Source organism: Bradyrhizobium sp. S3.3.6 (genome assembly GCF_040546905.1).
GTDB lineage: Bacteria > Pseudomonadota > Alphaproteobacteria > Rhizobiales > Xanthobacteraceae > Bradyrhizobium > Bradyrhizobium cytisi.
This window is the reverse complement of record NZ_JBEPOT010000012.1, coordinates 56,534-170,266: the sequence shown is the minus strand read 5'-3', so window position 1 is coordinate 170,266 and position 113,733 is coordinate 56,534. Positions and strand designations below refer to the sequence as shown.

Genomic DNA, 113,733 nt, shown 5'->3' with positions numbered 1-113,733 from the left:
AGGACCAATGCGCGCCTCGACAGCCTATTTCGTCGGCGCCGGATCGATTGTCGCCGCCATCGCCATTGGTCTCGGCGGCGGCATCGTCGCCGGCGATATCATGCAGCCGATCGCGCCCAAGCAGGGGCCGGATGCCGGCAAGATAGCGCAACACGCGGAAGCCGCCGCGCCGGTCACGACAAACGCGCCATCGGAGCGCGTGCAATATCTCACTGGATCGCAAAGTTTTGGCGCGATGATCGCGGCGCCCGCGCAGGCTGAAGCCAAACCCGACGTGAAGCCCGACGCTCAGAGTCCTCAGATCGATGCCCAGCCGGCCGCACCGCCGCCTCCCCAGGCAACGGCCGCGGTCGAGCCGCCCAAGCCGGTGCCTGCGTCGCCTCCGCAAGCGACAAAACCCGTCGAGCAACAGGCTTCGACCGAACCGGCATCCTCACCTGACAGCACCTATGCCAAGGCCAGGGATTCTGACGTGCGGCGCGCCGCGTCCGAGCGGCGACGTGCGGAGCGTCGTGAGCGCTGGGCCGAGCGACGCCATTATGACACGCGTGATGCACGCGGCGGGCGCGATCTGACCGACTGGGATGATGTCGCGCGCAACATTCGCGAGGATTCCTATGCGCGCGATGTTACCCGCCGTCCGCGCGGTGGCTTCATGCTGTTCGGCCCCGACGACGATTAGCACCTGACGCAGCGTCGCCGCGCACGCGAACGTGAGCGGCGGTTCGTTCTGTGGCAGCGCTTGCCGTAAATTTCAACTTCCGGATGATCTCCGTCCAAGGCATGATTGACGCCGCCAGACAGAGGCCGCGTCATGGGAGTAGCGCTGCTAGCTTGGGGACGCTTCTTCGGTCCGCACGGCGAACGCGTGACCGTGCCTGCGCCGGTCGACGGGCGCGGCGCACCCTGGCTGCTCGATTTCCTCGCAACGCATGTTCGCGCACTGCGCAATGTCGGCTTCACCGCAATCCAGCTGCCGCCGACGTCGAAGGCGCAAGGCGGTGCCGGGCCGGGCTGTGACGGCTATGGCGTGTTCGATCCCCGCGACATCGGCAGCAAGAGCCAGCAAGGCTCGGTCGCCACGCGCTACGGCACCAGGGCGTCGCTGACGCGTCTGGTCGCCGTCGCGCATGCCTGCGATATCGACGTCTATCTCGATCTCGTTCTGCATCAACGCAGCGGCGAGAATGGCGGCCCCGGCGTGTTCCGCTATCTCGGCGCGGACGGGCAGTCGCTGAACGGACGGCACGCCACCTCGCCCGGCTGGTTTCGCGGCGTGCCGCCGGACGATCTGCCCGATGACGACGTGCCGAGCCCGCCCAACGATTTTCCGTTCGGTCGCGAGCTGTCCTACCAGCGCTGCCGGCCGCCGCGCGTCACGATCGAGGATGCGCTCGACTTCGGCGAATGGGTGTTCCGCACCACCGGCGCGGACGGCGCACGCTTCGACGACGTCAAGGGCACCTGGGCGCCGTTCGTGCGCGAGTTCATGACCCATGGCGTGATGGCCTCGAAGTTCTTCTATTCGGAGTATTTCGACGGCAATCGCGCGATCCTCAACGGCTGGGCGACGCAGCCGCCGCTCAATGGCCGGTCGCTGGTCGCCGATTTCCCGATGCATTGGGCGCTGCAATCCGCCTGCGACGGCGGCAATGCGCGGGCCTTGGACGGCGCCGGCTATACGAGCTGGCGTCCCGATCTCACGTGCACCTTCGTTGACAATCCTGATACCGATACCTCGCCGGGTCAGCAAGTCATCAGCAACAAGCTTCTGGCCTACGCCTTCCTGCTGTCGGTCGAGGGCTACCCGTTCGTCTACGGCAAGGATTATTTCCCGTCCAGCGTCTGGCCCGGCGCCTACGGGCTGAAGCCGTGGATCGACAATCTGGTCTGGATCCACGAGCACCTTGCCAATGGGCCGACCAGCGGCCGCCTTCTCGATGACAAGGTGATCGTGCTCAACAGGATCGGCGCGCCCGGCCTGCTGACCGCGTTGAACTTCGACACCATGAATGCGCGCACAATCAGCTGCCAGACCGCGTTCGGGGCCAACGTGCAATTGCACGACTATAGCGGTCATCACGACGATATCCGGACCGACGGAAACGGTGTCGCAAGCTTCACGATCCCGAGCAACGTCTTCAGCAAGGGCCAGAGCTATCTGTGCTTCTCGCGCGCGGGCCTGAATCTCGCGTCCATCCGCCATCCCCGTCACACCACGCAAACGATCTTCGGCGCCGCCGATCTCGACACGCTGCCGGCCAGCAATGCCGAGACCGAGCCGGCGCGGATCTGGGTGGAGCAGGGCAGCAGGATCGTCATCGAGGTCAGCCTTGATCGCCACGGCGTGCCGGCAGATGGCTCGCTCAAGGTCACCGTCACCGATGCGCAAGGGCACAGTGTGGTCGAGGCCGTCTGCAGCGGCGACCATGTCAGCGCGGAAGGAACGGCCGGCGCGACCGGCGAGCATCATATTCGCGTCGCGGGCCGGCAGTTGCCGGAGCACGGCGCGCCGTTTTCCGTCGACGTCACCTACCTTGCTCCACAAATCGTTTGAGAGGATCCCAATGTCATTGCATCTGTTGTGGACGTCCGCCGACAGCCTCATTGCCGCCTTTGCGCTGTCTTTCGTCGTGCCGGGGCGGCATGTGCTGCCGCTCGCACTGATGTTCGGCCTGTGCGACGGGCTCGGCTCGGCACTCGGCGTCAGCCTGCCGCCCGCAGGTGGGCTTGCAGCGATGCTGCTGATGGCGAGCGGTGCGGCGCTTCTCGTCGGACTGCCCATCGCGCAACGTCTCGTGAATGCACCGGGATGGCTCTATGTGTTGCCGCCGCTGCTGGCGATCGACAATGTCGTGTCGCGCACGGGCGATGCGCCGGCCCTTGCGGCGCTGTCGAGCGCGATCATGGCCGGACTCGGCTTTGCCTGCGGAGCCGTCGTGCTGAGCTGGTGCCGCGCAGGCTTGCGCGATGCGCGACCACTTGCTGCGGCCAGCCTGATCGCGGCCGGAAGCCTCCTTGCCTGGGGAGCCTGACCATGGCCGCCTCCGTCACCACCCGTAGCTATAATCTGGCCAGGACCGGCGCGACCAATGCCGAGACGGTACTGACGGCGACCGCCGTCCGGACCAAGGGCATCGCAAAGCTCTTCAGCATTCCTATTCCCGACGATCCCCGGCTCGAGGCGCAGCCGCTCGCTGTCGGCGGCGTGCACACACCTGATGGCAAGACCCGCGACCTGATCTTCCAGGCCACCATGGGCAACTGGGTCTACGCCTTCGATGCGGTCACCGGCGAAAAAATCTGGGCGACGAATCTCGGCCGTCCCATCGTCGGAACGCCGGCCATCGACGGTCACATGACCAATGTCGATTGGGGGATCCTCTCGACCCCCGTGATCGACGAAGCCACCGGCATTCTCTATGCCTGCGCCTGGATCAGCGATGATGGCAGCGTTGCCAGGGCCCAGCATTTTCTCGCGGACTTGCGGATCAGCGACGGCTCGAAGGTACATGACAAGCTGTTGAATCTGGAGGGCGCGGTCTACACCCCGCCGGGTGGCCTGCCCGTGCAGAAATTCGTCTCGATCCAGCGCAAGCAACGCAGCGCACTGACGCTGACGCAGAACCACGTGCTGATTCCCTTCGGCACGGTCAGGGAGACCTCGGCGGCGGCGCGGGGCTGGCTGATCGCGGTTGACGTCCATGACTGGCATATTGCGGCCGCATGGTGCTCCACCGTGACCGGCTCCGGCGGCGGGCTGTGGCAGAGCGGGGCCGGCCCCGCCATTGCCCTCGACGGCTCGATCTATGTCATCACCGGCAACGGCGCGTTCTCGCCGCACCAAGGCGATTTCGGCGAGAGTGTGGTGCGGCTGGCCTTGCACACCGGACCTCTCGCGCATTTCGAGGTGCTGTCGTGGTGGACGCCGTGGACAGATGCCAACCGGGTCGGCGCCGCGGCTGCGGAGCTGCTCGACGACGATGACGATGCGCACGCGCTGCCGTCGAATGTCTCGCTGACCGCGGTGATCGGCCATGCCAAGCGGATGGGAATGGCGCTCACGCCGCTTCATGCGCGCGAGACGGCGCATGTCGCGGTGACGTCTGGGCCCGACGCAATGGATGCACAGATCGCGCCGGTCGTGGCGCATCACCTGGCGGCGATGAAGGAATCGGCATGGAGCGACCAGGACTTCGGCTCGGGCGGGCCGGTCTATGTCGCATCGGCTCACGCCGTGCTTGCGGCGGGAAAGGACGGCATTCTCTACACCGGCAATGCCGCGGTGCTTGGGGACACGCAACCGGGCGATCTTCAGGCCGGTCACTTTGCCGCCAACTATGCCAAGCTCAAGATGCCGCCGATCCTCTATACGTTCTTCGATCCCACCGTGCCGCCGGCGCCGGCCTCGCCGATGGAGCTGAATCTGTGGCCGGGCGGCGCGACGCGGCATCTGCATGGCACGCCGCTGCTGTTTTCGTCCTCCATGCATGGCGTAATGCATGTCGTCGGCGGCGAGAACAGCGCGCTGCGGGCGTGGTCGATCGCGGCCGACGGGACCTCGACCTATCTCGCCGGATCCAACGAGATCGCCTCGCCGCAATCGCCGCGTCCATCGGGCGGCATGCCCGGCTGGAGCATCACGCTCGCGGCCAACAACGGCGCTGATGCCATCATCGTCGCAATGGTCCCCTACAAGGACAGCAACATGATGCTGAGCCCCGGACGTTTCCTGGTCTACGACGCGCAGAATTTTGCGACGAATCCGGATGGCTCGAAGCGGCTTCAGGCGATCTGGGACAGCGAGAACTGGGGTCCAGAGCACGCCTTCATGCATCCCAAGTTCAACCGCCCGATCGTCTGGAAGGGCCGCATCTATCGCCCGACCTATAACGGCCAGCTCGACGTCTATGGGCTGACGAACTAGAGGGCCGCTCCAAACCGGTGTGCCGTCCGGTTCTCGGCGCGGATACGTCCGTTGTCCATCGCAACTGTCCGGAGAGGGCAGCAAAGGCCGATTGCATCTGCTTGTGAAATTGAATATTATCTAGATGTTTCTCTATGGTTGTGCGGCGCACTCGCAGTATTTTCGGCGCAATGAATTTTAATCCTCTCGGAACGCCCCGCGCCTCCAAATTTTGATCGTAACGAACTCATTGGAGCCATTCATGCTGACAGCCCATGTTGCACTTGTTTCCGAAGAATCGAAGATTAAGCCGGCCGAGCTGGCTAAGGTCGCCGGCGCTCTGTCCAAGCAGGTTTCGCGCGATTTCGGGCCGATCTGGAAAATCAACGCCGATGTCGCCGCCTATGAACATCTGGAAGACGTGCCGCTGGATTATTGGCCGATCATCATCAAGGACGACATCGGCGATCCTTCGGCTGCGGGCTACCATGAGGACAAGCACGGCCAGCCGTTCTCGCTGGTCATGTACGATCGCTCCTGGTCGCTGACAGCCAGCCACGAATGCCTGGAGATGCTCGCCGATCCATTCGGCCGCCGCACGGTTGCCGGCGAGTCGCCAGTCAAGAGCCAAGGACGGGTCAACTTCCTGGTCGAAGTCTGCGATCCCTGCGAGGCGGCGGATTGCGCCTACACCATCAACGGCATCCAGGTCTCGGACTTCTATACGCCGAACTATTTCGATCCGATGCCCGCGGCGGGCGTCCGCTACAGCTACACCGGATCGCTGAAGGAACCGCGGCAGGTCCTGAAGGACGGCTACTTGAGCTGGTACGTGCCGTCGACAAAGACCTGGTGGCAGCGCAACTGGTTTGGAGGTGCAAAGGCGGCTGATGGACCGATCGAGGGCCTCAAGCTCACAGGCACCAACGTTCGCGCGGCCATCGACCGATGTACTGAGGCAAGTCGCGCCAAAGCGCTCGACAAGGGCAGCCCCAGCGCCAAACAATCCATGCGCGCACTCAAGGGCAAGCCTGCAAAGGACGATCCGTTCACGAGCCGCGCGGCCGCATTGCGGGAAGCGATCAAGGCGGTCAGCGGTTCCTGAGGCCTTGTCGGCGCTCCAGATGCCATTAGCTTGGTGTGAACTGGAGCGCCGATGGAGGTGACACGCATGAGCGCGGATGACGACGAGAAGGCCCGCAAGCGGAGGGCCGAAGAGTTGCGTTCGACGATCCGCGACGCGGAATCGGGCGCGAAGCCCGGCCGCGCGCCGACGCCTCGTGAGATCACCGATGAAGCGGCGCGCAAGGCGCGCGACGAAGCCAACAAGATCTCGCCGGAAAAGGATCGTTCCAACGGTTAGGGCGTGATTCCCACCGCGACGGCTACGTTGTTCCCGCTCCTGGGAGGGTGAACCGCGGGCTCGCTCACCCCCCACGCGACTCCACCACCTTGCGGCAGCTGTCCGAAAGCTTGGCCTTGTTCTCGCGCAGGCAGGCGTTCATCTGCGGCGGCTTGCCGATGTGCTCGGCGCAGAATTTGCTGGCGTCGCCGCGGCAGGCCATCTGCTCCTGCGGCGTGGGGCCGGATTGCGCCGTGGCGGGCAGGGCGGCGGCGAGCAGCAGCGCGGCAAGAACTGAAGTCTTCATAAAGCACCTCTTTGGAATTGTGATGGATCCCGCTCGGGATCGGGCGCGCCGGACCATCTCGCGGAGATCCATGGCCGGTCCATGCCATGTTCATGGCATCGGCTCGGTGGCTCGGACGCCGCACCCCCATCTTCATGGCATGTCTTGGCGCGGTGTCTTTTGCCATTGAGGCTGCACGTCGGCTGCGAGACCCGGTGATTGCATCGGGCGCCGAACGGGAAGCAGGAGAGCAAGATGTCGAAAACAATGGGAGCGCTGAGCGCCGGGCTGACGATGATGATGCTGGCGGGCGCGGCCATGGTGTCGCTAGGCACGAGCCCGGCGCAGGCGGTGGTCTATTGCAAGACGGTCGGCGTGCCCAAGGGCTGCGTGGTGCGGCCGACCGCGGCGGTGGTGGTTGGAGCACCCGTTGCGGCTGCGGCCGTGGCAACGCCCGGCGTGGGCGCGCCCGGCGTCGGCGTTCGGGCCGGCACGCCGATGAATCGCGGCGGCCCGGTCAATCGCGTCGGCGTGCGCTGACGGTCTCGTTCCATTGAGTTGATCGCATTCTTTCGGGCCAAGGGAGCCTGCGAACGAACCCCCGTCCTTCGCAAGGCCAACATCCCGGCCCGATCCCTCTCTCCGCACGTCCCATGCGCCCGGGGAGGGGGCTTTTCAGCCCGTGGCCGCGTCGCTGTCGGGAAAGACCTGCGGCAATTGCAGCCGCACCCGCGTGCCGGAAGCATCCGAGCTCAGATCGAGCACGGCGCCGCAGCGCACGGCGCGGTTTCGCATGTTGCACAGGCCGCGCGCGGTCTGGCTCGCGCCTGCGGCTTGGCCATCGCCGCGAAGCGCAAAGCCGTGACCGTCGTCGGCGACGCTGATCACGCCGTACGGTCCCTGGCCGTCATCGCGCGTCTCGATCGCAACCGCGATGTGGCGCGCGGCGGCGTGCTTGACCGCATTGGTCACCGCCTCGTCCAGGATGCGCACGATCTGGATAATATGCCAGGGCCTGAGCTCGGGGTGCAGCGGCAGGCCCTGTGGCGTCGCCACGCGCCAGTCGAGCGCGATGTCATGCGGCCGCAACTGCATCGCGGCGCGCTCGCGCCAGGAGCCGAGCGCGAGCATGAGGTCGCCGCCGATGTCCTCCATGGAATCGATGACAAGGCGCAAATCCTTCAGCGCGGCGCGCGCCGCATCGGTGATGGTCGCGCCCTCCTGCCCGCGCTCGGAGAGCGCGACGATGCTGATCAGCTGGCCGCCGAGGCCGTCATGCAGGTCGCGCATCAGCCGCGTGCGCTCGTTGGCGAGGGCTGCGGCCCGCGCGCGTGCCTCCTCACGGACAAAGCTCGCCTTCAACCGCTCCTCGGCCTCGCGCACGCGGGCGACGAGCTGGCCGGCAAAGCTGTCGACCTGGTTCAGCGCGCGGGCGAAGCGCCAGGTCAGCCCGGCGCCGATCGCGACCAGCATCGCCGAATAGGACAGGCGGGAGACGAAGGTGCGTTCATTGGTCACGATCTCGAATACCGACAGCATGTCGTGGACCCAGCAGGTGAGCACGATTGTCACGGCGCAGCCGATCGTGAAGCTCGCGGCATCCTGCCGCCGCACCAATGCGGCCGCGGTGACGTAGGCCATCAGGAACAGGCTGATCCCGACAGTGGGGATACCGAGCAACAGGAATAGGATACGCGGTAGCGGCGGACCAGCGATCAGGCCGATCACGAACACGACCAGCCCCGGCACGAACAGCAGCATGCCGTAGCGAGGCCAACGCCAGCCAAAGAACAACACGCCGAAGACGACGATCAGTGCGCTTTCGATCGGCGCCGAGGCGAGCAGCACCCCGGCGAGCCGCGACACGGTGGTCGGCGGCACCGGCGGTGGCATGAATGCCTGGATCACGCCCAGCACCATCGCGGCCGCCAACACGCCATAGACCGGCTCGCGCCGCCGCATCAGCCACATGATCGCAAGGATGACGGCGAGGATCGATTGCCAGGCCGAGAACGCCACCGGCAATGTGACGAACAGCAGCGTGCGGGTCTCGAAGGCTGGACGCAGGGCCGCGTCCGGCCCGACATAGACGGTGTCGAGAAAGCCCTTCAGCGGCCCCCACACGAACAACCGCACCGTGATCGCGTTGCTGCCGTCATACAGCAGCGAGGAGGGGATGGCAGCGATCTGCGGTGTGTTGCGGTCCGGCCGGTTGGCGTTGGCATCGCGGCGGGAGTCGAGCACGACAACGCCGTTGACGGCGACCTCCACGGCGTTGCTGAAGCGCGGCAAGAACACGGACCATCCGGCATCGCCGCTTTTGAAGGTGAAGGTACCGGTGTAGAGCGGAGGATCTGCAAGCGAATAGCGCGATGACGTGAAATGCGGCAGCGTAACGGGGCGTGTTATGCCGTCCTCACTCAGTGAAAATCCGCTCAGCGCGAAATCTTCGGGGTCGCTAGGCTGGAGTAACCGTAGCCCGAGGAAGGTCGCGATCACGATCAACGCCTGAAGCAGCAGATAAGGCACGAGGCGTGACATGAGCTGCCGGCGCCTGGTGTGCGTGGGTGCCTTCGCGGCAATCTCGCTCACAGCTTGATCAGGCCCTGCTGCACCGCCTCGAACACGGCTTCGCTCCGCGTGTGCACCTCGAGCTTGCGATAGATGTTCTTGATGTGGCCGGGCACGGTCTGCCTGGACAGGCCGAGATGGCTCGCGATCTCGGCGTAGCTGAAGCCTTTGGCGATGCCCCAGAGAATGTCGATCTCGCGCGGCGTGAGCTTTGCGGTGTTGAGCGCGGGCCCGGGCGGCGGCTCCGCCGAGTTCTGCGTTCGCCGCACGATGAAGCGCGCGATCGAGGCCGAGATCGGCGAATGCCCGGCGACGAGATCGCGCACCGTGGTGGCGATGTCGGTCGGGAAGGCGTCCTTGAGCAGATAGCCGGTGGCGCCGACGGTGATGGCGGAGATCACGCTTTCCTCGTCGCCCAGCGCGGAGATCACCATGATCTCGGTGTCCGGAAAGCGCCGTCTTGTCTCGCGGATCAGCTCGACGCCATGGCCGTCGGGCAGCCGCAAATCAGTCAGCAGCACGCGCGGCGCGCTAGCGGCAAGCGCACTGCGGGCCTCACCGAGCGAGCCGGCCGTGCGCACCTCGTAAGCAGCCTTCACCAGCGCGTCCTGAAGACGCCAGCAGGTCGGTGCGTCGTCCTCGACGAGGAGGATGGTGATGGTTTCACCGGTCTCGCCCTGGTCCGTCATGGTCGTGGTCCCGGCCGCGTGTCCCCCGCGGCGCGCGCGGCAAGCTTAGCCGCGGCGCTGCGGGCGCGACACCCATAATCATGGGGGCGGGGGCGCTGGCAACCGTTGGAGCCGGATCGTCGCCGTTCCGCTGTTGTTTTTATAGAACTGGACGCGCCGGCCCTGGACCGGCACCAGCCAGCGCGGCGCGAGCCGCGTGGAGATGAACCGCGGGAAGAGCTGGACGGCGTCGTTGACGTAGAAGAACAGCTCGCCGGCCTCGGGGGCCTCGAATTCCGCGACGAACAGCTCGGACAAGCCCTGCTTGCGCCAGAGCGCGCGCGCCGCCGGCAGCGCCGCGGCCGGGATCGGCTCGAAATCCCCGAACGGCTTCCAGACGCGATTCAATTCGCTGCCTTGTGTCTTGAACTCCGGGGAGTCCTCGACATGGATCGGGTAGTTGTCCTTGCTCTCGTCCTCATAGGCCGGCACCGTCGAATTGACCCGCCGCGGCAGCTCGTTTGCCGGCAGTCCGTTGATGGGCTGCAGCGGCAGATCGTAGGATCCGCGCGCGCCCACCCGCACGACCGGCTGGAACCAGTCGGCGCCCTGCAGCCGCAGGATCGGGACGGCGAGTCGATGGGTCGGATCCGGCGGCGTCTTGAAGCCGTTCAGGCCGGTCATGATGGTGCGGTCGAACCACGGATCGGCCATCTCGATCCAGACGCGGTATTTGCGGCCCTTCTCCACCGCGAGGCGGCTTGGCCAGCAGAAATCGCTGACGTCGAACAATTCGCCCTCGCGCGCCGTCACCGGCGTGTCACCGACGGCATGCGTCGATGCGCTGCTCTTGCAGAAGTCGCCGACGCCCGCGCGCCAGTCGAGATAGCCGCGCGACAGCAACAGCAGTCCCGAGCCGAAAATGGCGATGAGGAAGGCCGCCGGCATCAGGACGTTGGTGAAGGCCATGCGCACCGGCCAGGCATGCAGTCGCATCCAGCGGCCGATCGCGAGCAACCAGCCGGATTTGCTGACCCGGCTTCGCGATGCCATCCGGTCGGGCCGGTACCAGGCGAGGCGTGCGCGTTCCTGAATGCTGTCGCGCAGCGCCGCATTCCTGTTCCACGCGATCAAGATGATGATGACGAGGACCGTGGTGACGAAGGGATAATAGAGCGCGATCGCAAGCCATGGTGCCGCGTAGGACGGCAGCACGCTCGCGAGCAGATCGGCGAACGGCTTGACGACCGTGCTAGTGCCGTTGTCGATCGCCGTGATCCATTTGAGCAGGGTGGTATCCTCAAGCCCGTGCTGCTTGGACGAGCCGACGACCGAGCGCGCGATCCAGGGCCATGCGGCGAAGATGATGAGCGCGATCAGCAGCGAGAAATAGGCGAAGCGGCGCCACCACACGGTGTCGAGGACCTGCCGCGCCATCTCGGGATTCGGCGGGCTCATCGCCATGAAGGCGTCGGCTTCGGCCGCCTTGTGACCATCGCCTTCCCGCTTCGCGTAGGCGGACCTCATGGCCTTGCGCGTTTCGTCCCGCGTCAGCGGCAGCACGTCTCCGTTCGGCAGCAGCACCTTGGCATTTGCCGGAAGCATCAGCGGCGCGTAATTGTCGCATCCGTGCAGCATGCGCTCGACTACGCCGAAGTGCACCACCGGCGGTCCGCCATCTTCCACGCGGTCGTGGATCGGCCGCGGGCCGTAGCGGTACAGCACGCCGGCGCCGCTGCGCGAATCGTGCATCGGTCCGATCGCCGACTGGTACTCGCGGAAGCGCGCGATCGTTCCGCCCTGGAAGCGGAGCTGGTTGCCGAGCTGCTCGGCCATCCACACCAACGGCACGAAGGACAGCGTGGATTCCGGATAGCCGCCTCCGATGTCGGAATGGGAGCCCGCGAACCAGACCTCCTTGACGATCTGCTCCTCGGCAAGCCCGGCCTGGTCGATGCGCAACGGATGGAAGGTGGTGCGTTCGTCATCGAGCGCGAGCGCATGACAGGCGTGCTTCACCTTGTCGGAGAGCCGGTAGTTTCGAAACGAGATCGGCCAGATCGCCCAGTCGATCGCGACACGGAGCTCCTCGATCGGTACGCCGAATGCCTCGACCGTGTCGAACAGTCCGAGGAATTCGATCTTGACCTCCTTGCGGCCGTCCATGGCCTCGCGGACGCCGGCATAAGAGCGATGCCGAAAAACGAGATCGTAGAGATAGATCAGCACGTCGCGGATCCAGCGTACGACCCAGATCGTCGGCAGGCTGCGATAGCCGACCGATTGCTTGCGATACTCTCGCCAGGCGGCCGTCGTGTTGCGCTGCATCTCCGCATGCGACACGGCGATCTTGTCGATCACCGCCGGCACCAGCCCCTGGCTCGCGATCAGCGCTGCCAGCGTTCGCGCCGTGAAGGCGCCGCGGCTGAAGCCGAAGATGTAGATTTCGTCGCCCTCGCGCCAGTTCCAGCACAGGAAGCGATAGAGCTTGCGGACGTTGGCGGGCACGCCGATGCCGGTGGCGCCATCGAGCGCGGCGAGCGGCGCCCAGCCGGCGGTGCCGACGCCTTTGATGTAGTAGGCGATCTGATCGGGCTTGGTGTGATCGAGCGCCTCGTAGAGACGCCAGACACTGGATTCCTGGGTGGTGAAGGCGTTGCCGGTGCCGTCGGCGAACAGCACCAGCTTGCGCGGCGGGCGTGCGTCTGGTGCATTCCCTGCGGCATCTGGATGATCGTGCGTATGGTCCGGCTTGGCAGGACCGCCATGCAGCGCCGCCTCCTGGTGCGTCATGGACTCCTCCGAAAATTCAGTTGGGGATGCCTTAAGCCCCGCTCGGGCGGCATCCTTCAAATAGTGGTTGCATCAAGAAGTATTGGATGTATTTCGCCCACAATCGCGCTGAGGTAGCAAGCAGGATTGCGCCGTCCTGCTCCGGCTGTCTATGATCTCCGCCACAATCGGCAAAAGAAATGCCCGGAGCAGGCTCCGGGCATGACTCCTGTCTGCGAAGCGGCCGCTATTGCGAAGCGGCCGTGTGGCCGGCTCTTATTTGCCGTTGCCGCGGCAGCCACCGCCGGGGCCGATATGGTAGCCGCGCGGGCAGGCATGCGCGGCGGGGTTGGCGAAGTTTCGCAAGCAGCCGCCATAGGGCCCGCGGTGCCAGCCGGCGCCGCAGCCGCCCGCGACCGCGACGACATCGTCAACGCCCTGGGCGCCAAACGGCGCCAGCGGCATGGCCTGGGCCGAGCTGACGATTGCGCCGAGCGCGAGCGCCGCGGCAAACACGGTTCGTATCATGCGTCTTGCTCCCTGATGTCTGGGTGTCAGTGGGTGGCTGCGAAAGCGATGCCGGCGCGCACTTCGGTGATCGCCTGGTCGATCAGCCCCAGTGCCCGTTCGCGATGGCCGCCCTTGTTGGGCTCGGCCTTGACGAGCTCGGCGCGGGCCGATTGCAGGATCGCCACCGCCTCGTCCATGTGCGGTTGCGCGCCGAGCGCGTAGCCGATGCAGAGGCTGGTCGCGATGGCGCCGCCGAGCACGAGGCTGCGGGGTAGAGAGGTTCGCATGTCGTTGTCTCCTCCAGCGGGCGTCAGGCTGGGGCCGCCCGGTTGCCCGGACGCGATTCGCGTGTGGCGGGATGTCGCATCCGCAGCCTGAATAGGACGGGGCCCGGCGGGCCGTCTTGGACTGTCCGGCGCTAGATGCGCCGCGGCTTGGACTGACCGGCGCAGCTTGAATCAGATGGCCGTACTGGTAGCCTGTGACCATCGACCTTCAGCGCGGGTTCATCCCCGGCTGGCAAGGTTCAATCGTTTTCTGCGCGATTTTTTTTTCGAAGAAGCCTTTTTCGGAAGTCCTTACCGATGTCCGTCATCAGGAAGTCGCTCTCGACCGAGATGCTGCCGCAGGGTCTGTCCGACCGGCAGCGCTTCATCCGTTTCGCCGAGCTGTTCGAGCATTTTTCCAACACCGGCGAGCTCGATCCGGCCTCCGACGTGCCGTTTCGCGCCACGATGAACTCGATCCATATCGGCACCACCATGCTCGGCCGCTGCGACGGCAGTTTCGTCACGGTGCGACGGGAGAAGCGCCAGGTGATCGAGACCGGCGATGACCGCTTTTGCCTCGTACGCAACACCGGCGACCGTTCCTCGCAGGTGGTTCATCGCGGCCGCGAATTCACCATGCGCCCTGGATCGATGGTGCTGCTCAAGCTCGACGAGCCGTTCTTCGCCGCCGATGGCGCGAGCCAGAAGCGTTTCACCAACGTGCATCTGCCGGTGGATTCACTCCGCGCGATGGTCGCTGATATCGACGACCTCGTCGGCTCTGAGCTCGAGCCCGGCGGCGCGCTGTCGCTGGTGATGGATTACAGCGATCTGCTGCTTCGTCATCCCGCGGCCGCCGACGAGGCCGGCATGGCGATCGCGTCCCATCTGCTCGATCTCGCCGCGATTGGCTTGGGCGCCCGCAGCGACGTTGCGGCCGCGGCACGGCGCCGAGGCCTGCGCGCGGTGCGGCTGAAAACCGTGCTGTCGGCCCTCGAGGCGCGCTTCCACGAGCCGGATTTTTCCGCACAAAAGCTCGCCGGTGCGGCCGGTCTTTCCGAGCGCTATGTCAACGAGCTCTTATTCGAGGCGGGCGCGAGCTTCACCACCCGCCTGACCGAATTGCGCCTGCGCAAGGCGGCCGACCTGCTGACCCATCGCGAAGGCCGCATCAGCGACATCGCCTTCGCCTGCGGCTTCAACGATCTCTCTTACTTCAACCGCTGCTTTCGCCGCAGGTTCGGCCTGACGCCGACCGCGGCGCGGGGCAAGTGAGGCGAGCCTAAAACGTCTCCACCGTCGGCGGCGGATATCGCCGCGCCAGCATCGACAGCGGCAGGCGCCGTTCGTCCGCCGGCAACTCCAGCCAGGCGAGCACCAGTGGCCGCTTCCAGTCGCCGACGCCAAATTCCATGTCGACCCATTTCTGTGGCTCGGGCCCATCGAGGCCGCGGACCCAGACGAAGTAGCGGGGCAGGTCGTCGGCGTCGGTCGTGGGTCTCCTGGCCATCACTTGCTCGCTGCCTCGACACGCGTTGTCGTTGGGATATAGGTAGCGGCACGGCAAAGTCGAACGCGCGGCCCGCGGATTTTGCGAAACCACGGAGCGGCCGGACGCTTGGGTCCAGAGCACATGGACGAAACTGTGATCGATGCTTGGGATGATGCGTCGCAGGTGATGACGCGGCTGGCCGGCGCCTGGTCGTTCGACCGGGTCATCGAAGGTCAAGGGCGCATGAAGGGCCTCGCGACCTTCACGCCATTGGATGCGGAGCGCCTCGCTTATCGCGAGCAGGGACGCTTGACGCTCCAAAACGGCACCGAGCTTGAAGCGGAGCGCGAGTACGTGTTCCGCAAACACGAGGGCGGATTCGAGGTCTTCTTCGAGGAATCTCCGCCGCGGCTGTTTCACACGATCTCACTGTGCGCATCTGACGACGGCGCCTTGAACGGAAGCGCCGGCCATCTGTGCAATCTCGACCATTATCAGTCGAGTTACACTTTCCTCGCCGATGGTGGCTTTGTGATTCGCCACGTCGTGGCGGGTCCGCGCAAGGATTACACGATGATCACGACCTACAGGCGCATCTCGTTACGCTCGGATTAGATCGAACGGAGACAATGCCGCCGTTGATGGTGCACTCCGCCTGCAAGCGGCCCATGTCAAAATCGGATGCGGCGCTCCAGTTCGAGTTTGGCCTCCGTCAATGACTCTGTCACCAACTTTTCGATTTTCGTATCAAACCGAACGGTCTCCGTGGGGGGCAGCGGTTCCGTCCGAGCATTAAAGCATCGGCTCGAATTGGCAGTGCACAAGCATCTCGGAAACCGATGCGTTGTTCGGCAGCATGAGCGCGGTCTCCGCCAGCCGCGCGATGTCGCCCGGTTGGCTCATCTCATGGCGAGGAATCTCGTCGTCGTTCAGCGTCATGTCGGTGGCAACATAGCCCGGGCAGATCACCGTCGCCCGAATACCTGCCGCGCGCCCCTCGCGGCGAATGCCGTGGGTAAGGGCGACCATTGCGAACTTGGTCATGGCGTAGCCGACATTGCTTCCGACGCGCTTTCCGGAAAGCGAACCGAGATTGATGACCCGCCCATGACCGCAGACGGCCAGATGGGGCAGGGTGGCTCTGACGAGGCGCAGTGGACCCTTGACGTTCACGCGCCACATTTCGTCCAGTTCGGTCTCACCCTCGTCGGAGACGCGGACCTTCGGATTGATTCCGGCGGCGTTGACGATGGCATCGACGCCGCCCCACCGTGCGACCGTCGCGTTGACCCACGCGAGCGGGCTCTCCTCGGCGTCGTAGCGATGCGTCATCAGTCTCTCGCTCTCCGCGAGCCGGCTCGGATCGCGAAGCCCCGCCGATACGCGGAAGCCCGATGACAGGAGCCGGTCGGCGACCGCGCGTCCAATGCCGCGCGAAGCCCCAGTGACCATGACGATCCGATTGCCGACTTCCAACATCCGGGTCCGTCTCCTACGGGTGAGCCAAGAGTATCGCGAAATGTAAGGGGACAGGCGTGACGGCGAGTAAGAGAAATTCACTCTGCCGGCATTGGGCGTGCTTATGGCTCGCGAGCCGACGACTTCGGCCGGGATATTGGATGTCCTTATGAGGGCAGAGCAAATCCGCTCTATGCGTGCGTGGGCCCATGCACTTAATTTTCCGCCGCTCTGCATGACCGCGAAAGAGCCCTGCGGATGGGATTTTCGGACTATCGAACGGCGTTGGTGACGGGCGCATCCTCGGGTATCGGGGCTGCGACGGTTCGGCGCCTCCGCACCGGGGGGCTCGAGGTTCACGCGCTGGGGCGCGACGTCGGCCGGCTTGCAAGCCTGTCGGCCGAGACCGGATGCCACGCATGCGCCGTCGATGTGAACGATCTCGACGCGTTGACGCGGCTTGCGAGCTCGGCCGAGTTCGACGTTCTCGTCAACAATGCCGGCCAGTCGCGGCGCGGCAGCATCCTGGATCTTGCACCTGATGATGTCGACACGCTGGTCGACGTCAATCTGCGCGCGGTCCTGCACCTGACGCGGCTGATCGTGCCAGGCATGGCGAGGCGCAACCGCGGCCACGTAGTCAACGTCTCGTCGATCGCCGGCCATTATGCCTTCGGCGAGAACGCGACGACATTCAATTCATCCGTGGCCTATCACGCGACGAAGGCGGGCATTCATTCGCTGTCGCAGCAGCTGCGCGTCGATCTCTACGGGACCTGCGTTCGCGTCACCGAAGTCTCGCCCGGACGCGTGGCAACGAGCATCTTCCAACACCAGAATTTCGCCGACAATCCGGATGCCCGTTTCGTCGGCGCGTTCGAGACGCTCCAGTCCGAAGACGTTGCGGATGCCATTGCGTTCGCGGTGGGGTCGCCGGCACGGATGAACGTCGCGACGATCGAGGTCGTCCCCACGTTCCAGGTTGTCGGCGAACTGCGATTTGCGAGCCGATCCGAGGCCGCACGTTTGAAAGACATGAGAAGTGGAGCCGACGATGCCTGAACTTGCGAACCGCCTGAAGACCGTGAAGGTGTCGGCCTCGGCGGCGATGACGGACAAGGCGCGCGAGCTCCGCGCCGCGGGCGTCAAGATTGTCGGCCTGTCGTCCGGCGAGCCCGACTTTCCGACGCCGCCGCATGCGATCGAGGCCGCGCATCGGGCGGCGCTGGCGGGCGATACCAAATATCCCGCGCAGCCGGGGACCGTCGCGCTGCGGACCGCTGTTCAGCGCAAGTTCAAGCGCGAGAACAATCTAGACTACGCCCTCGACGAGATCCTGATTGCCAATGGCGGCAAGCAGATCATCTTCAACGCGCTGTTTGCGACCTGCAACCCAGGCGACGAGGTCGTCATTCCTGCACCGGGCTGGATCACCTATGCCGACATCGTGCTCCTGGCGGAAGCGAAGCCCGTCGCCGTGCCGTGCCCGGAGAACAATCAGTTCAAGCTGCGCCCGGCGGATCTGGACACGGCAATCACGCCCCGGACCAAGTGGCTGATCCTTAATTTTCCCAACAATCCGACCGGCGCGGCATGTACCCGCGACGAGATGCGCGCGATCGCCGACGTCATGCTGAAGCACCCCGACGTCTGGATTCTCACCGACGACATCTATGAACATCTTACCTATGACGGTTTCGAGTTCTGCACCATCGCGGAGGTCGAGCCGAAGCTGAGGAATCGCGTCGTGACCGTGAACGGCGCGTCCAAGGCCTACGCCATGACGGGCTGGCGGGTCGGCTATTGCGGCGGTCCCAAAGACCTGATTGCGGCGATGAACAATGTCCACGGTCAGGCGACCGGCGGAATCTGCACGGTGAGCCAGGCAGCGGCCGTCGCGGTCCTGGACGGACCGCAGGACTACCTGAAGGAGCGCGCTGACATCTATCGCGACCGGCGCGATCTGGTGGTCAAGCTCCTCAATCAGATTCCCGGGATTACCTGCCACAAGCCTGAGGGAGCCTTCTACGTGTTTCCCAACATCGCCGGTTGCATCGGTAAGACCACGAAGGGCGGGCGCCGGCTGGAGACCGATGCCGACTTCATTTCGGCTCTCCTGGAGGAGCAGCATGTCGCGGCGGTGCCCGGGGGCGCGTATGGCATGAGTCCGTATTTCCGCATTTCTTATGCGACCGATACCGAATCGCTGAAGGAGGGCTGCCGGCGTATCGCGAGCTTCTGCGAAGGCCTGCGCTGACCGGGCGTCGATATGTCAGGGGGCTTGGCCCTCAGTGGAGAACGAAAGATGCATCCAGCGGCATTCGTCGACCAAGATCGGAGCAGTATGCCGAACCAACTGTCATAATCCTTCTTAATGCCCCTAAACGAAGATGTTCTTGGTCCTGTAGGATATCGACGCATAAGCTTTGTGCAAAGAGGGGTATTGCCTTGGTATCGCGCAGTCGAGGACGGCCAGCGATGACCACCAGCGACGATGCTGTGGCGGTCTTGGGTGTTCAAGCTCCACCGGCAACCCGGTGGACGTCGAGGTGGCGTCTGGCTCTGCCGGTCGGGCTTCTCGCCGTCCCGATGCTGGCATTCCTGACTTACTTCTTCTTCTATCCGGCACTGGGGCTGCTGTTCTCGAGCATCCAGACACAGGACAGCCGCGGCATCATCGGCCGTCCGTTCACTCTTGCGCACTACGCCCGTCTGATCAACGTCGAGCTCTACGCACGCGTGCTCTGGACGACGCTGCGGATCAGCATCATCACCTCCGCGCTCGCGACGTTGCTCGCCTATCCGGTTGCACTGGTGATGGTCAAAAGCCGTCCGATGGTCACGCGCATCATCACCTTGATCGTCATCGCGCCCCTGATCGTCAGCGTGGTCGTCCGTGGGTACGGCTGGCAGCTCGTGCTGCAGAACGGTCCGAAGGGAATGCTGAACTGGATCCTGATGACGCTGCATATCGTCGATGCCCCGATATCGGTCCTCTACACCGAAGTAGCCGTCGTCATCGGGTCGCTGCACGTGTTCTTCCCAATGATGGTTCTGCCGCTGGCCTCGGCGCTCGGCAAGATCGATCCCAACCTCGAAGATGCAGCCCGGATGTTAGGCGCGCCATGGTGGAAGGTGTTCCTCCGCGTGACGCTGCCGTTGAGCATGCCCGGCTTCGTGGCGGGATTTACCCTGGTATTCTCCCTCACCGCCGGCTCCTTCGTCATTCCTGCGATCCTGGGCGGCGCCTCGGCGATCATGCTCGGCAATCTGATCGAGCAGCAGATCTTCGTCGTCTACGACTGGCCGTTCGGCGCCGCGATTGCCGCCGTTCTCGTCGGCCTGGTCCTGGCGGTGAATGGCGTCTCGATGTGGCTTCTGGAAGGACGGCGTCTCAGGAGGCCCGAATGACGGACGAGCGATTTTCCGGCTTCGGTGCCTTCATCCTCTACACCATCACCGCCGGCATGATGCTGTTCATCCTGGCGCCGCTGCTCCTCGTCATGGCGGTGTCGGTCTCCGATTCCTATTTCGTGACGTTCCCGCCGCAGGGCTTCACGCTGAAATGGTATGCCAAGGTTCTCCAGGACCGCGATTTCCTCGAGGCGATGAGGCTGAGCATCCTGCTCGCGCTTGGCACGACGGTGGGCTCGCTCCTGTTCGGCGTGCCCGCGGCCTTTGCGCTGGTCCGTGGCAACTTCTTCGGCCTGGCCGCGATCAAGGGGTTCTTGCTGTCGCCGCTGATTTTCCCGGCGCTGGTCACGGGCCTGGCGCTGCTTCAGGTCCTGACCAAGCTCGGCTCGCAGGATGCCCGGTTCAACCTCCTGATCGGGCACGTGGTCGTGACGTCGCCCTATGTCATCCGCACGGTCGTCACCAGCCTTCAGCTGGTGGATGAGAACCTGGAGGATGCCGCGCGCACGCTTGGGGCCAACCGGCTGACGACCTTCTGGCGGGTGACGTTGCCGCAGATCGCCTCCGGCGTCGCCGCCGGCGGACTGTTCGCCTTCATGGTGTCCTTTGACAATTATCCGGTCACGATGTGGCTGGCGAACTCGGAATACTCGCCCGTGCCGCTCGTCCTGATGCGGCAACTGGTCAACGTCTTTGATCCTTCCGTGCCTGCGATGTCGACGATCATCATCCTGATGGCGATGGTCGGCGTGCTGCTGCTGGAGAAACTGGTCGGCCTTCGCCGCGCGCTGGCCGCATGATGTGCATTGCTAGATGGAGATTGGACCCATGAAGCTGACACGTAGGACTCTCATTCAAGCCGGTGCATCTGCGATTGCTTTCCCGACGATCCTTCGCCGGGCGTTGGCGCAGGACGTCAAGCAGCTGCATGTCGGCGTCTACAATTCCGCGCTCGGCAAGCTCATCCAGAAAGAGGTCATTCCCAAGTTCGAGGCCGAGTTCAAATGCCGCGTCTTCACGATCGAAGGCGCGACGCTCTCCAACATTGCCGCGCTGCGCGCCACCCGTGACACGCCGCGCTTCAGCATGATGATGATGGACGATGTCGGCATTCCCCAGGCCAAGCAGGAGGGGCTGATCGACAAGCTCGACGCCGCCAAGATTCCGAATCTTGCCAAGGTCTATCCGCGTTACCTCTTCGAAGAGGATTATGGCGTCGGCTTCTCGATCTCGAGCGCGGCCATGTTCATCAATCCCCAAGTGACGAAGCCGCTCGAGAGCTACGAGCAGATCTTCGACGCCAAGTATCGCAAGCAGATCCTGCTGAACACGCCCAAGAACACCCAGAGCGTGCTGATGCTCATCGTGGCCACGGCGCTCACGACGGGCAAGCCGCTGAAGGAGGCGCAATACCTGGTCGATAGCGGCTGGGACAAACTCGCGACCCTGAAGCCCAACGTCCTGACGATCTACGACAGCGAGGCGCAGGTGCTCCAGGTGGCCCAGGGTCAGGCGACGATTGGCGGCATCGAATATTCGAAGGCGATCTATCCGCACACGGCCAAGGGCATGCCGCTCGACATGACGTTCCCCAAGGAAGGCGCGTTCACCGGCATCAATAGCATGACGCTGGTCAGGAATGCGCCTGAACCGGAGCTTGCTTGTGCGCTGATCAACCGCATCCTGGAGCCCTCGGTGGCCAAGATGCTGTCCGAGCAGACGCTCAGCGCGCCCTCGGTGGGCGGCATCGACTTCAAGCCGGAGACGGCCAAGTTCCTGGCCTATCCCGACACCAAGGCGGCCGATCTCGGACTGTTCACGCCGGACTGGAAGTTCATCGTTCCGCGCCGCGGTCCGTGGCTGGAGCGTTATAATCAGGTGTTCACGAGCTAAGGCAGGTTGTCATGAGGTCTTCCGAAGTCAGGCTTGAGCGCCTCAGCAAGGAATACAACCGCACCGTCGCTGTCGACGACGTCTCGCTCACGATCGAACCGGGCCACATGGTGGCGCTGCTCGGTCCGAGCGGATGCGGCAAGACGACCTGCCTTCGCATGATCGCGGGGCTGATCCGCCCGACATCCGGCGACGTGTTCGTCAACGACAACAGGATGACCGGCGTTCCCGTGCATCGCCGCAACGTCGGGATGTTGTTCCAGAACTACGCGTTGTTTCCTCACCTGACCGTCGAGGAGAACATTGCATTCGGCCTCGAGATGCGCGGGATATCCAAGGCCGATGCTGCAAGGAAGGTGGGCGAGGCGCTCAATCTCGTCCAGCTCTCCAGCTTCGGCAAGCGCTATCCGGCGCAGCTGTCCGGCGGCCAGCAGCAGCGCGTCGCACTGGGGCGCGCCCTGGTGATCGAGCCGGCCATGCTGCTGCTCGACGAGCCGCTTGGGGCGCTCGACAAGGGGCTGCGCGAGAGCATGCAGGTCGAGCTGCGCGCCCTTCAGCGCCGGCTCGGTCTGACCACCGTGATGGTGACCCACGACCAGGACGAAGCCCTGACGATGGCCGACAAGATCGTCGTGATGCGCGATGGCAGGCTCGAGCAGGTCGGCTCGGCGACCGAAATCTATCAGCGCCCGACCTCGAAATTCGTCGCGCAGTTCATCGGCGCGTCAAATCTGTTTGAGGGCTCCATCGAGCAGCGAAACGGGAACGGAGCGGTCGTTCGTGTATCGCCCGAATTGAGCCTTCAGGTCGATCAGATACCGCAATCCGTCAGCGACGTGATGGTCTCGATCAGGCCCGAAGCGATCCTCGTCGAGCGCATTGGCCAGAGTCCGACGGAGCAACGTGCCAATAGCGTGATGGCGCGTGTCGACCAGGCCATCTATCGCGGATTCGTCAGTCACTACTACCTCAAGACGCCGAGCGGCGGGCAGATCATCGTGTTCGAGCAGAATCAATCGCAGCAAGCGGGACTTCGATACGCCGTGGGCGAGCAGGTTGTCGCGCGGTGGGAGTCGCCCAGCAATCACGTCATCGTGCGTCACTGAAGCTCGGGACGAGTGCGGCGTCTCGCGGGCAATCGACATCTCTTATACCCGCAGACGAACACCGTCTTGGATCGGCTTTCGCTGCGTGGCTAGATTTGAGGTTGGCGGCGCCCACGAGCGTTGGACCAGCGAGGCCCTCTTGTCGATTAATCAGCCCAGCGCCCCCTTTGTCGGCACGATCGAGAAAAGCCCGAAGATCAGCCTGATCGGCACACTTGCGATGCTGGTCGAGGCGCCGGGTGATTTTGACCTGGTTCAGCAGGGACGCATCTGGGCCCTGGCGGATGCTGTTTCCGCCTGGCCCAACGTCCAGGAAGCCGTCATTGGCGTGACCAATGTGATGCTCGTATTCGAGCAGCCGCCCGCGGATATCGGCATGCTCAGCGCTTCGATCGCCGAACTGTGGCATCGTACGCCGAGCCGCAAGACCGGCGGCAAGGTGATCGAAATTCCTGTGGTCTATGGCGGGGAGCTCGGTTTCGATTTGCCGGCGGTCGCAAGCCGTTCCGGACTGTCCGAACGCGAGGTCATCAGGATCCACAGCGAAGGCGACTACACCGTCTGCGCGGTCGCGAGCTCGCCGGGGTTCGGCTACCTCCATGGCCTTGACCCGCGCATCGAAATGCCGCGCAAATCCGTGCCGTCACTCAGCATGCGCGCGGGCTCGGTGACCATCGGCGGGATGCAGACCGGCGTTGCGGTGCTGACAAGTCCGAATGGATGGAACGCCATCGGATGGGCCTCGGTCGCGATGTTCGACCCGCGGTCTGAACAGCCTTCGCTCATGCTTCCGGGCGACCGTGTCAGATTCAGGATCGATCGGATCGAGCTGTGATCGAGATACTGACCAGCCCCGCCTTCAACACCATCCAGGACCTCGGCCGCCGCGGCGCGCGTCGTTTCGGCGTGAGCACGTCGGGCGCCATGGATCCCGTCGCGCTTGCCGCGGGAAATGCGCTGCTCGGCAATGATGACAATGCGGCCGGCATCGAGATCCAGACCTTTCCGTTCCGCCTGCGCTTCCAGACAGATGCCGCGTTTGCGCTCACCGGCGCAGATCACGCCTCGACATTGGCGGGATCAACCGTCCGGCCGTGGTGGTGCATGCGGGCGAAGGCGGGGGACGTTCTCGCGGTCACCGCGCCGCGGCGTGGCGCGCGGGTCTACGCAACGTTCGGCGGCGGCATCGATGTTCCGCGCGTGCTGGGCTCGCGCAGCACGCATCTGCGCGGCGGCTTCGGCGGGCTCGAGGGCCGTACCTTGCAGGCCGGCGACGCCGTGCCGATCGGGCGTTCGCCGCACAGGAGCGACGGCCGCTTCGATTTTGGAGTCGCGCCGCCGGATGTGGCGATCGCGGGCGCCGCTCCAGCGGATGACCGTGTGCTATTGATACGCGTCTTGCGGGCCGGCGAATATGACCTGTTTTCGGAGGCGATGCAGGCGGCGTTCTGGTCCACGAGATGGAAGATCAGCGCCCGCAGCGACCGCGGCGGCTACCGTCTCACCGGCAGCAAGCTGACATTGGATGCACCGGTCGAGATGCGCTCGCATGGCGTAGTGGCTGGCGTCGTGCAAGTGCCGCCGGCCGGCGAGCCGATCATCCAGATGAGCGACGCCAATACGGCCGGTGGCTATCCAAAGATGGCGGCCGTGATTGAGGCCGATCTCTGGCGCCTCGGCCAGGCGGCACCTGGATCGTTCATCGCCTTCTGCGAGGTCAGCTACCTGGACGCGGTCGCGGCCATGGCTCCCGTCAACGACTATCTCGCGAAGCTGCGAGCAACCGCGGATCTCTATCGAGAGCTTTAGAGCATGATCCGGAAAAGTGTGAAGCGGTCTTCCGAAAAGATCATGCTCAAACAAAAGTAGACGTCAACAACAACAAGAGCAGGGTGCGAGCATGAAAATCGGCATCAATTCGGACATGGGCGAAGGTTTCGGCAATTATCGCATCTGCGACGACGAGGCGCTGATGGGCATCATCTCGTCCGCCAACGTTGCGTGCGGCTTCCACGCCGGCGATCCGATCATCATGGATCGCATGGTCCGCCTGGCGAAGCAGAAGGGGGTCGAGGTCGGTGCCCATCCGGGCCTGCCCGATCTGCTCGGGTTTGGCCGCCGCGTCATCCAGATGGATGCGGCTGAGCTGGAGAAGCACATGGTCTATCAGATCGGCGCCTTGCAGGCGATCGCAGCCAATGCCGGTCACCGCGTGACCCATGTCAGCTTCCATGCGGCGATGGGCAACATGGTCAATGCCGATCCTGATATGGCCGATGTGGTTGCCCGTGCGATTGCGACCATCAATCGCGATTTCATCGTGTTCTCGCAGCCGGACGCCGAGATCGTGCGCGCTGCGCGCAAGGTGGGGCTGCGCATCCTCACTCTGTTCCTGGCTGACCGCGCCTATGACGAGAACGGCCATCTGGTGTCCCGCAAGCTTCCCAACTCCGTCATCGCCTCGACTGATGCGGTGGCCGAGCGGGTCAAGCGTTTTCTTGATAGTGGCACCGTGCAGACGATTGAGGGCAAGTCGATCAAGGTCGAGGCGCGCTCGATCCTGATCCACAGCGACACGCCCGGATCGGTCAACCTCGCCGGCACGGTGCGCCGCGTGATCGAGCAGGGCGGCGGCGAGGTCACGCCCGCAACTGTCCTGCTCAATTGATCGGGCTGCTCCCGGAGGGCGGGCGGATCCGCACAATCGGTGTGCCGTAGCCGACCGTTGCACCAGGCTCCGCGATCACGGCATCGACTGTGCCGGCGGCCGGTGCCACGATGGGCGCATACAGCAGGCCGATCTTGACGAGGCCGACGATCGCGCCGGCCTGGATGTGCTGGCCCGGTGCGACGAACGGCTTGTCCCGCCAGGGATGGGCCGCGAGGAAATGCCCTGCGACGTCGGCCTTGGCGATGACGGAATGGTCAGCAGCCGGTGCGGCAGGCGTCGGTGACGCGGCCATTCGTGGGCCCGTATCGACGACGAGCTTCAGGGACTGGCCGGGCTCCTCGATCTCGATCGTGTCGACGCCGGACCTTTCGAGGATTTGCGCCAGCCGCGCGATATCGGTCAGCTTGATCGGCATGTTCTGATCTCCTCGATAAGACGCACATTGGTTCTGAGCCGCTCGATATACGCTGACATCTCGGCCTCGGCCGCCAGCGCTTCGGCATAGGCCGTCTGCTCGAACCGCAGCTTGCTTCCGAGCCGCGCCTGCGCGACGCGCCACAAATCGGCGCGGATCACGGTCGCGATCTTCGGATAGCCGCCGGATGTCTGGGCGTCGCGCATCTGGATGATCGGCTGTCCGTTCGGCGGAATCTGGATGACGCCGGGGACGATGCCGTGCGAGCGTTTCTCGATCGGCACTCTCGGCTTCACGGCGGGGCCTTGCAGGCGGTAGCCATAGCGGTTGCTCTGGGGCGTGATCTTCCAGCTACTGGACCAGAACAGCGCCTGCGTGGCAGCGTCGAACCCGTCATATTCGCCGGCGATCACGACCCTGACGATGGTTTCGTCCGCGGCAGTGTTCGGTCGCGCGAGCGTGATCTCGGCCGGCTCGACCCCGAGCTCGCCGATGGTCGCGGCTGACGCGGTGCAGGGCAGGATATCCCCGGGCTGGAGCGGACGTCCGTGAAGGCCGCCGAACTCCCCGCGAAACTGCGTGCTTCGCGAGCCCAGCACGACAGGGACGTCGATGCCGCCGCTGACGGCCAGATAGCTGCGTGCGCCGTGGGATATCGCCTTGATGGTCAGAACGTCTCCGGCGCGTGCATGCGAGCGCCACCAGGATGGGATTGCGAGCCCTTCGATTTCGGCCTCGACACCGGCGCCCGTGAGCGCAAAGGCCATGTCCCGGTCGAAACGGAGGCGGAACGGCAGCATCGGGATTTCGATGCCGGCAGCGTTCTCGTCGTTGCCGAGCAGGATGTTGCCGGCGCGTAGCGCAACGTCGTCCATCGCGCCCGCCGTGCCGACCCCGAAGCGATACTGGTCGAAGCGGCCGAGATCCTGGACGCTGGCGGGACCTGTGACCGACAGGATCTCGATCAACGGATCACCTGCTTGATCTCGAAACGGATGGTGTCACCTGGTGCGAGCGCGGCCGGCGAAGGCCAGGACGGATCGAAGAACGTCCAGCTTGTGTGCCCGATGGCGTGCCAGCCGCTCGGCCCGGGCGATGCGGAGACGCCGGTCTGCGATCCGCCAATGGAGACCGAACCGCCCGCGGAACGCTGTAGCGGTATCTGCCGCCGCGGCATGGTGATGCGCGGGTCCATGCCGCCGAGGTAACAATAGCCGGGATGGCTCCCGAGTGCGAACACCGTGTAGAGCGGTGCGGCATGGATCGACACCACGTCGTCCACGGACAGGCCGCAATGATCGGCGACGGACTGAAGCGATGATCCGACCTCGCCGCCATAGGTGACCGGCAACCGGATCTCGCGGCCGCCAATCGCGAGGCCCTCCGCTGCGTCCCAGCCGTCGTTGAGCGCGGCGATCAGCCCGCCCAGCTCGCGGGGCGGCGTTTCGAAGGTCAGCATCAAATTGGTGATGCCGGGGATGGCCTCGCGGATTCCTGGCCATGTCGAAGCGGCGGCGGCCAGCGCCCAGATGCGCCGCTGATGCGGCAGGTCGAACACGCCAGGCGCCTCGAACAGGAGGGCTGATGTCCCGAGCAGGCTGATCCGCGGCCGGCCCGGCGTCGTCATCGCGAGGCCACCCGCGCATTCATCCAGTACTCGAGATGATGGATGTCATAGCCGCCACGGCAGAACGTCGGGTCGGCGAGGATCGCCTGATGCAGCGGCACATTGGTTCGGATGCCTTCGGCGCGTAGTTCGGACAGGGCGACGCGCGCACGCGCCAGAGCTTCTTCGCGGGTGCCGCCATGGGCGATCAGCTTGCCGATCAGTGAATCATAGTGACGGGGAACGGTGGCGCCGGCTGTGATATGCGAATCGACGCGGATGCCGACGCCGCCCGGCATATCCCAGCGCGTCACCGTGCCGGGCGAGGGCGCGAAGGTGGTGGGGTCTTCGGCATTGATGCGGAACTCGACCGCATGGCCGACGCGCGCGATCTCGCCTTGCGCGATGCCCAGCGGCTCGCCTTGCGCGATGCGGATCTGCTCCCTCACGATGTCGATTCCCGTCGTCATCTCGGTGACGGGATGCTCGACCTGGACGCGCGTGTTCATCTCGATGAAGAAGAACTGCCCGTCCTCGTAGAGGAATTCGAACGTGCCGGCGCCGCGATAGCCGATCCGCCGACAGGCTTCGACGCAGCTTGCGCCCACCTGCTCGATCAGTGCGCGATCGATGCCGGGTGCGGGAGCCTCCTCGACGACCTTCTGGTTCCTGCGCTGAAGCGAGCAGTCGCGATCGCCGAGCCAGAGATGGTTGTCATGCTGGTCGCATAGCACCTGAATCTCGATATGGCGGGGCTTTTCGAGGAATTTCTCGATGTAGACCGCAGCGTTCGCAAAGGCCTTGCTGGCTTCCGCGCGGGTCAGCGCCAGCGCCTCGTCCAGCGCGCTCGCGTTGCGCACGATCCGCATGCCGCGCCCGCCGCCGCCACCGGCAGCCTTGATGATGACGGGATATCCGATGTCCCGCGCGATCGCGCGCACCTCGGCAGGATCATCCGGCAGGGCGCTGTCCGGCCCCGGCACGCAAGGCACGCCCGCCAGTCGCATCGCGCGCTTGGCCGCGACCTTATCGCCCATGGTCCGGATACAATCCGCGGGCGGGCCGATGAAGTTGAGACCGGCGCGCACGACCCGATCGGCGAACTCCGCGCTCTCCGAGAGAAACCCGTAACCCGGATGAATGGCCTGAGCGCCGCTGACCTCGGCCGCGAGCAGGATCGCCGCCACGTTGAGATAGGTGCTGCTCGCCGGTGCCGGCCCGATGCAGAGCGCCTGGTCGGCGAGCGCGACATAGCGCGCCTCGCTATCCGCCTCCGAGTGAATGACGACCGTCTTGAGACCCATCGCCCGACAGGCGCGCTGGATACGAAACGCGATCTCGCCGCGATTGGCGATCAGGACCTTGTTGAACATCAGGACGAACCCGCGGGACCGATCCGGAACAGGGCTTGCCCCGCTTCGATCTCGTCACCGTCCTCCGCGAGGATCGCAAGCACGACACCTGGTGCCTCGGCGGCGATGTCGATGAAGGTCTTCATCGCTTCGATGATACAGATCTTCTGCCCAGCCTCGATCCGCGCGCCGACATCGACCAGCGGCGGCTCGTCCGGAGCCGCAGCCCGGTAGAACACGCCGTGCATCGGCGCAGGCACGACAATGTCGGCGGTGGCCGAGGTAGGCACTTCGGGAGCAGGACTCCCCTGGCGATCGAGGAGGGGAGCCTCAACGCTGCCTCCGCTTGCTGGCTGCCTCGGAACCGGGGCCGCTCCGGCAGACGCGCGCTTGAGGATGCGGATACGGGTGCCGTCCTGCGTAAGGTCCAGCTCCGCGATGGAGGAGCGCGCAACCAGATCCACGAGTTGTTCGATTTTGGGAAGGTCCACGGTCACCCTCCGCGTTGACGGCAAGTCGAGTTCGGGGCGTTCATGCGTCACTCGGCCGGCGGCCGGCCCTTCTGTGCAAAATTGAGGCCGCCGACGACTTGCTGGGTCGGCAGCACTTCCATGAAGGCGACATTCATGCGCGCCGGCGACCCGACCGCGAATGCGATCGAATTGGCGATGTCCTCGGGCTGAAGTGCATCATAGTCGTCGAAGAAGCGACGCTTGGCCTCGGCCAAATCGCCGAGCAGCCGGCCGAAAACCTCGGTCTCGACCCGGGCCGGCGATATCTCGGTGACGCGTACCCTGGTCCCGTAGAGATCGACACGCAACTGCTGCGACAGTGAGTGAATGCCCGCTTTGGTGGCGTGATACACGGTGTTTCCGCCGCCAAATGCGTAATGGCCGGCGATGGAGGAGATATTGACGACGTGGCCTCGATCACGGTGCGCCATGCCCGGCACGATCAGTCGTGTCAGATGCAGGACCGCGCGCAGATTGACGTCGATGAGCGCGTCGACGTCTTCAGGTGTCGTGTCCAGGATATTGCCGCGCCGGGACTGGCCGGCGTTGTTGACCAAGACGTCGAACTCGGCCGACTTCGCCAGTGCCGCAAGCGCGTCGAGGTCGCCGACGTCGACGGCGCACGGGCGGCATCCGGTCTCCGCGGACAGGGCGCTCAGGCGGGTGGCATCGCGGGCCACGGCGTAGACTTCGAGCCCTTCCGCACGCAGGCGGCGAACCGTCGCAGCTCCTATTCCGGAGGATGCGCCCGTCACCAGGGCCGTTCGATAGTCCGAAAATCCCATCCGCGAGGGCTCCTCTGCTACCGTCCGACCCGCTGGTGGCGTCGGCTGCAACGCGAGCGGCGGACGAGATCAGCACTAGCTATAGGCCCCTCAAGTTCCCAGTGGTAAGAACAATTCCTTCTGATCCCATAGCTTCAGCCTATTGCTGCTGCTCTGCTCCCTGATTGGATATCCGGAGACGCCGTATTGGATACGAAACGCTTGGAGGCCTTCATCAAGGTCGTGGATCTCGGCAGCATGACGAGCGCGGCGAAGGTGCTGAATGTCGCCCAGCCGGCTCTGAGTCAGCACATTGCGAGCCTGGAGGCGGACTTCAAGTGCAAGCTGCTCGACCGCAGCGCCCGCGGGGTCAAGCCCACCGAGGCCGGACGGATCCTCTATCGCTACGCCAAGTCAATCCAGCGGCAGATCGAAGAAGCCAGGCGCACCATTCTGGACAACAAGCCGGAGCTGACCGGCAACGTCACGATCGGTCTGGCGCCGCTCAGCTCGGCGGCATTGCTGGCGACCCCGCTACTGATGCAGGTACGCCAACGCTATCCCGGCATCGTGCCGCACATTTACGACAGCTCCGGGGTCATGCTCAGCGAGATGATGCTGAAGGGGAGCATGGATATGGCGGTCCTCTACGGCGATCGCCCGGTGACCGGTCTCGATTACAAGCCGCTGATGCGCGAGCATTTTTATCTTGTCGCGCCCCGCGGCATGTATACGGAGCAGATGCCTCCGGAGGAGGTTTCGGCGCAGGAGGTCGCGCAATTCGACCTGCTTCTTCCATATCGGGAATCCTTCTTGCGACAGACGGTCGAGCGGGTCTGCGCCGAGGTGGGACTCCGCCCGCGCATCGTCGCCGAGATCCATTCCCAATCGACCCTCTCTTCGGCGATTGCGGCTGGAGTGGGGGCCGCCGTGCTGCCCATTTCCATCGCAAAGGCATTGCCGAACCTGGATGAACTCTGCATTCGGCGGATCAATGCGCCGTCGGCCTCGCAGCAGATGTCGCTGTGCATCTCCGATAACGCTGCCTTGTCGGACGCCGCATTCGCTGTCTACAAGATATTGCTCGAGATCATCGTCAAGACCTGGGGGCAGTTCGATATCCCTCCCGGCGCGGTTACCATCGCAGAGGCTGCTCCAACATCGCCTCTGGAGGGCCAGAAGAGCGAGCCATAACGAAACACGATGTGGCAATCCTAAAAACTGAAATTCTCCGATCTGAGACGGTCGACTATCTCAGGTGAAGCTTAGATTGCGGACCCTCGGAGGGACCATGGTTCACGTTGTCAGAACTTTCGATCGGCCTGCTGCAGACCTCGTCGAGCGCATCAAGCAATTTCCTCCGTCCACCCTGCACGAGGCGCAGGGGCGCTCGGGTGCATTGACGTCGCGGATCAAGCCGATCTATCCGGGAATGCGCGCCTGCGGGCCGGCGCTGACGGTCAGTTGCCATCCGGGCGACAACATGATGCTCATCACTGCCATCTCATTGGCCAAGCAGGGTGACGTGCTCGTAGTGAGTGCAGGCGATCATCCCGAGCAAGGCGGGTTCGGCGAAGTGCTGTCGACGGCCTGCGTCGCCAAGGGCATCGTCGGCCTGGTCACGGATGCCGGCGTTCGCGATGGCCCGGCGGTGCGCGACACCGGATTCAAGGTCTTCTCCTACGGACTCTGCATGAAGGGTACCGTCAAGGAGACGCTCGGCACCATCAATCAGCCGATCGTCATCGGCGGCATTGTGGTTCGTCCCGGCGATATCGTGAGTGCCGACGACGACGGTGTCGTGATCGTGCCGAAGGAGAACATCGCCGACGTCTGCGTCAAGTCGGCGGCGCGCGAGGACAAGGAAGCCGGCGTGATGAAGGCGCTCAAGGCCGGCGGGGATATTCTCGAGCTGTCCGGCATCGGCAAGGTGCTGGAGTCCAAGGGCTGCACTTTCGCCTGAGCGGTCCCGCGCATCTCCGGCGCTACCTTCGAACCCGGACGTGAATCAGACGCGGCACGGCCACTTCTCCCATGACCGCATACGTCGACAACGACGCTCTGCTGAGGCAGCCGGCAAGCAGGGCAGGGAGTTCCCCGCTGTTTCAGGAAATGGTCAAGCGCTCAGCGGTCGACCCGATCAGCCCAGCGTCACATCAGTTTCGTGCGCGAGCCGATCAGCGCAAGCGGGCCGTGCTTCTGTAGAGCCCTTCCACGGTCGAGTTGTTAAGATGCGCAAGCTGGAGCTCGACGACATCGCCATCCCGTGCCTTGGCGTCCTTGAATAGCGAAAGTCGCCGCGAACGCTTGTTCTCCCGATACCAACAAAAATGCCAACAAATCGGACGGCTAGGATCGGATGAGAACAAACGGTGACGAACACCGATGTACGCGGAAAGGCCTATTTTTCAAGGGGTTCTGAGAGCTGTGCGGACGGTTGCGGGCGCTTTCGAACTGGCTTGAACAGCCTAGTTGGTGCCCCTGGCCGGAATCGAACCAGCACTCCTTGCGGAACTCGATTTTGAGTCGAGCGCGTCTACCAATTCCGCCACAGGGGCCCTCGGTCGGTCCCGGGAGGGAGCCTCGCGAAGCCGGCGGACTATAGCCATGGACAAACCGGGGTCAACCCGCGCCAAAGCGATCCCGGGCGTTCTCGACAGCCGCACGGGCGGGAGTTAGAGGCTTAAGGCCACGACCCGAGTGGGGGGCTGGAAGAGCAAGCCACCGACCGGCTGATTGAGGTCCGTCCCGGGCGCGAAGTCCTCATCCGGGTTTTTCGTTCAGCCTATGGGTCCCGACAACACCCGCCGCTCCGCGCCGGATTTCCAGCAATTGTTGGGATCGTTCCAGGCAGCGCGAACATCGATGATCGATTTGGCGAGTTCGGTGATGAAGACGGCGACCTCCAGCGGTGCGAACGGGCTGAACAGCAGACCGATCCGAACGGCAATACTGCCGATGGTCCACCACGAGACCGAGGCACTCGTTGCCTGCCATAAGAACTTCATCGTTCCGGTCAGGAGCCCGTAGTCCCACAGCAGCTCGAGCGCGTTATAGACGGTGGTAGGCGTTATGCCTTTATTGAACACGACGCGCAGCTGCGGCACCAGGCCAATCGTGTTGATCCGTTGGGCCAGATAATTGGTCAGGCCGGCGGCGACCTTGGAAATATTCATGCTGAAGCTGAACACGGAGTACAGGGTCAGCCCGAGGCTGATGATGAACTGAATGGCCCACGTGGTGCAGGCGTCGAACTCCCCTTCATAGATGATGGTGGATTCACCATCGGCATGCAGCCACAAGCGGCTACGGTCCCCCGCCAGCGGCTCGACGCTGAATTGAAACGGTACGCGGTAGGTCCCGCTTGCGAGCTGTTCCGCCCTCAGCGCAAGATTCGCCTGAAATCGCGCCGCAAATTCTTCCTGCTGCTCCGGAGCAAGCCCGAGGCGCTCGGTCATGAAGGCGCGGAACTCGGCAACCATGGCGCGACGGGTGTCGAGCGACAGATCATCGGACCGCACATTGCGTGGCGTCATGTGGGTCGCGACAGGTAGCAGCGGTGGTCGTGGCCGTTGCGCCATCGTATTCACGCTGACCGTGCCGGCACTTCTGATCGCCACAACCGACGCATTGCCGACGATGCCGACCGGATTGAGCGACCAACTGTTCTGCGCCCGCGGCGGCACGAAATCATAGTCGGCGATGCAATTGGCATCGTTGATCGGGTCGTCGGTCATGTAGTTCTGGATTTGGGCCGCTGTTAAGACGTAACTCCACAGGCTCACGGCCTGGATGTAACCGACGAAATTAAAGGACGGCAGCGCGGCGCTGCTGGTTGCCGCTGCGCCGACCAATGGCGCGCCGCCGGACCGCGCGGTTGCGAACGCCATCGTGCCGGTCGCGTCTTGCACGCCATCCAGGAAGATCGCGGCGTTGCCGCCGGCAGCGCTCCAGGTTGCCGTCACATTGCGCCAGCGATTGACCTGAAGCGCCGTGGTTGAAACCACGGCCGTCGCGCCGCCGATCTGAAACTCGATCTTGCCGGCCGCATTTATCGCCAGCGACATTCCCGCGGCGCCATACAAGCCGTTGGAAAAGATCGCCTGCTTGCCCGGCTGCGCCTGCGGCGAAATCCACGCCATGACCGTGAAGTCCGCGGCGGAGCCGCCGGGATTGACGGCATTGTCGTTGTAGGGATCGCAAAAGGCGCCTTCGACCAGGTTCGCCGCCGGCGTATACAGCAGGTAGGCGACGCCGGTCGCCGAAACCGTCACCGGCGCGCCCTGCCCCGAGGTGTCGATGGGGGGCGTTTGCGTGAAGTCGATTTGCGCCATCAAATTGGCGGTGTTCGCCGCGTACCTGCTCCACTGCCGTTCAAAAATAATGTCTGGCGGCAGCGCAATATTCCAGAAACGGGCGCCGGTCGTCTGGCCATAAAATCCGCCGCCGATCGTCATCGGCTGGCCCTGGTTAGCGACGCCAGAATCCGTCATCGTGATGAAATTGCGCCGCAATCCATTGAGGAACAGCGACATGGTGGCGCCATCGAACGTGACGCAGACGTGATACCAGGTGTGCGGCGCGAGCAAAGGAGTGCTGACGAGCGGAAAGATCTGGCTCTGGCGGGCGGCCGAAATGCATCCGCCTTGCGTGACGAGCGCGAACTCTCCTTGCCGGCTGACCAGGTTCATCTGGTCGACCAGCGCGTCGAGGTAGACCCAAACCTCGATCGACCAGGTATTGCTGCCCTGAAAGCTGATGCTCGGCATGTTGCCGAGGGTTACGGCGCCGGCACCGGACGAGAACTCCGTGAGGCCGGACTGAGAGCGCGGTTGAACTGGCATGGTGCTAAGCCGGTACGACGAAGTTCACTTGGCCAAGCTTGATCAGCATCTTTCCGCCGCCGTCTTTGGCGAGGCCCTTCACCAGATGATCTTCGGTAACCTCATAGTGGCGAACCACGTCGCGTTCGATCTCGTCCAACTCGTCAAATAGCTGCGAGGCGGGCACCTGATAGGCCATCAGGTCAAGCGTCATGCCGCGCGGGAACGTCTGTCCGGATGGCGCGGTAGCGGACATCGCCAGGGACCCGGAGAGAAAGCCGGCCGGGACGCTGTTCTGGAAACCCATGATCTGATTGCCGTTGGGATCAGGCGCCGGGATCGTCCCGTTCCAGTTGATCGGACAGGATTGGTGGGTGCACTGCATGGTGACGGCGGTATTGAGCGGGCAATTGCGCGCGGTGAGCGAGAAGTAGAAGTAGTGCGGGACCGAATCCTGGTTGGAGAATTCTACATTCTTGATGACGTTGGCCTGGCCGTTCGGAACGATGATGATGTTGCGCCATGCGACGGCGGGATTGTTCTGCACCCATTGGACGTAAGCGGCATTGCTGGCGAAACGGGCCGGGATCGTAACAACGGTATTGGGGGTATTGACGATCGCGACCAGACAATGGCTCCAGGTGGGGTCCGGCACGCTGCTCCAGAAAAAGGCCGGGCTGCTGAGCGCGATGTCATTTGGATTGAGATTGGTGCTGCCCGATGCGTTCACGAACGATACGCTTGACTGGCCCGCCGACGTAAGCAGCTGATTGTTCCGCCATGTGTCCGGCAACATCACGAGCGAGGTCTTGGCGAAGTAGAGAGAGGCCGTTCCGGTCTCGGTGCCGCCTGGCTGCAAATTCTTGGCGCGGACGTAGATGTTGTTCAGGCCGGGATTGAGGATGTGCTTGCCCTGATCGGGACCGCCATACGTCGAAATGGCCTGCTCCACCGACAACGTGCCACTCTGGAGCGGGATGATGTCGGGCGACATGTATGGAACGCCCGTCGACGGGAAGACGCCGGTGTCGCCAAAATTGTCCCGCACGTAGATGTCTTGATAGCTCGGCATCGCCTGCTCCCTACGCTTACCCGCTCTGAGATATATCGTCTATCGACACAATCAAACATTGCATCACGGGCCCTGCAAATCAACTAAAAGTTTTATTTCTGATTTTATCGCCCAGCTGGCCGGCGACGTCGCCTTCCGAATGAGGGCGTTGCGAAGCCGGCGGACTACAGCCATGGACAAAGCGAGGTCAACCCGCGCCAAAGTGATCCCGGCCGTTCTCGACAGCCGCACCGGCCAGGGTTAGAGGCTTAGGGCCACGTCCCATCTGGAGAGGCCGCCGTGACGACCCAGAGTGCCGCAATACCCGCGTTTCGACCGGCCAGTACGCCGGCGCTGACCGCCTCGCTGGCGGTCACGCTGATCGCGGCGGCGACGATCGCGGGCGCCTGGTTCTTTCAGCTCGTGCTGGAGATTCTGCCCTGTCCGCTCTGCCTCGAGCAGCGCTACGCCTATTATCTCGCGATCGCGCTCGGTGCGCTCACGGCGCTCGCGGCGCGGAGCGGCGCGCCGCGGCCGCTGCTGCTGGCCGGGCTCGCGCTCCTCGCGCTGGCGGCGCTCGCCAATGCCGGCCTCGGCACCTATCACTCGGGCGTCGAATGGGGGTTGTGGAAGGGGCCGACCGACTGCACGGGTCCGGTCGGAAATCTCGGCAGCGCCGGCGATCTGCTGTCGCGGCTCGACACCGTCAAGGTGGTGCGTTGCGACGAGGTGCAGTGGCGCTTCCTCGGCCTGTCGCTCGCCGGCTACAACGTGCTGATCTCGCTGCTGATGGCCGCGATCGCCGCCTGGGGTTTCGTGCGGACGGCGAGCCGCACGTAGTTATAGCACGCTTGCGCCTTCGTGCTGGAAGCCGAGATAGCTCGCCGCCACCGCCTCGTTCGCCGCGATGTCGCTGGCCTTGCCGCTGAGCACGAACTCGCCGAGCTCCATCACATAGGCCTGGTCGGCGATCTTCAGCGCGGCCTGCGCGTTCTGCTCGACCAGCAGCACGGACACGCCGCTGGCGCGCAGCTCGGTGATGATGCGGAAAATATCGGCGACGATGATCGGCGCGAGGCCGAGGCTCGGCTCGTCCAGCATCAGGAGCTTCGGCGCGCCCATCAGCGCGCGGCCCATGGCGAGCATCTGCTGCTCGCCGCCGGAGAGCGTGCCGGCAAGCTGCTTGCGCCGCTCCTTCAGGCGCGGAAACAGCGCATAGACCTGCTCCATCGAGGCCTTTGCCTTGCTTCTCTCGATGCGGAAAGCGCCAAGCTCGAGATTGTCCTCGACATTCATGGTCACGAACAATTCGCGGTGCTCAGGCACGAGGCCGAGCCCCATCGCGACGCGGTCCTCGATGTCGAGCCGGGCCAGGTCCTGGCCGGCAAAGGCGACACGGCCCTTGAGCGGCAGGATGCCCATGATGGCCGACAGCAGCGTGGTCTTGCCGGCGCCATTGGCGCCGACGATGGTGACGATCTGGTTCTCGCCGACCTCGAGCGCGACCGAGCGCACGGCCTCGACCTTGCCATAGGCGACATGCGCATCGGTGACGGACAACAGCGCGCTCATGCTGCCACTCCGAGATAGGCCTTGATCACTTCGGGATTGGTCTTGATCGTGGCAGGCGTGCCTTCCGCGATCTTGGTGCCGAAATCCAGCACCACGATGCGGTCGGCGAGGTTCATCACGAAACCCATGTCGTGCTCGACCAGCAGCACGCTCATGCCGCCGTCGCGCAAATCGCGCAGCAGTTTCGCAAGCTGCTGCTTTTCCATGTGGCGCAGGCCCGCCGCGGGCTCGTCGAGCAGCAGCAGCATCGGATCGACGCACAGCGCGCGGGCGATCTCGACGATGCGCTGTTGGCCGAGCGACAGAGATCCTGCGAGTTGATGCATCTGGTCGGCGAGGCCGACGCGCTCGATCTGGCGGGCGGCTTCCGCAAGCAATTTTGCCTCGTCGGCGCGGTCGAGACGCAGCATCGAGGCGAGCGGCCCGGAATGGCCGCGCAGATGTGCGCCGATCGCGACGTTCTCCAGCACGGTCATATCGGGCACGAGCTTGACGTGCTGGAAGGTGCGGGAGATGCCGAGCTTGACGATCTCCTGCGGCGGCGCGCGATCCACTTTCCTGCCGAGCACCGAGATCGAGCCCGAGCTAGCCGATAGCACGCCGGTGATCAGGTTGAAGGTGGTGCTCTTGCCGGCGCCGTTGGGGCCGATCAGCGCGACGATCTCGCCGGCCTGGACCTCGAAGGAGACATTGTTGACGGCGACCACGCCGCCGAACTGCTTGCGCGCCTTCTCGACCTGGAGCAGCACGCTGGATTGGCCGGGCGGGCGGGGTCGCGCCTCCAGCTTCAGCGAGGTGTCCGGCTTCCTGCCAGCCGTGCGCTCGGGCAGGAATGACATCAGCCAGGGCCAGACGCCGCCGGGTGCGAGCTGCAGCAGCGCCACCAGCAGGATGCCGAATACGATGGTCTCGACCTGGCCGGAGCCGGGTAGGATCAGCGGCAGGTAGCTCTGCAGCACCTCTTTCAGGATCACGACGATCGCAGCACCCAGCACGCCGCCCCAGACATAACCGGCGCCGCCGACCACCGCGATGAAGAGATATTCGATGCCGGCCTGCGCGCCGAACGGCGTCGGGTTCACCGCGCGCTGGAGATGGGCGTAAAGCCAGCCGGAGAGGCCCGCAAGCACGGCGGCGTGGATGAACACCAGCAGCTTCGCGCGCGGCGTGTGCACGCCGAACGCTTCGGCCGCCACATGGCCGCGCCGCAGCGCGCGGATGGCGCGGCCGGTGCGGGAGTCCAGCAGGTTCATCGTGAGCAGGGCCGAGAGGATGACCGCGACCCAGATCGCAAAGTAGATCGAGCCGGGTGAGAGCATCCTGAACGTGCCGATCGACAGCGGCGGGATCGCCGAGATGCCGTCGTTACGCCCGAGGAATTCCAGCTTGCTGAAGAGGTAGAACAGGCCGAGCCCCCAGGCCAGCGTGCCGAGCGGCAGATAATGGCCGGAGAGGCGGACCGTAACCAGGCCGAGCAGCACCGCAAGCAATCCACTGACCACGAGCGAGAGCGGCAAGGTCAGCCACGGCGACAGTCCGTAAGCCGTCGTCAGCAGCGCCGTGGTGTAGGCGCCGAAGCCGACGAAGGCGGCCTGGCCGAACGAGGTCAGGCCACCGACACCGGTGAGCAGCACGAGGCCCATCGCGACCAGCGCGGTGAGGCCGATATTGTCGAGCAGCACGATCCAGAATGGCGGCATGCCCGGGACGAACGGGATCGCTGCCATCAAAGCTGCGAAGATGAGGATGGGAAGCCGGCTCTGCATCTTAGGCGTCAGTCCTTCTCTTCCTCGACGGCAGGTGCGGCTAGCGACCGCAGCAGCAGCACGGGGATCAGGAGCATGAACACGATCACCTCCTTGTAGTTGGAGGCATAGAAGGACGAGAACGCCTCGACGATGCCAACGAAGAGGGCTGCGACCGCCGTGAGGGGGTAGCTGACGAGGCCGCCGATGATCGCGGCGACGAAGCCCTTCAGGCCGATCAGGAAGCCCGAGTCATAGTAAAGCGTCGTGATCGGCACGATCATGATGCCCGACAGCGCACCGATGACGGAGGCCAGCAGGAAGGCGATCTGGCCCGACAGCGTGGTGCGGATGCCGGCGAGCCGCGCGCCGAGCCGGTTGACGGCGGTGGCGCGCAGCGCCTTGCCGTAAAGCGTCAGCCCGAAGAACAGCCAGAGCCCGACGATGAAGGCGATGGTGATGCCGTAGACCGTGATGCTCTGGCCGGTGAAGCGCAGCGAGCCCGCGGTGAACGCGCCGGAGAGCACGGCAGGGCCGCGCTGGCCCTCGGCGCCGAAGAACAGCAGGCCCAGCCCCTGCAGCGCCAGATGGACGCCGACCGAGGCGATCAGCAGCACCAGCACCGAGGTGTGTGCCAACGGCTGGAACGCGATGCGGTAGAGATAGAGGCCGATCATCGCGACGATCAGCAGCGACAGCGCGATGCAGACCGCAACCGGCGGCTTCTGGCCGGCGAAGTACAGCGTCACCGCCAGCACGATGGCCGGCAACACGATGTTGCCGAGGACGCTGCGGACGATCAGCCGACCATGCAGCGCCTTGCGGGCAACGAACAGGTCGAACGCGAAGGCGACGGTGCCCATGGCGAGCGCCAGCTTGGCCGTGCCCGGCATCTGGCCCGAGGCCAGCGAGGCATAGGTCAGCGCGCCATAGGTGACGAACTCGCCCTGGGGGATCAGAATGACGCGGGTGACGGCAAATACCAGCACCAGCGCCAGGCCGAGCAGCGCATAGATCGCGCCATTGGTGATGCCATCCTGCAGCAGGAACAGCATGATGGTGGTGTTCAAGACCGGACGCTCCCCCTCAAAGATTAAGGACCGGTCTCCGCGATCGCGGTGGATGGTCCGTTCACAGCCATTGAAATACGCTGACGATATTTGATATGGTCCATAACAATTATCAAATATAATCTCAAGGGCCGCGAACCATCCCTCCCGAATTTAGCGGGATTACGAGCACGAGGCGATGACCGTTTCCAAAACCGCTGAAAAGTCCTCTGAAAAGCCTGGCGACGGGGCCAAGGGCCGCAAGGATGCCGCCGAGGGCCTGCCCGAAGCCCTCCAGCTCGGCGAGCTCTCGGAACAGCTCGGCTACGTGCTCAAGCGCGCCCAGCTCAAGGTGTTCGAGAACTTCTTGCGCTGCGTGGCCTCGCTCCAGCTGACGCCGGCGCAGTTTTCGGTGCTGCTGCTGGTGGAGAAGAACCCGGGCCGTAACCAGACCGAGATCGCCTCGACCCTCGGCATCCTCCGGCCGAATTTCGTCGCCCTGCTCGATAATCTCGAGAGCCGCGACCTCTGCGCCCGGATCCGCTCCACCAACGACCGCCGCTCGCACATTCTCGTTTTGACCGACAAGGGCAAGGCCGTGCTGACGCGCGCCAAGAAGCTCGTCGCCACCAAGCACGAGTCACGGCTGAACGAGCTGCTGGGCCAAGCCAACCGCGAAGCGCTGCTCGGGATGCTGTCGAAGATCGCAAATGAGTTTTGAGCCTCCGCCGTCATCGCCCGGTCAAGCCGGGCGATGACACCGAACAAGCGGAATCAGCGGAGCAACAACGGCCGCTACCGGTCGCGCTCGGCCAGGGCACCTTCGATCGCGCGCACGACGCGCAGGGACGATCGCTCGTCCAGGTGCACGCCGTCGGCCCAGCGCAGTTCGCCCGACGGCGGATCGATCGGCAGCCAACGCTCACGATCCGGGAAGGCCGCGTGGACGATCGCCTTGCTCATCCTGACCATGCGCGAATCCTCGATCTCCGCCGCGAAGGGGATCTCGAGCAGGAAGGCGCGTGATCCCCGCCGCTCGATGTCGTCGATCAGCTGTCTGATGCGCGCCACGTTCGCGTGCGCCTGAGCGGTGGGGTCGTCGTCATTCATCTGTTGCACGGCACGGTCGAGATAGACCCTGTTGTCGAACGGGCTCGGCGGCTCCTTGAGCAGGCGATCCCGCTCGGCGCGCGCGTCTGCAGGATTCGGCGGCGTGTGATTCCACGTTTCATAGGCCGCAACCGCCGTTCGCACCGGGCGCAGGAATAGCGTCTCGGTGCGCGCGCCGCCGGAAAATTTGGCGATCAGCGCGTCGTCGGGCAGGCGCGTGAGAACGTTGGTCTCGATCAGGACGATCTTCGGCAGGCTTTTCCGCTTCGCGACGATGTCCAGGCTGGTCACCGGCGAGCCGCCGGCGAGCGCGAGATTGCGGACGCGCGGGCGTGTGAAATATTCCTCCTTCAGACGCCAGGCGACCGAGCTGCCGACCAGCACGAGGTCAGGCACGGGCTCCCCGACATAGCGGTTGAGCGTGATGATGGTGCCGTCGCGGGTGGTGACGGTCGGCTGCTGCAGCCCGAAGCCGAAACGCGCGGTGGCAAGGCTGCAGGCGAGCAGCAGCGCCACCGCGACGCCCGCGCATTTGATCAGCCATGAAAGTCTCGGTGACTGCGGCATGGTCAGAACTGGAAATAGATGAAGGCGGCGTCCGGCCCGGCCTCGAGCCAGGCCATCGCCGCCAGCGCGCCATAGAGGTACGGCTCCCATCGCCGCAGCTTGCCCTCCAGGAGCGCACCGATGCCAAGGTGCTGGATCAGGACGGGGAGGGCGTAGAGCAGCGCCATGTTGCGGAACAGCTTTGTCGGATTGGGATTGTCAGTCGGCGCGAACATCCCTGCGAGATAGCCGAGCGCGTGATCGAAGTTCGGCAGCTTGAAGAAGATCCAGAGCATCGTCACGCAGAAAAACACCACGCCCATGCGGGCGACCCGCACCACAGGCCCGGCTTCGCCGAGAAATCTCAGGAACGGCCGCTCGACGACCAGCAGCAGGCCGTGCAGCATGCCCCACAGCGCGTAGCTCAGGCTCGCGCCATGCCAGAGCCCGCCGAGCGTCATCACGATCATCAGATTGAGGCAGGTCCGGGCCGGCCCCTTCCTGTTGCCGCCGAGCGGGATGTAGAGATAGGTCCTGAGCCAGGTCGACAGCGAGATGTGCCAGCGAGTCCAGAACTCGGAGAACGAGACCGCGATGTAGGGCAGGTCAAAGTTGACGGGCAGGCGATAGCCGAACAGCAGCGCCAGGCCAAGCGCAATCGCCGAATAGCCGAAGAAATCGGCATAGATCTGGTAGCTGTACAGGAACACGAGCAGCCAGCGGTCCGGCGTCGACACGGTCTCGTAGAGCGGATAGTCCATGTAGGACGTCATCTCGTTGAGATTGTTCGCGACGTAGAGCTTGAAGAAGAAGCCGGTCAGGACCCATTTTGCGGCCGCGACGACATCGACCTCAGCGAGCCGTTTGGGCGCGATCTGCGGCATGAACTGCCCCGCGCGGGTGATCGGCCCGGACACGAGCTGCGGGAAAAAGATGATGTAGAGGAACACGTCGCGCAGTGGCGGCGGCTGCTTCTCGCGCGTCAGGTCGACCAGCAGGCTGATATTGTGGAACACGAAAAACGAGATGCCGATCGGCAGCGGCAATCGCAGCAGCACATCCAGCGGTGCGACGCCGGTCGGGTGAACCGCGGCTAAGTCGATGAACAGCAGCTTGTATTTGAAGAACGCCAGCAGCGCGAGATTGAACACGATGCCGGCCGGCATCCAGAGCGCGCGGTTGTCGAACGCCAGCACCAGGCAGAGATAGGTTCCGAGCACGGCAAGCAGCAATAGCGGCAGCAGTTCCGGCTGGCCGGAGCCATAGAACACCAGGCTTGCGAGCACCAGCAGCTGAACCTGGAAGCGGCGCAACGGCGGCAAATAATAGGCGCCGAACACCACCGCAACGAAGATGCCGAACTGAAACGAAGTGAATGTCATGCCGCCCCGGATTGCCGGTCCGGGGATGTAGCATCTTCGCTCCCGCCATCCTAGTCTCCGGGCCAGCGGCTTGCTCGCGGCCCATCCTTCGAGACGCCCGCTTTGGCGGGCTCCTCAGGATGAGGTCTCGTTTCAAAACCTTGATCCAAACCCTACGCTCTAAGACCCTCATGGTGAGGAGCGCCGCCTTACGGCGCGTCTCGAACCACGAGGCCAAGCAGGTTCACAGTCCTCAAGCGCCACATGCGGCGGCCTTGACCTTCCTGCCCTAATCCGCTCCTTTTGGCGCGACACAATTATCCCCCTCAGGGGAACGCCAAGACTACGCCAAGAGAACGCCAGGGTAAGCTTCCATGTCTTTCGTCCTCGCCATCGACCAGGGCACAACCTCCTCGCGTGCGATCGTGTTTCGCAGCGACATCTCGATTGCCGCGCGTGCGCAAGCCGAGTTTCCGCAGCATTTTCCGGCCTCGGGCTGGGTCGAGCACGAGCCGGAGGACATCTGGACCTCGACCGTGACGGTCTGCCGCGACGCGATCGCGCAGGCCGGCATCACGGCGAAGGACATCGCCGCGATCGGCATCACCAACCAGCGCGAGACCACGGTGGTGTGGGACCGCGCCACGGGACAAGCCGTGCACCGCGCCATCGTCTGGCAGGACCGCCGCACCGCCGACATCTGCGCGAAGCTCAAGCACGAGGGCCGCGAGCCCACGATCTCGCAGAAGACCGGCCTGATTATCGATCCCTATTTCTCCGGCACCAAGGTCGCCTGGATCCTCGATCACGTGCCCGGTGCGCGGGGACGCGCCGCCCGCGGCGAGCTGATGTTCGGCACAGTCGATTGCTACCTGCTGTGGCGCCTCACCGGCGGCAAGGTGCACGCCACCGACGCCACCAATGCCTCGCGCACGCTGCTGTTCAACATCCACACCGGACAGTGGGACGACGAGCTGCTCGAGATCATCGGCGTGCCGCGCTCGATGCTGCCCGAGGTGAAGGATTCCTCGGCTCATTTCGGCGAGAGCACGCCGGACCTGTTCGGCGGCGCGATCGCGATCTCCGGCATCGCTGGCGACCAGCAGGCCGCGACCATCGGGCAAGCCTGCTTTCGTCCGGGAATGATGAAATCGACCTACGGCACCGGCTGTTTCGCCCTGCTCAACACCGGCGCCACGCCTGTTGTCTCGAAGAACAAGCTGCTCACCACCATCGCCTACCAGCTCGGCGGCAAGCGCACCTACGCGCTCGAAGGCTCGATCTTCGTCGCAGGCTCGGCGGTGCAGTGGCTGCGCGACGGCCTCGGCATCATCAAGCACGCCGCCGAAACCGGACCTCTTGCCGATCAGTCCGACTCCATGCAGAGCGTCTACCTCGTGCCGGCCTTCGTCGGCATGGGCGCGCCCTACTGGAATCCGCGCGTCCGCGGCGCGCTGTTCGGCCTCACCCGCAACACCGGCCCGGCCGAGCTTGCACATGCCGCGCTCGAAAGCGTCTGCTACCAGACCTTCGATCTCTGGGCCGCGATGCGCGCGGACTGGCCGAGCTCGGAAATCGCGAGCGTCGTGCTCCGCGTCGATGGCGGCATGACCGCGTCGGACTGGACCATGCAGCGTCTCGCCGATCTCCTCGACGCCCCGGTCGATCGCCCCGTGATCCAGGAGACCACCGCGCTCGGTGCGGCCTATCTCGCCGGTCTCCAGGCCGGCGTCTATCCCGAGCCGACCAAATTCGCCGACAATTGGCGCCTCGAGCACCGCTTCAAGCCGAACATGAGCCAGGCCACGCGCGATCGAAAGCTCGCCGGCTGGGCCCGCGCGGTGAAGGGCGTGCTGGCGAGCGACGAGGGGGAATAGCGGGCGCGTTGCGCCCCAATCAACAACAACGGGAGAAGACAATGAACACGGATTTCAACCGGGTCATCCAAAAGCTCTGCACTGCGGCGATCTGCGCCGCGCTGCTCGCCTCGCCAGCCATCGCGCGCGACAAGCCGAACTCGCTCGGCAGCGCGAGGCAAACCAAAACCGATGTCGCCGGTCTCAACGCCCCCGCCCGGATCCTGGTCGACGTCTGGGGCATTCCGCACATCTATGCCGGCAACGAGCACGACCTGTTCTTCCTGCAGGGCTTCAACGCCGCGCGCGACCGGCTCTGGCAGATCGATCTCTGGCGCAAGCGCGGGCTCGGCCTGCTCGCCAGGGATTTCGGCCAGGCCTATGCCGAGCAGGACAAGGCGCTGCGGCTGTTTCTCTATCGCGGCGACATGAATGCGGAGTGGGCGGCCTACGGCCCCAAGGCGAAGACCTATGCGGACGCCTTCGTTGCCGGCGTCAACGCCTATGTCGCCGACGTGCGCGCGGGAAAACGACCGCTGCCGATCGAGTTCAGGATCGCCGGCACCATGCCGGAACTTTGGGTCGCCGATGACGTCGTCCGCATCCGCAGCCACGGCCTGACGCGCAACGTCGCTTCCGAGGTGAAGCGTTCGCTGGTCGCCTGCGCCGCAGGCCTCGATGCCGATCGGTTTCGCGTCAAGCTCGAGCCGGCCTGGACCACGAAAATCCCCGATGGCCTCGATCCCTGCAGCGTGCCGAAGGCCGTGCTCGCGGCCTACGATCTCGCGACCCGCCCTGTGGCCTTTGCCGCGCCAAAGGACCAGAAGGCCGCGCTCGCGCACGATCCCGACAAATACCTCACCCAAGCCGATCAGCAGCGCGACACCATCGGCTCCAACAATTGGGTGATCGCGGCCTCGCGCACCGCGACGGGCCGTCCGATCCTCGCCAACGATCCGCATCGCGAGCACAGCGTGCCCTCGCTGCGCTACATCGTCGGGCTCAATGCGCCCGGCCTCTCCGTGATCGGCGCCGGCGAGCCGGCGCTGCCCGGCATCTCGATTGGCCACAATGGCACCATCGCCTTCGGCCTCACCATCTTCAACGTCGACCAGGAAGACCTCTACGTCTACGAGCTCAATCCGCAAAATCCCAACCAGTATCGCTACGGCAGCGGCTGGGAGGACATGCGCATCGTCCACGAGAAGCAGCAGGTCAAGGGCGAGGCCGATCGCGACCTCGAGCTGAAATTCACCCGCCACGGTCCCGTCGTCTTCGTCGACGACGCCAACAAGCGCGCCTTCGCCGTGCGCTCGATCTGGTTCGAGCCCGGCACGTCGGCTTACTTCGGCTCGTCGGATTACATGACCGCAAAGGATTGGACCGGTTTTCTCGGCGCCATGCGGCGCTGGGGCGCGCCGTCGGAGAACCAGGTCTATGCCGACACCAAGGGCAATATAGGCTGGGTCGCCGCCGGCAAGACGCCGCGCCGCCTGAACTTCGACGGCCTGATGCCGGTGCCCGGCGATGGCCGTTATGAATGGCAGGGATTCTTGTCGCTCGACGAGCTGCCGAAATCATATCAGCCCAAGCAGGGCTTTTTCGCCACGGCGAACCACATGAACCTGCCGCCCGATTATCCCGTCAACGAGCGCAGGGTCGGCTTCGAATGGTCCGACAGTGCGCGCTGGCAGCGCATCACCGACGTGCTCGCGGCCAACACCAAGGTGACGCTCGCCGACGCCATGGATCTGCAGAACGACGACACCGCCATGCTGGGACGCCGGCTGGTCAAGCTGCTGCAGCCGTTGTCGTCTGATGATGTCAACGTGAAGCAGGGTCTCGATCTGCTCAAGCCGTGGGACGCGCGCGATTCCGCCGACAGCGCCGCGGCGGCCGTGTTCGAGGTTTGGATCGCCAATCATCTCGGCCCCAGGCTGCTGAAAACCACGGCGCCCAAGGCGGCGGACCTGATCGCGCCCGAGGCCTCCAGCATTCCGGCGCTCGTCGCCGCGCTGGAATCGCCGGATGCGTCGTTCGGCGTCGATCCCGCAGCTGCGCGCGACCAGATCTTGCGCGACAGCCTGGGTGCGGCGGTGGCCGATGTCGCCGGCAAGCTCGGTCCTGATCCCTCCACCTGGCGCTGGGGCCGGCTCCATGTCGCAAAGTTCGATCACGCGCTGATGCCGCTCGCCGACAAGGCCACGGCGGCGCAATTGTCGGTCGGCCCGCTCGCCTATGGCGGCGCCGCCAACGTGCCGCGCGCCGCCACCTATCGCCGCTCCGACTATCAGCTCACCGCCGGCGCCTCGTTCCGCATGGTGCTCGACGTCGGCAATTGGGATGCGAGCCGCACCATCAACACGCCCGGCCAGTCCGGCGATCCCTTCAGCGGCCACTACCGCGACCTCGCCCCGCTCTGGGCCAACGGCCAGTATGTCCCGCTGCTCTACAGCCTCTCCGCAGTCGAAGCCGCGACCGCGGAAGCGATCACGCTGACGCCAAGGTGAGCGAGGCTCAGAAGGACGCGGCTGCAAACACCTCTGTCGTCCCGGCGAAGGCCGGGACCTATACTCCGCAGCAGATGTTGTGCATGGGACTCGTTGTTACAGCGTCGCAAGACAATCTACATTCGTGGTTATGGGTCCCGGCCTCCGCCGGGACGACGTAGAATATGTGGCTCGCGCTCGGCTTCACAGGAAACCGCCATGACCCTCCCCGACGGCTATTCCGACATCCCCGCCGGCAAGATCGCCGCGGTCGTCACCCATCTGGAGATGACCGCACGCCCCGCTGCCCGCGACGATCGGCCCGGCGCGTGGACGTTGCGTAAGGCCGACGCACCCCCGCTTGATTGGTACCGCGATCTCTATCGCCGCGTCGGCGAGGAATGGCTGTGGCTCTCGCGGCTGCGCATGAACGACGCACAGCTCGCCGCGATCATCCAAGCGCCGGGCATCGAAATCTACGCGCTCGTCGTGGACGGTCGCGACGAGGGCCTGCTCGAGCTGGATTTCCGCGACCCCGGCCAGTGCGAGCTGGTCTATTTCGGCGTCACAGCAGGCCTGATCGGCACCGGCGCCGCCCGCTTCCTGATGAACCGCGCACTGGAGCGCGCGTGGTCCGGCGATGTGCGTCGCGTCTGGGTGCACACCTGCACCTTCGATCATCCGTCGGCAGTCGCGTTCTATCAGCGCTCAGGCTTCATCCCGTTCCGCCGCCAGATCGAGGTCGCGGATGATCCGCGGCTCGACGGCGCGGCACCGCGCGATGCGGCGAAGCACGTTCCGATCATCGAGTAGCGAGTGTGGGGCGCGGCTCCTTCCGTCATTGCGAGCGCAGCGAAGCAATCCAGTTTTGTCTCCGCGGAACGATTCTGGATTGCTTCGCTGCGCTCGCAATGACGAGGCGTGAGCGTCGCCGTTCCTCCGCTAATTGTCGAAGTTCACCGCCGTCGTGTTGGCGCCGCAGACAAGTACCGCGATACGTTCGCCTACCGACGGCCGATAACGGCCGGAGAGCAATGCGGCAAACGCCGCCGCGCCGCCCGGCTCGGCGACCAGACGCAGGCGCGACCACAGCGCGGCCTGGGCCTGCCGGATCGAATCGTCGCTGACGAGGACGACGCGCTCGACATGGGCGCGCGCGATCGGGAACATCAATTCGCCGACGCGCCGCGGCGCGAGGCTGTCGGCGGCGAGGCCGCTGGCCGGCGCGTCGACCGGGGCTCCTGCCGCGAAGGCGGCGTGCAGGGTCGGTGAGAGCTCCGGCTCGACGGCAATGATGCGGGTCCGGCCGGCGGTCCATGCCGCGATGCCGCCGATCAGCCCGCCGCCACCGACCGCCACCAGCAGCGTGTCGATGCCGGGCGCGTCCTGCTCCAGCTCCAGTCCGACACTGCCCTGGCCGAGCAGGGTTTCGATCTGATCGTAGGCATGAACGGCCATGGCGCCGGTCCGCGCGACATGGGCTTCGCTGGCCGCAAGCGCATCGGCGTAGCGGTTGCCCGCGATCACGAGCTCGGCGCCATAACCCTTGATCCGCTCGGCCTTGGCGGGCGAGGTGATGTCGGGAACGAAAATCGTGGCGGGAATTTTGAGCCGCTGCGCCGCATAGGCGACCGCGGCGCCGTGATTGCCGCCGGATGCGGCGACGACACCGGCTTGCGGCACCTGCCGCAGCAGCAGATTGGCGAACGCCCCTCGCGCCTTGAACGATCCGGAATGCTGCAGCAGCTCGAGCTTGAAAATGACGGGCGCTGCCGGCAGGCCGAAATCGGCGAGGTCGGCTGCGAGCAGTGGCGTGCGCCGGATGTGCGGGCGGATAACGGCTTCCGTCGCCGCGATCCGCTCCCGGGTGATGTCTGATGTCACTGTCATGATGCGGTCCTTGATAGCGCATCCGGACGACGCTGTCGCGAGCGCCGTTGCGTCAGGCGCAATGCTCCATGTCCAGGATTTTGCTTGCGTCGTTCCGATGTTGTCGTGGAAACTGATCGGCCCCGCCTCATCCACCGCCAGAGAAGAGCGAGAACCATGTTCCTGATCGGCCAATATGATTCCCCCTTCGTGCGCCGCGTCGCGATTGCGCTGCGGCTCTACGGCCTTAGCTTCGAGCACAAGCCATGGTCGACCTTCGGCGATGCCGACAGAATAGCGCCGTACAATCCGTTGCGCCGCGTGCCGACCCTGGTGCTCGATGACGGCGAAGCGCTGATCGAGAGCACGATCATTCTGGACTATCTCGACGAGCTCGTCGGGCCCGAGAAGGCGATGCTGCCGCGAAGCGGCGTCGAGCGGCGCCGGCATCTGCGGATTTGCGCGCTCGCGACCGGCCTCGGCGACAAGGCGGTCAGCCTGCTCTACGAACGCGTGCTGCGGAAGGAGCAGCTCGCGCTATGGGTCGAGCGCTGCCAGGCGCAGATCGGCGACGTGCTCGGCGTGCTGGAAGCCGAGCGCGCCAAGGTGACGACGCCGTACTGGCTGGGTGGCCGCATCGGCCATGCCGACATCGCAGTCGCCTGCGTCACACGCTTCACCCGCGAGGCGCATCCGCAACTGTTCGACACGGCGCGCTATCCGGCGTTGAGCGCACATGCCGATCGCTGCGAGGCGCTGGCGCCGTTCCAGGAGATATTGCAGCCGCTGGCGCCGCCGAAGGGGTGAGGGGCCCCGTCATTCCAGGGCGCGCCGCTTGGCGCGAGCCCGGAATCGATTCATCGGCGACACTTGCTGCACAATGGATTCTCAGATGCGCAATTGCGCATCATAGCTCGCGCTCCGCGCGCCCCGGAATGACACCAAGGCCCGTTACGCGAATCCCACCTTGATCAAAATGGTCAGAAAGGAGCCGCCGACGATCGCACAGACCGCGGCGCCGATCAGCGGCCCCAGCGCGCCTTCCCGGCTCGCAGGCTCCAGCACGGCCTGTCCCGGCTGGTCCGGATCGTAATAAACTTTGACATTCTGCCCGGGATGATATCGCGCCGCGGCCTTTTCCGCGACCTCGCGAAACCCGGAGATCATGGTGCCGCCCCAATCGACTTCGGTGCCGATGAAGTCGCGCTTGCCGACCCTGTAGGCGTAGCGCAGGGCGACCTGATAGCGATGTCGGAGCTCGGTGGTCGTCGGTTTGTCGTCGTGATCGGTCTTCTCCTCGATGATCTCCTCGATCACGTCGCAACGGGTGATCCTGCCAGCTGTGGTCGGCCAGCGCAGGCTGGCGCTTGCGAGCCGGCGGGTCCTGACATATTCGGCGACGAGGAACACGCCGCCCACGAGCACGATGATCGGCAGCGCGAACGCGAACAGCGGAACGCCCTTGTCGGCGTAGAGCACGCGACCTGCCAGTGAATGCGCGGTCAGGGTCGCGGCAATGAAGCCGAGCACGATCGCGAACGCCACCAGCGCCGCGACGTTCTGCGCTTCGGCGGGCTCCAGCAGGGTCTCGGTCGGTTGCTTCGGATCGACGTAGACATCGACATGCGCGCCGACCGGATATCGTCCGGCCAGTTTTGCGGCGAGCACCCTTGTGGTGATGGTGGGCCCGCCGACAAAGATCTTGTCGCTTTCCAGCTCCTGGCCGCCGGCCTGATAGCGATAGCGGATGATGGGCCTGGCATCGTTCCGATCGTCCGAGGCGTGCGTCGCCGGCTGATCGACCCGGGAGACCGTGATGATGCCCTCGACCTTGTCCCAGCCCCGCGCGGCCTGCAACAGCCGCCACGTGCGGACCAGGCTGAACAGCATCAGTCCAAACAGCAGCACTGAGACGGCGGCGGCAATCTGCGTCCACATCAAGTGTTGGGCATCCAGCATTTGATTTCCTTGGCTCCCCGAAGGCGACCGCTATTGGTCGCGGCGAGCGCGTGTTGCGTTCACCGCGCTGTGGGGGAAACGCCGTGAAAGTGCGCAGCTGTGTGAAATGTGAGTTGGAAGCGCGGCGCTCCTTGCCCGCACTCCGTCATTGCGAGCGCAGCGAAGCAATCCAGTCTGTCCCCGCGGCAAGATTCTGGATTGCTTCGCTGCGCTCGCAATGACGAGATCGGGGTGGAGAGCTTCTGCCGTTCAGCAAGCGAGATTGGCGATCCTGCCTTGATACAGGTGTTTTGCCCGACGGAGCAAGCGATTTCGGCAAGACCGAAAATCTCACAAGCCCTTTCAACCCCATCCCTACTGTGCATGGGGTTGTTTTCGCCTTCTGAGTGCCGGGGCCTACCCAGCCCCCACGCGCTTCTTCTGCCAGACCAGATGCACGGCACAGGTGCAGCCGGGCGGATGCGAGGCGAGGTCTTTCGACATCTCATCATTCGCGGGCGTCGCGGCAAAGGCCTTGTCGGCGTCCTCGCGCGAGGGGATGTAGTTCAGCACCGGCGCCAGCCAGCGCTCGGTCTCCGCGATGCTCATGCCCTTGCGCGCGGCGTAGTCCTCGACCTGGTCGCGCTCGATCTTGCCGACGCCGAAATAATAGCTCTCGGGGTTCGCGAAATAGAGCCCGGACACGGACGAGCCCGGCCACATCGCAAAGCTCTCGGTCAGCTTCACGCCGGCGGTGGCTTCCGCGTCGAGCAGCTCGAACAGCGTCGCCTTCTCGGTGTGATCGGGCTGCGCCGGATAGCCGGGCGCGGGGCGGATGCCCTGATATTTTTCCAGGATCAGATCGTCGGTCGAGAGCGCCTCGTCCGGCGCATAGGCCCAGAACTCGCGGCGCACGCGGGCATGCATGCGCTCGGCAAAAGCCTCGGCCAGGCGGTCCGCCAGCGCCTTGCACAGGATCGAGGAGTAGTCGTCATTGGCCATCTTGAAGCGGTCGGCGACCGCATCCTCGCCGATGCCGGCGGTGACGACGAAGCCGCCGACATAGTCGGGCACGCCCGCGGGCGCGATGAAGTCGGACAGCGCCGCGTTGAAGCGGCCCTCGCGCTTCTCGAGCTGCTGGCGCAGCGTGTGCAGCGTCGCGATGCTCCTGGTGCGGCTGTCGTCGGCATAGAGCACGATGTCGTCGCCTTGCGCGTTCGCCGGCCAGAAGCCAACTGTCGCGCGGGCACGGAACCATTTCTCCTTGACGATCAGGTCGAGCATTTTCCGCGCGTCGTCATAGAGCGAGCGCGCGACTTCGCCGACCTTGGCATCGTTGAGAATCGCGGGGAAGCGGCCGGCGAGCTCCCAGGTCTGGAAGAACGGCGTCCAGTCGATATAGGGCACGAGCTCGGCCAGGTCGTAGTCGTCAAAGCTCCTGGTGCCGAGGAAGGTCGGCTTCACCGGCTTGTTCGCGGCGAAGTCGACCGGCACGCGGTTCTTGCGGGCCACGTCCAGCTTCAGCCGCTTCTTGTCGGCCTGCGCGCGGAAATGCGCGTCCGAGATCTTTGCGTATTCGGCGCGCACCTCGGCGGCATAGGCCTCGCGCCTCTCAGGCGAGAGCAGCGAGGACGCAACGCCAACCGCGCGGCTGGCGTCGTTGACATGGACGACCGGACCGGCGCGATAGCTCGGGTCGATCTTCACTGCCGTGTGCACGCGGCTCGTGGTCGCGCCGCCGATCAGCAGCGGCAGCTTCAATCCTTCGCGCTGCAATTCGCCGGCGAAGAACGCCATCTCGTCGAGCGAAGGCGTGATCAGGCCGGACAGGCCGACGATGTCGGCCTTCTCCGCCTTCACCGTCTCGACGATCTTGGCCGCCGGCACCATCACGCCGAGGTCGATGACCTCGTAATTGTTGCACTGGAGCACGATGCCGACGATGTTCTTGCCGATGTCGTGCACGTCGCCCTTCACGGTCGCGAGCACGATCTTGCCGGCCGAGCTCGAGCCTTCGGTGCCGATGCCGTTGGCGAGGTTGCGCGCCTTCTCCTCCTCCATGAACGGCATCAGCCAGGCCACCGCCTGCTTCATCACGCGCGCCGACTTCACCACCTGCGGCAGGAACATCTTGCCGTCGCCAAAGAGGTCGCCGACCACGTTCATGCCGGCCATCAGCGGGCCCTCGATCACGTCGAGCGGCCGCTTGGAGGCCTTGCGGGCTTCCTCGGTGTCCTGCTCGATGAACTCGGTGATGCCGTGCACCAGCGAATGCGACAGCCGCTTCTCCACCGGCCATTCGCGCCAGGCGAGATCGGCTTCCTTGCTCTCCGTCTTCTTGCCGCGGAATTTTTCCGCCAGCGCCAGCAGGCGCTCGGATGCGCCCGCGTCGCGATTGAGGACGACGTCCTCGCAGGTCTGGCGCAGCTCGGGATCGATGTCGTCATAGACGATCATCTGCCCGGCATTGACGATGCCCATGTCCATGCCGGCCTTGATGGCGTGATACAGGAACACCGAGTGCATCGCCTCGCGCACCGGCTCGTTGCCGCGGAACGAGAACGACAAATTGGAGACGCCGCCCGAGATGTGCGCGCCCGGCAGGTTCTTGCGGATCCAGCGCGTCGCCTCGATGAAGTCGACGCCGTAATTGTTGTGCTCCTCGATGCCGGTCGCGATCGCAAAAATATTCGGATCGAAGATGATGTCTTCCGGCGCGAAGCCGACGCGGTTCACCAAGATGTCGTAGGCACGCTTGCAGATCTCGGTCTTGCGCGCGAACGTATCGGCCTGGCCGACTTCGTCGAATGCCATCACCACGACGGCCGCGCCGTGACGGCGGGCGATCCTGGCTTCGTGGATGAACTTGTCCTCGCCTTCCTTCATCGAGATCGAGTTAACGACCGGCTTGCCCTGCACGCATTTCAGGCCGGCCTCGATCACCGAGAATTTCGAGGAGTCGACCATCACGGGAACGCGGGCGATGTCGGGCTCGGCGGCGACGAGGTTGAGGAAGGTCACCATCGCGGCTTCCGAATCCAGCAGCCCTTCGTCCATGTTGACGTCGATGATCTGCGCGCCGTTCTCGACCTGGTCGCGCGCGACCTGAAGTGCCGCGGTGTAGTCGCCGGCGGTGACGAGCTTGCGGAAGCGCGCCGAGCCGGTGACGTTGGTGCGCTCGCCGATGTTCACGAAGGGAATCGCGTCGGTCAGAATGAAGGGCTCGAGGCCGGAGAGCCGCAAGCGCGGCTCGATCTCCGGCACGATGCGCGGCTTGTGCGGCGCGACGGCCGCGGCGATCGCGGCGATATGGTCCGGCGTGGTGCCGCAGCAGCCGCCGACGATGTTGACGAGGCCGGACGCAGCGAACTCGCCGACCAGGCGGGCCATGTACTCCGGCGTCTCGTCATACTGGCCGAACTCGTTGGGTAGGCCGGCATTGGGATAAGCGCAGACCAGCGTATCGGCGACGCGGCCGATATCGGCGATATGCGCGCGGAGGTCTTCGGCGCCGAGCGCGCAGTTGAAACCGATGGTGACGGGCTTGGCGTGCCGCACCGAATTCCAGAATGCTTCCGGCAACTGGCCCGAGAGCAGGCGGCCGGATTTGTCGGTGATGGTGCCCGACACCATCACCGGCATGTCGATGCCGAGTTCCTCGGTGATCTCGGCGATCGCATAGAGTGCGGCCTTGGCGTTCAGCGTATCAAAAATGGTCTCGACCAGCAGCAGATCGACGCCGCCGTCGATCAGGCCGCGGATCTGCTCGCCATAGGATTTGCGCAGATCATCGAAGGTGACGGCGCGGTAGCCGGGATTGGCGACGTCAGGCGAGATCGAGGCGGTGCGGTTGGTCGGTCCAATGGCGCCGGCGACGAAGCGCGGCTTGCCGTCTTCGGCGGCGACACGCTTGGCGGCGTTGCCGGCGAGGCGGGCGCCTTCGCGCGCCATCTCGTAGACGATGTCGGTGAGATCGTAATCGGCCTGTGCGATCGAGGTGGTCGAGAAGGTGTTGGTCGCGACGATGTCGGCGCCGGCGCGCAAGTAGGCGGCGTGGATGTCCTCGATCGCCTGCGGCTGGGTCAGGATCAAGAGATCGTTGTTGCCGCGCAGGTCGCGATGGAAATCCTTGAAGCGCTCGCCGCGAAACGCGGCTTCGTCGAACTGGAGGTTCTGGATCATCGTGCCCATGGCGCCGTCGAGCACGAGGATGCGCTCGCGCGCGGCATTGATGAGGGCGGTTCGCTTGGGCGAGGTGGATACGGTCATGGTGTCTTAGGCCGCCTTCTGCGCGCTCTTGGCGCGAATGCCGAGCAAATGGCTGATCGCGAACACGAGATCGGCGCGGTTCATGGTGTAGAAATGAAAGGTGTCGACGCCGTGCTTGGCGAGTTTCTGCACCTGGCCGGCCGCGACGGTTGCGGCCACCAGCTTGCGGGTCTCGGCGTCGTCGTCGAGGCCCTCGAATTTCGCGGCGAACCAGTCCGGCACGGTGGTGCCGGCGCGGGTGACGAAATTGCGGGCCTGCTTGAAATTGTGCATGGGCATGATGCCCGGCACGATCGGGATGTTGATGCCGCGCGCACGCACGCGGTCGAGATAGCGGAAGTAGAGGTCGTTATCGAAGAACACCTGCGTAATCGCGCGCGTCGCACCGGCGTCGACCTTGGCCTTCAGCGTATCGATATCGGCATCGAGGTCGCGCGCCTCGGGATGCTTCTCGGGGTAGGCCGAGACCGACACTTCAATGTCGGCGTGCCGCTTCTTGATCCCGGCAACGAGCGCGTCCGAACTCTGATAGCCGTCGGGATGGGCGGAGTAGGGCGTGCCGATGCCGCCGGCGGGATCGCCGCGCAGCCCGACGATGTGGCGGACGCCGACCTCGTGATAGCGGTCGACGATCTCGTCGATCTCGCCGCGCGAGGCGCCAACGCAAGTCAGGTGCGCAGCCGGCAGCAGCGCAGTCTCTTTCAGGATGCGGGAGATGGTCGCGTGGGTACGTTCGCGGGTCGAGCCGCCGGCGCCGTAGGTCACCGAAACGAATTTCGGGTCGAGCGGCGCCAGCCGGTTGATGGTCTCCCAGAGATTCCGCTCCATATCTTCGGTCTTGGGCGGAAAGAACTCGAAGGAGATCGCAGGCCGCTTTGTGGCGAGGTGCCCGTCTTGGCCGGCAGGCGTCGTCAAATCGGTCATGGCACCACTCACTCCAGGCCACTCGCCAGCGATCTGGCGGCGGCGGTCGGGTCTCACTTTGGAGGGGCTAAGATAGGGCAAAGGCAGGTTTCTCGACAGCCCATCGGAGATGGGAAATGGCCCACTTTTGGTAAGATCATGTCGAATATCGCGATAGGGAGGATCGGAGTGGGAAATGGCCTTAAGAGATATATTATACAAGAATATCAGTAATGTAGCTCTATCTTAGTCACAGATAAAGTCGATCCGTGAGAGGTGGGCAGAATGAATTCCGTATTACGTCGGTTGCATCTGTCCCAACGTCCCGCTCTTGCCGCCCGTGCGGCCTTTCCGTCCGCACACGCCAGACCTGCGCTGTTCGCCCGTTGCCGCCGAGCGGCCCTCCACTACGTTAGCGCGCCATGATCCCGCTCTCAGTCCTCGACCTCTCCGTCGTCACATCAGGCACAAAGCCAGCTGCGGCGCTGCGCAACAGCATCGACCTGGCGCGCCATGTCGACGGACTCGGTTATGTCCGCTACTGGCTCGCCGAGCACCATAACCTCGCCTCGGTTGCGAGCCCGGCGCCCGACGTGATGATCGGGCAGATCGCGGCGGTGACGAAACACATCCGAGTCGGCTCCGGCGGCGTGATGCTGCCCAACCATGCGCCGCTGGTGGTGGCCGAGCGCTTCAAGATGCTGGAGGCATTGTTTCCCGGCCGCATCGACCTCGGCCTCGGCCGCGCTCCCGGCACTGATGGCGCTACGGCCTATGCCCTGCGAAGCCGGCTCGACCGCCGCGAGGGCGACGATTTCCTGGAGCGGCTTCACGAATTGATCCTGTGGGAGACCCGCGAATTCCCCTCGGGCCATCCCTACCACAACGTCGTCGCGATGCCTGATGACAGTCCGCTGCCGCCGATCTGGTTGCTCGGCTCCAGCGATTATTCGTCGGAGCTTGCCGCGCAAGTCGGTATGGGCTTCGCCTTCGCGCATCATTTCGCGTCTCACGATGCGATCGATGCGATGGTGCACTATCGCAACCGCTTCCAGCCCTCGGCCTGGCGAGCGACCCCGCATGCGATCCTTGCGGTCGCTGTCATCACGGCGGATACCGACGAAGAGGCCGAAAAGCTCGCCACGTCTTTTGACCTCAACCGCCTGCGCCGCGACCGCGGTCAATATCTGCCGCTGCCAAGCGTCGAGGAAGCGCTGGCCTACCCCTATACGGACTCCGAGCGCGTCTCGATCACGCGCAACCGCTCGCGCCTGTTCGTCGGCAATCCGGTGACGGTGCAGAAGAAGCTTCAGCCGCTGATGGATTCGAGCAAGCCGGACGAGTTGATGGTGATCACGGCCGTGTACGACCACGAAGCGCGCAAGAGGTCGTATTCGCTGCTCGCGGAGGCATTCGGGCCGGCGAAGCAGGCAGCGTAAGTCCCGGCTCGCGCTTCACGCGTCCGGGACACGGGACTAATCCTGCTGCGTCTCGCTGAACGTCGCCCGAAACGGGTGGCCGGGATACACGCCGACGATGCGGAATTCGCGTGAGAAGAATTTTAGCTCCTCGATCGCAAACGCAAGGCTTTTGTCTTCAGGGTGGCCGTCGACATCAGCATAAAACTGCGTGGCGAAGAAGTTGCCGTCGACCATGTAGCTCTCGAGCTTGGTCATGTTGACGCCGTTGGTGGCAAAGCCGCCGAGCGCCTTGTAGAGCGCGGCGGGGAGGTTGCGCACGCGAAATACAAAAGTGGTGACCAGCGGGCCAGAGCCTTGTGCCGCCCATTTCGGCTCGCGCGCCAGCACCACGAAGCGCGTGGTGTTGTGGGCCTCGTCCTCGATGTCCTCGGCGAGGATGTCGAGGCCGTAGATCTGCGCGGCCAGGCGCGAGGCGATCGCGGCGACGGTCTTGTCCTTGCGCTCGGAAATGTCGCGGGCGCTGCCGGCGGTGTCGGCGTGCACGATGCCCTTGATGCCGAGCTTGCGGATGATGCGGCGGCACTGGCCGAGCGCGTGCACATGGCTCTCGACGGATTTGATGTCGGACAGCTTCGTGCCCTTCACCGCCATCAATTGATGCCGGACCGGCAGGAACCATTCGCCGATGATGAAGAGGCCTGAGGCCGGAAGCAGATGATGGATATCGGCGACGCGGCCGGCGACCGAATTCTCGATCGGGATCATGCCGAGATCGGCTTCGCCCGAGGAGATCACCGACAGCGCGTCCTCGAAGGTGGCGCAGGGCATCGGCTCGGCGTCGGGATAGGCCTCGACAATGGCGATATGGGAATTGGCGCCAGGTTCGCCCTGGAATGCGATTTTCAGCTTGCTCATGACGGGCCTTGTAGCAGCGGCTCAGGATTTGGAAAGGATGCCGCGGGCGGTCTCGAGGTCCGCCGGCGTGTCGACCCCGCGGGGCACGGTGTCGACGATGGTGAAGTCGATGCGCATCCCGGCCTCGAGCGCCCGAAGCTGCTCGAGCTTCTCCTGCAGCTCCAGCGGCGACGGCGGCAGCGAAACGTAGCGCTCCAGCGCGGCGCGGCGATAGGCGTAGAGGCCGATATGGTGGTAGCGCGGTCCGTCGCCGGTCGGCGCGGTGGCGCGGGTGAAATAAAGTGCGCGCATCCGCTTACCCCCGAGCGGGGTTCCGATCGCCTTCACGACGCTCGGCGCGAGATCCTCCTCGTCGGTGTGGATCTGCGAAGCCAGCGTGGCGATGTCCACGGCCGGGTCTTCCAGCGGCGGCAGCACCTCGCGGATATTATCGATCGTGATCGTCGGGAAATCGCCCTGGAGATTGACCACGATCTCGGCCTTGCCGTCAGGATCGAGCTTCTGCATGGCTTCGTGGATGCGGTCGGACCCGGACGGATGCTCCGCGCGGGTCATAACCGCTTCGCCGCCATGGGCGGTCACGACCGCGGCGATCTCCGCCGTATCGGTTGCCACCGCGACACGGCCGATGCCGGCGGCCTCGGCGCGCCGCATCACATGCACGATCATCGGCAAGCCTGCGATATCGGCGAGCGGCTTGCCGGGCAGGCGGGTGGCGGCCATGCGGGCCGGGATCAGCACCAGGATGCGGGGATCGGTCATTGGTTCAAGGGCCTGGAAGCGGGACGTTTTCCGCATCGGGAAATGGGGTGGGGATGGGCTGGAAGCCGGGTCGCTTATACGGGTTGCCAGACCCCGGGCAAACCGATATCTGAATGGCAAAACTCGGGGAAACAATAAGGAACGTTTGATTCTCCCGAGGCTCGTCCTGGCGGCCGCCCGGCCGCTATTTCGTTCTTGCGGTGTGGGGCCTAGCCGGAAATGGACTCTTTCGAACTGAACAAGATCCTCGGTGCCGTGCTCGGCACCTGTCTCGTTTTGCTGGTGACGAGCTTCACCGCGCAGGCGCTGTTCTCGCCAAAAATGCCGGAAAAACCGGGCTTCGAGATCGCCGTGAAGGAAGAAGCCGGCGACAAGGGTGGCGCCGCCGCGGCCGCAGCCCCGTCCGAGCCGATCGAAAAGCTGCTCCAGACCGCCTCCGTCGAGAAGGGCGCCTCCGCCGCCAAGAAGTGCGCCGCCTGCCACACTTTCGAGAAGGGCGGCCCCAACCGGGTCGGTCCGAACCTTTACGGCATCGTTGGCGACCACCGCGGCGAAGGCCGCAACGGCTTCAACTTCTCGGCTGCGATGAAGGCCAAGGGCGGCACCTGGACCATCGACGAACTGAACAAGTTCATCGCCAATCCGAAGGGCGACGTCCCCGGCACCGCGATGGGTTTTGCCGGCATTCCGAAGGACAGCGAGCGCGCCGACGTCATCGCCTATCTGAACAGCCTCTCCGACAACCCGAAGCCGCTCCCGACCGCGGCGAAATAAGGCTCTTCGGTCTCGATCTCAGATGTGCGGCCAGGCTGAAAAGCCTGGCCGTTTCCATATCTGGGCCTCGCGGCGTTGTTATCGGGGCGTTTCGCCGCAGCGAACCGCCCGGCGGGGCTTCCAAGATGAGGAAAAAGCAACATATTCGGTCGAAACCTCGCCTATATTGAGCACTTAAAGGGGTAACCTCCTTCAAGACAGGGATGTTGATTTGGCCATTACCCGACGCGATCTCTTGCTCTCCGGCGCCGCAGTCGCCGCGCTTCCCGCCCTCGGTTCCGCAGCCGGCGTTTCCGTCATCGGCGCGGCCGAGGCGCAATCGGCGGGTGAGCTATCTTCGAATGGCCTGCCCTGGCGCCATGCGCTGTCACTGTTCGGGAAGGTCAAGTATCCGGCCGACTTCAAGCGGTTCGACTACGTCAATCCGGACGCGCCCAAAGGCGGCTTCGCGCGCCAGATCGCCGTCGGTACCTTCGACAATTTCAATATCGTCGTATCAGGTGTGAAGGGGCAGGTCTCTGGTGCCATTGCCTTCATCTACGAATCCCTCACGACCCCCGCGCTCGACGAGGTCTCGACCGAATACGGCGCGCTGGCCGAAGCCGTGAGCCATCCGGACGATTTCTCCTTCGTCACCTATCGTTTGCGGCCACAGGCCAAATGGCATGATGGCAAGCCGGTCACCGTCGAGGACGTGATCTTCTCGCTCGATTCCTTCAAGAAGCACCACCCGATGTACTCGGCCTATTACAGCCATGTGGCGAAGGCTGAGAAGGTCGGTGAGCGCGACGTGAAATTCGTATTCGATGCACCGGGCAACCGCGAACTGCCGCAGATCGTCGGGCAACTCACGGTCCTGCCCAAGCATTGGTGGGAGGGAACGGACGCGCAAGGCCGCAAGCGCGATGTCTCAGCGACCACGCTTGAAGTGCCCCTGGGCTCCGGCCCTTACAAGGTCAAGGAATTCGTTGCCGGACGGTCGATCGCGCTGGAGCGCGTCAAGGACTATTGGGGCCGCGACCTCGCCGCCAATGTGGGCCGTAACAATTTCGACGAGCTGCGCTACGAGTATTTCCGCGATGCCACTGTCGCGATCGAGGCTTTCAAGGCCGATCAGGTCGATTGGCGCACCGAGAACAGCGCCAAGAACTGGGCGACCGCCTACGAATTCCCGGCCGTGAGCGAAAAGCGCGTGATCCTTGAGGAGTTCGCCAATCGCAGCTCGGGCGTGATGCAGGCCTTCGTGCCGAACCTGCGCCGCGCCAAGTTCAGCGATCCCCGCGTTCGCCGTGCGCTCAACTTCGCCTTCGACTTCGAGGAGATGAACAAGCAGCTCTTCTACGGTCAGTACAAGCGCATCAGCAGCTATTTTGACGGCCTCGACGAGCTCATGGCGACGGGATTGCCAGAGGGGAAAGAGCTCGAAATCCTCGAGACGGTTCGCGCCCACGTTCCGCCCGAAGTCTTCACGACGCCCTACACCAATCCGGTCGGCGGCAGTCCGGAAGCAGTGCGCGACAATCTCCGCGAAGCGCTGCGCTTGTTCAAGGAGGCCGGCTACGAGGTGCGCGACCGCAAGCTGATCGACGTCAAGAGCGGCACCCAGTTCTCTCTTGAATTGATGAACTCAGATCCGAGCTTCGAGCGGGTTACCCTGTTCTACAAGCCGTCGCTGGAACGGCTCGGCATTGCCGTCAGCGTGCGGACGGTCGACCCGACCCAATACGAGAACAGGACGCGCGAGTGGGATTTCGACATCGTCACCAACTCCTGGGGCGAGTCGCAGTCGCCGGGCAACGAGCAGCGCGAGTTCTGGTCGTCGAAGACGGCCGACATCGCCGGCTCGCGCAATATCGCCGGCATCAAGAATCCGGCGATCGACAAGCTGATCGAGCGGCTGATCTACTCCAGGGATCGCGATGATCTCGTCGCCGCCACGAAGGCGCTGGACCGTGTGCTGCTGTGGAACCACTACGTCGTGCCGCAGTGGACCTATACGAAGGTGCGCACGGCGCGCTGGGATCGCTTCGGTCGGCCGGCGGAATTGCCCAAATACGGCCAGTCCGGCTTCCCATTCGTCTGGTGGTACGACGCAGACAAGGCGGCGCGGATCGCAAAGAAGTCGTGAAGGACATTTCCCGCATGGCGCAGCTTTCACGCCGGCATGTGCTGGTCCTCGGTGTCGGCGGCGCATTCAGCGCTGCCGCACCCCGCAACGCGGCGGCGTCCGAGGGGCCCGCCGAAGCTCACGGCATCTCGGCGTTTGGCGACCTCAAGTATCCCGCCGACTTCCACCATTTCGACTACGTCAATGTCGATGCGCCGAAGGGCGGCGCGTTCTCGCTGATCCCGTCGGTGCGGGCCTACAATCAGTCCTATTTCACGTTCTCTTCGCTCAACGCCTACATCCTGAAGGGCGAGGGTGCGCAGGGCATGGACATGACCTTCGCGCCGTTGATGGCACGCGCCAATGACGAGCCCGACGCGATGTACGGGCTTGCGGCGAAATCGGTGCGGATCTCGCCCGACAAGCTGACCTACACCTTCACGATGCGCCCCGAGGCCCGCTTCCACGACGGTGCCAGGCTCACCGCGCATGACGTCGCGTTCTCGCTCAATACGCTGAAGGAGAAGGGGCATCCGCTGATCGTCGTGCAGCTCCGCGATTTCGTGAAGGCCGAGGCACTGGACGACGCCACCGTGGCCGTCACCTTCGCGCCGAACCGCGCGCGCGACGTTCCGCTCTATGTTGCGAGCCTTCCGATCTTCTCGAAAGCCTATTACGCCACGCGCGCTTTCGATGAATCGACGCTCGATACGCCGGTGGGTTCCGGCCCGTACAAGGTTGGCAGGTTCGAGGTCAACCGCTACATCGAATACGAGCGCGTCAAGGACTGGTGGGGCGCCGACCTGCCGGTCTGCCGCGGCAGCTACAATTTCGACACGGTGCGCTACGAATTTTACCGCGACCGCGACGTCGCCTTCGAAGGCTTCACCGGCAAGAACTATCTGTTTCGCGAGGAGCTCACGGCGCGCATCTGGGCCACCCGTTATGATTTTCCGGCGGTGAAGGACGGTCGCGTCAAGCGCGAGCAGCTGCCGGACGAGACCCCGTCGGGCGCACAGGGCTGGTTCATCAATCTCCGTCGCGACAAGTTCAGGGATCCGCGGGTGCGGGAGGCGCTGATCTACGCCTTCGATTTCGAGTGGACCAACAAGTCGATCATGTACGGCGCCTATGCGCGCACTCACTCGCCGTTCCAGAACTCCGACATGATGGTGTCCGGCCCGCCTTCGCCGGAAGAGCTCGCACTGCTGGAGCCCTTCCGTGGCAAGGTGCCCGACGAGGTATTCGGGCAGCCCTTCGTGCCGCCGGTGTCCGACGGCTCCGGCCAGGATCGCGCTCTGCTGCGCAAGGCGGGCGAGCTGCTCAACGACGCCGGCTACGTCATCAAAGACCGCAAGCGGGTGCTGCCCAATGGCGAGCCGTTCACGATCGAGTTCCTGAACGACGAGCAGTCGATCCAGCCGCATCACGGGCCTTACTTGAAGAACCTCGCGACGCTCGGCATCGACGCCACGTTCCGCCTGGTCGATGCCGTGCAGTACCGCGCGCGGCTCGAGGATTTCGATTTCGACATGACGATCGAACGCTTCTCGATGTCGGCGACGCCCGGAGACGCCATGCGGGCGTTCTTCTCCTCGCAAGCTGCCAAGACCAAGGGCTCGTACAATCTCGCCGGCATCTCCGACCCGATCATCGACGCGCTGATCGAGAAGATCATTGCCGCCCAGACCCGGGCGGAGCTGACGACGGCCTGCCGGGCGTTCGACCGCGTGTTCCGGGCCGGGCGCTATTGGGTGCCGCAATGGTATGCGAACTTCCATCGCGTGGCCTATTGGGACCAGTTCAGCCATCCCGACAAACCGCCGAAATATGCGCAAGGCGTCGGTGCACCTGAGAATTGGTGGTCCGACCGCGCCAAGGCAGCCAAGCTCGAGCAGGCGAAATAATCATGAGCGCCTATATCGCCCGCCGCATCCTGCTGATGATCCCGACTTTGCTCGGGATTCTCTTCGTTTCTTTCATTGTCGTGCAGTTCGCGCCGGGCGGCCCGGTCGAGCGCGTGATCGCGCAGCTTTCGGGCGCCGACACCGGCGGCACTTCGCGCATCTCGGGCGGTGGCGACTTTGCGCAACGCGCGCCCGGACAGCTGGGCGCCGGAGGCGATGCCATCAACTCGAAGTATCGCGGCGCGCAGGGCCTCGACCCCGACTTCATCAAGAAGCTGGAGAAGCAATTCGGCTTCGACAAGCCGGCACCGGAACGCTTCGCGCTGATGGTTTGGAATTTCGCCCGCTTCGATTTCGGCAACAGCTATTTCCGCGATGTCAGCGTGCTCCAGCTGGTCAAGGAAAAGCTGCCGGTCTCGATCTCGCTCGGCATCTGGCTGACGTTCCTGACCTATTTGATCTCGATTCCGCTCGGCATCCGCAAAGCGGTCAAGGACGGAACGCGCTTCGACACCTGGACGTCGACCGTGCTGGTGCTCGGCTACGCGATCCCCGGCTTCCTGTTCGCGATCCTCCTGATCATCCTGTTTGCCGGTGGCTCGTTCTTCAACTGGTTCCCGCTGCGCGGGCTGACGTCGGACGGCTGGTCGCAATTTCCCTGGTACTGGAAGATCATCGACTATTTCTGGCATTTGACGCTGCCGCTGATCGCGATGGGGCTCGGCGCGTTCACCACCATGACGTTCCTGACCAAGAACTCGTTTCTGGACGAAATTCGCAAGCAATACGTGATGACCGCGCGCGCGAAGGGCTGCAGCGAGAACCGGGTGCTCTATGGCCACGTCTTCCGCAACGCGATGCTCATTGTCATCGCAGGCTTTCCCAGCACCTTCATCCACGCCTTCTTCTCGGGCTCGCTTCTGATCGAGACCATCTTCTCGCTGGACGGGCTGGGACTGCTCAGTTTCGAAAGCGTTCTTAACCGCGACTACCCTGTGGTGTTCGGCACGCTCTTCATCTTTTCGCTCGTCGGCCTCGTGGTCAACCTCATCTCGGACATAACCTACATGTGGATCGACCCGCGGATCGATTTCGAGGCGCGGGAAGTCTGATGACGCTGGCCGCCCCCACCCCGATCGAGACCACCGCGAAGTCGCCGCTCGGCATCGCAGTGCCGATCACGCGCAAGCCGTTCGCGCCATCGCCGCTCAACAGACGGCGCTGGGATAATTTCAAGGCGAACCGGCGCGGCTACTGGTCGTTCTGGATCTTCATGATCCTTTTCGTGGTGTCCCTGTTCGCCGAGCTGATCGCCAATGATCGGCCGTTCCTCGTCAAATATGACAGCCATCTCTACTGGCCGGCCTTCGTCACCTATTCCGAGACGACCTTCGGCGGCGACTTCGAAACGGCGGCCGATTACCGCGATCCCTATTTGCAGAAGCTGATCAAGGACAAGGGTGGCAGCATCGTCTGGCCGCTGATCCGCTACTCCTACGACACCCACAATCTCGATCTGCCGACGCCGGCGCCGTCGCCGCCAACCTGGATGCTGACGGAGGCGCAATGCAAGCCTGTCGTCGAGAAGAAGGGCCTCAAAAGCTGCCGTGACCTCGAATACAACTGGCTCGGCACCGACGATCAGGGCCGCGACGTGGTGGCGCGCCTGATCTATGGCTTCCGCATCTCGGTGCTGTTCGGCCTCTGCCTGACCATTATCTCCTCCATCATCGGCGTCGCCGCCGGTGCCGTGCAGGGATATTTCGGCGGCTGGATCGACCTGTTGTTCCAGCGTTTTATTGAAATCTGGACTGCGATCCCGTCGCTCTATCTGCTGCTGATCCTGTCGTCGGTGCTGGTGCCCGGCTTCTTCGTGCTTCTTGGCATCCTGCTGCTGTTTTCCTGGGTGTCGCTGGTCGGACTTGTGCGCGCGGAATTTCTGCGCGGGCGCAATTTCGAATACATCCAGGCGGCGCGAGCGCTCGGTATTTCGAACTCCGTGATCATGTTCAAGCATTTGCTGCCGAACGCGATGGTCGCGACCATGACGTTCCTGCCGTTCATCGTGTCGAGCTCGGTGATGACGCTGACGGCCCTCGACTTCCTCGGCTTCGGGCTACCGCCCGGCTCGCCGTCGCTCGGCGAGCTGCTGTCGCAGGGCAAGTCGAACGTGCAGGCGCCCTGGCTCGGTTTCTCCGGGTTCTTCTCGGTCGCGATCATGCTGTCGCTGCTGATCTTCATCGGCGAAGCCGTGCGCGACGCCTTCGATCCGCGCAAGACGTTCAGGTGAAGGTGTGATATGATTTCCGGACGAGGTGGGTCATGAACAGAATCGTCAAGGAGCACTATCCGGCGTCACGTCTCCCCGAGGACTTGCGGGCAGGCGTCGATCCCGCGGCAACGGTTACCATTACGATCGAGCAGGAAGCTGCTTTGCAGGGCAGCGTCATGACCTTGGAAGAGATTTGGGCTTCCAGGACGCCCCCGTTCAAGACGGCCGGAGAAATCGACAACGAGCTTCGACGCCAACGAGATGAATGGGATGACTGAACGCCTCATCTACCTCGATGCAAACGTCTTTATCTACGCGGTTGAGGGAGGTGGGGAGATAGCCGATCCTCTGCGCAGCCTGTTCGATTTGTTTCGTACACGGCGCGCTATCGGCGTCACGAGTGAGCTGACGTTAGCTGAAGTGTTGGCAGGAGCGATCGATGTGCGTCGGCGGACGTATCTCAATCTGATTGTTTGGAGCCGCATCTTCGATCTTCAGCCGGTAACACGAGATGTCCTGGTCGAAACTGCCGAATATGGGAAACATTCGGGCATGCCAAGATTGCCAGACGCCATTCATGTCGTAACCGCGATCCGTGCCGGGTGCCGCTCCATCCTGTCGGCTGATGCAAGACTCCGGCTGCCAAACGGCTTCTCCCTGATCCTACCCAATCGCGATAATTTGTTGCGCCTGGTCGGAGAAATAACTTAGTGGACGCAATCAACCAGCCCCTGCTTGCCGTGCGCGACCTCTCGGTGGCCTTCCACCAGGGCGGCAACACGACGCTTGCGGTCGACAAGGTCTCGTTCCAGATCAAGCGCGGCGAATGCGTGGCACTGGTCGGCGAATCCGGATCCGGCAAGTCGGTCAGCGCGCTCTCGATCCTGAAACTGCTGCCCTACCCCAGCGCTTCGCATCCCTCTGGCAGCATCCGCTTCAAGGGCCAGGAGTTGATCGATCGGTCCGAACGGGAGATGCGGGAAATTCGCGGCAGCGACATTTCCATCATCTTCCAGGAGCCGATGACCTCGCTCAATCCGCTGCACACGATCGAAGCGCAGATCGGCGAGATCATTCAGCTGCACAATCCGACCAGCAATACGCGGGCGCGCGAGCGGACGCTGGAGCTGCTGACGCAGGTCGGCATCCCCGAGCCGGAGACGCGGCTGAACAGCTATCCGCACCAGCTCTCCGGCGGTCAGCGTCAGCGCGTCATGATCGCGATGGCGCTTGCCAACGAGCCTGACCTGCTGATCGCGGACGAGCCGACCACGGCCCTCGACGTCACCGTGCAGGCGCAGATCCTGACGCTGCTCGCCGAGATTCGTGCGCGGCTTGGCATGAGCCTGCTCTTCATCACCCACGATCTCGGCATCGTGCGCCGCATCGCCGACACCGTCTGTGTCATGAAAGGCGGCGAGATCGTCGAGCAGGGGCCGGTCGAGCAGGTCTTCAGGACTCCCAAACATCCCTATACGCGCGATTTGCTGGCGGCCGAGCCGAAGCCGGATCCGGCGCCACCACAGCCGGATGCGCCGGTGGTGATGTCGGCCGATGATCTCAAGGTGTGGTTTCCGATCAAGCGCGGCCTGATGCGCAAGACGATCGGTCACATCAAGGCGGTTGATGGTGTCAGTGTTGCCGTGCGCAAGGGCGAGACGCTCGGGGTTGTGGGCGAATCCGGCTCGGGCAAGACCACGCTGGGACTCGCGCTGCTGCGATTGATCTCATCGAACGGACGCATCGTGTTCCTGGGCAAGGACATCCAGGGCCTGCGTTTCAAGGAGATGCGGCCGTTCCGGCGCGACATGCAGATCGTGTTCCAGGATCCGTTCGGCTCGCTCAGCCCGCGCATGTCGATCGCCGACATCATCGCCGAAGGCCTCTCTGTGCATCAACCGAAGCTGTCACGCGACGAGCGCGAGGCGCGCGTCGTCAAGGCGCTGGAGGACGTCGGGTTGAAGCCGGACACCCGCTACCGCTATCCGCATGAATTCTCCGGCGGCCAGCGCCAGCGCATCTCGATCGCGCGCGCGGTGGTGCTGGAGCCGGATTTCGTCGTGCTGGACGAGCCGACCAGCGCCCTCGACATGCTGATTCAGGCGCAGATGGTCGATCTGCTGCGTGAATTGCAGCGCCGGCGCGATCTCACCTACATGTTCATCTCGCACGATCTGCGCGTCGTCGCCTCGCTCGCAAGCCATCTCATCGTGATGCGCGGCGGCAAGGTAGTCGAGGAAGGCCAGGCGGCCGAGCTGTTCAAGAGCCCGAAAACCGACTACACGCGGGCGCTGTTCGCGGCGGCGTTCCGGCTTGAAACGGCGGGCAACGGATCGGTGGCGACGTAGGTCTCGTCAGAGCCGCTTGATCGCGATGATCTCGCTACCCGCCTGCTTGATCCGTGCGAGAGCCGGCTCGATAGCTTCGAGCACCGTCGCCATATGGTGCGCATTGGCGTGAACCATCGTGCTGCCATCGCGCACGATGGCGACGTGGCCCTTCCAGAAGATCAGATCGCCGCGTTGCAGCTTGCTCCGCTCGTGCGGCTCCAGCGCGCGGCCGAGTCCGGCCAGCTGCATGTCGCTGTCGCGCGGGCAACCGATGCCGGCTGTCGTCAGCGACACCTGCACCAGGCCCGAACAGTCGATGCCAAGGCTGCTCTTGCCGCCCCAGAGATAGGGCGTGCCGACGAAGCGCTCGGCGACGGCGACGAAATCCGGCTCGCGATGATCGAGCGGGGCGAGATGGGTCTTCGGCAGGAATGTACCCTCGCGCGCGACGGCGAAACTGCCGTCCTCGCGCACGATCGTGAGCTTCGATCCCAGGACCAGCGCGTCGGCCGGTGGCAGCTTGATCGAGGGACCGGGGAAGGCAAGTGTCCGCAGCGCACTCACCTTGTGTGTCGGCGCGGCGGTCGGCTTCATCAGCGCCGCATCGGGGAGCCAGCCGACATAGCCGTCGCCATTGAGCTGGCCCCAGGCCCAGCCTTCGCCGTTGCGATCATAGACCGTGACGCGCTCGCCGCGCAGCGCCTCCGTCATCAGCATCGCGTTCGATGACGGCTGCTCGCGCACGGCTGCGATCGGCCCGATCACCTCGAATTCCTCGCCGGTGACGAAACGATCTGCCTGCACCTTGCCTTCGAGATATTTGGCGGCGAGGTCGCCCCGCGCCGGTGTCAACCGCGGATCATGCATAGCGCTCGCTCAGCACCTTGTAGATGGCGCGGGCGGCCTGGCATTCGCCGCCCTCGGGACGCGCCGGCTTGGCCGACGGCGTCCAGCCATAGATGTCGACATGCAACCAGCTCCTGGCGTGCTCGACGAAGCGCTGCAAAAACAGCGCGCAGGTGATCGAGCCGGCAAAGCCGCCGGAAGGTGCGTTGGTGATGGTGGCGGTCTTGGAGTCCAGCCAGGCATCGTAGGGCGGCCACAGCGGCATGCGCCACAAGGGATCGTTCTCCTTCACCGCGCAGCGCGCAACGTCGGCGGCCAGCGTCTCATCATTGGTATAAAAGGGCGGTAAATCCGGCCCCAGCGCGACGCGCGCGGCGCCGGTCAGCGTGCCCAGATCGATCAGCAGCTCAGGCTTCTCCTCGTCGGCCAGCGCCAGCGCGTCGGCGAGCACCAGCCGGCCTTCCGCATCGGTATTGCCGATCTCGACGGTGATGCCTTTGCGGGAGGTGAAAATGTCGAGCGGACGGAAGGCGTTGCCGGAGACTGCGTTCTCGACCGCCGGAATCAGCACGCGCAGGCGCACCTTCAGCCTCGCATCCATCACCATGCGCGCCAGTGCCAGCACGTTGGCGGCGCCGCCCATGTCCTTCTTCATGATCAGCATGCCGCTCGACGGCTTCAGATCGAGCCCGCCGGTGTCGAAGCAGACGCCCTTGCCGACCAGCGTCACCTTGGGATGGCTGGGATCGCCCCACGTGACGTCGATCAGCCGCGGCGCACGGTCCGAGGCCATGCCGACGGCGTGGATCAGCGGAAAGTTCGTTCTGAGATCCTCGCCGATGGTGCATGCGTAGCTTGCGCCGAACTCAGCGGCGAGCTCTTGCGCGGCCGCGGCCAGCTCCTCCGGCCCCATGTCGTTGGACGGCGTGTTGATGAGGTCGCGCGCCAGCATCGCGGCATCCGCCATGCGGTTGATTTCGGCGGGGTCGATGCCGTTAGGCGGCACCAGCCGGACGTCGGGCCTGTCGGCCTTGCGGTAGCGGGCGAAGCGGTAGCTGCCGAGCGCGAAGGCGAGTGCCGCCAGTCGTGCATCGTGCGGTGCATTGGCAAAGCGATAGGTGCCCGGCGGCAGCAGGCCGGGCAATGCGCCCGGCCGGAACGGATCGCGCGATCTGGCATCGTCGTCCTCGAGCCCGAACAGCATTTGCGCGATGGTGCCGTCGGGCGCGGGCAGTGCGAGATAGCCACCCGGCTTGGCGGCAAAGGCGCTCGCCGTGGCGAACTGGCGTTGCGCCGGCGGCAGCGTCTCGCGCACGGCATCCCAGCTCGACTTGGTGACGAAGGTGATCGGGGTGGCAGTCGTGGACGTCTCGAAGACGGAAGGCATTGGCGGGTCCGCAAGGTCATTCGGTTGGAGGAGACTTCGCAGAGTTTTGCGGTGGCTGCAATCGGCATTGCGGTCACCGCCCGGTGAGCCGCTACTCGCAGCGAGGGAGCCGTGCTAGGTTCCGGCAGCGGTTGCCAGATTGCGCAGAGAACGCCGGTGACCGAAGACGAAGCGTGCCGGGAGGAATTGCAATGGAATTTGTGTGGGGCGTGATCACATTCATCGGCCAGGCCATCGAGGCTGTCTTTGGCTATGTCGAGCATCACCACTGGGTCTTCGCGTTCCTCGCCGGCGGCTACGTCTTCTATCTCCATGACCGGTCGATCCATGCGCGGTTCAATGCGCTCGACAAACGTATTGACGAGATCCGCAAGCGTCTCGCCATCGAATATTGATCGCATCAGCGAAACCATCCGCTGATTGCGCGCGTATGTCGTTTGAGAACTGCCGTTCACGAGCGGGTTGCCGCAGGGCTTTACTAGCGCTGCGGTTGTGGCATTATTGGTGAATATTTTTAGGTTGTGCCGTCCGCCGTTCCCGGTTGATATCTGACTGAACTCTTCGTCGAAGGCATTTCTCTCAATCGTTTGAGCGACGCAACATTCGCAATGAGCGGCGCAACATGGATAGATCGTTTGTTATTGCGCAGATATCCGACCTTCATCTGGACGGGTCAGGCCGGCTGCTTGCGACGATCGAGGCCCTTGCCGAGGCGCTGCGCGAGCGGATGGCGGACTTTTCGGATGTGCCCGACCGCATCCTGCTGATCACAGGCGATCTCGTGAACGACCCGACACCGCGTGCGCTCGACGAAGCGCTCGCGGTCATCGCGTCGTTCCGGCGGACCGGCCTGTTCACTGACATCCAGGCGGTTGCCGGCAATCACGACGCCAAGCCTCCCAGTCAGCGCGGCGGCCGGCACGACGCCTACGACTATCTGCACCTGCCGCGCACCTCGAAGAGCGTCTATTATCGCCAGGCCGGTCTCGATTTGGTGCTGCTCGACTCCAACAGGGCAAGCCTGACGACGCTTGTCGGCGGCAACATCGATGAGCAGGCTTATCATGCGATAGTCGCGCAATCGGCCCGGCTGAGCGTCGAGCTCGCCGGCAGCATCGGCTCGGCCGGACGCGCCGATTATTCCGAGCCCGCGGAAAATCTGGTGCGTGTGCTGGCGTTGCATCACCATCCGCTGCCGCAGGCAACCGGCGAGGGCAAGCGGTTTCTCGGCGTTCCGGACGAGCCGCTGATGTATCTCGCCGCGCCCGCGACCTTTCTCGAAGCGGCGACCTCGCTCAACGTCAGTCTGGTCCTGCACGGGCACCGGCATGTCGAGGGGCTCACCCGCTATTCGATTCCCGACCCGCGTGCGCCCCGGAGCGGCGGCGAGGATTTCTGGCGCACGATCTATGTGCTCTCCTGCCCGTCCTCCACGGGGCAGGGCGGCGACGACGCCGGCTTCAACATCGTCCATTTTGGCGCGGCGTCCGACGCCGAGCGGCCCGAGCACCGCTTCGCAATCGCCCGATATTCGCGGCCGCGCGATGACGGCGCCTTCAGGCCGCTCGATTCGAATTTGCCGGATGGTGTCGTCAGGCTTGCTGTGGGACGAGATCTGTCCCGGGATCCTGCGGTCCAATCGGTGATCGAGATCGCCTCATGCGCATCGTTGAAGCGGAATCAGGTCCTGGCACTTGCGCGTCGACTGCTGTCGCGCCGCGCCTTCTACGATGACGGCGGGCAGAACTGGGTTGACATTCTCTACACCTATCTCGTCACCTCCCATGCGTGGGCGGATCTCTCTGGCAGGTTCGCGAAGTCGGTACAGAGGACCGACCTCGCGGCGCTGGCCGAAGTGGAGGGGCTGCTCCGTCAGTTGATCGGACAATCTGCCGACACGCTCGGCATCGATCGCGCCGCGCTCGACGAGCTCCGCGCCGACCGCCTGGTCAATCGTGACGACCTCTCGCGCCGGTGGCCGGCGCTGCCGCGCGAGGCTGCCGACATCGAGGGGAGGACGCGCCAGCGGCTGCAATTGCTGCGGGACCTGAACGATCAGATGAAGCTGCTCGACCTCGATATGGGCCTTGGCAGTGAGATGCCGCCACAAGGCGGCGGTCTTCGGCGTTAACCGGCCATTAGGGTTAACACTCTATTGCTGGCGCGTTCGGCTCGATCAATCGGCTCGAGAGTCAAAGCGTCATGCGTCAACGGTTCCGTCCCGCCCGGCTTCTTGCCTCCGCCTCGCTAATCGCGCTGGCGGCAGCGAGCCTCGGCGGCTGCACGGCAATGTCAAAACTCTCCGATGTGACCGGCTCGATCGGCCCGAAGGCGGAAGCCGCCCCGGTCGATCCGGCGCGCGCCATCGAGACCTATAGCGAGCGCTACCGCGCCAACCCCAAGGATCCCGATGTGGCGCTGGCCTATGGCCAGGCCCTGCGTGCCAACGGCCAGCGCGCCCAAGCCGCCGCGGTGCTCGAACAGGCGACCATCGCCAATCCCGGCAACAAGCAGCTGCTTGCCCAATACGGCCGCGCGCTCGCCGACAACGGCAATTTCCAGCAGGCCTTCGACGTGCTGTCCAAGGCGCATTCGCCCGACAATCCGGACTGGCGCCTGCTGTCGGTGCAGGGCACCGCGCTCGATCAGATGGGCCGTCACGACGAGGCGCGTGCTTATTATGCGAGCGCGCTGAAGATTGCGCCGGGCGATCCCGGCGTGCTCTCCAATCTCGGCCTGTCCTACATGTTGTCGAGAGACCTGCCCAAGGCGGAAGAGGCGCTGCGGCAGGCCTACGCTTCACCGCGTGCGAGCTCCAGGGTGCGGCAGAATCTCGGCCTGGTGGTCGGCCTCCAGGGCCGCTTCGCCGAGGCCGAGACCATCGTGAAGGCGGACCTGCCGCCGGACCAGGCCGCGGCCAACGTCGCGTATCTCAAGGAAATGCTGAACCGCAACGATGGCCCGCGCGGTGCGTCGAAGCGGACGCCGGTTGCTTCGCTCAGCCAGCCCGACTGATCAGACCCGATCTTCCGATCCTGAAATTGGCTGCGGACCGCGTTCGGTCCGCAATCTCCGGCGTCAGTGCAGCTCGGAGATCTTGATGCCGGTCGGTCCGAGAATGACGACGAACAGCACCGGCAGGAAGAACAGGATCATCGGCACCGTCAGCTTTGGCGGCAGCGCGGCGGCCTTCTTCTCGGCTTCGTTCATGCGCATGTCGCGGTTTTCCTGCGCCATGACGCGCAGGGATTGGCCGAGCGGGGTGCCGTAGCGTTCCGCCTGCTGAAGTGCCAGACACACCGATTTGACGCCCTCGAGCCCGGTGCGCTTCGCCAGGTTTTCGTACGCCACCTTGCGGTCCTGCAAATAGGACAGCTCGGCGGTAGTCAGGGTGAACTCCTCCGACAGCGCGATCGACTGGCCGACGATTTCGGTCGCGACCTTGCGGAACGCCATTTCCACCGACATGCCGGATTCGATGCAGATCAGCAGCAGGTCGAGCGCATCGGGAAAGGCGCGCTTGATCGAGAGCTGGCGTTTAGAGATCGCGTTCTTGAGGAACAGCATCGGCGCCTGGAGGCCGGCATAGGCCGCGCCGACGCACATGCCGATCTTGATCGGGACCGACTTCTCCATATGCGCGATCAGGAACACGTAGACGACCGAGCCGACGAACAGCACGAGCGGAGCCACCATGCGGGCGAACAGGAATGTGATGTAAGGCGCCTGGCCGCGATAGCCCGCCATGATGAGCTTGTCGCGCGCCGCTTCCTGCGCCAGCCATTTGGTGAGGTTGAAGTCCTCGACGACCCTGGAGACGAGTTGCTTTGGCGTCTGGCGCAGCGAGACCTTCTCGCTCTTGTTGAGGCGTTCGCGCTCGCGCTGCCGGATCCGCTCGCGCTCGCTCGCCACCGCCTTCATGCGCTTGGAGAGGCCTTCACCGGCGAACAGCGGCATCACCAGCGTATACACGGTGGCGCTGGCGGCGATGGCCGCCAGCAGCATGGTCATGAAGTGAACGTCGTGCAGCTTTGTGACGAGTAAATCGACCATACGGCACCATCAGAAATCGAAGTTGATCATCTTCTTCATCACCATGATGCCAATCGACATCCAGACGACGCAGCCGACCAGCATGAGCTGGCCGGTGGGATGGGTCCACAGCAGCGAGATGTAGCCGGGCGTGGAGAGATAGACGAGGAGCATCACGATCGGCGGCAACGAGCCGATGATTCCGGCCGAGGCCTTGGCCTCCATCGACATCGCCTGGATCTTTTCCTTCATCTTCTTGCGGTCGCGCAGCACCTTGGAGAGGTTGCCCAGCGCTTCGGAGAGATTGCCGCCCGACTTCTGCTGGATCGAGATGACGATGCCGAAGAAATTGGCTTCCGGCAGCGGCATGCGGTCGTAAAGGCGCGAGCAGGCTTCGCCGAGCGGCATGCCGATCGCCTGCGTCTCGATGATGGCCAGGAACTCGCTGCGCAGCGGCTCCGGCGCGTCGGCCGCCACGACCTTGATGGATTCGAACAGCGGCAGGCCCGCCTTGATGCCGCGGACGATGACGTCGACGGCATCAGGCAGCGCCTTCAGGAACTGGTTTTCGCGGCGCTTCTTCAGGAAGCCCAGCGCCCAGCGCGGCAGGCCGAAGCCGCCGGCAAAGGCAAGACCGACTGCGCCGATCAGGCCGCCGCCACCGAACAGCGCGCCGAAGAAAAACACGCCCGCCACGACGGCGGATGCAATCCAGAATTTCTTCGGCGTCCAGTCGAGCCCCGCCTGCGACAGGCGGATGTGGAGCGGGACGCTCTTTTCCTGTGCCCGCCTCGCCTCGAGATCCTTGAGCGAAGTCTCGACTTGCTCGCGGCGCGAGCGCTGGCTCTTTTCAGCCTGCTTGGCCGCGGGCACGTCGGCGCGCCCGATCGAGGCCCGGCGGCTCTCGGCCTTCCGTTCGCCTGACAGCAGCGGATAGAGGAAGACCCAGGCGATGCCGCCGACCGCGGCGGTGGCGAGAAAGGCGAGGGCGAGGACTTGCATGTTCATGGCTGCGTTGACCCGCTCACGTCGTTGGCGCCGATTCCGCGGCGTCTAGGGCAGCGGCAAGGCGTTTCTCTTCGCCGTAATAGCGGGCGCGTTCCCAGAATTTCGGGCGGCCGATGCCGGTCGAGCGGTGCTTGCCGATGATCTTGCCGTTGGCGTCCTCGCCGACCAGGTCGTAGAGGAAGACGTCCTGCGTAATGATGGTATCGCCTTCCATGCCCATCACCTCGGTGATGTGGGTGATGCGGCGCGAACCGTCGCGCAGGCGCGCGGCCTGGACGATGACGTCGATCGAGGCGCAGATCATCTCGCGAATGGTGCGCGAGGGCAGAGAGAAGCCGCCCATCGTGATCATGGATTCGCAGCGTGACAGCGCTTCGCGCGGATTGTTGGCGTGCAGCGTTCCCATCGAGCCGTCATGGCCGGTGTTCATGGCCTGGAGAAGGTCGAAGGCCTCCGGGCCGCGGACTTCGCCGACGATGATGCGTTCAGGACGCATACGCAGACAGTTGCGCACCAGCTCGCGCATGGTGACCTGGCCTTCGCCCTCGATGTTGGGCGGCCGGGTTTCGAGCCGCACCACGTGGGGCTGCTGGAGCTGAAGTTCGGCGGCGTCTTCGCAAGTGATGACGCGCTCGTCGTGCTCGATGTAGTTGGTCAGACAGTTGAGCAGCGTGGTCTTGCCTGAGCCGGTACCGCCGGAGATCAGCACGTTGCAGCGGACACGTCCGATGATCTGGAGGATTTCCGCGCCTTCCGGCGAGATCGCGCCGAACTTGACCAGCTGATCCAGCGTCAGCTTGTCCTTTTTGAACTTACGAATGGTGAGCGCGGGACCGTCGATCGCGAGTGGCGGCACGATGGCGTTGACGCGGGAGCCGTCGGCGAGGCGCGCGTCGCAGATCGGCGAGGATTCGTCGACGCGCCGTCCGACCTGGCTGACGATGCGTTGGCAGATATTGAGGAGTTGCTGGTTGTCGCGGAAGCGGATGCCGGTTTTCTGGATCTTGCCGCTGACTTCGATGAAGACCGTGCCGGCCCCGTTCACCATGATGTCGGCGATGTCGTCGCGCGCCAGAAGCGGCTCGAGCGGGCCATAGCCGAGCACGTCGTTGCAGATATCATCGAGCAGCTCTTCCTGCTCGGCGATCGACATCACGATGTTCTTGATCGCGATGATCTCGTTGACGATGTCGCGGATTTCCTCGCGCGCGGACTCGGAATCGAGCTTGGCGAGCTGAGCGAGGTCGATGGCCTCGATCAACGCGCCGAAGATGGTCGCCTTGACCTCGTAATAATTGTCCGAGCGGCGGCTCTCCATGGCCGGCGCAGGCCGGGAAGGGGCGAGCGGCGGGGAGGCGACGGCCGGCGGGGGCGGCGCGCGCGACACCGTCGGCGCCGGAGCCGAGGCAGGCTCTGGCGACACGGCGCCGGGCTTGGGAGCCCGAAGGTCGGTGTCTGTTCCGCTACGCTTACCGAACACTTAACAACTCCATGGGGCGCCTATTTTCGCCGCAACTTCTCAATCAGCGGTGAAAGCAAGGACGACTTTTGTTTCTTCGTCTCGCTGCGGCCGGTCAGGCGCTGGGCGATCTGGAGGAACATCTCGATCGACTTGTGGTTGGCGGAGATCTCCGCGATCATCTGGCCGTTGTTGGCGGCCGCCCCGAAGATCTGAGGCTCGAACGGGATCGAGACGACCGGCTGGCTCTCGATCGCCTTGGCGAATTCGCCCGCCGCGATCTCCGGCCGCTTGGGAATGCCGACCTGGTTCAGGCAGTACAGCGGCGGGCGGTCGTTGGGACGCGCGGCCTTCAGCAGATCGAACAGGTTTTTGGCGTTGCGCAGGTTGGCGAGGTCCGGCGCCGCCACGATCAGGATGTCGTCGGCGCCGATTAAAGCGCGCTTGGTCCAGCCCGACCATTGATGCGGGATGTCGAGCACGATGCAGGGCATGGTCGCGCGCAGCGTGTCGAACACCGCGTCGAAGGCGTCGGTGCCGAAATCATAGACCCGGTCGAGCGTCGCCGGCGCCGCCAGCAGGCTGAGGTGGTCGGTGCATTTCGACAGCAGGCGGTCGATGAAGGCCGTGTCGACGCGATCGGGCGAGAACACGGCATCCGCGATGCCCTGCGGCGGGTCCTGGTTGTAGTCGAGCCCGGCGGTGCCGAAGGCGAGGTCGAGATCGGCGACCACGGCGTCCATCGCGAGATCCCGCGCGATTGCCCAGGCGACGTTGTGGGAGATGGTGGAGGCGCCGACGCCGCCCTTGGCGCCGACCACGGCAATGATGCGGCCGACCGCCTTGGCTTCCGGCGCGGAGAACAAGTTGCAGATCGAGCGGACGACGTCGATCGCACTAACCGGCGCGAGCACGTAGTCGCTGACTCCGCGGCGCACCAGCTCGCGATAGAGCATGACGTCGTTGATGCGGCCGATCACGACCACCCGGGTACCGGCGTCGCAGACGGTGGCCAGCTGGTCGAGCCCGGCCAGCAAATCGTTGCGGGCGTCGCTCTCGAGCACGATCACGTTCGGCGTTGGTGCGGAGCGATAGGCTTCGATCGCAGCCGCCATGCCGCCCATCTGGATCTTCAGATGGGCCTTGCCGAGACGGCGATCCTCGCCCGCCGATTGCACGGCTGCAGCAGTTTCCACGGTTTCGCAGAAGGCCTGGACCGAGACGCGCGGCGCGGGCGCAATATGCTCCTCGAACGGCGCAGGGGTCTCCGGCTGCTCTTCTTGAGTCTGGCGCGCGTAGTTGATCATTTGCCGGTGTCGCTGAGTTTGGCCTTATCAGCCTCGGGATAGGCAACCGCCGTCGGAGTTCCCTTGCGATACTTCTCGAAGGCGGCAGTGCGGCGCGGGGTGTAGGCCGGAGTTTCGGACCGCGGCTGCTCGAGGTCCGATGGATTGTCGACCATGGCCGCAATGTTGCGCTGATAGGCGCAGCCGTAATTGTAGTAGTCCTTGTTCTCGAACCAGCTCTTGTTCTTCATAGAGGGGCCGAGATCCTCCGGCCACAGGCCGCAGGGGCCCGCGACCGCGGCGATCTTGGAATAGGTCAGCCGGATGGGCGGCAGGAAGCGCTTGTCTTCCGGCTGGTAGGGACGGGCGATGATGCCGCGCGGGGGAACGCCCGCCGCTGCCAGCATCGCCTGAATCTCGCGCATCGATTCCGCCACCGGGCGCGCATTCGGCGTTCCGGACGGCACATCGATGTGGATGGCGCCGGTGCCCTCGTGCATCCAGGTCGAGGCCAGGCCCATCACGTCGGCGCGCTGGGCTGCGGTCAGGCCGCCGCGGGCGTGACCGACGAACACGACGATCGAACGGTTCTGTTCCTCGATCGCGATCGGATGACGCTGCTTGTAATCGTCGGGAATGGAAGCGGTGGCGACCTCGTCGTGCTGGCAGCCGCCGAGCGCGAGCGCGATACCGACAAGCACGCCACCGAGGCCGGCGGCGCGGTAGCGGGTCTGGGGTCGTTTTGTGATCATACTATGTCCCCGTTCCGCCATCAGTCCGTGATGAAGCCGTAGGTGCCGCGGTAGTTCTTTGCCGGCTCGGTCCGGCCCGGCACGCCATAGATGCGATTGATGTTGCCGATCAGTTCAGCCTGCGGATCCGCGGGCGCCGCGAAGCCGTCATCCGGCCGCGACAGGTCCTTTGGCGCCGCCGCGCGGACGACATAGGGCGTCACGATCACGACCAGCTCGGTCGTGTTGTTGACGAAGTCGCGGCTGCGGAACAGGGTGCCGAGGATCGGGAGCTGCATCAGCCCCGGCAATCCGCTGATCGCCTGCTTGGTCTGCTGCTGGATCAGGCCGGCCATCGCCATCGCGCCGCCGGAGGGAATTTCCAACGAGGTCTCGGCACGGCGGGTCTTGATCGACGGCACCGTCAGCGAGTTGACCGAAGTCGAGGTCACGGCCTGCGACAGCGTGATCGCATTTTCATTCGACAGTTCCGAGACCTCGGTCATCACGTGCAGGCTGATCTTGCCCTCGGTCAGCACAATGGGGGTGAAGTTGAGCGAGATGCCGAACTTCTTGAAGCTGATCTGGGTGGTGCAGACATGCGTGGTGGGGTCGCAGGCATAACCAGCCGGCACCGGGAATTCGCCGCCGGCGATGAAGGTCGCCGATTCACCCGAGATAGCGGTCAGGTTCGGCTCGGCCAGCGTCCGGATCACGCCTGCGGTTTCCATCGCGCGCAGGGTTGCCTGCACCGACGGTGTCGCGCCGAACTTGGTGGTCAGAGCGTTGCCGTCTACGAGATTCTTGCCAAGCGCCGTGAACGGGTTGGAGTTGCTGAAGCTCACCACCGAGGTGCCGTAGTTCAGGTTCGCCGTGAGGTCGATGCCGAGCTGCTTGATGACGGTGCGGGCGACTTCCGCGACGGTCACCTTCAGCATCACCTGGTCGCGGCCGCGGACCACGATCGAATTCACCACCTTCTCGGGGCCGCCGGCAAGGCGTGCGGCGAGATCGTTGGCCTGCTGCGCTTCGAGTGGGTTGGCCGCAGTCCCGGTCAGGACGACGCCGTCGCCGAGACCGTCGATCTGGATGTCGGAATTGGGCAGGATCTGCTTCAGCGCCGCACGCACGCCGTTGAGGTCGCGCTTGACCGCGATGTCATAGGCGGCGATCTGCTGGCCGGCGGAATCGAAGAACACGATGTTGGTCTGGCCGACCGAGGCGCCGATGATGTAGGCGCGCTGGGACGAGCGGACCACCGCGTTGGCGATCTTGGGATCGGCAACCAGCACATCCTTGATGTCTCGCGGCAGGTCGATCACGATCGACTTGCCGATGCCGAGCGAGAGGAAGCGCGCATTCATCTGGCCGTCGGCTGCAACCGGCGCCACGGGACGGTAATCTGCGGCGATCACGGGCGTCAACGCGGGGTTGAGCGTCAGCGCGAGAGCGGCCGAGAACGACAGGGCGCGAACCATCGAGGTCCGCATCGTCGCCAGATCTGCCCTGCATCTCATATCGACTGTCCTCATCGTGCCTTCGCCGCCTGGCTTGGAATGCCGTAGCGGATGATCGAAACGCCATCGCGCTTCTGCGCGGATTCATCGAGCGTGATCTCGCTCATCTTGACGTCGGCAATGCTGCGCAGCGCCAGCGACAGCGTTCCAGCCTGGCGGGACGAGGAAAGCTGCTGGGTTTGTGCGGAATTGAGTTCCAGCGTCACGGTCTTGCCGACCACCGCGTTCTGGCCGTCCTTCTCCTTCGGCGCCTGGTCGATGGCGAGCACGCGGACATTGACCAGAATGACCTCGGACGTGACGACATCCTGGGCGCCGGAGCTCTGGTCCGGGTTCTTGAGGCGGCGCGTCAGCAGCACATCGACGCGATCGTTCGGCAGGATGAAGCCGCCCGCGCCGGTCTCCGGCGAGATTTCGGTGGAGATGGCGCGCATGCCGCTCGGCAGGATCGCAGCCATGAAGCCGGACCCATCGGCCTTGACCAGCTTCTGGTCGCGGATCGGCTCACCCTGGATGAAGGGGGCGCGCGCAATCGAGCCGGTGACCTGGGTCGCGCCGTCGGGGCGCTCGCTGCGGCGGATGAAGGCGGCGCTGGCTGTCGCGGTCGGCCAGGTCTGCCACTGCACGTCGTCCGGCTTTACGGTCTGCCCGAGGCCGATGTCGTTCTTGGCGACCAGGACGTCGGTGGTGGGAAGCTGCGCGACCGGAGCCGCTGGAGGCGGCGCAGAGTCCGAGCCGCTCGCCAGATACGCGGCGATGCCGCCGGCGCAGATGGCGACCGTCAGGACGACTATGCGTGCCCTATTCATACGCTTCACTTTCCACAGTACGCCGCGACGCTGCCGCCGCCGTAATCGGCAGTTGACCAGCTATTCGTCAAAGCATGGTTAATGAGGCGTATCTAAATCGCCTTAACGCCGGGTGTATCCTGGGCGTTCAGCGCAGTGCGAGGTGAGCGAGGTCGATCGCTTTCACCCATTCGGTCTCGGGGTAGACCATCAGTGCGCCAAGTGCGAGCGCGATGCCGTAGGGAATGCCGGTCTGCTTGTCGTGGAGCCGCGCCAGCCAGGCCTGGCCGGCAAGCCCGTAAGGCAACGGCCATTGCCGGAGCTGGAGCAGGAGCAGGGTCAGCGCGCCGCCGAACAGCGAGGCGTAGAGCAGGAAGTCCATCAATTGGGCGAAGCCGAACCAGAGCGCCACGGTAGCTGCGACCTTGGCGTCGCCGCCGCCCATCCAGCCCATCGCAAAGCAAGTGAACGCCGCGACGAGGAGCAGCGCGCCGGCGCCGATATGGCTCAGCATCTCGTAAGGTGCCATGCCACCGGCAAAGGCGAGCACGAAGAAGCCTGCCACCAGCGCCAGCGAGACGCGGTTCGAGATTGTCATGGTGAAGAGATCGCTGGCGGCTGCGAACGCCATCAAGGCCGGGAAGAGCATAAGGCGCGCGAGGTCGAGGATCATGGGCTGCGTCTTGAGGCCTGGGTCCGTCGCCCGGATCGGGGCGTCGGCGCATGCTAGGGGGCAGTGCTAAACAAACCGACAACGATCGCAGCAGCTTCGGGGCCGGTCATCCGGCGCCAAAAGGCTCACCACATGCTGGCGATGCGCATCGCGAGCGTGACCATGGCGAGCAGCAGCGCAAGGCAGACCCAATAGGCCGAGGCGTCGCCTCGCGCCGTGTCCGCCTCGTTCGCCGCAACCGCGGCATCGGTTCTGTGCTTACGCAACGCCACTGGAACTCGCACTGTCCGAAAAACAAAGGCCCCGGAGGTCCGGGGCTTTTGCCATCGTCTGCCGGTCGGCTTACTTCAGCGAGGAGCTGATCGAGCCGAACTTGGCGTTCAGCGTGGTGCCGAGGTTGTTGACGACGGTGATGATGGCCAGCGCGATGCCGGCGGCGATCAGACCGTATTCGATGGCGGTGGCGCCGGATTCATCCTTCGCGAAACGCGCAATCAGGTTCTTCATGAACTAAACTCCATCTGGTGAGGTCGCCTCGATCGGCGCTGTCTTGACGCGACGAGAATGTGAGCCGAGCTCTTTCGGTAGAGTTAATTCGATCGGTCAAACCCGTGCCTCACGCGGTGCTTTTGGCCAGAGTGAATTTCGCCTTAAGGCGGCGGTTGCAATTCGTTCCGGTTCCGAACGCGCCATCAACTTCATTCTCCCTTAAATTTCGCGGAGTAGGCCTAAGAGAGGTCAGCGGACTGGAGCAGAAGCGATGATGTCGAGCCTACCCATGCAAGTCGCCCTGATGCTCGGCGAGACCATCGAGAAGGTGATCCCGGTCACTCTCATGCTCGCGGTGGTTTTCACCGTGCTTGAATATTTCTGGGCCTGCAATGCGGGTCCGTCGTGGTGGCGCAAGCGCGAGATCGTGACGGACATCTGCTACTGGTTCTTCGTTCCGGTGTTCGCCCGCACCATGCGGATCGGACTCCTGATCGTCACCGCCGGCGTCGTCTTCAACATCCACGACGCCGACGAGCTGATCGCGTTCTACGACAACGGCCACGGCCCGCTGTCGCAGCTGCCGCTCTGGGTGCAGGGCGTGCTGTTCCTGGTCCTGGCCGACTTCATGCTGTACTGGCTGCACCGGCTGTTTCACGGCGGCGGGTTCTGGAAATATCATGCGATCCATCACTCCTCCGAGGAGATCAGCTGGATCTCGGCGGCCCGCTTCCATCCGGTCAATCTGATGCTCGGCACCATCGGCGTCGACGTCGTGCTGCTGATGGCCGGCATTTCGCCGAACGTGATGATCTGGGTCGGCCCGTTCACGACCTTCCATTCGGCCTTCGTGCACGCCAATTTGAACTGGAGCTTCGGCCCATTCAGATATGTGCTGGCGACGCCGGTATTCCACCGCTGGCACCACACCTCGCTCGAGGAGGGCGGCGACACCAATTTTGCGGGCACCTTCCCGATCTGGGACGTGCTGTTCGGGACCTTCCGCATGCCGAAGGGCGAGCTGCCGCAGGATTACGGCAAGGATGAAGCAACGATGCCGAAGGAAATCGGCGGCCAGCTTGCTTATCCGTTCCGCCAATAGGATTGCGTCCGGCGCCGGGGCGACAGAAACGCCAGTCCATTCAAACAATACCTGCCGAGTTTGCGGAACGTTCACGAATTACAGGCAGGTTAACCGGGTCGGGCGCCGGCTCCGCTTTTTGATCGATTCTGCCGGTTTGTGACGTCCCGGGGTAAGAGTATGCGTAAAGAGTTCCTGCGCCGTCATGCGCGCATCTGTCTTCTGGCTGCGGCTGCCGTGCTGGCTTCGCCGGCCGTTGGCCTTGCCGAGCCCACCGCCGATACCATCGCGGTCAATGTCGACCAGGCCAAGCTCGTGCGGCTGCCCGGCAGGGTGGCAACGATCGTGGTCGGGAATCCCCTGATCGCCGACGTGACGCTGCAGCCCGGCGGGATGATCGTCGTGACCGGCAAGGGTTACGGCGCCACCAACTTTATCGCGCTCGACCGCGGCGGCGAGATTCTGGTCGATCGGCAGATCCAGGTCGAAGGCCCGAGCGACCGGCTCGTGACTGTCTATCGAGGGATCGAGCGGGAGTCCTATAGCTGCCTGCCGATCTGCCAGCGCCGCGTCACGCTTGGCGACAGCGACAATTACTTCAGCACCACGATGAATCAGGCCGGGACGCTGAGCAGCAGTGCCAGCGGCAACGGCGCCGCGGCTGCCAAGACCAACTAGCGAGATCAGCCGAGGGGCCGACGGGCGGTCCCGGGGCAGAGATCGCTGCCGAATTTCACGCGATGCCATCGCCTGCACCTTCGAGGTTCACGCTCCGGACTGCGCTGCGCCGGTTTCGCGGCAATCGCTGCGGCTTCGCCGCGGTCGAGTTCGCGCTGGTCGCGCCGATGTTCTTCGCACTGTTGTTCGCGATCATCGAGACGGCGCTGATGTTCTTCGCGAGCCAGGTGCTCGAGACCATCACGCAGGACTCCGCCCGCGTGGTCCTCACGGGCCAGGCGCAGTCCGGCTCGGTGGCGAGCTGTGCGGTCAATAGTGTGAGCACACCGTGCACCCAGGCTACATTCAAGAGCTACGTCTGTAAGCAGATTCCGGCGTTGTTCGACTGCAACAGTCTCAGGGTCGACGTCCAGAGTTATTCGGACTTCTCGTTGGTCACGCTCGGCAACTACACTGCCTGCAACTTCGATCCCACCACGACCGGATACAACCCCATCTCCAGAACACGTTCACGGCGAGCATGTCGATCATCACGCCGTACGACAACACGCTCGTGAACGGCACGATTGCTCAGGTCTATATCGACGCAAACAGCATCGCCAAGATTCAATGGAGCAAGTCCGCCGTCATTGCGACCGGTGCGGCGCAGGCCAGTCTGACAGCTCCGCCGCCGACACTGGCGGCCAATACCACGGTCACATCGATGATTCCGTCGACGCTCCTGATTCCGTCGACCTACCTCATCTTCAGCCAGGTGAGCTACATCTACACGGCTCCCGTCAAATACGTCCTGAAGTCGGGCGTCACGCTGAGCGATGTCTCGTATACGCGGCCGCCGCAAGTCACCTGCGTTGCCTATGGTGGCGTTCCGACGTCGTGCTGAGCCGGATGGCCGGCGAGCTCGTCGATAGCGCATAAAAAAGGCCGTGCATCCCGCACGGCCTTTTTCGCTATTCGGTGCGCTTGCGCTGGAGATCAGCCTGCGTCGCGGAGGTTGTCGGCAGCCGACTTGCCGGACCGGCGATCGGCGACGATCTCGTAGGAGATCTTCTGGCCTTCGCGCAACGAGCCGAGGCCGGCGCGCTCGACGGCGCTGATGTGGACAAACACGTCCTGTCCGCCTTCGTCGGGCTGAATGAAGCCGAAGCCCTTGGTTGCGTTAAACCACTTCACGGTTCCCATGCTCACGGGGTAGTTCCTTCTCAGATACACAATGTAAGAGCCCGCTTGCGCAGGCAGGTTAGATCGAATTTCTGGAAGGGTCGTCAGCGTGTCTGAACCGGCTGTACCGGTGGATGCCAATGTCGTCCGGCCGAAAATCGATTAACGGATTTTATTGGAAATAAGGCGCTAAAACAATCCTGACGCGCACGATTTTTTGATCCGCCGCAATGTGAGCGGCGGATCAGCATACAGGTCAGAATTTTACTTCCGCACTGGCGTGCCTGAAGCGGATCAGCGGCGGCGGAACTGGCCGCCGCGCTGTCCGGGACGCGGAGGTCCACCCGCCCCACTGGGACGTTCGTCCTTGTGACGGAAAATCAGCCGGCCCTTTTCGAGGTCATAGGGCGACATCTCCACCGTCACGCGGTCTCCCGCCAGCGTCTTGATGCGGTTCTTCTTCATCTTGCCGGCGGTGTAGGCAACGATCTCGTGCCCGGCGTCGAGCTGCACGCGATAGCGCGCGTCGGGGAGGATTTCGGTGACCAGTCCTTCGAACTGGATCAGCTCTTCCTTAGCCATGAATTTCTCCAGGTCGTGGACGGCTAGTGCGAATAGGGTTTGCGGGTCGGTTGGCCCATCGGCCGACTGTCGCGGCGCAAAAAGGCCACGCCTTGTATCCCATCAGGCTTGCCGGCGCTATGCGAAGAACGCTGCTCCGGTCGGTCGTTTGACGAAGAATGCGGCTTGCCACCGGCCGGGCGACGGCGAGCACCCTTCGAGACCTTCTGGCCGCCACCAGGCCGTCCGTCAACATGCCTGCTATCACCATGCCGACCTTCGCCGGGCCTTCCGTCGCCCTGCTTGCCGGCGTTATGCCGTCCTTCAGTACGCCTCTCATCAGCGCGGCGTCCGTCACCTTGCCTTGCGCCTTGCGGGCGCTGGCCCGGGCGGCCCGGCCGGCCCTGCCGTTGCTGTGACGGAGGCGGGCCTGCATCGTTGCGGCCGGCGTCCGTGCGGTTATCTTCCCGCGGCAGCGCCACCTTGATCAGCCGCTCGATGTCGCGGAGATAGCCGAGCTCCTCGCCGCCGGCGACCAGCGAGATCGCGGTGCCCTCGGCGCCCGCGCGCGCGGTGCGGCCGATGCGGTGGACATAGGTCTCCGGTACATTCGGGATGTCGAAATTGATGACGTGAGTGATGCCGTCGACATCGATGCCGCGGGCGGCAATGTCGGTGGCGACCAGGGTGCGGATTTCGCCCGAGCGGAACTGCGCCAGCGTCCGCTCGCGATGGTTCTGCGACTTGTTGCCGTGGATGGCGCTGGCGGCAATGCCGGCCCTCTCGAGCGTCTTCACAACCTTGTCGGCGCCGTGCTTGGTACGGGTGAAAACCAGCGCGCGGTTGACCGGCTCATTCTTCAGGAGCTTGGTCAGGACGGCGGGCTTGGCCGAAAAGTCGACCTGGATGATGCGCTGGTTGATCCGCTCCGCCGTCGAAGACACCGGGGTGACGGCAACGCGGGCGGGGTCCCGCAGCATCGCGTCGGCGAGCTCGGCGATGTCCTTCGGCATGGTGGCCGAGAAGAACAGCGTCTGCCGCTTGATCGGCAGCTTCGCGACGATCTTGCGGATGTCGTTGATGAAGCCCATGTCGAGCATGCGGTCGGCCTCGTCGAGCACGAGGAATTCGACGCTGCCAAGCTTCAGCCCGTTGCTCTGCACGAGGTCGAGCAGGCGGCCGGGGGTGGCGACCAGAACCTCGACGCCCTGCATCAAGGAGCGGACCTGACGGCCCATCGGCACGCCGCCGATGGCGAGCGTCGAGGACAGGCGGATGTGGCGGCCATAGGCGTTGAAGCTGTCGAGGATCTGTCCCGAAAGCTCGCGGGTGGGCGACAGCACAAGCACGCGCGCCGTCTTGGGCTGCGGCTTGATGCGGTTCTCGAGCAGGCGGTGCAGGATCGGCAGCGCAAAAGCGGCGGTCTTGCCGGTGCCGGTCTGGGCGATGCCGACGACGTCGCGGCCGGTCAGCGCCGTGGGGATGGTCTGGGCCTGGATGGGGGTGGGGGTGACGTAATTCTCTTCGGCGAGCGCACGTGCGATGGGTTCGGCGAGGCCGAAGTCCTGAAAGGAAGTCAAAAGAGGGGCTCTTTTCATGTCAAAAGCGGGCGCCCGGCCTAATCAGCGGGGCACGCGCAAAGGGGTGTCGAGAAGACACCTGCGTGTTTGGGGTGTCGGATGGCTTGGGAGATATGGGGCAAGCCAGACGCCCGTAGAGGGCTTAAGAACACGCGGCTCGCAACGACCGCTCGATTCGCAAGCGATCTCCACCTCATATGGAACATCGACGGGGCGGTTTCAAGGCAGACGTTCACCTGACGTCGATTGCAGTGCAAAAATAGTTATGCCTGAATTTTAGCCATCTGCGGAATTTTGCTTAAAAAATAAACTGACTGCCGCATAAGCATACATTTATGTCGCCAAAACTTTAGGCAGACGCACTACGGCGAAAGTTTGATTGCGACGAAATTGTCTAGACTGACCAAACACTTGGCAAGTGCCCACCCCATGGCATGGTTCTTGCGATTCCGTTAATCGCAGGCGGCCGTGGGGCCGTTTCGCAGCGTTTTCACGTCTGCGTCAGGGAGATGATACATCCATGCCTACCAAACCCATTCACGATATAGCGGCGTCATTTAGCCGCCGCGGCGTTCTCGCCGCGACCGCCGGACTGATGCTCGGTCTGGCGTCCATTTCCGGTGCCAAGGCCGCGGACGACACCATCAAGGTCGGCGTCCTGCACTCCCTCTCCGGCACCATGGCCATCAGCGAAACCACGCTGAAGGACACCATCCTTTTCCTGATCGACGAGCAGAACAAGAAGGGCGGCGTGCTCGGCAAGAAGCTCGAGGCCGTCGTCGTCGACCCCGCCTCGAATTGGCCGCTGTTCGCCGAAAAGGCGCGCGAGCTGATCACCAAGGATAAGGTCTCGGTCGTGTTCGGCTGCTGGACCTCGGTGTCGCGCAAGTCGGTGCTGCCGGTGTTCAAGGAGCTCAACAACATCCTGTTCTACCCCGTGCAGTACGAGGGCGAAGAGTCCGAGCGTAACGTGTTCTACACCGGTGCGGCGCCGAACCAGCAGGCGATCCCGGCCGTCGACTATCTGATGAAGGACGAGAAGGTGAAGCGCTGGGTGCTCGCGGGCACCGACTACGTCTATCCGCGCACCACCAACAAGATCCTGGAAGCCTACCTGAAGTCCAAGGGTGTCGCCCAGGAAGACATCATGATCAACTACACGCCGTTCGGTCACTCCGACTGGCAGACGATCGTGGCCGACATCAAGAAGTTCGGTTCGGCCGGCAAGAAGACGGCGGTGGTCTCGACCATCAACGGCGACGCCAACGTCCCCTTCTACAAGGAGCTCGGCAACCAGGGCGTCAAGGCGAAGGACATCCCGGTGGTCGCGTTCTCGGTGGGTGAGGAAGAGCTCGCCGGCATCGATACCAAGCCGCTGGTCGGCCATCTCGCCGCCTGGAACTACTTCGAGTCGATCAAGACTCCGGCGAACGAGAAGTTCATCAAGGACTGGCAGGCTTACACCAAGAACCCGAAGCGCACGACCAACGATCCGATGGAAGCCCACGTGATCGGCTTCAACATGTGGATCAAGGCGGTCGAGAAGGTGAAGTCGACCGATCCGGACAAGGTGATCGATGCGCTTCCAGGCATCGAGGCGGCGAACCTGACCGGTGGCACCTCGAAGATGCTGCCGAACCACCACATCACCAAGCCGGTGTTCATCGGCGAGATCAAGGGCAACGGCCAGTTCGACGTGGTCTGGAAGACCCCGGGTCTCGTCGCGGGCGACGCCTGGTCGAAGGAGCTCGACGGCTCCAAGGACCTGATCGGCGACTGGGTCGGCAAGAAGTGCGGCAACTTCAACACCAAGACCAACAAGTGCCTCGGTTCCGGCTCCTGATCCGGATCTGACATTCGACTGCACAATGGGAGAAGACGGCCATTCCGCCGCCTTCTCCCCACTTCTGCCGGGGTGATCCACAGTGCCAACCAATTTATCCGCTCGTCTCTGCACCTTTCTCCTCTCGCTATTCCTGATCGCGTTCGCACTGCCGGCCTTTGCCGGTCCGTTCGAGGATGCGGTCGCAAAATTCGCCAACGACGATTATTCCGATACGGACGAAGCGATCGGTGTGGTCGCAAGCAGCGGCAACAAGCTTGCCTTTCCCATCATCAGCGCGCTCCAGGACGGCCGTCTCATGGCTGACCCGGACAGCAAGAAGGTTTACGTCACCGGCACCGACGGCAAGTCGATTGACGCCGCGACCGGCGAGCCCGTGGCTAGCGTGCCCGATAGCGCAAGCGCCGTCCGCCTCAACAACCGCCTGCGCCGCAGCGTCGATGCTGCGCTCGGCAGCCTGACGCTGCAGTCGCCCGATCTCGGCGCGCGACTCCAGGCCGCGCAATCCGTCTACAAATCGCATGAGGAGACGGCGCTCGAGCCTGTCGAAGGCGCGCTCGCCAAGGAAACCAACAGATCGGTCAAGACCGCGCTCAGTGAAGCACGCGCGGCGATCCTGCTGTTCAAGTCCGACGCCACCGAAGTGCAGAAGCTCGAGGCCGTCGCCACTATCAAGGCGCGCGGTGATCAGGAAGCGCTGGCGCTGCTGTCCGACATCGGCACCGACCAGCCGGCCTCCGTCGCGAAGGCTGCGGCGAGCGCCATCGGCTCGATCCAGAGCTCGCTCGCGGTCTGGTCCACGGTGCAGAATGCCTGGTACGGGCTGTCGCTCGGTTCGGTGCTGCTGCTCGCCGCGATCGGGCTCGCCATCACCTTCGGCGTGATGGGCGTCATCAACATGGCCCATGGCGAGATGGTGATGATCGGGGCCTACACCACTTTCGTGGTGCAGGAGGTGATCCGCACCCGCTATCCGGCGCTGTTTGACTATTCGCTGCTGATCGCCGTGCCGCTCGCCTTTCTCGTTGCCGGCGCCATCGGCGTGGTGATCGAGCGCAGCATCATCCGCTTCCTCTATGGCCGGCCGCTGGAAACGTTGCTTGCGACCTGGGGCCTGTCGCTGGTTCTGCAGCAGGCAGTGCGCACCATGTTCGGCCCGACCAACCGCGAGGTCGGCAACCCCTCCTGGATGAGCGGCGCGTTCGATCTCGGCCAGATCACCATCACCTATAACCGGCTCTGGATCCTCGTCTTCACGCTGGCCGTGTTCATGATCCTGCTCGCGATGCTGCGTTACACCGCACTTGGCCTCGAGATGCGCGCGGTGACGCAGAACCGCCGCATGGCGGCTTCGATGGGCATCGCCACCTCGCGTGTCGACGCGCTGACCTTCGGGCTCGGCTCTGGCATCGCCGGCATCGCCGGCGTAGCGCTGTCGCAGATCGACAATGTCAGCCCCAACCTTGGCCAGAGCTACATCATCGACAGCTTTATGGTCGTGGTGTTCGGCGGGGTCGGCAATCTCTGGGGCACGCTGGTCGGCGCCTTCACGCTCGGCATTGCCAACAAGTTCCTGGAGCCGGTTGCGGGCGCCGTGCTTGGCAAGATCGCGATCCTGGTTCTGATCATCCTGTTCATTCAAAAGCGGCCGCGCGGCCTGTTCGCGCTCAAGGGCCGTGCGGTGGAAGCATGACCTCTCACATGCTGACGCGATCACTGGACCGTGGCGCGGCGATCTTTCTCGCCGTCGTCGCCGCCTGCGGCATCCTCATCCCGCTCTCCAACCTGCTGCTGCCGGCGGGCTCGTTCCTGCAGGTGCCGACCTATCTGGTCGCGCTCTGGGGCAAATATGTCTGCTACGCTATCCTCGCGCTGTCGATCGATCTGATCTGGGGCTATTGCGGCATCCTCTCGCTCGGCCACGGCGCCTTCTTCGCGCTCGGCGGCTACGCCATGGGCATGTACCTGATGCGGCAGATCGGCACCCGCGGCGTCTACGGCAATCCGATCCTGCCTGATTTCATGGTGTTCCTGAATTATTCGAAACTGCCGTGGTACTGGCACGGCTTCGACATGTTCTGGTTCGCGGCGCTGATGGTGCTGTTCGTGCCGGGCCTGCTCGCCTTCTGCTTCGGCTGGCTCGCCTTCCGCTCCCGCGTCACCGGCGTGTATCTGTCGATCATCACGCAGGCCATGACCTATGCGCTGCTGCTCGCCTTCTTCCGCAACGATTTCGGCTTCGGCGGCAACAACGGCATGACCGACTTCAAGGATATTCTCGGCTTCAACGTGCAGGCCGAAGGCACCCGCGGCGCCCTGTTCATGCTGAGCTGCCTCGGCCTGATCGTCAGCTTCCTGATCTGCCGCGCGGTCGTGTCCTCCAAGCTCGGTAAGGTCCTGATTGCGATCCGCGATGCGGAATCGCGCAGCCGCTTCCTTGGCTACCGGGTCGAATCCTACAAGCTGTTCGTGTTCACGCTGTCGGCCTGCATGGCCGGCGTCGCCGGTGCGCTTTATGTGCCGCAGGTCGGCATCATCAACCCAAGCGAATTCGCACCGGGCAATTCGATCGAGGCGGTGATCTGGGTCGCGGTCGGCGGCCGCGGCACGCTGGTCGGCGCCGCGCTCGGCGCCATCGTTGTCAACTATGCCAAGACCTTCTTCACCTCCGGCGTGCTGGCACCCTACTGGCTGTTCATGCTGGGTGCGCTGTTCATCCTGGTGACGCTGCTGCTGCCGAAGGGCATCGTCGGCACCTTCAATGCTTGGCGGGAAGCGTCGAAAGAGAGGCGCCCGGCTGCGGCCACCGCAAGTGCTGCGGCCGAGGACGGCGTCACCGAACCGAAGATGGCGGAGAAGCGGTCATGAACGTCATGGATACCCGCGCGACCTCCGCGATGCTCTATCTCGACGGCGTGCACGTCTCGTTCGACGGCTTCCACGCCATCAACAACCTGTCGCTGACGCTCGCGCCCGGCGAGATGCGCGCCATCATCGGTCCGAACGGCGCCGGCAAGACCACCATGATGGACATCATCACCGGCAAGACCAAGCCTGACGAGGGTACCGTGCTGTTCGACGGCGTCACCGATCTGACGCGGCTGGACGAGACCCGCATCGCCGAGCTCGGCATCGGCCGCAAGTTCCAGAAGCCAACGGTGTTCGAAAGCCAGACCGTGCAGGACAATCTCCTGCTGGCGCTCAATGTCGATCACAGCGTCAAAGGCACGCTGTTCTGGCGCGGCAGCAGGGCGGAGTCGGAGCGTATCGACAAGGTGCTGGAGACGATCCGTCTCACCGACGCCCGCAACCGCCTCGCCGGCAACCTCAGCCACGGTCAGAAGCAATGGCTCGAGATCGGCATGCTGCTGGCGCAGGACCCTAAGCTGCTCCTCGTCGACGAGCCCGTCGCTGGGATGACCGACGTCGAGACGCATCTCACCGCCGAGTTGCTCAAGGAGATCAACAAGACCCACACGGTGATGGTGGTCGAGCACGACATGACGTTCGTGCGCGAGCTCGGGGTCAAGGTCACCTGCCTGCATGAAGGTACGGTACTCGCCGAAGGAACCATCGACCAGGTCTCGTCGAACGAGCGGGTCATCGAAGTCTATCTGGGACGCTGAGCGATGCTTGAGGTCAAGGACATCAACCTGTTCTACGGTGCGGCGCAGGCGCTGCGTGGTGTGTCGATCGCGGCCGAACCCGGCAAGGTGACGTGCGTGCTCGGCCGCAACGGCGTCGGCAAGACCTCGCTGTTGCGCGCCATGGTCGGGCAATATCCGATCTCCTCGGGCGCGATCGTGTTCGACGGCAACGACATCACGGCCCTCAAGCCCTATGAGCGGGCGCGCAAGGGCATCGGCTTCGTGCCTCAGGGCCGTGAGATCTTTCCGCTTCTGACGGTCGAGGAAAACCTCAAGACCGGCTTCGGCCCGCTCAAGCGCGAGGACAAGCACATCCCGGACGACGTGTTCTCGTTGTTTCCGGTGCTGGAGTCCATGCTCGGCCGGCGCGGCGGCGATCTCTCCGGCGGCCAGCAGCAACAGCTGGCGATCGGGCGTGCGCTGGTGATGCGGCCGAAACTGCTGCTGCTCGACGAGCCGACGGAAGGCATCCAGCCCTCGATCATCAAGGACATCGGCCGGGCCATCTCCTACTTGCGCAACCTCGGCAACATCGCCATCGTGCTGGTCGAACAATATCTCGACTTTGCCTGCGAGCTTGGCGACAGTTTCGCGGTGATGGATCGCGGCGCCGTGAAGTTCACCTGCGACCGCTCCACTCTCGACGCCAGCGAGATCAGCCGCCAGATGGCGCTGTAAGCGGGGGAATTGTAAGCCAAAAAAGCCTGCCGCGGCCGGCTGGGGGAGACGGATGCGCAGCGACGCCTCTTTGGCGACATCTTCGGTGTTCGAAGCCAATCGTGCCCGCGGCGCGGTGCGCTTCGACGTGCACGCCCGCGACGGCGTGACGCGGCGCGGCGTTTTGCATGAGTCCGGCTCCCTCCGCGTGCGCTTTCCTTCGCCGGAAGGTGAAGGGCTCTCCGGCGTGTTCGTCAACACCGCCGGCGGCGTTGCCGGCGGCGATCGCTTCGACATCGAGATCTCGGCCGCCGAGGCTGCCCGTTTGACGCTGACAACGGCGGCCGCCGAAAAGGTTTATCGGGCGCCGGGCGCGGCGGCGCAGCTCAATATCGCCTTGAAGGTTGCCGCAGGCGCGCATCTCGGCTGGCTGCCCCAGGAGACGATCCTGTTCGATCGCGCCCGGGTCCACCGCCGCTTCGACATCGAACTCGATGATGCCGCCTCGCTCCTGCTTTGTGAAATTGTCGTATTCGGCCGCACCGCCATGGGCGAACGGATGGAGCAGGGCGAATTCGTCGACCGCTGGCGGTTGCGCCGTGGCAGCAGGCTGGTCTTTGCCGAGACCATCAGACTCGACGGCAATATCGGCGCAAAGCTCGCGCGATCGGCGGTCGCCAAGGCGGGTGCCGCGATCGGTACGGCCCTGATCGTGCCCGGCGACGAGGCCCTGGTCGAGCGCATTCGTGAGGCATCGGACTCGTTTGCCGGCGAGGTCGGAATCTCGGCCTGGAATGGGTTTGCAATGGCGCGGTTCTGTGCCCAAGATGCGGCGCACTTGCGCACCGACATGATGGCCGTGCTGGCGCGCACCGGCATGGCGCAGCCGCGACTCTGGCTGAATTGACGGCTGGCTGAATTGAAGAGCTGAACGGAAGAGATTTCGCATGAACCTGTCTCCCCGCGAAAAGGACAAGCTTCTGATCTCGATGGCGGCGATCGTGGCGCGCCGCAGGCTCGACCGCGGCGTCAAGCTCAATCATCCCGAAGCGATCGCGATCATCTCCGATTTCATCCTCGAGGGCGCTCGCGACGGCCGTACCGTCGCCGAGCTGATGCAATCCGGCGCGCAGGTGCTGGCCCGCGACCAGGTGATGCCGGGCATTCCCGAGATGATCCACGACATCCAGGTCGAGGCGACGTTCCCTGATGGCACCAAGCTCGTCACCGTTCACGAACCGATCCGATAGGAGCGCATGATGATCCCCGGCGAACTCTTCATCCAGGACGGCGAGATCGAGCTCAATGCCGGCCGCAAGACCGTGACGCTGACGGTGGCCAACACCGGCGACCGCCCGATCCAGGTCGGCTCGCACTACCATTTCTTCGAGACCAACCCTGCGCTGAAGTTCGACCGCAAGAAGTCCCGCGGCATGCGCCTCGACATCGCCGCCGGCACCGCCGTCCGCTTCGAACCCGGCCAGACCCGCAACGTCCAGCTCGTCGCGCTTGCCGGCAAGAAAACCATCTACGGTTTCCGCGGCGACGTCATGGGAAAGCTGTGAGCACAGGAACGAGCGCGGCGCGGCGCGGTTGAGGCGGAAATGGAGGTCTTTGCCATGCTGTCGCCAATCCGCCTCATCTCCGAAGCCGCCGAACTCGCCGCGCACCGCCACAACGGCATGGCGCGCAAGGGGCGCAAACATGATCCCTACATCAACCATCTCGCCGAGGTCGCGAACCTGCTTGCGAACGCGACCGATGGGGCCGATGCCGAGCTGGTCGCGGCCGGCTGGCTGCACGATGCGATCGAGGACACCGACACCACGCGCGAGGAAATCGCAGAGAAATTCTCCGAGCGTGTCGCTTCTCTCGTCGCCGAATGCACGGACGATATGAACCTGCCGAAGCCGGAGCGCCGGCGCCGGCAGGTGATCGACGCACCCAGCAAGTCGCCCGGCGCCAGGCTGATCAAGATCGCCGACAAGATCAGCAACATTGGCGCACGCATCCATTCCGATCAGACCGCCGAGGAGCGTGACGACCTCGCCGACTATACAGGCTGGGCCGAGCAGGTCGTCGCCGGTTGCCGCTGCGGCAGCGCCTGGCTCGACACGGAATTCGATAACATCGTGCTCACAGCGAGGGCCTCGCTGTGAGCACCAACCCAATATTCAAATACAAACGGGGCTTGTGATGTCCGTCAAGATAAAGCGTTCCGTCTATGCCGACATGTTCGGCCCGACCACCGGCGACAAGGTGCGGCTCGCCGACACTGATCTCATCATCGAGGTCGAGAAGGATTTCACCACCTACGGCGAGGAGGTGAAGTTCGGCGGCGGCAAGGTGATCCGTGACGGCATGGGGCAGTCGCAGGTCACCAACAAGCAGGGCGCGGCCGACACCGTCATCACCAATGCGCTGATCGTCGACCACTGGGGCATCGTCAAGGCCGACGTCGCGATCAAGGAGGGCATGATCGCAGGCATCGGCAAGGCCGGCAATCCCGACATCCAGCCGGGCGTGACCATCATCATCGGCCCCGGCACCGACGTGATCGCAGGTGAGGGGAAAATCCTCACCGCCGGCGGCTTTGACAGCCACATCCATTTCATCTGCCCGCAGCAGATCGAGCACGCGCTGATGTCTGGCGTCACCTCGATGCTCGGTGGCGGCACCGGTCCCTCGCACGGTACCTTCGCCACAACATGTACGCCCGGCCCCTGGCACATGGGGCGGATGATCCAGTCGTTCGATGCCTTCCCGGTCAATCTCGGCATTTCCGGCAAGGGCAATGCGTCGCGGCCCGCGGCGCTGGTCGAGATGATCAAGGGCGGTGCCTGCGCGCTGAAGCTGCACGAGGATTGGGGCACCACGCCGGCCGCGATCGACAATTGCCTGTCGGTGGCCGACGATTACGACGTCCAGGTCATGCTGCATTCCGACACGCTGAACGAATCCGGCTTCGTCGAGGACACGATCAAGGCGTTCAAGGGCCGCACCATCCACGCTTTCCACACCGAGGGCGCGGGCGGTGGTCACGCCCCTGATATCATCAAGGTCGCCGGCTTGAAGAACGTGCTGCCGTCCTCGACCAATCCGACGCGGCCGTTCACCCGCAACACCATCGACGAGCATCTCGACATGCTGATGGTGTGTCACCACCTTGATCCCTCGATCGCGGAGGATCTGGCGTTCGCGGAAAGCCGCATCCGCAAGGAGACCATCGCGGCAGAAGACATCCTGCACGATCTCGGCGCGCTCTCGATGATGTCCTCGGACTCCCAGGCCATGGGCCGTCTCGGCGAGGTCATCATCCGGACCTGGCAGACTGCCGACAAGATGAAGAAGCAGCGCGGATCGCTGCCGCAGGACAAGGGCAAGGACAACGACAATTTTCGCGTCAAGCGCTACATCGCCAAATACACCATCAATCCCGCGATTGCGCACGGCGTGTCGAAGCTGATCGGCTCGGTCGAGAAGGGTAAGATGGCCGATCTCGTGCTGTGGTCGCCGGCCTTCTTCGGCGTCAAGCCGGACTGCATCGTCAAGGGCGGCACGATCGTGGCAGCTCCCATGGGCGATCCGAACGCCTCGATCCCGACGCCGCAGCCGGTACACTACCAGCCGATGTTCGGCGCCTTCGGCAAGGCGCGCACGGCGTCCTCGGTGGTGTTTACTTCAAAGGCAGCCATCACCGGCGGCCTCGCGCGAAAACTCGGCATCGAGAAGAAGCTCTATGCGGTCCAGAACACCCGCAGCAAGATCTCGAAGAAGAGCATGATCCACAACGACGCCACGCCCAATATCGAGGTCGATCCGGAGACCTACGAGGTGCGCGCCGATGGCGAGCTGCTCACCTGCGCGCCCGCCGAGGTGCTGCCGATGGCGCAGCGATATTTCATGTACTGAAATAGCGCCTCAACACATGTCCCCCGGCGCATGTCCCGATTGCATGTCCCGGGGGCGGCTTTTTCCGGTTTTGCGTTCGATCCCGGCTGGTCTAATGTCCCGCCCGGTATCGTAACCTTCAGAAGAAAAGCCGGGAGGATTTCTCGTGATCTATGTCGTTGCCACCCTGACCATCAAGCCCGAAACCCGCGCCGAATTCATTGCAGCCGCCACCGCCTGCATCAAGGAGACGCGGAAAGAACCCGGCAATATCGCCTACGATCTGCATGAGAGCGTCACCGATCCCTCCAAGATGGTGTTCGTCGAGCAGTGGGAGAATGCCGAGGCGCTGGTGCCGCATCGCGGCCAGGAGCACATGAAGACGTTTGGCCGTGTCGCGGTGAAATGCTTCACGGCGCCGCCGAAGATCGAAGTCATCACGCCCGAGAAGGTCGAGACGAGGTAACAGCGCATGATCCGGGCGACGCAGGTTAAGGGACAGCACCGCTTCACGGAAACGCCGGCGGATACGGTCGTGCTCGATTTCGACGATCGGCACCGCCGCCGGATGGCGATGACGGGGACGCGGGGGCTAAATTTCGTGCTGGACCTGGAGAACGCAGTTGCGCTGCGCGGCGGCGATGCGCTGGTGCTGGAGGACGGACGACTGGTCGAAGTGGTCGCGGCACCCGAGCCGCTGCTCGAGATCCGCGGCCGCGACCCGCACCACCTCATCCGCGTTGCCTGGCATCTCGGCAACCGCCATCTGCCGACGCAGCTGATGGCCAAAGCCTTGCGCATTCGCCGCGACCACGTCATCGAAACCATGGTGAAGGGGCTTGGCGCGCGGGTGGTCGAGATCGAGGCGCCGTTCGATCCCGAAGGCGGGGCCTATGCCGAGGCCGGACATGCGCACGCGCATGACGACCACGGACACCAGGATCACCATGATCATCACGGCCACGACCACCATCATGCCGCGCATGACCATGGGCATGATCATCACCACGACGAGCATTGCGATCATCCCGACCATCACCACGGCCACAAGCATGCTCACGACCACAAATGAGCCGGTCAAGGCCGGTGATCTCGCCGGGAGCGAGGCGGCGGCGCTGTACCGGCTGATGACGTGGCTGTCGCCGGCGTTTCCCGTCGGCGGGTTCTCCTATTCCAGCGGCATCGAGTGGGCGGTCGAAGCGGGGGACGTCGCCGACATCGTGACGCTGGCCGACTGGCTGGATGCCATGCTTGGCGGCGGCTCCGGCTTTTGCGATGCGACGTTTCTGGTCCACGCCTATCGTGCCGCCGAGGCCGGTGAAGACACCGCCTTGAATGATATCGCCGAGCTCGCTGCCGCCTTCGTGCCGTCGCGCGAACGTCAGCTCGAGACGACCTCGCAAGGCCGCGCCTTCATCGAGATCTCCCGCGCGGCGTGGGATGCCGACGGCCTGGATGCCATGGTTGCGGCGTGCCGCACGCCACTGGTCTATCCCGTCGCCGTTGGCGTTGTCGCCGCGCTGCACGGCGTGCCATTGGCGCCGACGCTGCACGCCTTCCTGCACGCGCTGGTCTCGAACTGGATATCGGCGGCCAGCCGGCTCATTCCGCTCGGCCAGACCGACAGCCAGCGCGTGCTGGTGAAATTGGAAGCCGCCGTCGCCGTAACCGCCAATCGGGCGCTGAACGCGACACAGGACGACCTCGGCAGTGCGACGTTCCGCGCCGATCTCGCCAGCCTGCGGCACGAGACACAATATACGCGGCTGTTTCGCTCGTGAGCGGTACAGCCTTCAACCGATCAAGAGAGAGCGAGTGACATGGCAACTTCTCACGGCCCCTTGCGTGTCGGCGTCGGCGGCCCCGTTGGATCGGGCAAGACCGCGCTGATGGATCTGCTCTGCAAGACCATGCGCGAGCGCTACGACATCGCCGCGATCACCAACGACATCTACACCAAGTGGGATGCCGAATTCCTCGTGCGCTCGGGCTCGCTGACGCCGGACCGCATCGCCGGCGTCGAGACCGGCGGCTGCCCGCACACCGCTATCCGCGAGGACGCTTCGATGAATCTCGCCGCGGTGGCCGACATGCGCGCCAAATTCCCGGGGCTGGATCTCGTGCTGATCGAATCCGGCGGCGACAATCTGGCGGCGACCTTCTCGCCGGAGCTTGCCGACCTCACCATCTATGTCATCGACGTTGCGGCCGGCGACAAGATTCCGTCCAAGGGCGGCCCCGGCATCACCCGCTCCGACCTTCTGGTCATCAACAAGATCGACCTTGCGCCCCATGTCGGTGCGTCGCTGGAGAAGATGGACACGGATGCCAGACGCATGCGCGGTGAGCGCCCCTTCGTCATGACCAACCTAAAGAAGAGCGAGGGGCTCGACCGTATCGTGGGGTTCATCGAGACCAAAGGCGGGTTGAAACGCGCGGACTGAAACGGGTGGGGTGAAAGGGCGCGGCGACGTGGCGCAGGCATTTCCCGCCGTTAACGTCTGAGGCAAAGCCGCGTTTACGGAACAAATTTCGGACACGGCGATTATCTACCTCCGGCGCCCGGAGCAGAGCCGCTGTTGGCCAGACGATCGGCCGGGCGGATTAAGCTTTTTCGGCGACCGAAGTTGCGTACAGATGCCTCCTCCGTCATTATCCCTGCCACTGGGGTCCACCCTGTTTCGGCACATGGCCGTTCGAGCGGCGTTGATATGCTCCGTGTTTATTGCCGACCTCCTGCCCTCGCCTGAGTAGTCGCGTGGTCCGGCTGGGTTTCATCATCGGCTTCATCGCTCTGCTCGGAGCCTTGCTCTCCGGGCTTGCGGCCTATCGTGTCCACGACCAGGAGCTGGCGCTGGACCGGATTGCGCTGGCCCGCGCGATCGACGTTCATGCGAGCCTCGTCCAGGACAGGTCGACCGAACGTGAGCTGCTGGCGCGCGTCGCCTCAGGCCTGTTCCGCGCGCCATCGGTGCTGAAGCCCAACATGCTGGAGCCGTTGCGCTCGGCGATCTACGCCTTCAAGACCGATTTCGTGGTGGCCGGCTGGGTCGCCCGGCTGCAGCCGAACGAGCTCGCCGCGGCGCAAACCGCGATTGCGGCCGCCGGCTTTCCGAAACCGCAGATCCGCGACTACAGCGACAAGCCGATCGCCGCGGCAAGCCTGACCCAGCCGATCGACGTGCTGATGGACCTCGAGCCGCGCAGCGACGAGACCAAGGCGCTGCCGGGCCGCAGCTACGATAGCGACCCGGTTCGCAACGCCATGTTGGCGCGCGCCAGGGTCGAGAAGCGGTCGGTTGCTTCCGACCCCGTACCGCTCTCGAGCGACAACGGGCCGATCGGCGTCATCGTGGCCGCCCCCGTCATTCCCGAGGGCGCCACCGAGCCGGTCGGCTTCGTCACCTTTTCCTACGAGCTGGCTTCGCTGATGCTGACCAATGACGATCTGTCGTTGTTCTCGGTCGCGCTCAAGGACCCGCGCAAGGACGGCGGCGAGCTCGTTGCCAACGACCAGGGCGTCGTCTCCACCCGCATGACGACGCCGGACGGGCCGGCTCCGTCGGCGACGCGCACCATCAGCTTCGGCGGCCGCGACTGGCAGCTCGGTTATTACGCCAAGTCCAATTCGGCACGGCGCGCCGAGCAGACCGCAATCATCGTCGCGGCGATCGGCTTCGCCATCACCGCGATGGTCTGCGGCCTGTTCGGCTACGTCGCCTACAATAACTTGAGGCTGAGCCGCGAAATCCAGGTGCGGATCGGCTTCGAGCGGCGGTTGACGGCTGTCATCGACGAGCTCAACCACCGGGTCAAGAACATCCTTGCGGTGATCCAGTCGATTGTGACGCGCACGCTGCGCCACGGCTCGGACATCGATGTCGCGCGCGAGCTCCTGATCGGCCGCATCCACGCCATGTCCAACGTGGTCTCGCTGCTCAGCGAGAGCCAGTGGCAGGGTGTCAAGCTGAAGGGCCTGTTCGAAGCGCGCGCCATTCCGCATGCCGATCGTATCGCCGTCAGCGGCCCGGATATCGCGGTCAGCGCGCGTGCCGCCCAGAGCCTGTCGCTGCTGTTCTTCGAGCTTGCCTCGCATTCCGACGAGGGCCTGTCGCTGGTCGGCAAGCATCCGCACATCACCGCGAACTGGACGGTGACGGGCGAGGAGAACGAGACGGTGTTTCATTTCCGCTGGGAGGAGTTCAACACGAGCGAGGCGACGCGCCGGGCGGATTCGGATTTCGGCCTGATCCTGCTCGACCGCGTCGCGCCCGAAGCGCTCGGCGGCATCGCCAAGCGCTACTTCACGGATGTCTCCTATGTCTATGAATTGACCGCGCCGATGGAGACGGTCGTGGACATGACCGAGCGCGACCGCACGGAAAAGCTGTCGCAGCCGGTGAAGCCGGCGCACTAGCTCTTCGGCCGCAACACCAGACCGACCAGGTTGCGTGCATAGGCCGGCGAGATCGGCGCGACGCCTTGGCTAGGCTCGCTGCCGCACAGCCGCTGGCTCGTCCTGACGCTTCGACCAGGAGATATAATAGGCCACCGCCGTCATCGCCGCGAAACCGGCAAGGCTCACCCCGATCTGCATCACGACCAGATTGGCGCCGGTGATCAGGATGAGATGGCCGGCGAAGGACAGGAATACACCGACGCAGAACACGGCGAGCCATTCCTCGCCGCTTTTGATCACCATCTGGAGCGGCTTCCATTGCAGCCCCGGATGGTCGGGCGGGATGAGGTGGGTCGCGATGAAAGCGAGCGCGAGGAAATGGAGCACGCGATAGGGCGCGAGGTTTTCCTTGTCGGTCGGCGAGATGCCGTTGAGCACGACATCCGGCAAATAGGCGGACAAAGTCGGCGAATGGCTCATCAGGGTGATAGCCATCGCCGACACCAGATAGGCGCCCGCCAGCACGCGGAGCCAGGGCAGGTTGCGCAAGGCGCGGCCCGACGCGCCGGTGACGGCGAACCAGCCGCCCAGCACCATCAGCATCTGCCAGCAGAACGGATTGAACGTCCATTCCTGGTCCGGATAGGTCCGGAAACCCCACTCGAACCAGCGCGCCGCGAAATAGAACGCGACAGAGAGCGCCAGCGTCACGTTCGGCCGCCGCAATAGCCCCCACAAGGCAAACGGAAAGAAGGCCATCAGCGGGATCATCAATTTCAGCAGGTCGAGGTTCAGCGGCTCCTCCTGCAGCACGAGGCCGCGGACCAGGATGCGCAGCGGATGTTCGAGAATGCCTGAGATGTTGTAGTCGCTGATGATCTCCGGCGCCATCGATTGCGAGGCGACATAGGCGATGGTGTCGATGTAGATCACGAACAGCACGACATAGGCGGCATAGAGTCGCCAGACGCGGCGGAAGATGCGCGTCGCGGCGACGACATAGCCGCGCTCCAGCGCTATCTTGCCGTGGATGATGGCGACGCCATAGCCCACCACGAACACGAACAGGTCGGCAGCGCCGCTGAAGCCGAAGTTGCGCAGCGTCAGCAGATTGACGACATTGTTCGGGATGTGATCGACAAAGACCGACCAGGTCGCAATGCCGAGTGTCAAATACAGCCTTGCGTCGTGGTCGAATGCGGAGAGGTTGGCCCTAACAGACGGCTTCATTGCTAATTATTTCACTTGGAATCAGGGCGATGCTTTTAGCGGCAACCGCCTGCCTGTCCGAGTAGCGTTTGCGTGAAGGGGGACCGATTGTAGCGCGGCTGATGAAAAATTGCGCAGAGAAGGGCCGTCGAATTCCCGCGAACCCGCCCGTCGGCTCGGCAGCGCAACTTTCTTGATTGCGGTTTCGACCTTACTCGGCCGGCTCGACTGATCCCTCATCGGCCGCGCCGGCGCGGCTTGCCATGATACCGAGCGCGACGCCGCCGATGGCCAGGATCGGTAACAGCCGCTTGACCCCGATGGCGCGGACGATCTGCAGGCCCGTCGCGATCAGCATGGGATCGGCGAGCATGCTCGGGGCCGCCTTCGCGGCGTGCTCGGCGGCGATGCGGGCACGTGTCCGCATCTCGCGCTTGTAGCCCCAATAGCTCCCTGCGGCGGCAAGCGTCAGCAAGAAGAAGATCCCGGCACCGGCAAGGCAAGCCTGCACGGGGCCGTACTTTTCCAGCACGGCGATGAAGACCGCCGCGCAGAGGAAGCATGTGGTGATGAAGAGCGCGAACGCTGCGCCCGCCGCCAGCGAGGTCAGCCGCACAGTCGTTCCCGTCGATGCGCTGATGCCGTCGATGATGCGCTGAAACACGTTCTTGCTCCTCAGGTCTCCACAAGCCAATTCGTCACGTGCCGGTCACAGCGGCGGGCGTCGTGACCTCAAATTTCACCGCGCGCCTAGCGACGCCAGGCCGCGCCGATCAGGAAGCCGATGCCGAGCGCGATGCCGACGGTCGCGAGCGGCCGATGCGTGATCGCGTCCTCCAGCGTCTCCTCGATCGAGCCGTAGGCATCCTGCGCCGCGTCCATCATCGCGCCACCGCGCTCCGAGAAGTCGTCGAGCGTCGAATCCACGTTGTCGCGCGCCTGCTTGTAGCCGCGTCGGGCCTGCTTGCCCGTGGCGTTGGCGAACGTGTTGAGGGCGTCGGTGATCTGGTCGGTGAGGGCGGCGATATCGCTTTTCACGGCTGCTACATCCTTCTCGATGCGTTCTGCGGTGGCTTTGTCGGCCCAGTCTCTCATCCTGGCTTCGCCATCGGTTATTGACATCACAAGCTCCGGACTATTGGCGGCGAGATGGGCAGAAAACGTTTCGTTGCAGTGGAAGTTCCGTTTGCGGAGCCCGTCATCCCTGCGGCAATTGCGGCGAATTCTCCGGCAACAGATGCTCCTTCAGGATCAGCCCCACGATGAGGAGCGGAGACGACAGAAAAGCGCCCATCGGTCCCCACAGCCAGGTCCAGAACGCCAGCGCGATAAAAACGGCGAGCGCGTTCAACGATAGCCTGCGGCCGATGATGATCGGCGTGACGAAGTGCCCCTCCATGAAGGTGATACCGCCGAAGGCGAGTGCAGCCATCAGGCCGCCGCCGATAGTCGGGAATGCGACCAGGCCGACCACGGCCAGCATGACGAACATGGCGACCGGTCCGATAATCGGAATGAAGTTGAGCGCAGCGGCAAGCGCGCCGAGCCCGGCCGGGTTGGGCATGCCGGTGACCGCGCAGACGATGCCGGTGGCGATGCCGACGCCAATATTGATGGCCGTGACCGTCAGCAGATAATTGCCGAGATGCACCTCGATCTCGTTGAGGATCCGGAGCGTGCGCAGCCGCGCGTCGTGGTCGCCGAAATTCATGATCATGGCGCGTCGCAGATCGCGCCAGCTTGCGATGAACAGGATCAGAGTGGCGAAGAACAGCAGGAATTCAGCGAAAGTTGGCGACACGAATTCCAGCGTCGGCTGCACCCATTCCGCTTTCGGCAGGGCGACGGTCGGCAGGCCATCGGAGCCGCCGACAATGGTTTGCAGCTCCTTCCACAGCGCGAGCGGTCGGTCGAACACATGCGCCTTCTCCCTCAACTGCGCTCCTAGCTCCGGGAGGCGTGAGCTCCATTCCATTGCGGGCGCCGCGATCAGTGCGACAACGAAGGCGACCACCGTCGTCACCGCGATCACGATCAGCACGGCGCCGAGGGCTCGCGGCACCCGCCGCTCTTCGAGAAAGGTGGCGGCCGGCGACAGCATGGTACCGGCGACGACGGCCATCACGACCGGGAGAAAGAACGCCTTGGCGACGTAAAGCACGGCGACGACGGCGATCAGAAGCAGACCGGCAAGCGCAAAGGCAACAAACTCGGTGCGCCGGATCACCGGAGGCAGTTCGGTATGGCTGTCGGGAAGCGGAGTACCTTCGTCGTTGCCGGCAATCAGACGTTCACTGGGAAGGACGCGCACAATTTCCCTCCCGCACGGAGGTGTCCGGGGGCCCGTTGGTCATCAGAAAACGCCTAAGGGCCGTTACGGTTCCGTCGCGACTTCGTGAAGTTGTGCTCGCTTGACTGTGACGTCGCTGCCGCACGCGCCATCGGAACTTGAGTCGGTTCTGCTGCGTTCTTACGAAGCCGCATCACCCAAGATGCAGACATCACACGGGGCAGCACATGACAAAATTCGTCGTAGTCGGTCGCAGCTTCTCGCCGCGCGTCGTCACTGCTTTTGCCTTTGCGACAGCTTTACTGACGGTGCCGTTCGCAGCACAAGCTCAAACGCTCGGGTATGCGCCGATGCAGCCGCAGGCCTATCCGCATGACCAGACCTATTCGCGGGGCTACACAAGCGAGGCGCCGCCGGCCGCCGACGAGGATGCGGCATTACCGGATCGGCTGCGCCGGCAGATCGTGAGCTTCGACCGCAACGAACCGGCTGGCACCATCGTCATCGATACCGCCAACACCTATCTCTACTATGTGCTGGGTAACGGGCGCGCCATGCGCTACGGCGTCGGCGTCGGCCGCGAAGGTTTCACCTGGTCGGGTGTGCAGAGCATCACCCGCAAGGCGGAGTGGCCGGATTGGCATCCGCCGGCAGAGATGATCGCACGGCAGCCCTATCTGCCGCGCTTCGTCGCCGGCGGCCCTGGCAATCCGCTGGGTGCGCGCGCGATGTATCTTGGCTCCAGCCAATACCGCATCCACGGCACAAACGACCCGACCACGATCGGCAAGTTCGTCTCCTCCGGCTGCGTCCGCCTGACCAATGAGGACGTCAGCGACCTGTTCAGCCGCGTCAATGTCGGCGCCAAGGTCGTGGTGCTGCCGAAGAATGCGCCGTTGATGGCGCGCGGCGGTGATCCCGTACGCAAGCGGCCCGCCATGACGACGCTGCCCTCGGGACGCCAGGCGCTGAACATTCCGGCGTCGTCGGTGGATTGAGGAGCTGAGTGAGGTCACATGATGAGACGTTCGATCAGCACGTTGGCTTGCGGAAGGGCCGCGTTCGTCACGATCGCTTCCCTCGGCCTCGCGCTGGCGCCTTCCGCGCATGCGGAGGATTTCTTCTCGGCGCTGTTCGGTGCGTTCGGAGCGCGGCCGCCACAGATCCGGATGCCGTTCCCCAATGACGAAATGCCGCGCTACGACGCGCCGCGCCAGCGCGCGTCCTATGGCGGCGGCACGGCCTATTGCGTCCGCGGCTGTGACGGGCGCTATTTCCCGGCGCAAGGCAGCGATGCCGAGAGCAAGGCGCAATCCTGCAAGAGCTTCTGCCCGGCGTCAGAAACCTCGCTGGTTTATGGCAGCAATATCGACGACGCCACGACCGACAGCGGCAAGTCTTATTCCGACCTGCCGAACGCCTTCCGCTATCGCAACGAGATCGTGTCCGGGTGTACCTGCAACGGCAAGGACCCGGCCGGTCTCGCTTCGCTCAAGGCCGAGGACGATCCGACCTTGCGCAAGGGCGATATCGTTGCAGGGAGCGACGGCCTCGTCGTCGCCAACCGCAACGCCAACGATCGCCGCGGCGTCGCGATGAACTTCTCGCCATTGCCGGACTCGATCCGCGCAAAATTCCGCCAGGGGCCGGTGGTGGCGAAGGAGTAGGGCGGCGAAGTCCCCTACGCCGCCCGGATCTTGCCGAGGAAATCGCTGACCTGATCGCCGAGCTGGCGGCTCTGGGTCTCCAGCATCTGTGAGGCCTGCTTGACATTGTCGGCGGCACCGGCTGCGGTGTCGGCGTCGGCCTTCACGCCGGTGATGTTGTCGGACACGTTCTTGGTGCCCTCCGCGGCATATTGCGTGCTGCGGGTGATCTCCTGCGTCGCTGCACCCTGCTCCTGCACGGCGGCGGCAATCGCGGTGGCGACCTCGTTGACCTCGCCGATGATGCCGCCAATCGCCTGGATTGCGTTGATGGCATCGCCCGCGACCTTCTGGATGTCGGCGATCTGCTCCGAAATCTCCTCGGTCGCCTTCGCTGTCTGGCTCGCCAGCGATTTCACCTCGGAGGCGACAACCGCAAAACCACGCCCGGCTTCGCCGGCACGCGCGGCCTCGATGGTGGCGTTGAGGGCGAGCAGATTGGTCTGCGCCGCGATGGTGTTGATCAGGCCGACGACCTCGCCGATGCGGCCTGCGGATTGCGCCAGCCCCTGCACGGTGCCGTCGGTCTCGCGCGCTTGATTGACGGCGCGGCTGGCGATGCCCGCAGCGTGCGCCGCCTGCTGGCTGATATCGTTGATCGAGGCCGAGAGCTCCTCGGCGGCGGCCGCGACGCTGTCGACGCTCATGGAGGCGTCGTTGGAGGCCTTGCCGGCGACCTCGACGCGCTCGTTGGTCTGGCGCGACACGGCGGAGAGATCGCCCGAGGTCTTGCGCATCTCGGCCGAGGCGTCGCTCAATTCGCCGAGCGACTTGCGCACCACGCCCTCGAACTCGCCGACATAGGTCTCCATGGCGCGCTGGCGCGCGGCCGCGCCGGCATTGCGCTCGCGCTCCTGCTCCTCGATCTTGAGCTTGTCGGTGGCCTGCTGCTTGAAGGTTTCCAGCGCGCCGGCAAGGGCGCCAATCTCGTCCTGGCGATCGAGATAGCCGCTGTCGACGGTGAGATCGCCGCCGGCGACCTTGAGCATGGCGTCGCGGATCCGATGCAGCGGCGTGATCACGCGGCGGCTGACGGCGAGCATCGCGGCGCCGGTCAGGATGATGGCCGCGATCAGAAGCGCCAGCTGGACGAGCAGCGATTGCAGCGCGCCGGCGCGTTGGACGGCGGCATGATCCTTGGCGGCTTGCAGGGCGGTGTCGGCGAGCTTGACCACGATCGCCATACGGCCAACCGAGAACGGGCTCCACTGATTGGCCGTCATCGCCGGCTTCTCGCCCTTGGCGATCACCGCGATGATGCCGTCACGCGTACCGGTATAGTGCGGATCGAAATAGACCGACTTGGTCTCGGTCATGGCGGCCGACAGCGCCTGGGGCATTTGCATGCCGGTGGCGGCAAGCTCGATCGCGCTCCAGGCGGCATCGGTGGCGCCGACGAACCTGGTGAAGGCGGACTGGGTTTCGGGCGTGACCTTGCCGCTGTTCAGTGCGTTGCCGACGATGAGCGAGGATTCGCCGGCGTTCTGACGCAGCAGCCAGGCCATCTGCTTGATGGCCAGGAGCTGGTCGATGGTGGCATCCTGATGGTTGACGCTGGCCGCCAGCACGGGGGAGAGCTTATCGAGTATCGCCATCAGCCCGTCCTCGCTCTCGAGATACTCGGTGGCGAGCGCCGTGCGGCGCGAGGCTTTGGGCTTGGCGACCTCAGTCCAGAACTCGGCCTGTTGCGCCAGCAGCGCCCTGTTGAGTCGGGTGAGATCGGCGACGATCGCGTCACGCTGCGGAATATCGATCGAGGGCAGGATGTCGATCGCGCGAGCAAGCGCCGGCATCAATTCGTCACGAATGCCGCGGATGTACTTTTCGATATCCGCATCGATCCTGATGTCGCTGGTCAATTGCCGGTTGGTGGTCGAGCGATCGGCCCGGATGTTGGCCATGGCCTTGAACACGTCGGCCGAGGCTGCCGCGACCGCAACGATGCGGTTGGCCTGCTGCAGCCGGGTCCACGAGCTCCATGCGCTGATCGAGAAGCCGATGACGACGACGAGTGCGGTGGAGAGAATCACCGCCTTCAGCAGCGTGGATACGGTCAAGCGGTTGAGCATCGGACACCCCGGTACGCGTTTCGAAGTTCGTGCCCCAGAACGGCAGCCCCACGAACTTCGAAACCAGAGGGATGCGCGCAACAGACGCGCCTGCCCAAGGCCGGCGCTTGGAGCGCATTTGGCCTGAAAAGGGTAAAAACTTAGACAGTGTGCCTGCCGTAAAATTACGTAGGCATCTCGGGTGTCGTCCTGGCGAAGCCAGGACGACGGTGAGAGTGCGCTATGCCGCGCGGATCTTGCCGAGGAAGTCGCTGACCTCGTGGCCGAGCTGGCTGCTTTGGGTTTCGAGCATCTCGGAGGCGCTCTTCACATTGTCCGCGGCCGCGGCTGCAGCATCGGCATCGGCTTTCACGCCGGTGATGTTGTCCGAGACGTTCTTGGTGCCCTGCGCCGCATATTGGGTGCTGCGCGTGATCTCCTGGGTCGCCGCGCCCTGCTCCTGCACGGCGGCCGCAATCGCGGTCGCGACCTCGTTGACCTCGCCGATGATGCCGCCGATGGTCTGGATCGCGTTGATGGCGTCGCCCGCGACCTTCTGGATGTCTGCGATCTGCTCGGAGATTTCTTCCGTCGCCTTCGCCGTCTGGCTCGCGAGCGATTTCACCTCGGAGGCGACGACGGCGAAGCCGCGGCCGGCTTCGCCGGCGCGGGCGGCCTCGATGGTGGCGTTGAGCGCGAGCAGGTTTGTCTGCTGCGCGATGGTGTTGATCAGGCCGACGACCTCGCCGATGCGGCTTGCGGACTTCTGCAGGCCCTGCACGGTGCCGTCGGTCTCGCGCGCCTGGGTGACGGCGCGGCTGGCGATGCCCGCAGCGTGCGCGGCCTGCTGGCTGATGTCGTTGATCGAGGCCGAGAGCTCTTCCGCAGCCGCCGCGACGCTGTCGACGCTCATGGAGGCATCGTTGGAGGCCTTGCCGGCGACCTGGACGCGGTCGTTGGTCTGGCGCGAGACTGCGGAGAGATCGCCCGAGGTCTTGCGCATCCGCCCCGACGCATCGTTCAGCTCACCCAGCGTCTTGCGCACCGCGCCCTCGAACTCTCCGACATAGGCTTCCAGTGCGCGCTGGCGCACGGCGGCTCCGACGTTGCGCTCGCGCTCGTGCTCCTCGATCTTGAGCTTTTCGGTGGCCTGCTGCTTGAAGGTTTCCAGCGCGCCGGCAAGGGCGCCGATCTCGTCCTGGCGATCGAGATAGCCGCTGTCGACGGCGAGATCGCCGCCGGCGAGCTTGAGCATGGCGTCACGGATGGTGTTGAGCGGATTGATGACGCGGCGGCTGACCAGCATGATCGCGCCGGCGGCAAGGCCGATCGCAAGCGCGAGCAGCACGAGCTGCACGATCAGCGCGCGCTGCGCAGCGCCGCGCTGGTCGAGTGTGTGCGCCCTGGCCGCGTCGAGGGCGGCTTCGGCCACCGCGACCGCGCTCGCCATGCGGCCAACGGTGAGCGGGCTCCACTGGTTGGCGGTCAGCTCGGCCTTCTCGCCCTTGACCAGCGTGTCCGCGAGGCGGTCACGCAGGGTCAGATATTGCGGCTCGAAATAGGCGGTCTTGGCGCCGGCCATGGCGGAGGCGAGCGCCTGCGGCAATTGCATGCCCGAGGTCGACAATTCCAGCGCCTTCCACATCGCGCTCGTGCCGCCGACATATTGGGTATAGGCATAGCGGCTCTCGGGCGAGATTTTGCCGGCGTTAAGGCCGATCGAGACGATCAGCGAAGCTTCGCCCGCGGTGTTGCGTAGCAACCAGGCGTTCTGCTTGATCGACAGCAGCTGGTCGATCTCGGCATCCTGGTGGTTGACGGTGGCGGCCAGTGTGTTCCCGAGATTATCGAGCACGTCGAGCAGGCCCTGCGTCGTCTCCATGTATTCCTTTGGCAAGCCCGCGCGGCGCTGATCCTTGGACTTGGCGACGTCCTCCCAGAATTGCTTCTGCTCCTCGATCAGCAATTTGTTGAGGCGCGCGAGCTCGGGCACCAGCGTGCCGGACCGCGGGAAGTCCATGCTCGGCAGCAGCTCGAGCGCGCGTGCCATCGCCGGCATCTGCGCGTCGCGCAGCGCACGCAGGTATTTCTCGATCTCGGAATCCATCGGCTCGGTCGCGTTGAGGAGGCGCGTCGTGGTCGAGCGGTCGGTGCGCAGGTTGTGCATCGCCTTGAACAGGTCGGCGGAGGCGTCGGCGATCGCCGAGATGCGGTTGGCGGTCTTGAGGCTGTCCCAGGACTCGTAGGCGGTGAGCGAGAGTGCGATCACCACGCAGATCGACGTGATCGCGATCACTGTCTTCAACAGTGCGGACACGGTCAGACGATTGAGCATCGAAGTCCCCCAAATTCCCATTTCAAAGTTCGGCAAAGACGCCCCGGCAAAATCGAGAGAGCGGGGGCGGCAGCATCGGCAATTGCATACCGTTCGCGGCACGCAGGCCCGTACGGTTTCTGCATCTGAAACGAAAAGGGTAAAGTTTTAGGCGCTCGGCCTGCAGGTAGAATTACGCATTTACCAGAAGTTGCAGTGGGTTGCGTGCATGGAACCGGCGCGCGAGACAGGCGTTAGGATCTCGTTAGCAATTTGCCTTGAAGGGGGCCTTGCGATGCTTGTCGGCGTACTCGTCACCTTTCTCGTCGTCATACTCGTGCTTTATCTCATTAACATGCTGCCGATGGACGGCCGCGCCAAGCAGATCGCACGCGTCGTCGTCATCATCATCGGCATCGTGTCGCTGCTGAAATATCTGACGGTGTTTTAGCGGGGCTTCCGATCTCCAACAAAAAAGCCCCGGCGTCAGCCGGGGCTTTTGATGTTCGAACGGCCTTGTCAGCCCGTCGCCTTCCTAGCCAAGCGCCTTGGCCTCGCGGCGGCGCGCGGTGAGGATGTATTCGGTGTAGCCGTTCGGCTGCTCGCGTCCCCTAAAGATAAGGTCGCTAGCCGCCTTGAAGGCGACGCCATCAAAGGCGGGCGCCATCGGCTTGTAGATCGCGTCGCCTGCGTTCTGCTTGTCGACGACAACGGCCATGCGCTTGAGCGACTCCATCACCTGGGCCTCGGTGATGACGCCCTGGTGCAGCCAATTGGCGAGATGCTGGCTGGAGATGCGCAAGGTCGCGCGGTCTTCCATCAGGCCGACATCGTGGATATCAGGCACCTTGGAGCAGCCCACGCCCTGGTCGATCCAGCGTACGACGTAGCCCAGAATCCCCTGGCAGTTGTTGTCGATCTCCTGCTTGACGTCGTCGGGCGCCCAGTTCGATTTCGACACCGGAATGGTGAGGATGTCGGAGAGTTTTGCGCGCGGACCGCTCTTGGCCAGCTCCTGCTGGCGCGCAGTGACGTCGACCTGGTGATAGTGCAGCGCGTGCAGCGTCGCCGCGGTCGGCGAGGGCACCCACGCCGTGGTGGCGCCGGCCTGCGGATGGGCGAGCTTCTGCTGCAGCATGTCCGCCATCTTGTCGGGTGCGGCCCACATGCCCTTGCCGATCTGGGCATGGCCGGGCAGGCCACAGGCCAGGCCCATGTCGACGTTCCAGTCCTCATAGGCCTTGATCCAGGCCTGCGCCTTCATCTCGTTCTTGCGGATCATCGGACCCGCTTCCATCGAGGTGTGGATCTCGTCGCCGGTACGGTCGAGGAAGCCGGTGTTGATGAACATGATGCGCTTGGAGGCGCGCTGGATG

General features: G+C 64.3%; 109 protein-coding genes and 1 tRNA gene (1 of these 110 running past the window's edge). 60 read left to right on the top strand and 50 right to left on the bottom strand.

Going from position 1 to position 113,733, the window contains the following annotated elements; all coding sequences use genetic code 11:
• Positions 1-7 precede the first annotated feature (7 nt).
• From ABID59_RS29110 to ABID59_RS29085, 6 genes are all read left to right on the top strand, one after another.
• Positions 8-682, top strand: a complete 675-nt coding sequence (locus ABID59_RS29110) for a hypothetical protein (RefSeq protein WP_354085640.1) — start codon at positions 8-10, stop codon at positions 680-682.
• A gap of 132 nt (positions 683-814) precedes the next feature.
• Positions 815-2,557, top strand: coding sequence for an alpha-amylase family protein (locus tag ABID59_RS29105; protein ID WP_354085639.1), 1,743 nt, complete (start codon positions 815-817; stop codon positions 2,555-2,557).
• 10 nt (positions 2,558-2,567) lie between these two features.
• Positions 2,568-3,035 carry a hypothetical protein gene (locus tag ABID59_RS29100; RefSeq protein ID WP_354085638.1) on the top strand — a complete coding sequence of 156 codons (468 nt, stop codon included), beginning with the start codon at positions 2,568-2,570 and terminating at the stop codon, positions 3,033-3,035.
• A gap of 2 nt (positions 3,036-3,037) precedes the next feature.
• Positions 3,038-4,927 carry a PQQ-binding-like beta-propeller repeat protein gene (locus tag ABID59_RS37475; RefSeq protein ID WP_502916835.1) on the top strand — a complete coding sequence of 630 codons (1,890 nt, stop codon included), beginning with the start codon at positions 3,038-3,040 and terminating at the stop codon, positions 4,925-4,927.
• Positions 4,928-5,168: 241 nt separating this feature from the next.
• Entirely contained in the window at positions 5,169-6,011 is an 843-nt protein-coding gene (locus tag ABID59_RS29090) for a hypothetical protein (protein ID WP_148749968.1), read from the top strand.
• Positions 6,012-6,077: 66 nt separating this feature from the next.
• Positions 6,078-6,269 carry a hypothetical protein gene (locus ABID59_RS29085; RefSeq protein WP_148749969.1) on the top strand — a complete coding sequence of 64 codons (192 nt, stop codon included), beginning with the start codon at positions 6,078-6,080 and terminating at the stop codon, positions 6,267-6,269.
• A 64-nt stretch (positions 6,270-6,333) separates the two neighbouring features.
• Here the strand turns inward: ABID59_RS29085 and ABID59_RS29080 are convergent, their stop codons facing one another.
• Positions 6,334-6,555, bottom strand: coding sequence for a cysteine rich repeat-containing protein (locus tag ABID59_RS29080; RefSeq protein ID WP_148755344.1), 222 nt, complete (start codon positions 6,553-6,555; stop codon positions 6,334-6,336).
• Between the two features lie 234 nt (positions 6,556-6,789).
• Between ABID59_RS29080 and ABID59_RS29075 the strand changes: the two genes are divergently transcribed.
• Positions 6,790-7,074 carry a hypothetical protein gene (locus tag ABID59_RS29075; protein ID WP_354085637.1) on the top strand — a complete coding sequence of 95 codons (285 nt, stop codon included), beginning with the start codon at positions 6,790-6,792 and terminating at the stop codon, positions 7,072-7,074.
• Between the two features lie 135 nt (positions 7,075-7,209).
• Here the strand turns inward: ABID59_RS29075 and ABID59_RS29070 are convergent, their stop codons facing one another.
• From ABID59_RS29070 to ABID59_RS29050, 5 genes are all read right to left on the bottom strand, one after another.
• A complete protein-coding gene (locus ABID59_RS29070) occupies positions 7,210-9,126 on the bottom strand; it encodes a sensor histidine kinase (protein ID WP_354085636.1) in 1,917 nt (638 codons plus the stop codon).
• On the bottom strand, positions 9,123-9,794 hold the full coding sequence (locus ABID59_RS29065; protein WP_354032471.1) for a response regulator: 672 nt from the start codon (positions 9,792-9,794) through the stop codon (positions 9,123-9,125). Before ABID59_RS29065 ends, ABID59_RS29070 begins: the two co-directional genes overlap by 4 nt.
• A gap of 78 nt (positions 9,795-9,872) precedes the next feature.
• Complete coding sequence (locus ABID59_RS29060) at positions 9,873-12,566, bottom strand: T6SS phospholipase effector Tle1-like catalytic domain-containing protein (RefSeq protein WP_354085635.1); 2,694 nt, start codon at positions 12,564-12,566, stop codon at positions 9,873-9,875.
• 255 nt (positions 12,567-12,821) lie between these two features.
• Entirely contained in the window at positions 12,822-13,073 is a 252-nt protein-coding gene (locus ABID59_RS29055; protein ID WP_354032469.1) for a GCG_CRPN prefix-to-repeats domain-containing protein, read from the bottom strand.
• A 26-nt stretch (positions 13,074-13,099) separates the two neighbouring features.
• Positions 13,100-13,342 (bottom strand): hypothetical protein, encoded by a 243-nt coding sequence (locus ABID59_RS29050; RefSeq protein ID WP_148755338.1) that lies wholly within the window; start codon positions 13,340-13,342, stop codon positions 13,100-13,102.
• Positions 13,343-13,639: 297 nt separating this feature from the next.
• On the opposite strand from ABID59_RS29050, the gene ABID59_RS29045 reads away from it, so the two are divergent.
• Positions 13,640-14,599: a helix-turn-helix transcriptional regulator gene (locus ABID59_RS29045; protein WP_354085634.1), complete on the top strand. Its 960-nt coding sequence runs from the start codon at positions 13,640-13,642 to the stop codon at positions 14,597-14,599.
• A 7-nt stretch (positions 14,600-14,606) separates the two neighbouring features.
• Here the strand turns inward: ABID59_RS29045 and ABID59_RS29040 are convergent, their stop codons facing one another.
• A complete protein-coding gene (locus ABID59_RS29040; RefSeq protein WP_354085633.1) occupies positions 14,607-14,834 on the bottom strand; it encodes a hypothetical protein in 228 nt (75 codons plus the stop codon).
• Between the two features lie 168 nt (positions 14,835-15,002).
• On the opposite strand from ABID59_RS29040, the gene ABID59_RS29035 reads away from it, so the two are divergent.
• Positions 15,003-15,431, top strand: a complete 429-nt coding sequence (locus ABID59_RS29035) for a DUF6314 family protein (RefSeq protein ID WP_354085632.1) — start codon at positions 15,003-15,005, stop codon at positions 15,429-15,431.
• A 177-nt stretch (positions 15,432-15,608) separates the two neighbouring features.
• On the opposite strand, the gene ABID59_RS29030 is transcribed toward ABID59_RS29035, so the two are convergent.
• Positions 15,609-16,295 (bottom strand): SDR family NAD(P)-dependent oxidoreductase, encoded by a 687-nt coding sequence (locus tag ABID59_RS29030; RefSeq protein ID WP_148755334.1) that lies wholly within the window; start codon positions 16,293-16,295, stop codon positions 15,609-15,611.
• A 237-nt stretch (positions 16,296-16,532) separates the two neighbouring features.
• Between ABID59_RS29030 and ABID59_RS29025 the strand changes: the two genes are divergently transcribed.
• From ABID59_RS29025 to ABID59_RS28985, 9 genes are all read left to right on the top strand, one after another.
• Positions 16,533-17,336 carry an SDR family oxidoreductase gene (locus ABID59_RS29025; RefSeq protein ID WP_354085631.1) on the top strand — a complete coding sequence of 268 codons (804 nt, stop codon included), beginning with the start codon at positions 16,533-16,535 and terminating at the stop codon, positions 17,334-17,336.
• Complete coding sequence (locus ABID59_RS29020) at positions 17,329-18,531, top strand: pyridoxal phosphate-dependent aminotransferase (RefSeq protein ID WP_354085630.1); 1,203 nt, start codon at positions 17,329-17,331, stop codon at positions 18,529-18,531. The genes ABID59_RS29025 and ABID59_RS29020 overlap by 8 nt, the downstream gene beginning before the upstream one ends.
• Before the next feature lie 221 nt (positions 18,532-18,752).
• On the top strand, positions 18,753-19,685 hold the full coding sequence (locus ABID59_RS29015; RefSeq protein WP_354085629.1) for an ABC transporter permease: 933 nt from the start codon (positions 18,753-18,755) through the stop codon (positions 19,683-19,685).
• Complete coding sequence (locus tag ABID59_RS29010; RefSeq protein WP_354085628.1) at positions 19,682-20,488, top strand: ABC transporter permease; 807 nt, start codon at positions 19,682-19,684, stop codon at positions 20,486-20,488. The genes ABID59_RS29015 and ABID59_RS29010 overlap by 4 nt, the downstream gene beginning before the upstream one ends.
• Positions 20,489-20,516: 28 nt before the next feature.
• On the top strand, positions 20,517-21,581 hold the full coding sequence (locus ABID59_RS29005; protein ID WP_354085627.1) for an extracellular solute-binding protein: 1,065 nt from the start codon (positions 20,517-20,519) through the stop codon (positions 21,579-21,581).
• An 11-nt stretch (positions 21,582-21,592) separates the two neighbouring features.
• Positions 21,593-22,687, top strand: a complete 1,095-nt coding sequence (locus ABID59_RS29000; protein ID WP_354085626.1) for an ABC transporter ATP-binding protein — start codon at positions 21,593-21,595, stop codon at positions 22,685-22,687.
• Positions 22,688-22,826: 139 nt separating this feature from the next.
• Positions 22,827-23,522, top strand: coding sequence for a 5-oxoprolinase subunit PxpB (gene pxpB, locus ABID59_RS28995; RefSeq protein WP_502916838.1), 696 nt, complete (start codon positions 22,827-22,829; stop codon positions 23,520-23,522).
• Positions 23,519-24,496 carry a 5-oxoprolinase subunit C family protein gene (locus tag ABID59_RS28990; RefSeq protein ID WP_354085624.1) on the top strand — a complete coding sequence of 326 codons (978 nt, stop codon included), beginning with the start codon at positions 23,519-23,521 and terminating at the stop codon, positions 24,494-24,496. The genes pxpB (ABID59_RS28995) and ABID59_RS28990 overlap by 4 nt, the downstream gene beginning before the upstream one ends.
• A gap of 91 nt (positions 24,497-24,587) precedes the next feature.
• Positions 24,588-25,355 (top strand): LamB/YcsF family protein, encoded by a 768-nt coding sequence (locus ABID59_RS28985; protein WP_354032457.1) that lies wholly within the window; start codon positions 24,588-24,590, stop codon positions 25,353-25,355.
• On the opposite strand, the gene ABID59_RS28980 is transcribed toward ABID59_RS28985, so the two are convergent.
• From ABID59_RS28980 to ABID59_RS28955, 6 genes are read right to left on the bottom strand one after another with little or no spacing between them, the layout of a single operon-like run.
• Positions 25,348-25,773 (bottom strand): acetyl-CoA carboxylase biotin carboxyl carrier protein, encoded by a 426-nt coding sequence (locus ABID59_RS28980; RefSeq protein ID WP_148755326.1) that lies wholly within the window; start codon positions 25,771-25,773, stop codon positions 25,348-25,350. The genes ABID59_RS28985 and ABID59_RS28980 overlap by 8 nt on opposite strands.
• Positions 25,758-26,741, bottom strand: coding sequence for a 5-oxoprolinase subunit C family protein (locus tag ABID59_RS28975; protein WP_354032456.1), 984 nt, complete (start codon positions 26,739-26,741; stop codon positions 25,758-25,760). Before ABID59_RS28975 ends, ABID59_RS28980 begins: the two co-directional genes overlap by 16 nt.
• Complete coding sequence (gene pxpB, locus ABID59_RS28970) at positions 26,738-27,400, bottom strand: 5-oxoprolinase subunit PxpB (RefSeq protein WP_354032455.1); 663 nt, start codon at positions 27,398-27,400, stop codon at positions 26,738-26,740. The genes ABID59_RS28975 and pxpB (ABID59_RS28970) overlap by 4 nt, the downstream gene beginning before the upstream one ends.
• Positions 27,397-28,752 (bottom strand): acetyl-CoA carboxylase biotin carboxylase subunit, encoded by a 1,356-nt coding sequence (gene accC / locus ABID59_RS28965; protein WP_354085623.1) that lies wholly within the window; start codon positions 28,750-28,752, stop codon positions 27,397-27,399. Before accC ends, pxpB (ABID59_RS28970) begins: the two co-directional genes overlap by 4 nt.
• The gene (gene accB, locus ABID59_RS28960) at positions 28,752-29,222 is read right to left on the bottom strand and encodes an acetyl-CoA carboxylase biotin carboxyl carrier protein (RefSeq protein ID WP_354085622.1); all 471 of its coding nucleotides are present in this window, start codon (positions 29,220-29,222) and stop codon (positions 28,752-28,754) included. The genes accC and accB overlap by 1 nt, the downstream gene beginning before the upstream one ends.
• Positions 29,223-29,269: 47 nt before the next feature.
• Positions 29,270-30,028: an SDR family oxidoreductase gene (locus tag ABID59_RS28955; RefSeq protein WP_354085621.1), complete on the bottom strand. Its 759-nt coding sequence runs from the start codon at positions 30,026-30,028 to the stop codon at positions 29,270-29,272.
• A gap of 201 nt (positions 30,029-30,229) precedes the next feature.
• Between ABID59_RS28955 and ABID59_RS28950 the strand changes: the two genes are divergently transcribed.
• Together ABID59_RS28950 and ABID59_RS28945 are read left to right on the top strand one after the other, a co-directional pair.
• Positions 30,230-31,201 carry a LysR substrate-binding domain-containing protein gene (locus tag ABID59_RS28950; RefSeq protein ID WP_354085620.1) on the top strand — a complete coding sequence of 324 codons (972 nt, stop codon included), beginning with the start codon at positions 30,230-30,232 and terminating at the stop codon, positions 31,199-31,201.
• 97 nt (positions 31,202-31,298) lie between these two features.
• A complete protein-coding gene (locus ABID59_RS28945; protein WP_148755320.1) occupies positions 31,299-31,970 on the top strand; it encodes a 4-carboxy-4-hydroxy-2-oxoadipate aldolase/oxaloacetate decarboxylase in 672 nt (223 codons plus the stop codon).
• 510 nt (positions 31,971-32,480) lie between these two features.
• Here ABID59_RS28945 and ABID59_RS28940 read toward each other — a convergent pair.
• The 3 genes from ABID59_RS28940 to ABID59_RS28930 form a co-directional block, all read right to left on the bottom strand.
• Positions 32,481-32,565: transfer RNA gene (locus ABID59_RS28940), tRNA-Leu, on the bottom strand.
• A 222-nt stretch (positions 32,566-32,787) separates the two neighbouring features.
• Positions 32,788-34,851, bottom strand: a complete 2,064-nt coding sequence (locus tag ABID59_RS28935) for a LamG domain-containing protein (protein WP_354032448.1) — start codon at positions 34,849-34,851, stop codon at positions 32,788-32,790.
• 4 nt (positions 34,852-34,855) lie between these two features.
• Complete coding sequence (locus ABID59_RS28930) at positions 34,856-35,902, bottom strand: hypothetical protein (protein ID WP_354085619.1); 1,047 nt, start codon at positions 35,900-35,902, stop codon at positions 34,856-34,858.
• Positions 35,903-36,181: 279 nt separating this feature from the next.
• Between ABID59_RS28930 and ABID59_RS28925 the strand changes: the two genes are divergently transcribed.
• Entirely contained in the window at positions 36,182-36,721 is a 540-nt protein-coding gene (locus ABID59_RS28925) for a disulfide bond formation protein B (protein WP_148755315.1), read from the top strand.
• Here the strand turns inward: ABID59_RS28925 and ABID59_RS28920 are convergent, their stop codons facing one another.
• Genes ABID59_RS28920 through ABID59_RS28910 form a run of 3 tightly spaced genes read right to left on the bottom strand, consistent with a single transcriptional unit; the run spans position 36,722 to position 40,268 of the window.
• Positions 36,722-37,453 carry an ABC transporter ATP-binding protein gene (locus ABID59_RS28920; RefSeq protein WP_148755314.1) on the bottom strand — a complete coding sequence of 244 codons (732 nt, stop codon included), beginning with the start codon at positions 37,451-37,453 and terminating at the stop codon, positions 36,722-36,724.
• Positions 37,450-39,219, bottom strand: coding sequence for a branched-chain amino acid ABC transporter ATP-binding protein/permease (locus ABID59_RS28915; protein WP_354085618.1), 1,770 nt, complete (start codon positions 39,217-39,219; stop codon positions 37,450-37,452). Before ABID59_RS28915 ends, ABID59_RS28920 begins: the two co-directional genes overlap by 4 nt.
• Positions 39,220-39,227: 8 nt before the next feature.
• Positions 39,228-40,268, bottom strand: a complete 1,041-nt coding sequence (locus ABID59_RS28910; RefSeq protein ID WP_354085617.1) for a branched-chain amino acid ABC transporter permease — start codon at positions 40,266-40,268, stop codon at positions 39,228-39,230.
• Positions 40,269-40,446: 178 nt separating this feature from the next.
• Here ABID59_RS28910 and ABID59_RS28905 point away from each other — a divergent pair, with 178 nt between their 5' ends.
• On the top strand, positions 40,447-40,968 hold the full coding sequence (locus ABID59_RS28905) for a MarR family winged helix-turn-helix transcriptional regulator (protein WP_148755312.1): 522 nt from the start codon (positions 40,447-40,449) through the stop codon (positions 40,966-40,968).
• Positions 40,969-41,042: 74 nt separating this feature from the next.
• Here ABID59_RS28905 and ABID59_RS28900 read toward each other — a convergent pair whose 3' ends face one another.
• Both ABID59_RS28900 and ABID59_RS28895 read right to left on the bottom strand, forming a co-directional pair.
• Positions 41,043-41,873 carry a hypothetical protein gene (locus ABID59_RS28900; protein ID WP_354085616.1) on the bottom strand — a complete coding sequence of 277 codons (831 nt, stop codon included), beginning with the start codon at positions 41,871-41,873 and terminating at the stop codon, positions 41,043-41,045.
• A gap of 53 nt (positions 41,874-41,926) precedes the next feature.
• On the bottom strand, positions 41,927-43,285 hold the full coding sequence (locus ABID59_RS28895; RefSeq protein WP_354085615.1) for an MBOAT family O-acyltransferase: 1,359 nt from the start codon (positions 43,283-43,285) through the stop codon (positions 41,927-41,929).
• Positions 43,286-43,638: 353 nt separating this feature from the next.
• On the opposite strand from ABID59_RS28895, the gene glpK reads away from it, so the two are divergent.
• From glpK to ABID59_RS28880, 3 genes are all read left to right on the top strand, one after another.
• Positions 43,639-45,141, top strand: coding sequence for a glycerol kinase GlpK (gene glpK, locus ABID59_RS28890; protein ID WP_354085614.1), 1,503 nt, complete (start codon positions 43,639-43,641; stop codon positions 45,139-45,141).
• Positions 45,142-45,182: 41 nt separating this feature from the next.
• The gene (locus ABID59_RS28885; RefSeq protein WP_354085613.1) at positions 45,183-47,630 is read left to right on the top strand and encodes a penicillin acylase family protein; all 2,448 of its coding nucleotides are present in this window, start codon (positions 45,183-45,185) and stop codon (positions 47,628-47,630) included.
• Between the two features lie 198 nt (positions 47,631-47,828).
• On the top strand, positions 47,829-48,422 hold the full coding sequence (locus tag ABID59_RS28880) for a GNAT family N-acetyltransferase (protein ID WP_354085612.1): 594 nt from the start codon (positions 47,829-47,831) through the stop codon (positions 48,420-48,422).
• Between the two features lie 129 nt (positions 48,423-48,551).
• On the opposite strand, the gene ABID59_RS28875 is transcribed toward ABID59_RS28880, so the two are convergent.
• The gene (locus ABID59_RS28875) at positions 48,552-49,499 is read right to left on the bottom strand and encodes a threonine/serine dehydratase (protein ID WP_148755306.1); all 948 of its coding nucleotides are present in this window, start codon (positions 49,497-49,499) and stop codon (positions 48,552-48,554) included.
• Between the two features lie 156 nt (positions 49,500-49,655).
• On the opposite strand from ABID59_RS28875, the gene ABID59_RS28870 reads away from it, so the two are divergent.
• Positions 49,656-50,285, top strand: coding sequence for a glutathione S-transferase family protein (locus tag ABID59_RS28870; RefSeq protein WP_354032438.1), 630 nt, complete (start codon positions 49,656-49,658; stop codon positions 50,283-50,285).
• Positions 50,286-50,429: 144 nt separating this feature from the next.
• Here ABID59_RS28870 and ABID59_RS28865 read toward each other — a convergent pair whose 3' ends face one another.
• The 3 genes from ABID59_RS28865 to metF form a co-directional block, all read right to left on the bottom strand.
• Entirely contained in the window at positions 50,430-51,437 is a 1,008-nt protein-coding gene (locus ABID59_RS28865; RefSeq protein ID WP_148755304.1) for a DUF3592 domain-containing protein, read from the bottom strand.
• Positions 51,438-51,833: 396 nt separating this feature from the next.
• Positions 51,834-55,685, bottom strand: coding sequence for a methionine synthase (gene metH, locus ABID59_RS28860; protein WP_354085611.1), 3,852 nt, complete (start codon positions 55,683-55,685; stop codon positions 51,834-51,836).
• Between the two features lie 6 nt (positions 55,686-55,691).
• Positions 55,692-56,609 carry a methylenetetrahydrofolate reductase [NAD(P)H] gene (metF, locus tag ABID59_RS28855; protein ID WP_354085610.1) on the bottom strand — a complete coding sequence of 306 codons (918 nt, stop codon included), beginning with the start codon at positions 56,607-56,609 and terminating at the stop codon, positions 55,692-55,694.
• 401 nt (positions 56,610-57,010) lie between these two features.
• Here metF and ABID59_RS28850 point away from each other — a divergent pair, with 401 nt between their 5' ends.
• Positions 57,011-58,027: an LLM class flavin-dependent oxidoreductase gene (locus ABID59_RS28850; RefSeq protein WP_354085609.1), complete on the top strand. Its 1,017-nt coding sequence runs from the start codon at positions 57,011-57,013 to the stop codon at positions 58,025-58,027.
• A 36-nt stretch (positions 58,028-58,063) separates the two neighbouring features.
• On the opposite strand, the gene ABID59_RS28845 is transcribed toward ABID59_RS28850, so the two are convergent.
• Both ABID59_RS28845 and ABID59_RS28840 read right to left on the bottom strand, forming a co-directional pair.
• Complete coding sequence (locus ABID59_RS28845; RefSeq protein WP_354085608.1) at positions 58,064-58,924, bottom strand: prephenate dehydratase; 861 nt, start codon at positions 58,922-58,924, stop codon at positions 58,064-58,066.
• A gap of 21 nt (positions 58,925-58,945) precedes the next feature.
• Positions 58,946-59,686: a 3-deoxy-manno-octulosonate cytidylyltransferase gene (locus ABID59_RS28840; protein ID WP_148755299.1), complete on the bottom strand. Its 741-nt coding sequence runs from the start codon at positions 59,684-59,686 to the stop codon at positions 58,946-58,948.
• 219 nt (positions 59,687-59,905) lie between these two features.
• On the opposite strand from ABID59_RS28840, the gene ABID59_RS28835 reads away from it, so the two are divergent.
• The 8 genes from ABID59_RS28835 (at position 59,906) to ABID59_RS28800 (ending at position 69,094) form a co-directional block, all read left to right on the top strand.
• Positions 59,906-60,460 carry a c-type cytochrome gene (locus ABID59_RS28835; RefSeq protein WP_354085607.1) on the top strand — a complete coding sequence of 185 codons (555 nt, stop codon included), beginning with the start codon at positions 59,906-59,908 and terminating at the stop codon, positions 60,458-60,460.
• A gap of 211 nt (positions 60,461-60,671) precedes the next feature.
• Positions 60,672-62,588, top strand: coding sequence for an ABC transporter substrate-binding protein (locus ABID59_RS28830; protein WP_148755297.1), 1,917 nt, complete (start codon positions 60,672-60,674; stop codon positions 62,586-62,588).
• Positions 62,589-62,602: 14 nt separating this feature from the next.
• On the top strand, positions 62,603-64,474 hold the full coding sequence (locus ABID59_RS28825; protein ID WP_354085606.1) for an extracellular solute-binding protein: 1,872 nt from the start codon (positions 62,603-62,605) through the stop codon (positions 64,472-64,474).
• A gap of 2 nt (positions 64,475-64,476) precedes the next feature.
• Positions 64,477-65,586 (top strand): microcin C ABC transporter permease YejB, encoded by a 1,110-nt coding sequence (locus tag ABID59_RS28820; RefSeq protein WP_354032429.1) that lies wholly within the window; start codon positions 64,477-64,479, stop codon positions 65,584-65,586.
• Positions 65,586-66,764 carry an ABC transporter permease gene (locus ABID59_RS28815; RefSeq protein ID WP_148755294.1) on the top strand — a complete coding sequence of 393 codons (1,179 nt, stop codon included), beginning with the start codon at positions 65,586-65,588 and terminating at the stop codon, positions 66,762-66,764. The genes ABID59_RS28820 and ABID59_RS28815 overlap by 1 nt, the downstream gene beginning before the upstream one ends.
• Before the next feature lie 32 nt (positions 66,765-66,796).
• Positions 66,797-67,024, top strand: a complete 228-nt coding sequence (locus ABID59_RS28810; protein ID WP_148755293.1) for a hypothetical protein — start codon at positions 66,797-66,799, stop codon at positions 67,022-67,024.
• A complete protein-coding gene (locus tag ABID59_RS28805; RefSeq protein ID WP_354085605.1) occupies positions 67,017-67,457 on the top strand; it encodes a type II toxin-antitoxin system VapC family toxin in 441 nt (146 codons plus the stop codon). The genes ABID59_RS28810 and ABID59_RS28805 overlap by 8 nt, the downstream gene beginning before the upstream one ends.
• Positions 67,457-69,094, top strand: coding sequence for an ABC transporter ATP-binding protein (locus ABID59_RS28800; protein ID WP_354085604.1), 1,638 nt, complete (start codon positions 67,457-67,459; stop codon positions 69,092-69,094). The genes ABID59_RS28805 and ABID59_RS28800 overlap by 1 nt, the downstream gene beginning before the upstream one ends.
• A gap of 6 nt (positions 69,095-69,100) precedes the next feature.
• Here ABID59_RS28800 and ABID59_RS28795 read toward each other — a convergent pair whose 3' ends face one another.
• Positions 69,101-69,943 (bottom strand): C40 family peptidase, encoded by an 843-nt coding sequence (locus tag ABID59_RS28795; RefSeq protein WP_148755291.1) that lies wholly within the window; start codon positions 69,941-69,943, stop codon positions 69,101-69,103.
• A complete protein-coding gene (locus tag ABID59_RS28790) occupies positions 69,936-71,309 on the bottom strand; it encodes a leucyl aminopeptidase family protein (protein ID WP_354085603.1) in 1,374 nt (457 codons plus the stop codon). Before ABID59_RS28790 ends, ABID59_RS28795 begins: the two co-directional genes overlap by 8 nt.
• A gap of 191 nt (positions 71,310-71,500) precedes the next feature.
• On the opposite strand from ABID59_RS28790, the gene ABID59_RS28785 reads away from it, so the two are divergent.
• The 3 genes from ABID59_RS28785 (at position 71,501) to ABID59_RS28775 (ending at position 74,324) form a co-directional block, all read left to right on the top strand.
• The gene (locus ABID59_RS28785) at positions 71,501-71,704 is read left to right on the top strand and encodes a hypothetical protein (RefSeq protein WP_148755289.1); all 204 of its coding nucleotides are present in this window, start codon (positions 71,501-71,503) and stop codon (positions 71,702-71,704) included.
• A 227-nt stretch (positions 71,705-71,931) separates the two neighbouring features.
• The gene (locus tag ABID59_RS28780; RefSeq protein WP_354085602.1) at positions 71,932-73,440 is read left to right on the top strand and encodes a metallophosphoesterase family protein; all 1,509 of its coding nucleotides are present in this window, start codon (positions 71,932-71,934) and stop codon (positions 73,438-73,440) included.
• Between the two features lie 71 nt (positions 73,441-73,511).
• A complete protein-coding gene (locus ABID59_RS28775; RefSeq protein WP_148755287.1) occupies positions 73,512-74,324 on the top strand; it encodes a tetratricopeptide repeat protein in 813 nt (270 codons plus the stop codon).
• Between the two features lie 63 nt (positions 74,325-74,387).
• Here the strand turns inward: ABID59_RS28775 and ABID59_RS28770 are convergent, their stop codons facing one another.
• The 10 genes from ABID59_RS28770 to ABID59_RS28725 form a co-directional block, all read right to left on the bottom strand.
• The gene (locus ABID59_RS28770; protein ID WP_148755286.1) at positions 74,388-75,362 is read right to left on the bottom strand and encodes a type II secretion system F family protein; all 975 of its coding nucleotides are present in this window, start codon (positions 75,360-75,362) and stop codon (positions 74,388-74,390) included.
• 9 nt (positions 75,363-75,371) lie between these two features.
• Positions 75,372-76,349 carry a type II secretion system F family protein gene (locus tag ABID59_RS28765; protein WP_148755285.1) on the bottom strand — a complete coding sequence of 326 codons (978 nt, stop codon included), beginning with the start codon at positions 76,347-76,349 and terminating at the stop codon, positions 75,372-75,374.
• Between the two features lie 16 nt (positions 76,350-76,365).
• On the bottom strand, positions 76,366-77,829 hold the full coding sequence (locus tag ABID59_RS28760) for a TadA family conjugal transfer-associated ATPase (RefSeq protein ID WP_354085601.1): 1,464 nt from the start codon (positions 77,827-77,829) through the stop codon (positions 76,366-76,368).
• Positions 77,830-77,849: 20 nt separating this feature from the next.
• Positions 77,850-79,115, bottom strand: coding sequence for a CpaE/TadZ family protein (locus ABID59_RS28755; protein ID WP_148755283.1), 1,266 nt, complete (start codon positions 79,113-79,115; stop codon positions 77,850-77,852).
• A complete protein-coding gene (locus tag ABID59_RS28750) occupies positions 79,112-79,846 on the bottom strand; it encodes a CpaD family pilus assembly protein (RefSeq protein WP_354085600.1) in 735 nt (244 codons plus the stop codon). The genes ABID59_RS28755 and ABID59_RS28750 overlap by 4 nt, the downstream gene beginning before the upstream one ends.
• Positions 79,847-79,866: 20 nt before the next feature.
• Positions 79,867-81,342, bottom strand: coding sequence for a type II and III secretion system protein family protein (locus tag ABID59_RS28745; RefSeq protein ID WP_187435326.1), 1,476 nt, complete (start codon positions 81,340-81,342; stop codon positions 79,867-79,869).
• An 11-nt stretch (positions 81,343-81,353) separates the two neighbouring features.
• Entirely contained in the window at positions 81,354-82,151 is a 798-nt protein-coding gene (gene cpaB, locus ABID59_RS28740; RefSeq protein WP_187435325.1) for a Flp pilus assembly protein CpaB, read from the bottom strand.
• 127 nt (positions 82,152-82,278) lie between these two features.
• On the bottom strand, positions 82,279-82,803 hold the full coding sequence (locus ABID59_RS28735; RefSeq protein WP_148755279.1) for an A24 family peptidase: 525 nt from the start codon (positions 82,801-82,803) through the stop codon (positions 82,279-82,281).
• A 125-nt stretch (positions 82,804-82,928) separates the two neighbouring features.
• Positions 82,929-83,069 carry a hypothetical protein gene (locus tag ABID59_RS28730; protein WP_354032564.1) on the bottom strand — a complete coding sequence of 47 codons (141 nt, stop codon included), beginning with the start codon at positions 83,067-83,069 and terminating at the stop codon, positions 82,929-82,931.
• A gap of 76 nt (positions 83,070-83,145) precedes the next feature.
• The gene (locus ABID59_RS28725; protein WP_008131913.1) at positions 83,146-83,310 is read right to left on the bottom strand and encodes a Flp family type IVb pilin; all 165 of its coding nucleotides are present in this window, start codon (positions 83,308-83,310) and stop codon (positions 83,146-83,148) included.
• A gap of 256 nt (positions 83,311-83,566) precedes the next feature.
• On the opposite strand from ABID59_RS28725, the gene ABID59_RS28720 reads away from it, so the two are divergent.
• From ABID59_RS28720 to ABID59_RS28705, 4 genes are all read left to right on the top strand, one after another.
• On the top strand, positions 83,567-84,394 hold the full coding sequence (locus ABID59_RS28720; protein WP_354032558.1) for a sterol desaturase family protein: 828 nt from the start codon (positions 83,567-83,569) through the stop codon (positions 84,392-84,394).
• Between the two features lie 159 nt (positions 84,395-84,553).
• The gene (locus ABID59_RS28715) at positions 84,554-85,051 is read left to right on the top strand and encodes a pilus assembly protein N-terminal domain-containing protein (RefSeq protein WP_148755278.1); all 498 of its coding nucleotides are present in this window, start codon (positions 84,554-84,556) and stop codon (positions 85,049-85,051) included.
• A 62-nt stretch (positions 85,052-85,113) separates the two neighbouring features.
• Positions 85,114-85,608 (top strand): TadE/TadG family type IV pilus assembly protein, encoded by a 495-nt coding sequence (locus tag ABID59_RS28710; protein ID WP_354085599.1) that lies wholly within the window; start codon positions 85,114-85,116, stop codon positions 85,606-85,608.
• A complete protein-coding gene (locus ABID59_RS28705) occupies positions 85,572-85,934 on the top strand; it encodes a hypothetical protein (RefSeq protein WP_354085598.1) in 363 nt (120 codons plus the stop codon). The genes ABID59_RS28710 and ABID59_RS28705 overlap by 37 nt, the downstream gene beginning before the upstream one ends.
• A gap of 92 nt (positions 85,935-86,026) precedes the next feature.
• Here ABID59_RS28705 and ABID59_RS28700 read toward each other — a convergent pair whose 3' ends face one another.
• The 3 genes from ABID59_RS28700 to ABID59_RS28690 all read right to left on the bottom strand — a co-directional run bounded on the left by ABID59_RS28700 (position 86,027) and on the right by ABID59_RS28690 (position 88,371).
• Positions 86,027-86,239: a cold-shock protein gene (locus ABID59_RS28700; protein WP_148755276.1), complete on the bottom strand. Its 213-nt coding sequence runs from the start codon at positions 86,237-86,239 to the stop codon at positions 86,027-86,029.
• Between the two features lie 267 nt (positions 86,240-86,506).
• Positions 86,507-86,794 (bottom strand): translation initiation factor IF-1, encoded by a 288-nt coding sequence (gene infA / locus ABID59_RS28695; RefSeq protein WP_148755275.1) that lies wholly within the window; start codon positions 86,792-86,794, stop codon positions 86,507-86,509.
• Between the two features lie 23 nt (positions 86,795-86,817).
• Positions 86,818-88,371: a DEAD/DEAH box helicase gene (locus ABID59_RS28690; RefSeq protein WP_354032418.1), complete on the bottom strand. Its 1,554-nt coding sequence runs from the start codon at positions 88,369-88,371 to the stop codon at positions 86,818-86,820.
• Positions 88,372-88,873: 502 nt separating this feature from the next.
• On the opposite strand from ABID59_RS28690, the gene urtA reads away from it, so the two are divergent.
• From urtA to ABID59_RS28615, 15 genes are all read left to right on the top strand, one after another.
• Complete coding sequence (gene urtA / locus ABID59_RS28685; protein WP_148755273.1) at positions 88,874-90,196, top strand: urea ABC transporter substrate-binding protein; 1,323 nt, start codon at positions 88,874-88,876, stop codon at positions 90,194-90,196.
• 82 nt (positions 90,197-90,278) lie between these two features.
• Positions 90,279-91,889: an urea ABC transporter permease subunit UrtB gene (gene urtB, locus ABID59_RS28680; RefSeq protein ID WP_354085597.1), complete on the top strand. Its 1,611-nt coding sequence runs from the start codon at positions 90,279-90,281 to the stop codon at positions 91,887-91,889.
• Entirely contained in the window at positions 91,886-93,064 is a 1,179-nt protein-coding gene (gene urtC, locus ABID59_RS28675; protein ID WP_148755271.1) for an urea ABC transporter permease subunit UrtC, read from the top strand. Before urtB ends, urtC begins: the two co-directional genes overlap by 4 nt.
• Positions 93,061-93,822 (top strand): urea ABC transporter ATP-binding protein UrtD, encoded by a 762-nt coding sequence (gene urtD / locus ABID59_RS28670; protein WP_354085596.1) that lies wholly within the window; start codon positions 93,061-93,063, stop codon positions 93,820-93,822. The genes urtC and urtD overlap by 4 nt, the downstream gene beginning before the upstream one ends.
• A 3-nt stretch (positions 93,823-93,825) precedes the next feature.
• A complete protein-coding gene (urtE, locus tag ABID59_RS28665) occupies positions 93,826-94,521 on the top strand; it encodes an urea ABC transporter ATP-binding subunit UrtE (RefSeq protein ID WP_148755270.1) in 696 nt (231 codons plus the stop codon).
• A gap of 52 nt (positions 94,522-94,573) precedes the next feature.
• The gene (locus ABID59_RS28660; protein ID WP_354085595.1) at positions 94,574-95,407 is read left to right on the top strand and encodes an urease accessory protein UreD; all 834 of its coding nucleotides are present in this window, start codon (positions 94,574-94,576) and stop codon (positions 95,405-95,407) included.
• A gap of 40 nt (positions 95,408-95,447) precedes the next feature.
• Positions 95,448-95,750, top strand: coding sequence for an urease subunit gamma (locus tag ABID59_RS28655; protein WP_148755268.1), 303 nt, complete (start codon positions 95,448-95,450; stop codon positions 95,748-95,750).
• 9 nt (positions 95,751-95,759) lie between these two features.
• Positions 95,760-96,065, top strand: a complete 306-nt coding sequence (locus ABID59_RS28650; protein WP_148755346.1) for an urease subunit beta — start codon at positions 95,760-95,762, stop codon at positions 96,063-96,065.
• A gap of 54 nt (positions 96,066-96,119) precedes the next feature.
• The gene (locus tag ABID59_RS28645; protein ID WP_354085594.1) at positions 96,120-96,659 is read left to right on the top strand and encodes an HD domain-containing protein; all 540 of its coding nucleotides are present in this window, start codon (positions 96,120-96,122) and stop codon (positions 96,657-96,659) included.
• A gap of 37 nt (positions 96,660-96,696) precedes the next feature.
• Positions 96,697-98,412, top strand: a complete 1,716-nt coding sequence (ureC, locus tag ABID59_RS28640) for an urease subunit alpha (RefSeq protein ID WP_148755266.1) — start codon at positions 96,697-96,699, stop codon at positions 98,410-98,412.
• Positions 98,413-98,557: 145 nt separating this feature from the next.
• Positions 98,558-98,857: a putative quinol monooxygenase gene (locus ABID59_RS28635; protein WP_027530199.1), complete on the top strand. Its 300-nt coding sequence runs from the start codon at positions 98,558-98,560 to the stop codon at positions 98,855-98,857.
• Positions 98,858-98,863: 6 nt separating this feature from the next.
• A complete protein-coding gene (gene ureE, locus ABID59_RS28630; RefSeq protein WP_354085593.1) occupies positions 98,864-99,463 on the top strand; it encodes an urease accessory protein UreE in 600 nt (199 codons plus the stop codon).
• A complete protein-coding gene (locus ABID59_RS28625; protein WP_354085699.1) occupies positions 99,444-100,172 on the top strand; it encodes an urease accessory protein UreF in 729 nt (242 codons plus the stop codon). The genes ureE and ABID59_RS28625 overlap by 20 nt, the downstream gene beginning before the upstream one ends.
• A gap of 39 nt (positions 100,173-100,211) precedes the next feature.
• Positions 100,212-100,835, top strand: a complete 624-nt coding sequence (gene ureG / locus ABID59_RS28620) for an urease accessory protein UreG (protein ID WP_148755262.1) — start codon at positions 100,212-100,214, stop codon at positions 100,833-100,835.
• Positions 100,836-101,149: 314 nt separating this feature from the next.
• A complete protein-coding gene (locus ABID59_RS28615) occupies positions 101,150-102,808 on the top strand; it encodes a CHASE domain-containing protein (protein WP_354085592.1) in 1,659 nt (552 codons plus the stop codon).
• Positions 102,809-102,877: 69 nt separating this feature from the next.
• Here the strand turns inward: ABID59_RS28615 and ABID59_RS28610 are convergent, their stop codons facing one another.
• From ABID59_RS28610 to ABID59_RS28595, 4 genes are all read right to left on the bottom strand, one after another.
• A complete protein-coding gene (locus tag ABID59_RS28610) occupies positions 102,878-104,020 on the bottom strand; it encodes an OpgC domain-containing protein (RefSeq protein WP_354085591.1) in 1,143 nt (380 codons plus the stop codon).
• A 190-nt stretch (positions 104,021-104,210) separates the two neighbouring features.
• Entirely contained in the window at positions 104,211-104,663 is a 453-nt protein-coding gene (locus tag ABID59_RS28605; protein WP_148755259.1) for a hypothetical protein, read from the bottom strand.
• Between the two features lie 86 nt (positions 104,664-104,749).
• Positions 104,750-105,121 (bottom strand): ElaB/YgaM/YqjD family protein, encoded by a 372-nt coding sequence (locus ABID59_RS28600; protein ID WP_187435324.1) that lies wholly within the window; start codon positions 105,119-105,121, stop codon positions 104,750-104,752.
• Between the two features lie 76 nt (positions 105,122-105,197).
• Positions 105,198-106,310 (bottom strand): AI-2E family transporter, encoded by a 1,113-nt coding sequence (locus ABID59_RS28595; protein ID WP_148755257.1) that lies wholly within the window; start codon positions 106,308-106,310, stop codon positions 105,198-105,200.
• Positions 106,311-106,516: 206 nt separating this feature from the next.
• Between ABID59_RS28595 and ABID59_RS28590 the strand changes: the two genes are divergently transcribed.
• Together ABID59_RS28590 and ABID59_RS28585 are read left to right on the top strand one after the other, a co-directional pair.
• Positions 106,517-107,287: a L,D-transpeptidase gene (locus tag ABID59_RS28590; protein WP_354085590.1), complete on the top strand. Its 771-nt coding sequence runs from the start codon at positions 106,517-106,519 to the stop codon at positions 107,285-107,287.
• Between the two features lie 18 nt (positions 107,288-107,305).
• Positions 107,306-107,956 (top strand): DUF2865 domain-containing protein, encoded by a 651-nt coding sequence (locus tag ABID59_RS28585; protein ID WP_354085589.1) that lies wholly within the window; start codon positions 107,306-107,308, stop codon positions 107,954-107,956.
• Between the two features lie 14 nt (positions 107,957-107,970).
• Here the strand turns inward: ABID59_RS28585 and ABID59_RS28580 are convergent, their stop codons facing one another.
• Entirely contained in the window at positions 107,971-110,064 is a 2,094-nt protein-coding gene (locus tag ABID59_RS28580) for a methyl-accepting chemotaxis protein (protein WP_354085588.1), read from the bottom strand.
• 220 nt (positions 110,065-110,284) lie between these two features.
• On the bottom strand, positions 110,285-112,378 hold the full coding sequence (locus ABID59_RS28575) for a methyl-accepting chemotaxis protein (RefSeq protein WP_354085587.1): 2,094 nt from the start codon (positions 112,376-112,378) through the stop codon (positions 110,285-110,287).
• A gap of 274 nt (positions 112,379-112,652) precedes the next feature.
• On the opposite strand from ABID59_RS28575, the gene ABID59_RS28570 reads away from it, so the two are divergent.
• Positions 112,653-112,808 carry a Thivi_2564 family membrane protein gene (locus tag ABID59_RS28570; RefSeq protein ID WP_354032404.1) on the top strand — a complete coding sequence of 52 codons (156 nt, stop codon included), beginning with the start codon at positions 112,653-112,655 and terminating at the stop codon, positions 112,806-112,808.
• 84 nt (positions 112,809-112,892) lie between these two features.
• On the opposite strand, the gene ABID59_RS28565 is transcribed toward ABID59_RS28570, so the two are convergent.
• Positions 112,893-113,733: the end of a malate synthase G gene (locus tag ABID59_RS28565; protein ID WP_354085586.1), read on the bottom strand. 1,325 nt of this gene lie beyond the right edge of the window; only the last 841 of its 2,166 coding nucleotides appear in the window; the start codon falls outside the window, past its right edge — the gene reads right to left on this strand; it ends in the stop codon at positions 112,893-112,895.

Bases quoted from the DNA above. Each gene is read 5' to 3' on its own strand.
- ABID59_RS28810 (WP_148755293.1), top strand. From the start codon at position 66,797: ATGAACAGAATCGTCAAGGAGCACTATCCGGCGTCACGTCTCCCCGAG.
- ABID59_RS28885 (WP_354085613.1), top strand. From the start codon at position 45,183: ATGAACACGGATTTCAACCGGGTCATCCAAAAGCTCTGCACTGCGGCG.
- ureG (WP_148755262.1), top strand. From the start codon at position 100,212: ATGGCAACTTCTCACGGCCCCTTGCGTGTCGGCGTCGGCGGCCCCGTT.
- ABID59_RS28610 (WP_354085591.1), bottom strand. From the start codon at position 104,020: ATGAAGCCGTCTGTTAGGGCCAACCTCTCCGCATTCGACCACGACGCA.
- ABID59_RS29020 (WP_354085630.1), top strand. From the start codon at position 17,329: ATGCCTGAACTTGCGAACCGCCTGAAGACCGTGAAGGTGTCGGCCTCG.
- ABID59_RS28815 (WP_148755294.1), top strand. From the start codon at position 65,586: ATGACGCTGGCCGCCCCCACCCCGATCGAGACCACCGCGAAGTCGCCG.
- ABID59_RS28735 (WP_148755279.1), bottom strand. From the start codon at position 82,803: ATGATCCTCGACCTCGCGCGCCTTATGCTCTTCCCGGCCTTGATGGCG.
- ABID59_RS28720 (WP_354032558.1), top strand. From the start codon at position 83,567: ATGTCGAGCCTACCCATGCAAGTCGCCCTGATGCTCGGCGAGACCATC.
- glpK (WP_354085614.1), top strand. From the start codon at position 43,639: ATGTCTTTCGTCCTCGCCATCGACCAGGGCACAACCTCCTCGCGTGCG.
- ABID59_RS28775 (WP_148755287.1), top strand. From the start codon at position 73,512: ATGCGTCAACGGTTCCGTCCCGCCCGGCTTCTTGCCTCCGCCTCGCTA.
- ABID59_RS28650 (WP_148755346.1), top strand. From the start codon at position 95,760: ATGATCCCCGGCGAACTCTTCATCCAGGACGGCGAGATCGAGCTCAAT.
- ABID59_RS28600 (WP_187435324.1), bottom strand. From the start codon at position 105,121: ATGTCAATAACCGATGGCGAAGCCAGGATGAGAGACTGGGCCGACAAA.
- ureE (WP_354085593.1), top strand. From the start codon at position 98,864: ATGATCCGGGCGACGCAGGTTAAGGGACAGCACCGCTTCACGGAAACG.
- ureC (WP_148755266.1), top strand. From the start codon at position 96,697: ATGTCCGTCAAGATAAAGCGTTCCGTCTATGCCGACATGTTCGGCCCG.
- ABID59_RS28710 (WP_354085599.1), top strand. From the start codon at position 85,114: ATGCCATCGCCTGCACCTTCGAGGTTCACGCTCCGGACTGCGCTGCGC.
- ABID59_RS28880 (WP_354085612.1), top strand. From the start codon at position 47,829: ATGACCCTCCCCGACGGCTATTCCGACATCCCCGCCGGCAAGATCGCC.
- ABID59_RS28795 (WP_148755291.1), bottom strand. From the start codon at position 69,943: ATGCATGATCCGCGGTTGACACCGGCGCGGGGCGACCTCGCCGCCAAA.
- ABID59_RS29090 (WP_148749968.1), top strand. From the start codon at position 5,169: ATGCTGACAGCCCATGTTGCACTTGTTTCCGAAGAATCGAAGATTAAG.
- ABID59_RS29075 (WP_354085637.1), top strand. From the start codon at position 6,790: ATGTCGAAAACAATGGGAGCGCTGAGCGCCGGGCTGACGATGATGATG.
- ABID59_RS37475 (WP_502916835.1), top strand. From the start codon at position 3,038: ATGGCCGCCTCCGTCACCACCCGTAGCTATAATCTGGCCAGGACCGGC.
- ABID59_RS29010 (WP_354085628.1), top strand. From the start codon at position 19,682: ATGACGGACGAGCGATTTTCCGGCTTCGGTGCCTTCATCCTCTACACC.
- urtE (WP_148755270.1), top strand. From the start codon at position 93,826: ATGCTTGAGGTCAAGGACATCAACCTGTTCTACGGTGCGGCGCAGGCG.
- ABID59_RS29100 (WP_354085638.1), top strand. From the start codon at position 2,568: ATGTCATTGCATCTGTTGTGGACGTCCGCCGACAGCCTCATTGCCGCC.
- ABID59_RS28850 (WP_354085609.1), top strand. From the start codon at position 57,011: ATGATCCCGCTCTCAGTCCTCGACCTCTCCGTCGTCACATCAGGCACA.
- ABID59_RS28755 (WP_148755283.1), bottom strand. From the start codon at position 79,115: ATGATCAACTACGCGCGCCAGACTCAAGAAGAGCAGCCGGAGACCCCT.
- metH (WP_354085611.1), bottom strand. From the start codon at position 55,685: ATGACCGTATCCACCTCGCCCAAGCGAACCGCCCTCATCAATGCCGCG.
- ABID59_RS28660 (WP_354085595.1), top strand. From the start codon at position 94,574: ATGCGCAGCGACGCCTCTTTGGCGACATCTTCGGTGTTCGAAGCCAAT.
- ABID59_RS28570 (WP_354032404.1), top strand. From the start codon at position 112,653: ATGCTTGTCGGCGTACTCGTCACCTTTCTCGTCGTCATACTCGTGCTT.
- ABID59_RS28845 (WP_354085608.1), bottom strand. From the start codon at position 58,924: ATGAGCAAGCTGAAAATCGCATTCCAGGGCGAACCTGGCGCCAATTCC.
- ABID59_RS28790 (WP_354085603.1), bottom strand. From the start codon at position 71,309: ATGCCTTCCGTCTTCGAGACGTCCACGACTGCCACCCCGATCACCTTC.
- ABID59_RS29085 (WP_148749969.1), top strand. From the start codon at position 6,078: ATGAGCGCGGATGACGACGAGAAGGCCCGCAAGCGGAGGGCCGAAGAG.
- ABID59_RS28575 (WP_354085587.1), bottom strand. From the start codon at position 112,378: ATGCTCAATCGTCTGACCGTGTCCGCACTGTTGAAGACAGTGATCGCG.
- ABID59_RS28785 (WP_148755289.1), top strand. From the start codon at position 71,501: ATGGAATTTGTGTGGGGCGTGATCACATTCATCGGCCAGGCCATCGAG.
- ABID59_RS28780 (WP_354085602.1), top strand. From the start codon at position 71,932: ATGGATAGATCGTTTGTTATTGCGCAGATATCCGACCTTCATCTGGAC.
- metF (WP_354085610.1), bottom strand. From the start codon at position 56,609: ATGACCGATTTGACGACGCCTGCCGGCCAAGACGGGCACCTCGCCACA.
- ABID59_RS28715 (WP_148755278.1), top strand. From the start codon at position 84,554: ATGCGTAAAGAGTTCCTGCGCCGTCATGCGCGCATCTGTCTTCTGGCT.
- accC (WP_354085623.1), bottom strand. From the start codon at position 28,752: ATGTTCAACAAGGTCCTGATCGCCAATCGCGGCGAGATCGCGTTTCGT.
- ABID59_RS28870 (WP_354032438.1), top strand. From the start codon at position 49,656: ATGTTCCTGATCGGCCAATATGATTCCCCCTTCGTGCGCCGCGTCGCG.
- ABID59_RS29065 (WP_354032471.1), bottom strand. From the start codon at position 9,794: ATGACGGACCAGGGCGAGACCGGTGAAACCATCACCATCCTCCTCGTC.
- ABID59_RS28985 (WP_354032457.1), top strand. From the start codon at position 24,588: ATGAAAATCGGCATCAATTCGGACATGGGCGAAGGTTTCGGCAATTAT.
- ABID59_RS28820 (WP_354032429.1), top strand. From the start codon at position 64,477: ATGAGCGCCTATATCGCCCGCCGCATCCTGCTGATGATCCCGACTTTG.
- ABID59_RS28750 (WP_354085600.1), bottom strand. From the start codon at position 79,846: ATGATCACAAAACGACCCCAGACCCGCTACCGCGCCGCCGGCCTCGGT.
- ABID59_RS28805 (WP_354085605.1), top strand. From the start codon at position 67,017: ATGACTGAACGCCTCATCTACCTCGATGCAAACGTCTTTATCTACGCG.
- urtA (WP_148755273.1), top strand. From the start codon at position 88,874: ATGCCTACCAAACCCATTCACGATATAGCGGCGTCATTTAGCCGCCGC.
- ABID59_RS29005 (WP_354085627.1), top strand. From the start codon at position 20,517: ATGAAGCTGACACGTAGGACTCTCATTCAAGCCGGTGCATCTGCGATT.
- ABID59_RS28905 (WP_148755312.1), top strand. From the start codon at position 40,447: ATGACCGTTTCCAAAACCGCTGAAAAGTCCTCTGAAAAGCCTGGCGAC.
- ABID59_RS28865 (WP_148755304.1), bottom strand. From the start codon at position 51,437: ATGCTGGATGCCCAACACTTGATGTGGACGCAGATTGCCGCCGCCGTC.
- urtC (WP_148755271.1), top strand. From the start codon at position 91,886: ATGACCTCTCACATGCTGACGCGATCACTGGACCGTGGCGCGGCGATC.
- ABID59_RS28580 (WP_354085588.1), bottom strand. From the start codon at position 110,064: ATGCTCAACCGCTTGACCGTATCCACGCTGCTGAAGGCGGTGATTCTC.
- ABID59_RS29040 (WP_354085633.1), bottom strand. From the start codon at position 14,834: ATGGCCAGGAGACCCACGACCGACGCCGACGACCTGCCCCGCTACTTC.
- ABID59_RS28590 (WP_354085590.1), top strand. From the start codon at position 106,517: ATGACAAAATTCGTCGTAGTCGGTCGCAGCTTCTCGCCGCGCGTCGTC.
- ABID59_RS28955 (WP_354085621.1), bottom strand. From the start codon at position 30,028: ATGGGATTTTCGGACTATCGAACGGCCCTGGTGACGGGCGCATCCTCC.
- ABID59_RS28770 (WP_148755286.1), bottom strand. From the start codon at position 75,362: ATGGTCGATTTACTCGTCACAAAGCTGCACGACGTTCACTTCATGACC.
- ABID59_RS28765 (WP_148755285.1), bottom strand. From the start codon at position 76,349: ATGAACATGCAAGTCCTCGCCCTCGCCTTTCTCGCCACCGCCGCGGTC.
- ABID59_RS28915 (WP_354085618.1), bottom strand. From the start codon at position 39,219: ATGCAGAGCCGGCTTCCCATCCTCATCTTCGCAGCTTTGATGGCAGCG.
- ABID59_RS28895 (WP_354085615.1), bottom strand. From the start codon at position 43,285: ATGACATTCACTTCGTTTCAGTTCGGCATCTTCGTTGCGGTGGTGTTC.
- ABID59_RS28930 (WP_354085619.1), bottom strand. From the start codon at position 35,902: ATGCCGAGCTATCAAGACATCTACGTGCGGGACAATTTTGGCGACACC.
- ABID59_RS28690 (WP_354032418.1), bottom strand. From the start codon at position 88,371: ATGAAAAGAGCCCCTCTTTTGACTTCCTTTCAGGACTTCGGCCTCGCC.
- ABID59_RS29000 (WP_354085626.1), top strand. From the start codon at position 21,593: ATGAGGTCTTCCGAAGTCAGGCTTGAGCGCCTCAGCAAGGAATACAAC.
- ABID59_RS28875 (WP_148755306.1), bottom strand. From the start codon at position 49,499: ATGACAGTGACATCAGACATCACCCGGGAGCGGATCGCGGCGACGGAA.
- ABID59_RS28745 (WP_187435326.1), bottom strand. From the start codon at position 81,342: ATGAGATGCAGGGCAGATCTGGCGACGATGCGGACCTCGATGGTTCGC.
- ABID59_RS29015 (WP_354085629.1), top strand. From the start codon at position 18,753: ATGACCACCAGCGACGATGCTGTGGCGGTCTTGGGTGTTCAAGCTCCA.
- ABID59_RS29055 (WP_354032469.1), bottom strand. From the start codon at position 13,073: ATGATACGAACCGTGTTTGCCGCGGCGCTCGCGCTCGGCGCAATCGTC.
- ABID59_RS28725 (WP_008131913.1), bottom strand. From the start codon at position 83,310: ATGAAGAACCTGATTGCGCGTTTCGCGAAGGATGAATCCGGCGCCACC.
- ABID59_RS29080 (WP_148755344.1), bottom strand. From the start codon at position 6,555: ATGAAGACTTCAGTTCTTGCCGCGCTGCTGCTCGCCGCCGCCCTGCCC.
- ABID59_RS28840 (WP_148755299.1), bottom strand. From the start codon at position 59,686: ATGACCGATCCCCGCATCCTGGTGCTGATCCCGGCCCGCATGGCCGCC.
- ABID59_RS28645 (WP_354085594.1), top strand. From the start codon at position 96,120: ATGCTGTCGCCAATCCGCCTCATCTCCGAAGCCGCCGAACTCGCCGCG.
- ABID59_RS29025 (WP_354085631.1), top strand. From the start codon at position 16,533: ATGGGATTTTCGGACTATCGAACGGCGTTGGTGACGGGCGCATCCTCG.
- ABID59_RS28835 (WP_354085607.1), top strand. From the start codon at position 59,906: ATGGACTCTTTCGAACTGAACAAGATCCTCGGTGCCGTGCTCGGCACC.
- ABID59_RS29105 (WP_354085639.1), top strand. From the start codon at position 815: ATGGGAGTAGCGCTGCTAGCTTGGGGACGCTTCTTCGGTCCGCACGGC.
- ABID59_RS29050 (WP_148755338.1), bottom strand. From the start codon at position 13,342: ATGCGAACCTCTCTACCCCGCAGCCTCGTGCTCGGCGGCGCCATCGCG.
- urtD (WP_354085596.1), top strand. From the start codon at position 93,061: ATGAACGTCATGGATACCCGCGCGACCTCCGCGATGCTCTATCTCGAC.
- ABID59_RS28705 (WP_354085598.1), top strand. From the start codon at position 85,572: ATGTCGATCATCACGCCGTACGACAACACGCTCGTGAACGGCACGATT.
- ABID59_RS28980 (WP_148755326.1), bottom strand. From the start codon at position 25,773: ATGCCGATCAAGCTGACCGATATCGCGCGGCTGGCGCAAATCCTCGAA.
- cpaB (WP_187435325.1), bottom strand. From the start codon at position 82,151: ATGAATAGGGCACGCATAGTCGTCCTGACGGTCGCCATCTGCGCCGGC.
- ABID59_RS29060 (WP_354085635.1), bottom strand. From the start codon at position 12,566: ATGACGCACCAGGAGGCGGCGCTGCATGGCGGTCCTGCCAAGCCGGAC.
- pxpB (WP_354032455.1), bottom strand. From the start codon at position 27,400: ATGACGACGCCGGGCCGGCCGCGGATCAGCCTGCTCGGGACATCAGCC.
- ABID59_RS29035 (WP_354085632.1), top strand. From the start codon at position 15,003: ATGACGCGGCTGGCCGGCGCCTGGTCGTTCGACCGGGTCATCGAAGGT.
- ABID59_RS29045 (WP_354085634.1), top strand. From the start codon at position 13,640: ATGTCCGTCATCAGGAAGTCGCTCTCGACCGAGATGCTGCCGCAGGGT.
- infA (WP_148755275.1), bottom strand. From the start codon at position 86,794: ATGGCTAAGGAAGAGCTGATCCAGTTCGAAGGACTGGTCACCGAAATC.
- ABID59_RS28920 (WP_148755314.1), bottom strand. From the start codon at position 37,453: ATGAGCGCGCTGTTGTCCGTCACCGATGCGCATGTCGCCTATGGCAAG.
- ABID59_RS28825 (WP_354085606.1), top strand. From the start codon at position 62,603: ATGGCGCAGCTTTCACGCCGGCATGTGCTGGTCCTCGGTGTCGGCGGC.
- ABID59_RS29030 (WP_148755334.1), bottom strand. From the start codon at position 16,295: ATGTTGGAAGTCGGCAATCGGATCGTCATGGTCACTGGGGCTTCGCGC.
- ABID59_RS29110 (WP_354085640.1), top strand. From the start codon at position 8: ATGCGCGCCTCGACAGCCTATTTCGTCGGCGCCGGATCGATTGTCGCC.
- ABID59_RS28585 (WP_354085589.1), top strand. From the start codon at position 107,306: ATGATGAGACGTTCGATCAGCACGTTGGCTTGCGGAAGGGCCGCGTTC.
- ABID59_RS28655 (WP_148755268.1), top strand. From the start codon at position 95,448: ATGAACCTGTCTCCCCGCGAAAAGGACAAGCTTCTGATCTCGATGGCG.
- ABID59_RS28935 (WP_354032448.1), bottom strand. From the start codon at position 34,851: ATGCCAGTTCAACCGCGCTCTCAGTCCGGCCTCACGGAGTTCTCGTCC.
- ABID59_RS28945 (WP_148755320.1), top strand. From the start codon at position 31,299: ATGGTTCACGTTGTCAGAACTTTCGATCGGCCTGCTGCAGACCTCGTC.
- ABID59_RS28625 (WP_354085699.1), top strand. From the start codon at position 99,444: ATGCTCACGACCACAAATGAGCCGGTCAAGGCCGGTGATCTCGCCGGG.